This window comes from Pseudomonas sp. lyk4-TYG-107, from assembly GCF_030209055.1.
Taxonomy (GTDB): Bacteria; Pseudomonadota; Gammaproteobacteria; order Pseudomonadales; family Pseudomonadaceae; genus Aquipseudomonas; species Aquipseudomonas putida_A.
This window is the reverse complement of record NZ_JARVST010000020.1, coordinates 1-115,343: the sequence shown is the minus strand read 5'-3', so window position 1 is coordinate 115,343 and position 115,343 is coordinate 1. Positions and strand designations below refer to the sequence as shown.

Sequence of the window (115,343 nt, the reverse complement as noted above, 5' to 3'; positions counted from 1 at the left end):
GTTGCGCCAGGCGTTGTGGGTGAAGTGCGAGTCGATCGACACGGCAACCACTTCCACGTTGCGCGCCTTGAAGTCGGCCATGCGGTTGTCCAGAGCGATCAGCTCGGACGGGCAGACGAAGGTGAAGTCCAGTGGGTAGAAGAACACCAGGCCGTATTTGCCTTTGATGGCCGAGGACAGGGTGAAGCTGTCAACGATCTCGCCATTGCCGAGTACGGCCGGGACGGTGAAGTCTGGGGCTTGTTTGCCTACGAGTACGCTCATGGATATCTCCTGGTGAATAACTTGAAGTTCAGGGCCCGGGCCAGCCTGCCACCTTGAGGCGACAGCCCTGTGACACGAACCCTCTTCGCAAGGGCCGACCATCATACACTGCGTTTTTCGCCTGTCCTTAACGGTTTTTTGCCCAAGGCGGATAACGGACCAGCATTTTCGGGGCCAGGCAATTCGCCATTAATCACCGTTCGTCAGTGACCCGCCTTTCGATCGAAAACCATTCAGAAAGCACTTTGACAATCATTCTCGTTAACATTAAGATCCATCGCAATTGAGTCACAACCAGCGACGGTTCTCACTTATGTATGTTTGTCTCTGCACTGGCGTCACCGACGGACAAATCCGCGAAGCGATCTATGAAGGTTGCTGCAGCTACAAAGAAGTCCGCCAGGCCACCGGCGTCGCCAGCCAATGCGGCAAATGTGCCTGCCTTGCCAAGGAAGTGGTTCGCGAAACCCTGACCAAGCTGCAAACCGCTCAGGCTGCGATACCCTACCCCGTAGAATTTACCGCGGCATAATCACCCCTATTTCAAAAAACCGGACATATGTCCGGTTTTTTTATGCCCGCAAATCAAGCGCTTAGGCGCTAGACGCGGAACACAAACATTCTTATTCAGATTTAATTTCATTTATTATTCAATAACTTAGGTTTGACACTTATAAGTACCAAGCTCAAACTCCGCCTTATATACAGCTAATACAGGGCAGGACTCCCATCATGAAAGGCGACATTACAGTCATCCAGCATCTCAACAAGATCCTTGCCAATGAACTGGTCGCGATCAATCAGTACTTCCTGCATGCACGCATGTATGAAGATTGGGGCCTGAACAAGCTGGGCAAGCACGAGTACCACGAATCCATCGACGAGATGAAACACGCGGACAAGCTGATCAAGCGCATCCTGTTCCTCGAAGGCCTGCCGAACGTGCAGGATCTGGGCAAGCTGCACATCGGCGAGCATACCCGGGAAATGCTGGAATGCGACCTGCGCATAGAGAAGACCGGCCACGCCGATCTGAAAGCCGCCATTGCCCATTGCGAATCGGTTGGCGACTTTGGCAGCCGTGAACTGCTCGAAGACATTCTCGAATCCGAAGAAGAGCATATCGACTGGCTGGAAACCCAGCTGGGCCTGATCGATAAAGTCGGTCTTGAGAACTATCTGCAATCGCAGATGGGCGAAGAGTAAATAAGCGCCCGCTGAATTCGCGACACTAAAAAGCCCCGCCCTCTTTCGAGGTGCGGGGCTTTTTATTGGCAAATCCCGGATCAGATGCAGATCCCTGTGGGAGCGAGCTTGCTCGCTCCCACAAAAGCCGGATCAGGCTTCGGACTTGGCCGCAGCAGCCTTGGCCGATGCTTCCTTGACCAGAGTCTGCAGCTCACCGTTGGCGAACATTTCAGCCATGATGTCGCTACCGCCGACCAGCTCACCGCCGACCCACAGTTGCGGAAAAGTCGGCCAGTTGGCGTACTTTGGCAGGTTGGCGCGGATTTCCGGGTTCTGCAGGATGTCGACGTAGGCGAACTTCTCGCCACAGCCCATTACAGCCTGCGCAGCTTTCGCGGAGAAGCCACACTGCGGGGCATTCGGCGAGCCTTTCATGTAAAGCAGAATGGTGTTGTTGGCAATCTGCTCTTTAATCGTTTCGATGATATCCATGGAGCACCTCGGCTGAACTTTCCGACTCATGGGTCGGCACGGTGACGCATTGTAACGGAATCCCGAGCGCCATGCTCGGTCTCCCCGACGGTCTCGTTCAGGCCGCTGCCACCGTCACCGGCACGCCATTGAGCGCGGCGTTACCCGACAACTCGTCGAGCTGGCATTCATCGGTCAGGTCGTTGGCACTCGATCCCGGCTGCCCACTGGCGATTGCCATTTGCACGCCCGGCCGAGCATGTCCCCAACCGTGCGGCAGGCTGACCACGCCCTTCATCATGTCCAGACTGCCGAGCACCTCGACCTCGATCTGCCCTACCCGCGAGCTGACGCGAACTAACTGACCATCGTTGAGCCCCCGGCTGGCGAGGTCATCCGGGTGCATCAGCAATTGATGCCGTGGCTTGCCCTTCACCAGACGATGGTAGTTATGCATCCACGAATTGTTGCTGCGCACATGGCGCCGGCCGATCATCAGCAGCTCATCGGCCGCCGGCGCCTGCAAGGCCGCAAAGCGTGCGAGATCGGCGAGAATTTCCGGCGGCGCAGCCTGCACCCGTTGATTCGGCGTCTTGAGGCGTGCAGCCAGATTAGGCTTCAACGCCCCAAGATCAATCCCGTGCGGATGATCGAACAATGTCGCCAATGACAGCTTTTGCTCGGACGCATCGCCATACAGGCCCATGCGCAGCCCCATGTCGATCATCTTCGCCGGCGGCATCGTCGGTTTCAGCTCCTTGCCGGTCTTCTCGGCAAACGCCTTGGCCAGACCGACAAAGATTTCCCAGTCGTGTAATGCGCCCTCGGGCTTGGCGAGAATCGCGCGGTTGAAGCGAGTGACGTTGCGCACCGCGAACAGATTGAAAGTAGTGTCGTAGTGATCGTTCTCCAGCGCCGAGGTCGACGGCAGGATCAAGTCGGCGTAGCGCGTGGTTTCGTTAATGTACAGGTCGATGCTGAGCATGAACTCCAGACCATCGAGCGCCTGCTCCAGTTGCCGGCCGTTCGGAGTCGACAATACCGGATTGCCGGCCACGGTGATCAGTGCGCGAATCTGCCCTTCGCCTTCGGTGAGCATCTCTTCAGCCAGCGCCGACACCGGCAGCTCGCCGCCGTACTCGGGTCGCCCGGAGACCCGGCTTTGCCATTTGTTGAAATGCCCGCCCGAGGTCGATGCCACCAGATCCACCGCTGGCTCTGTGCACAAGGCACCGCCGACGCGATCGAGATTGCCAGTCACCAGATTGATCAACTGCACGACCCAATGGCATAGCGTGCCGAAGGCCTGAGTGGAAACGCCCATCCGGCCGTAGCAAACAGCGCTTGGTGCAGCGGCGAAGTCCCGGGCCAGTTGGCGGATCTGTTCAGCGGGAACGGCGCACAGCGGGCTCATGGCTTCGGCAGTGAACGTGGCGACGGCTGCGCGCACTTCATCAAGGCCATCAACCGGCAAGTGACAGTCACGGGTCAGCCCTTCGCTGAAAAGCGTATTGAGCACCCCGAACAAAAGCGCCGCGTCGCCACCCGGCCGCACAAACAAGTGCTGATCGGCGATAGCTGCCGTTTCGCTGCGCCGTGGATCGACCACCACCACTTTGCCGCCGCGGGCCTGAATCGCCTTCAGGCGTTTCTCGACATCCGGCACAGTCATGATGCTGCCGTTCGATGCCAGCGGATTACCGCCGAGGATCAGCATGAAATCGGTGTGATCGATGTCCGGGATCGGCAACAGCAAGCCGTGGCCGTACATCAGGTAACTGCTCAGGTGATGCGGCAACTGATCAACCGAAGTCGCCGAGAAGCGGTTGCGCGTCTTCAGCAGGCCGAGAAAGTAATTGCTGTGGGTCATCAGCCCATAGTTGTGCACGCTCGGGTTGCCCTGGTAGACCGCCACCGCATTCTGCCCGTGACGCTCTTGAATCGCCGCCAGACGCTCGGCCACCAGCGCAAACGCCTCGTCCCACTCGATCGGCAGCCATTCGCTGCCGACCCGGCGCATCGGCTGGCGCAGGCGATCGGGATCGTTCTGGATGTCTTGCAGGGCTACGGCCTTGGGGCAGATGTGCCCACGACTGAACGTGTCAAGCGCGTCACCCTTGATCGAGGTGATCGCGACGTTGCCATCGGTTTCGGTGGTCTCGATGGTCAGACCGCAGATGGCTTCGCACAGGTGGCAGGCACGGTGATGGAGAGTCTTGGTCATGGCCAGTCTCTGTCTTGTTCTGGGCAGGCAATCAGGCCCGCGGGAACAAAACTATGGCCCCGGCGCAGATCCTGCGCCAGCGACGTTCGTCTTGTGAATCGACGGTTATCAGGCGAGCCGATTAACCGCCATGCTCAGTTCGACGGCAGCTGCGGCGGCGCGGCCAACTGAATTTCCTGAATGGTTTCGATCTGCTCGTGGGCGACGTGCACGCCGGTGAGTTCGCCGATCAACCGCCAGTGCTCGTCGAGCCCGGCACTGATGGTCGCCATGCGATCGATCATGTGGCGGCCGGCGGTCTTGACCACTTCGTCCTCGCTACGCAGCAGTTCGAAGGACATTGAAGTGACCGACGCGGTGAGATGGGTCAGTGAGCGAGCCGTGTGGCCCAGCAGTTCCATTAACAGTTTTTCTTTCGATTCCATGCGGAGGCTTCCTGCGTCGCTCGAAACTTATTTATAACCCAGCACTTTGCTTTAGCAAATGTTTCAGTCTGAGCATCCGACCAAGTGATGGCGTGGTGCCACGCTCGTAAACCGACCTGGTCGACCTGATCCCCGCCACGGCGCATTGCCAAGCCCGGCGAGGCCGGTGTACAAAGAGGCTCGCGGCTGTCCTGAACCCGGCTTCAAATGCGCGGCTGCAACATCCAGTGCGCTCTCCGAATCCCGCAAAAACCGTAGCCTATTGGCGTAACGCGACATTTAGTGTCAATATCGCGCCTTCCCCTATTTCGTCGCCCCGTGCGGCTTACGCCGCAGGTCTCGCCCGTTGTTCCGTTAAACAAGGCTTTGAGCATCTGCGGTCTGTAGCAAAAAGGTAGTCAATGATGAGCGCAAGGCACTTTCTCTCCCTGATGGATTGCACGCCCGAAGAGCTGGTCAGCGTGATCCGTCGAGGCGTTGAGCTCAAGGACCTGCGTAACCGCGGCGTACTGTTCGAGCCCCTGAAAAACCGCGTCCTGGGGATGATCTTCGAGAAATCCTCGACCCGTACCCGGATCTCCTTCGAGGCCGGCATGATCCAGCTCGGCGGCCAGGCGATCTTCCTGTCGCCGCGTGACACCCAGCTGGGCCGTGGCGAGCCGATCGGCGACTGCGCCATCGTCATGTCGAGCATGCTCGACGCGGTGATGATCCGTACCTTTGCCCACAGCACCCTGACCGAATTCGCCGCCAACTCGCGCGTGCCGGTGATCAACGGCCTGTCCGATGACCTGCACCCGTGCCAGTTGCTGGCCGACATGCAGACCTTCCTTGAGCACCGTGGCTCGATCCAGGGCAAGACCGTGGCCTGGATCGGCGACGGCAACAACATGTGCAACAGCTATATAGAAGCGGCGATCCAGTTCGACTTCCAGTTGCGCGTTGCCTGCCCGCAGGGCTACGAGCCTAATCCGGAATTTGTCGCCCGCGCCGGCGATCGCGTGACCATCGTCCGTGATCCGCAGGATGCCGTGCGCGGTGCGCATCTGGTGAGCACCGATGTCTGGACTTCGATGGGTCAGGAAGAGGAAACTGCCAAGCGCCTGAAGTTGTTCGCTCCGTTTCAGGTGACCCGCGCCCTGCTCGATCTGGCGGCCGAAGATGTGCTGTTCATGCACTGCCTGCCGGCGCACCGCGGTGAAGAAATCAGCCTCGACCTGCTTGATGACCCGCGCTCTGTCGCTTGGGATCAGGCAGAAAACCGTCTCCACGCACAGAAGGCCCTGCTCGAGTTCCTCGTCGAACCGGCATATCACCACGCATGAGCCATGAATTACTGCTGAATCTGCGCAACCTCGCTTGCGGCTATCAAGATCAACGCGTGGTGCAGAACCTCAATCTGCACCTCAACGCCGGTGACATCGGCTGCCTGCTCGGCTCGTCCGGCTGCGGCAAGACCACCACCCTGCGCGCGATTGCCGGTTTTGAACCGGTGCATGAAGGGGAAATCACCCTGGGAGGTGAAACCATTTCCAGCGCCGGTTTCACCCTGGCGCCGGAGAAACGCCGGATCGGCATGGTGTTCCAGGATTACGCGCTGTTCCCGCACCTGAGTGTTGCAGACAACATCGCCTTCGGTATCCGCAAGCACCCGAACAAGGAGCGCGTCACCGAGGAGCTGCTGGAACTGGTCAACCTGAAGAACCTCGGCAAACGCTTCCCGCACGAGCTCTCCGGCGGCCAGCAGCAACGCGTCGCCCTCGCCCGCGCCCTGGCGCCGGAGCCGCAACTGCTGCTGCTCGACGAGCCGTTCTCCAACCTCGATGGCGAGCTGCGGCGCAAGCTCAGCCACGAAGTGCGCGACATCCTCAAGACCCGTGGCACCAGCGCGATTCTGGTGACTCACGATCAGGAAGAAGCCTTCGCCGTCAGCGATCATGTTGGTGTATTCAAGGAAGGTCGCCTGGAGCAATGGGATACGCCCTACAACCTTTACCATGAGCCGGCGACGCCGTTTGTCGCCAGCTTCATCGGTCAGGGTTATTTCATCCGCGGCCAGCTCGGCAGCCCGGAATCGGTGCAGACCGAACTCGGCGAACTGCGCGGCAACCGCGCCTACACCTGGCCGGTGGGCGGTGCGGTGGATGTATTGCTGCGTCCGGATGACATCGTTTATGCGCCGGACAGCGGGTTGAAAGCGCGGATCGTCGGCAAGACGTTCCTGGGTGCCTCGACCCTGTATCGCCTGCAACTGCCGACCGGTGCGCAGCTGGAATCGATCTTCCCGAGCCATGCCGACCATCAGGTGGGGGCGGATGTGGGGATTCGCGTCGCCGCCGAACACCTCGTCCTGTTCCAGGCCAGCGGCAGTACCGCGGCACAAATCCCGGCGGTGGAAAACGGCGTCCGCCGCTACAGCGCCGCCCTCTGATCCGCCCCGGATCAAAACTGTGGGAGCGGGCTTGCTCGCGAATGCGCTGTGTCAGTCAACGAAGAGGTCGTCTGACACCCCGCATTCGCGAGCAAGCCCGCTCCCACATTTGGTTTTGGGTTCAACCCAGGATCAGTGTGCCGCTGGCCACCAGCGTCGCATTCCCGCCGATCTTCACCCGCTCCCCCTCCAGCCGACAGAACAACTCCCCGCCCCGCGCCGAACGCTGGCACGCGGTCAGACTGGACTTCCCCAGACGTTTCGACCAGTACGGAATCAGGCTGCAATGCGTCGATCCAGTGACCGGATCTTCATTGATGCCGATCGCCGGGGCGAAGTAGCGCGAGACGAAATCGTGCTGATTGCCGCGCGCGGTCACGATGGCGCCGAGCCACGGCAGTTTTGCCAGTGCAATCATGTCCGGCGTGCAGTCGAGCACTGCCTGCTCCGACTCCAGCACCACAAACAATTCATTGGAACCGAGCACATCCACCGCCTCGACGCCCAGCGCACGCTCGACATCCAGCGTCACGCCAATTTCTGACGGCACAATCGACGGGAAGTCCAGCCACAGGCGATCGCCCTCGCGGCTGACGCTAAGCGGCCCGGACTTGCAGATGAAGTCCAGTCGTTCGGCATTTTCCTTGTAGACCTCGAACAACACATAGGCGCTGGCCAGTGTGGCATGCCCGCACAGCGGCACCTCGGTGGTCGGGGTGAACCAGCGGATGTGCCACGCCGCGCCTTCGCGCACCACGAACGCGGTTTCTGCCAGATTGTGTTCGGCAGCGATCTTCTGCATCAAATCGTCCGCGAGCCATGCATCGAGCCGATACACCATCGCCGGGTTGCCACTGAACGGCCGATCACTGAACGCATCAACCTGATGAAATTCGAGCTGCATAACCTTCTCCCTGAGTGAGTCGGCAGAGCATGCAGCCACGCTGCGCTCAGCGCCAGTGACAGAACCGGGCAATTTTCTTCATACAGAACGCAAGTTCATGCACGACCGATGTCGGCAAATTTGGCTTGCGTGTGTTCAGCCAGAACCGCCGGCGCCAATTCGACTTCCAGGCCACGTCGGCCAGCACTGACATAAATAGTCGCAAAGCCTTGGGCCGAGTTATCGATGAAGGTGCGCAGACGCTTCTTCTGCCCCAGCGGACTGATGCCGCCCAACAGGTAACCGGTGGAACGCTGCGCCGCAGCCGGGTCAGCCATTTCGACTTTCTTGACGCCCGCCGCGTGTGCCAGACCTTTGAGATCAAGACTTCCGACGACCGGCACCACCGCCACCAGCAATTCACCTTTTTCGCTGGCAGCGAGCAGCGTCTTGAACACCTGCGCCGGCTCCAGCGCCAGTTTCTCGGCGGCCTCCAGCCCATAGGACGCGGCCTTGGGGTCATGTTCGTAACTGTGCACGCGATGTTCGGCACGAACTTTTTTCAACAAGTCCAACGCAGGGGTCATGGCAGCTCCAGGCTCGGCATCAACAGAAAAATCCTGCGCCGGATTCTAGGCCATCATCTCGCAAAAGGCTCTAGCGCGAGCCCCGTTTTCCGGGCGTTGCAGGCGAATCGCCGGACTATCGCCGCCACCTTCCGCAGGATCATTCAGCAGGCTGATAGTTTAATTGTGACCGATGGTTCACTTTCGACCTTTGACAGGTTTGTTTCTTGTCTATATTTTTTCGAATCTGAATAATGTAAGAATTATCATCACCGCAGCACCCAGCAGTAAACCGGGAACAGGATGGGGATCCTGCCCCGGGGAAAATCGCGCCTTGCCCTGACGGCAAACGCGCCAGACAACAACAAAAATCGAGGTTTTCAATGACAACTGCTTTACAGCAACCATCGCTTTCCGGCCAATGCCTGGCCGAGTTTCTGGGGACTGCACTTCTGATCTTTTTCGGCACTGGCTGTGTCGCCGCGCTCAAAGTCGCGGGCGCCAGCTTCGGCCTGTGGGAAATCAGCATCATCTGGGGCGTCGGCGTGAGCATGGCGATCTACTTGACCGCCGGGGTTTCCGGCGCGCATCTGAACCCCGCCGTGAGTATCGCCCTGAGCATTTTTGCCGACTTTGAAAAGCGCAAACTGCCGTTCTATATCCTGTCGCAGATCGCCGGCGCGTTCTGCGGTGCGCTGTTGGTGTACACGCTGTACAGCAATCTATTCTTCGATTACGAACAAACTCACCACATGGTGCGTGGCACCGCTGCCAGCCTTGAGTTGGCCTCGGTGTTCTCGACCTTCCCCAATCCGGTACTGTCCACCGCTCAGGCATTCCTGGTCGAGATGATCATCACCGCGATCCTGATGGGCGTGATCATGGCCCTGACCGATGACAACAACGGTCTGCCGAAAGGCCCGATGGCTCCGCTGCTGATCGGTTTGCTGATTGCCGTAATCGGCAGCTCGATGGGCCCGCTGACCGGTTTTGCGATGAACCCGGCGCGTGACTTCGGTCCGAAACTGATGACTTTCTTCGCCGGCTGGGGTGAAATTTCCTTCACTGGCGGCCGCGATATTCCGTACTTCCTGATTCCGATTTTTGCACCGATTGTCGGTGCCTGCCTCGGCGCTGCCGGGTATCGCGGGCTCATCGCCCGCCACCTGACCGGCGCTACACCTGCTACAAAGGATGCAGAACCGGCCATTGACGGCAAACCAAGAACTTCTTGAAACAGTCGGCGCGGGCTCCTGCCCTTTTAGAGCCCGCGCCACGGACCACTCTCCCTTATTTCGTCCAAGGCAATCGACATGACCGACATTCAGAATAAGAACTACATCATTGCCCTCGATCAGGGTACGACCAGCTCCCGCGCGATCATTTTCGACCGCGATGCGAACGTGGTCTGCACCGCCCAGCGCGAATTCGCCCAGCATTACCCGCAAGCCGGCTGGGTCGAACACGATCCAATGGAAATCTTCGCCACCCAGAGCGCGGTGATGGTCGAAGCACTGGCCCAGGCCGGTCTGCATCACGATCAGGTGGCCGCCATCGGTATCACCAACCAGCGTGAAACCACCGTGGTCTGGGACAAAACCACCGGTCGTCCGGTGTACAACGCCATCGTCTGGCAGTGCCGCCGCAGCACCGAGATCTGCCAGCAGCTCAAGCGCGATGGCCACGAAGAGTACATCCGCGACAACACCGGTCTGGTCACCGACCCGTACTTCTCCGGCACCAAGCTGAAGTGGATCCTCGACAACGTCGAAGGCAGCCGCGAGCGTGCGCGCAACGGCGAACTGCTGTTCGGCACCGTCGATAGCTGGCTGATCTGGAAATTCACCGGCGGCAAGGTACACGTCACCGACTACACCAACGCCTCGCGCACCATGCTCTTCAACATCCATTCGCTGGAGTGGGATTCGAAGATGCTGGAGATCCTCGATATCCCGCGCGAAATGCTCCCGGAAGTCAAAGCCTCTTCGGAAATCTACGGTCGCACCAAGAGCGGCATCGCCATCGGCGGTATCGCCGGTGACCAGCAAGCGGCACTGTTCGGCCAGATGTGCGTCGAGCCGGGCCAGGCGAAAAACACCTACGGCACCGGCTGCTTCCTGCTGATGAACACCGGCGACAAAGCGGTGAAATCGCAACACGGCATGCTCACCACCATCGCTTGCGGCCCGCGTGGCGAAGTGGCTTACGCCCTGGAAGGCGCGGTGTTCAACGGCGGTTCGACCGTGCAGTGGCTGCGCGATGAACTGAAGATCGTCAACGACGCTCACGACACCGAATACTTCGCCAATAAAGTGAAGGACAGCAACGGTGTGTACCTGGTACCGGCCTTCACCGGTCTGGGCGCTCCGTACTGGGACCCATATGCCCGCGGTGCACTGTTCGGTCTGACGCGCGGCGTGCGCGTGGATCACATCATCCGCGCCGCGCTGGAATCGATCGCCTACCAGACCCGCGACGTACTCGACGCCATGCAACAGGACTCCGGCGAACGCCTCAAGGCCCTGCGTGTGGACGGCGGCGCGGTCGCGAACAACTTCCTCATGCAGTTCCAGGCCGACATCCTCGGCACCCAGGTCGAGCGTCCGCAAATGCGCGAAACCACTGCACTCGGGGCGGCGTATCTGGCCGGTCTGGCGTGCGGTTTCTGGGGCAGCCTCGACGAACTGCGCGGCAAGGCCGTGATCGAGCGTGAGTTCGAACCGAGCCTGGAAGAAGTCGAGAAAGAGAAACTGTACAAAGGCTGGAAAAAAGCCGTCAGCCGCACCCGTGACTGGGCGCGTGAAGACGCTGAATAAGCCAACCTTCAGAGACTGATAGGCAACTAACTGGTCGGGAGCGGATTCCTGCGGCATCATGGGCAAATTTTGCACGGCAGCCCAAAGGAAGCCCCATGAATCTGCCTCCCCGTCAGCAGCAAATCCTCGAGCTGGTCCGCGAACGCGGCTATGTGAGCATCGAGGAAATGGCTACGCTGTTCGTTGTTACCCCGCAAACCATCCGCCGCGATATCAATCAGCTCGCGGAAGCCAATCTGTTGCGCCGCTACCATGGCGGCGCGGCCTATGATTCCAGCGTCGAAAACACCGCCTATGCGATGCGCGCCGACCAGATGCGCGACGAAAAACAACGCATTGGCGAAGCCATCGCCGCGCAGATCCCCGATCACGCCTCGCTGTTCATCAACATCGGCACCACCACCGAATCCATTGCCCGCGCCCTGCTCAATCACAACCATCTGAAGATCATCACCAACAACCTGCACGTCGCCTCGATGCTCAGTGCCAAGGATGATTTCGATGTGCTGCTGACCGGCGGCAACGTGCGCCGTGACGGCGGTGTGGTGGGTCAGGCGAGCGTGGACTTCATCAACCAGTTCAAGGTCGATTTCGCACTGGTGGGTATCAGCGGCATCGACGAAGACGGCAGCCTGCTCGACTTCGATTATCAGGAAGTGCGCGTGTCGCAGGCGATCATTGCCAATGCGCGGCAGGTGATTCTGGCGGCGGACTCGAGCAAGTTCGGGCGCAATGCGATGATTCGATTGGGTCCGATCAGCCTGATCGACTGCCTGGTGACCGATCAGCAGCCGGTGCCGGCACTGGCGCAACTGCTGAGCCAGCACAAGATTCGTCTGGAAGTCGTTTAAATCCGTTCAACATCCCCTGTGGCGAGGGGATTTATCCCCGATGGGCTGCGAAGCAGTCCTAAAACCACCCAATGCGGTGTGCCTGAGACTCCACGGTAGTTGATTGAGGGGCCGCTACGCGGCCCATCGGGGATGAATCCCCTCGCCACAAAAAGCATCCCTCGACTCAATAATGTTCGAAAATTTTCTTTTAGCCGCCCTTCGATGAGTTTTTTCAATCGAACGCGACTGGCTGCGCGCGTCTTTATGGGCTACCATTTTCGCAAATGAACATTTATGTTCGATTTCCAAGACAGAAAATCAAAAGAGCCCGAGGCCAGCCGATGTCCACATCTACCTTGCGTACGCCCCCTATCTCCGAGATCTACGACGTTGCCGTGATTGGCGGCGGGATCAATGGCGTGGGGATCGCAGCGGATGCCGCCGGTCGCGGTCTCTCTGTGTTCCTTTGCGAAAAGGATGACCTGGCCAGCCACACCTCGTCGGCCAGCAGCAAGCTGATCCACGGTGGCCTGCGCTACCTCGAACATTACGAATTCCGTCTGGTGCGTGAAGCGCTGGCCGAGCGCGAAGTGCTGCTGGCCAAGGCGCCGCACATCGTCAAACCGATGCGTTTCGTGCTGCCGCACCGTCCGCACCTGCGCCCGGCGTGGATGATCCGCGCCGGCCTGTTCCTTTATGACAACCTCGGCAAGCGTGAAAAGCTGCCAGGTTCGAAAAGCCTGAAGTTCGGTGCCGACAGCGCTTTGAAAAGCGAAATCACCAAAGGCTTCGAATACTCCGATTGCTGGGTCGATGACGCCCGCCTCGTCGTTCTGAATGCCATGGCCGCTCGGGAAAAAGGTGCCCATGTGCACACCCAGACCCGTTGCGTCAGCGCCCGCCGTGCCAAAGGCCTGTGGCACCTGAATCTGGAACGCGCTGACGGCAGCCTGTTTTCGATCACCGCCAAAGCACTGGTGAACGCCGCCGGCCCGTGGGTCGCCAAGTTCATCCGTGACGACCTGAAAATGGAATCGCCGTACGGCATCCGCCTGATTCAGGGCAGCCATATCATCGTGCCGAAGCTGTATGAAGGCGATCACGCGCACATTCTGCAAAACGAAGATCAGCGCATCGTCTTCACCATTCCGTATTTGAATCACTTCACCCTGATCGGCACCACCGACCGCGAATACACCGGCGATCCGGCGAAAGTGGCAATCACCGACGGCGAAACCGATTACCTGCTGAAAGTGGTCAACGCTCACTTCAAAAAGCAGATCAGCCGCGACGACATTCAGCACAGCTACTCGGGCGTGCGTCCACTGTGCAACGACGAATCCGACAACCCGTCCGCCGTGACCCGCGATTACACCCTGGCATTGTCTGGCGGTGGCGAAGAGGCACCGCTGCTGTCGGTGTTCGGCGGCAAACTGACCACCTATCGCAAACTCGCCGAGTCAGCGATGGCCCAGTTGATGCCGTACTTCACCCAGATGCGCCCGAGCTGGACCGCCACCGCGACCCTGCCCGGCGGCGAAGACATGACCACCCCGCAAGCCTTGAGCGCGCAGATCCGCGACAAGTTCGACTTCGTCCCGACCGAGATCGCCCGCCGCTGGGCCACCACCTACGGCAGCCGCACCTGGCGCATGCTCGAAGGCGTGGAAACCCTCGCCGACATGGGCGAACACATTGGTGGCGGGCTCTACACTCGCGAGGTCGATTACCTGTGCAGCGAAGAATGGGCCACCACGGCGCACGACATCCTGTGGCGTCGCAGCAAACTGGGCCTGTTCACTACCCCGGCCGAGCAAGAGAAACTGGCGGCCTACCTGGGCAAGGTCGAGCAGAACCGAAAGACTGAAGCGGCGTGATTTGAACATCGCTTAAACGAAAGCCCCTGAATTGAGAGATTCAGGGGCTTTTTTGTTTATCCGCGCCGGACGCTGAACCTGTGGCGAGGGAGCTTGCTCCCTCGCCACAGAGGTCGGGTTGCCGAAAACAACCGATAACAGAGCGTTCGGATTTCCGAACGCGACCTCCCGGTCGATTCGGATAACCGGATCAGTTTCATCGAAAAACACCGACACAAAACTTTAATCACCTTATAAATCAAGCCATTAGCCACTATCGACTGCTCTGGCACGACTCATGCTCTACACTCTCTCGACGAATGCCTGCCGTGCCAACACTTCAGGAGCCGTCAGGCATTCGAAGCACAAAAGGGCCGACGAACTGGCTCCATAAAAAAAACAATTCGAGGAAAATTTGATGCGCATCGTTCCCCATATCCTGGGCGCAGCCATTGCGGCCGCTCTGATCAGCACGCCAGTTTTCGCCGCCGAACTCACCGGCACCCTGAAGAAAATCAACGATTCCGGCACCATCACCCTCGCTCACCGCGACAGTTCCATTCCGTTTTCCTACATCGCGGATGCTTCCGGCAAGCCAGTGGGCTACTCCCACGACATTCAAGTGGCCATCGTTGAAGCCCTGAAAAAAGACCTGAACAAGCCAGACCTGCAGGTCAAATACAACCTGGTGACCTCGCAAACCCGTATCCCGCTGATCCAGAACGGCACCGCGGATATCGAGTGCGGTTCCACCACCAATAACGCCGAACGCGCCCAGCAAGTCGACTTCACCGTCAACATCTTCGAAATCGGCACCCGCCTGCTGGTCAAGAAAGACAAGGATGGCAACCCGTCCTACAAAGACTTTGCCGACCTCAAAGGCAAAAACGTCGTGACCACCGCCGGCACCACGTCCGAGCGCATCATCAAAGCGATGAACGCCGACAAGCAGATGGGCATGAACATCATCTCCGCCAAGGACCACGGTGAATCCTTCAACATGCTGGAAAGCGGCCGCGCCGTTGCCTTCATGATGGACGACGCCCTGCTGGCCGGCGAAGAAGCCAAGGCCAAGAAGCCGGACGACTGGGTCATCACCGGTACTCCGCAATCGTTCGAAGCCTACGCGTGCATGGTTCGCAAAGACGACCCGGCCTTCAAGAAGGCTGTGGATGACGCCATCGTCGGCCTGTACAAATCCGGCAAGATCAACGAGATCTACAAGAAGTGGTTCGAAACCGCGATTCCGCCAAAGGGCCTGAACCTCAACTTCCCGATGAGCGACAAGGTCAAGGAACTGATCGCCAACCCGAGCGACAAGCCGGCGCCTGACGTAAAAATCTGATTCCTGACTAACCTTATCCCCTGAGGGAGCCACCCTCCCTCAGGCGTCTGTTACCTGCTGGTTTTACAGTGGAACACTCGACCTGGCGGTTTTCGAGCCGATCGCGTGTGCCCGGCGTTCAACGTCGGACGGGAAAGGATCTTCCCCAAGCGGGTGCTTGTACATCGATCGATTTCGAGGGGAGACCCTAATGAATTACAACTGGGACTGGGGCGTGTTCTTCAAGTCCACCGGCGTAGGCAGCGAGACTTATCTCGACTGGTACATCGCCGGCCTGGGCTGGACCATTGCCATCGCCATCGTGGCATGGATCATCGCCTTGCTGCTGGGCTCCATTCTGGGGGTCATGCGCACGGTGCCGAACCGCCTCGTATCGGGCATCGCGACCTGCTACGTCGAACTGTTTCGCAACGTGCCGCTGCTGGTGCAGCTGTTCATCTGGTACTTCCTGGTGCCCGATCTGCTGCCGCAGAACCTGCAGGACTGGTACAAGCAGGATCTGAACCCGACCACCTCGGCCTACCTGAGCGTCGTCGTGTGCCTGGGCCTGTTCACCGCCGCCCGGGTCTGCGAGCAAGTGCGCACCGGCATCCAGGCGTTGCCACGCGGCCAGGAATCCGCCGCCCGCGCCATGGGTTTCAAGCTGCCGCAGATCTATTGGAACGTGCTGCTGCCCCAGGCCTACCGCATCATCATTCCGCCGCTGACCTCGGAATTCCTCAACGTGTTCAAGAACTCCTCCGTGGCGTCCTTGATCGGCCTGATGGAACTGCTGGCGCAAACCAAACAGACCGCCGAGTTCTCGGCCAACCTGTTTGAAGCCTTCACCCTGGCCACGCTGATCTACTTCACCCTGAACATGAGCCTGATGTTGCTGATGCGCATGGTCGAGAAGAAAGTCGCAGTGCCCGGCCTGATCTCCGTGGGGGGTAAATAATGGACTTCGATTTCAGCGGCATCATCCCCGCGATCCCGGGCCTGTGGAACGGCATGGTCATGACCTTGCAACTGATGGTCATGGGCGTGATCGGCGGCATCGTGCTGGGGACGATCCTCGCACTGATGCGCCTGTCGTCCAGCAAACTGCTGTCGCGCGTTGCCGGCGCCTACGTGAACTACTTCCGCTCGATCCCGCTGCTGCTGGTGATCACCTGGTTCTACCTGGCGGTGCCGTTCGTGCTGCGCTGGATCACCGGCGAAGACACCCCGATCGGCGCGTTCACCTCCTGCGTCGTGGCTTTCATGATGTTCGAAGCCGCGTACTTCTGTGAGATCGTCCGGGCTGGCGTGCAGTCGATCCCCAAAGGCCAGATGGCCGCGGCCCAGGCGATGGGCATGACCTATGGCCAGACCATGCGTCTGATCATCCTGCCCCAGGCGTTCCGCAAGATGACCCCGTTGCTGCTGCAACAGTCGATCATCCTGTTCCAGGACACCTCGCTGGTCTACACCGTGGGCCTGGTGGACTTCCTCAACTCCGCCCGCTCCAGCGGCGACATCATCGGTCGTTCCAACGAGTTCCTGATCTTTGCCGGTGTCGTCTACTTCATCATCAGCTTTTCCGCCTCGCTGCTGGTCAAGCGTCTGCAAAAAAGGTTTGCCGTATGATCTCCATCAAGAACATCAACAAGTGGTATGGCGACTTCCAGGTGCTGACTGATTGCAGCACCGAGGTCAAGAAAGGCGAAGTGATCGTGGTCTGCGGCCCGTCGGGCTCGGGCAAGTCGACCCTGATCAAGTGCGTCAACGCACTGGAGCCATTCCAGAAAGGCGACATCGTCGTAGACGGCACCTCGATTGCCGACTCCAAGACCAACCTGCCGAAACTGCGTTCGCGCGTCGGCATGGTGTTCCAGCATTTCGAGCTGTTCCCGCACCTGACCATCACCGAAAACCTGACCATCGCGCAGATCAAGGTGCTGGGCCGCAGCAAGGAAGAGGCGACCAAGAAAGGTCTGCAACTGCTGGAACGCGTCGGTCTGTCGGCACACGCCCACAAGCACCCGGGGCAACTGTCCGGCGGTCAGCAGCAGCGTGTGGCGATTGCCCGCGCGCTGGCCATGGACCCGATCGTCATGCTGTTCGACGAACCGACCTCGGCGCTCGACCCGGAAATGGTCAACGAAGTGCTCGACGTAATGGTGCAACTGGCCCACGAAGGCATGACCATGATGTGCGTGACCCACGAAATGGGCTTCGCGCGCAAAGTGGCTGACCGGGTGATCTTCATGGACGCCGGCAAGATCATCGAAGACTGCCCTAAAGAGGAGTTCTTCGGCGACATCAGCGCCCGCTCCGAACGCGCGCAGCACTTCCTCGAGAAAATCCTGCAGCACTAAAAAACCACACACCGCTCCCCAACTGAGGGAGCGGGCTTGCTCGCGAAGAGGCCGGCACTTTCAACAGCATCGTTGACTGACCTGCCGCTTTCGCGAGCAAGCCCGCTCCCACATTGGATCAATGACGATCCAGAGATCTGTGTGGTGGTTGACCCAAGGCAACTGTGATGAAATGCGACCCCAATCTCTATCGCGCAGCGCCGCCATCACTTGCCGTGAAGCCCCGTCTGATTCGCCATCTGTTCCTGCCGCCGCTGATCATCATCCTGATGATCGGACTGGGTTACATCGGCTTCTGGACCAGTGAACATTTCGGCATCCGCAGCCTCAGCGAAAACGGCCAGCGTCAGCTCGAACTGCACGCGCGCACGGTCGAAAGCGAGATCAGCAAATACACCTACCTGCCCAGCCTGCTGGAACTGGAAACCAGTGTCCCGCAACTGCTCGCCGACCCGACTCCGGAACACCGGCAAACGGTCAATGCTTACCTTGAAGGCCTGAACCGGCGCAGCCGCAGTCGGGCTATCTACGTGATGGACACTACCGGCCGCGTGATGGCCACCAGCAACTGGCGCGACGTCGACAGTTACCTCGGCGAAGACCTGTCCTTTCGCGCCTATTTCCAGAACGCCGTGCGCGGCGAACCCGGACGTTTCTACGGCATCGGCAGCACCAGCGGCGAACCCGGTTATTACCTCGCCCACGGTCTGGAAGAACACGGCAAGATCATCGGCGTCGCCGTGGTCAAGGTGCGCCTCGAAGCGCTGGAAGAGCGCTGGCAACGCGCCCGCCTGGAAGCCTTCGTCAGCGACGAGAACGGCATCATCATTCTTTCCAGCGATCCGGCGCGGCGCCTGAAATCGGTGGTCCCGCTGAGCGATGAAACCAAAGAGAAGCTCGCGCGCAGCCTGCAGTATTACTGGTTCCCGCTCAACGAACTGCAACCGCTGGCCCGCGAAACCCTGGCCGACGGTGTGGAGAAACTGACCTTCCCGGCCAACAGCGAACTGAGCGCCGATGACGACAGCATCAGCTATCTGGCGCAGACCCGGCCGCTGAGCGACACGCCATGGAATTTCACCCTGCTCACGCCGTTGCAGGACTTGCGTCGTGAAGCGATCAATCAGGGAATCCTGGTGGCGGTGGCCTTCGCCCTGGTGGCGTTCCTGCTGATCGCCTGGAACGAGCGGCGCAAGGTCATCGCCACGCGCCTCGCCGCCCGCGAAGCCTTGCAGGAAGCCAACAATCAACTGGAGCGTCGGATTACCGAACGCACCGGCGACCTGCGCGCCAGCAACGAACGGCTCAAGAGCCAGATCCGCGAGCGACGCCAGGCAGAAGAGACCCTGCGTCGCGCTCAGGACGAACTGGTGCAGGCCGGCAAACTCGCGGCCATCGGCCAGATGTCGACCAGCATCGCCCACGAACTGAACCAGCCGCTGGCGGCGATGCGCACCTTGTCCGGCAACACCATTCGCTTTCTGGAGCGCGGCCAGCTCGACGTCGCCAGCACCAACCTCAAGACCATCAACGACCTGATCGACCGCATGGGCCGGATCACCGCCAGCCTGCGCTCGTTCGCCCGGCGCGGCGACAATGAAGGCCAGGCCAGTCTCGGCAAAGCGGTGGACGCGGCCCTGCAACTGCTCGGCGCGCGGGTCGAGGGCATGGCGCTGCAACTGCACCGGCAGTTCAGCGACGTACAGGTGCAGATCGACCAGACCCGCCTCGAACAGATTCTGGTCAACCTGATCGGCAACGCCCTCGACGCCATGCAGACGCAACCTTCACCGCAGCTGTGGCTGGAAGGCGAAGAGTTCAACGGCAAATATCGCCTGCGGGTGCGCGACAACGGCCACGGCGTCGATGCCGAAGCACGCAAGCATCTGTTCGAGCCGTTCTTCACCACCAAACCCGGCGAACAGGGTCTGGGCCTCGGCCTGACCCTTTCCGCCAGCCTCGCGGCCGCCACCGGCGGGCATCTGGGTGTCGAACACCCGGCCAGCGGTGGCACCACCTTCGTCCTCAGTTTACCGTTGGTAAGCCCTACTCCTGCCGAGCCAATATGAACCACGACCTTAGTGTGCTGATCGTCGAAGACGACCCCCATGTGCTGCTCGGCTGCCAGCAGGCGCTGACCCTGGAAGACATTCCCTGCATCGGCGTCGGCAGTGCCGAAGAAGCGCTGGAGCGGGTCGGCGACAACTTTGCCGGGATCGTCATCAGCGACATTCGCCTGCCCGGCATCGATGGCCTGGAACTGCTGACCCGCCTCAAGGCGCGCGACCGCAGTTTGCCGGTGGTGCTGATCACCGGTCATGGCGACATCTCCATGGCGGTCGGCGCGATGCAGAAAGGCGCCTACGATTTCATGGAGAAACCGTTCTCGCCGGAGCGCCTGGTGGACGTCGCTCGTCGCGCACTGGAACAACGCAGCCTCGCCCGGGAAGTGTCTTCGCTGCGTCGGCAACTGGCCGAACGCGACTCCCTCGAAGGCCGGATCATCGGGCGCTCGCCAGCCATGCAGAACCTGCGCGAACTGATCGCCAACGTCGCCGACACCTCGGCCAACGTGCTGATCGAAGGCGAGACCGGCACCGGCAAGGAATTGGTCGCCCGCTGCCTGCACGACTTCAGTCGTCGGCATGCCAAGCAGTTCGTCGCGCTGAACTGCGGCGGCCTGCCGGAAAACCTCTTCGAAAGCGAGATCTTCGGTCATGAGGCCAACGCCTTCACCGGTGCCGGCAAACGGCGCATCGGCAAGATCGAGCATGCCGACGGCGGCACGCTGTTCCTCGATGAAGTGGAAAGCATGCCCCTGCCGTTGCAGATCAAACTGCTGCGGGTGTTGCAGGAACGCACCCTCGAACGCCTCGGTTCGAACCAGAGCGTGGCGGTGGATTGCCGGGTGATTGCCGCAACCAAATCCGACCTCGACGAAGCGAGCAAGGCCGGCGAGTTTCGCAGCGACTTGTACTACCGCCTCAACGTGGTGACGCTGGAACTGCCACCGCTGCGCGAGCGCCGTGAAGATATCCTGCAACTGTTCGAACACTTCACCCAGCAGTCGGCGCTGCGTTTCGACCGGGTGTTGCCGGAGCTGGACAACCAGACCCTGTCGAACCTGATGAGCCACGACTGGCCGGGCAACGTGCGTGAGTTGCGTAACGTCGCCGAGCGCTTTGCCCTCGGCCTGCCGGCGTTCAAGAAGTCCGGCGCCAGCAGCGGCGGTCAGGGGCTGGCGTTCGCCGAAGCGGTGGAAGCCTTCGAGCGCAACCTGCTCAATGACGCCTTGCAACGCAGTGGCGGCAACCTGACCCAGGCCAGTCAAGAACTGGGCATGGCCAAGACCACGCTGTTCGACAAAGTGAAAAAGTACGGGTTGAGCCACTGATGGATCTGATACTCAAAGCGGCACTCGGCGCGGCGGTGGTGCTGATCCTCGCCGCGCTGTCGAAGACCAAAAACTATTACATCGCCGGACTGGTGCCGCTGTTTCCGACCTTCGCCCTGATCGCCCACTACATCGTCGGCAAAGGTCGTTCGATCGACGATCTGAAGGCGACGATTGTGTTCGGCATGTGGTCGATCATTCCGTACTTCATCTATCTGGCGACGCTGTACGTGATGGTTGACCGCATGCGCCTGGAGGCTTCACTGGCGGTGGCGGTGGTCGCGTGGCTGATCGCGGCGACCGTGCTGGTCACGGTCTGGGTGCGCCTGCACAGCTGATCACAGCCTTGGCTTCACTCAGGATCTGCCGGCTCGCCCCGGATACACCTGCCTACTCTTTGAGTGACAGTGATGGCCCCTTCGCGAGCAAGCCCGCTCCCACATTTGAAATGCGCTCCCCTTGTGGGAGCGGGCTTGCTCGCGAAGAGGCCCGAATCAACACCGCCAAAACCTCAGCTACAGCAGGTTGCCGCTTGCCACCGGCTCGATCTGCGCCCAGTGCGAGGTGTCTTCACGGTGCTCTTGCAAATACGGCAAAACCGCCGCCAGCAAGGGCGCCTTGAACGCCTCCTGAAAGCGATGAGCCAGCCCCGGAATCAGCTTCAACTGACTGCCACGAATGTGCGCCGCCAGATGCACGCCGTGCATCACCGGCAACAGCGGATCGGCCGTGCCGTGCACCACCAGGGTCGGCACCCGCAGTTGATTGAGCAAGGCCACCCGGCTCGGCTCGGCAAGTATCGCCATGATCTGCCGTTTCACACCTTCAGGGTTGAACGCCCGGTCGTAGGCTACCGCCGCCTGATGCAGCAACGCTTGCCGGTCATCGGTGACCGCCGGGCTACCGAGCGCCGCCAGCAGATCGGCCTGCTGCTCCAGCGCCACCTCGCGATTCGGCGCACCACGCCGCGCCAGCAATTGCACGAGCGCCGCACTGGGCGCCGGCAAACCTTCGGCGCCGGAACTGGTCATGATCAGCGTCAGACTCTCTACCCGCTGCGGTGCCATCGCCGCCAGATGCTGGGCGATCATTCCGCCCATGCTCGCGCCCAGTACGTGAAACTGGTCGATGTGCAACGCGTCCATCAAGCCCAGCGCATCGTCGGCCATGTCCGTCAGCGAATAGGGCGCCGACACCGGCAAGCCGAGTTTGTAGCGCAGCACTTCAAAGGTCAGGTTGGCCTCGACCGGGGCCTGCCGCCAGGTCGACAGGCCGACATCGCGGTTGTCGTAGCGGATCACCCGAAAGCCCTGCTGACACAGCGCAACCACCACTTCGTCCGGCCAATGGATCAACTGACCACCCAGGCCCATGACCAGCAACAGCGCCGGATCCGAGGCACGGCCGATGCTCTGGTACGCCAGGCTCACCTGTGCCAGATCGACCCGTTCAGTCGGTACATTGACGTCGCAACGCGAAGCCGCCATCGACGGCAGGCCGAATAACAGCGCGGCCAACAGAAAAAATAAACGCATGAAGAAACACCGAAACGCAGAACCCCAGTAGAGCGCGAGTCTGATGAAGTTTGTTCAAGCGCGCTGCCACAGTTGCGTGACAGTTTGATGAAGATTGCCGAGCGGTCATCCTGCACAGCGTTCCGACGTCCGACACGATCTTCCACGCCAGCGCGATGAAGGCAACGAATCAGGCCGGAGCCGTCTGTACATCCTCTGAAACAAAACCACTATCCAGCGATAACCATGTACCGCATGGGGCTGTGAGAGCGCGCCTCTAATAGGCATGAAGGCCGGGATTACCCGGTCTGCATGCCCTCTGGAGCCTTGTCGCATGTCCCACGCACTGCCCTCTGCAACGGCCGACTTCGGCCTTGATCAACGATTACAGCCATACGTCGATCAAACGCTTTACCTGTTGGCGACGGCTCGTTTGAACGACTGTCACCAGCAATGGCTGGATCTCCTGGCCCACCATCCCCAACAACCCGAAAGCGCTTGGTGGGATGTCCGCGCGCCCGGCACTGCGCTGTCGCGGCGCGAGCATGCCTTGAGCCTCTATCACCGGCATTTCGAGGCCGCGCTTCATTGGGCGGGGGCCGAAGGCAGGCTCGACGCCACACAACGACAGAGGCTGTCGCAGTTCCTCCCCCCTTCGAACAAGGTCGCGGCGGACCTGCGGGTCGCGCAGCCGGTACTCAACCGCGTCGATAACAGCCGCCTGCGTGTGTACGGCACGTTGCTGATCAAGCTGGAGGAAACGCTGCTGCTTTATCTGCCCACGCACTCGCAACCGTTGATCCGTTTCGAACAGCAGACCGCGCTGGAACGCTGGCTGATTGACCAGCAGCCGGATCCGTTACGCATCACCTCGCTGGACTTCATCGAGTTCGGTAGCGATCCACTCACACGCGCAATTGAACCACTGCTGTCCACATCGGCAAGCAGCGGTGCCAGTTGGGCCGCGCTCGACAAATTTTTCCCGGTCGCGCCCACCCTGCCGGAGAGTGCCGGGCAAACCGTCGATGAAGTTGCGCCCTTCGGTTTGCTGGTTGCCGATATTCCCCTGGACGCGCGCCGGCAGACGCTGGCGCTTGAACAACGTGCGCTCGACCGCTTGTTTGGCGACGCCGAGCTGAACAGCCCGCAACGTCAGCAACTGGCGCAACGATTCGACGCTTTGAGCGAGGCGCAGCAAGCCAGTCATGACGCGGCATCCGCCCTGCTCGACAGCCACCATCCGCTGACGATGCTCGAACTGCGCCAGGCCAGCAACCAGCACTACCACGCCCTGCTTCAGGCCCGTATCGCAGGGCTGCGCGCCGAGGTCGAACTGCAAAGGGCGCTGGATCATCTGACCGTCGAGGAACATCGGCGAATCATCGCGATGCTGGACGCACCGGGGCGCCATCTGCCGACAGCGGACGGGGTTATCGCCCGCCTATCGATGGCGGCGGCAGATCAGAACATGACCGCCGTCGAGGAGCTGCATGGCGTACTGATCATAGCGACGACCGCCGCACTGGAGCCTGACTCGAGCGACAGCCTGCTGCTTTACTGGCCGGGCGAGTTCGGCGGGCTGCAACGTTTTACTTCACGTACAGCGCTGGCACAGGATCTGTTCAAACATTCGCCGAACGACGGCGGGCTGACCCTGCACCTGACGCCGCTCACGGGGGACCCTCTGGCCTGGTCCCTTGATCGACAGCTCTATCAATGCGAACAGCAGGCCGCGCAGATCCTGCGTGACAACCCGCTGCCCGGCCGCGCCGACGAGCGCCGGGCCGAGATGGAAAAGCTGCGCGAACAATATCTGCCACGCCTGACCGTAGCGGTCGCGCAGGCCCGTGAACGGGCATTTACCGAACGTCAGGCGCAAGACCGCAGCGCAGCGCTGGCCGGCAACCTGCCTGCATGGTTTGAAAAGCTGGACGACGCGCCACGTGCACAGATCAAAACGCTGATCAGCCAGTACCTCGGCGCCATGCAACGCGCTCATGCGTTGCTCGAACGGGAATTACCGCCGCGTCAGGCCTTCGCCGAACAACGCATCGACGCCCGCTTGCGCGCAGACTTCGCGCTCAAACAAAGCGTGAGCGTGAGCCTCGACCTGCCCGACTCGACCTTCTGGCAAAAAACCGTGATGGAAGGCGCCGCGCCTGGCACACCGCAACGCAATATCCTGACCGCGAGCGACAAGCGCGGCGACCTCACCCTTGAACAACTGGCACAGGAAAACATCGATCAGGAGGTGCAGTGGCGCCTGTCATTCATGCGGGCCAGGATCCGCGCCGAGAACCCCACTGATCGACAGCGCCTCGAAGCCGGGATCACCCCGGCCTATTTGCGCAATCTGGTAACAGAGCTGGATCTGCCCGGACGTTACGAAGAACTGATTCGCCAGGCATTTTTCGGCGCGCCGGGAGAATCGGCGTTTCAGCAGGCTTGGCGCCGTGAATGCCTGAGCGAACCGTGGCGGCTGATGCTCAGGTTGCAAGGTGAGTTCGCGCTGCTGCAACGGCACATCGACAATGCAGGCCATGCCGTGCTGAAAGTCGCCATCGAGGCGACTACACCTCCGGCGTATGCCGTTAATGGACAACGCATCGCGCTGCTGCCGGTGCACCTGACCGTCGGTGGAGAGGACACCGCGCATCAGGGACCGAGCACGCTCGCGGGTGTCACGTTCATTGTCGAGCAAACCAGTGGCCTGACCCTGCTGTACCTGCCCGACAGCCCCGACGCAATCTTCCTGCGTCAATACGAAACGCTGGAACAGGCGCGGGTGGATCTGTTCAGGCGTTGTGTGGACAGCAAAATGGTCAGCTACCTGGCCGGACGCGCCGTGAGCGGCGATTTTGCCAGCCATGTCAGCCGGATCAACCAGGCCCAACTGCGCAATTTCGATGCGCTGATCGGCGTCGGGATGGCCTGGCCGGCGACCACATCGTTGGCCATTCATTTATTGAACGTACACATGGGCCGGTTGCTGGAGGCCCATCGCAGCAGTTCACGTTCCAACGATGCGTTGTATCTCGAACGCTGTGCACTGAAGTCCGGGGCGTTGTTCAACTATCTGAAAATGGCTATCGGCATGTTGCCGTTCGTGGGCGCGGCCGTGGCCCTGTATGACGCCTGGAACAGTGCCAATCTGGCGGTCGCGGCGTTCTTGCGCGGCGAGCTCGGACATGGTCTGGCGGAGGTGGAAGCGGTGCTGCTGTCGCTGATCGACGCGGCAATGGATGTGCTTCCCGGAACAGTTTCGGCACCCGCAGCCGCTCGTCTGGCCAGCCGCCAGCGGCAACGCGCGGCACTGGGCAGATCCGCCGCGATGTCGACGTCCTGGCAATGGACCAGGCAGACGCTCGAGCGTTTCAAGGGTTACGAGTACGAATACGAAATTTCCCTCGCCGGCCTGCACCCGGCCACCCACGGGGTCTATCGCAACGTCTACCGCCACGCCGATGGCGACTTCATTGTTCGTCAGGGCCGCATCTATCAGGTTCAGCTCAGCGATGCGCCGCGTGGCTGGAGGCTTTATGGCTCACGGATGCGCAGCTACAAACAACCGATCGCCCTCGACGAAAATGGCCAGTGGAACACCCATTACGCGGTGTACGGCACCGTTATGGACGGTGGCGGTGCAGGCGGTGGCGCCGTGCTCGGACATCTGGCCGACGGCATGGACCCGCTTTGGCCCGCGCCAATTCGCCAGTGGTTACCGCGCTGGTGGACCGATCGGCAACTGCGCAGGCAATTGACCCTGACCAACACCGCCGACGCCTATACCCGGCGCCTTGATAACCAGACACGCGCTTCCAACCAGTTGCTGGAGAACTACCAGAAACTCGACGTTGTCCAGCGCAAACCACTACAGGCAGCGCTCGACACAGCGTGCCTGAATGACATCGACCTCGCGATTGCCCAATACGACAACCTTACCGAACTGTTGCCCCTGAGCCATGGCCGCAAGCGTCTGCAGATCGAAGACATCCGCAGCCGCTGTGCCTGGATCGTGGTCGACCGCGCTGTGCAGCGCGTTACCTTGGCCCGCAATCGCTTGCTGGAGCACCTGAACCGGATCGATGCACTGGTTGCCGAATCCGATGCCACCCCCTTCGACAATACAGCGGCCCATATAAACCTCATGGCCCGGCGCAAGCAGGTACGCAAGGATTTCCTCAAGGAGTTCGATCAACTGCACGTAATCACCGAGCAGGCCAACCTGTGGAACAACCGCATAAGCAATCGTGCACAGAAAGTCCTGATGGCGAAAGACATGACCGCGCTCAACCGCAACCTTGGCGATAACACGCACCACTACCTGAGAACTGCACATCTGCTGGAAATCATTACCCACTACGATGCGGTCAGCGACCTGTCCTGGATGTATTTTCATACTCAGCTCAGAGACGCCCGGGTCAAGGTCGGGCGCGCGCTGCTGACCCAGCATCACCTGCCAGAAGTCAGCGCCAGCCTGGTCGAGCGCAAACAGGTGATCGAAGATTGCCTGCAGATCTATGCCGGTTTCCGTCGCCAGCTCAACGCCTGGACGCTGGGTTATGCGCAGCATCTGGATCTGGAACAGGTCGGGCCATTCCTCGATGGCTTGACCAAGGTCGAAGCACACGCGCGGCACTCGATCAAACAGCGTCCGCCAATCAAGCCGAAAGAGCCCGGCGGCAGGCAACTGTTCGAAACCGAGGACAATCAGTTGCTGATCGGTACCGAAAGCATTGATCCCGGCACCCGGGAAAAACGCTTTACCGTCGAAGGCATCGACGGTTTCCGCGAAACCTGGCTGCCGCGCGCCACTGGCAAGTACCACTTGCAAGCCCGACCTGCGCCAGCCGCTGCACCACTGCCGGCCGATGTTCAGCCGTTACTGGCCGAGGCGCGAAAACGTCTCGCGGCGGTTCCGGCCTACAGCAACCGGGTTCAGGCCTACGCCTCCCAGGACATGCTGCCAGTGGATCTGGAACACATGCTCTTCAGCGAAGCGACCGAGCTGAGTACCCGCGCGCAGACCATCGAGCGATTGTCACCGACCGAACCGGTGGTGCGACAACTGCACGACACGGCCGCTGAACTTCGGCGTATCGGCCGCACGCTGCGCATCGATCAGTCACTGCGCAGCAAGATGCCTACCGAAGGCTATCTGGATTATTTGCTGCAACAGCAGGTGGTGGAGATTCGCAAGGAAGGATCGCTGCGGGCACTGGGCAAACGCGCTGACGGGCGCAAGGATTTCCTTCAGGAATACCAGGTGCGCGACCTCACCAGCACGCCGCCGCGCACGCTGTGGTATGCGCACTTTCACTACACCTCGGACAAGGTGCCGTTCGCCGACTTCGTCAAAGCCCATCTGAAATTGCCGGAGCAACGCAATCTCGGCCTGCAATGGCAGCAGGCCCAGGCCGCCGGCGGTGCGCAGGTCGAGGCGATCTGGCGTGGCGATATCGGCAAACCGCTGGGCATTCGGCATTTCGCAGATCTCTAAGGAAAAAAACAGCGGGGCACTGGCTGTGCCCCGCTGCTTGAGCGGTCGACAGCATCGTCAACATGAGACAAACTCACTGTTTTCGTCCTGATCACAAATTTTCCTCATGGGGCCAGCAGTGCTTGAAATCCGTCATCTGAAAACCCTGCACGCCCTGCGCGAGGCTGACAGCCTGGTCGATGCCGCCGACCGCCTGCACCTGACCCAATCGGCGCTGTCGCACCAGTTCAAGGAACTGGAGGAGCGCCTGGGCATGCCGTTGTTCGTGCGCAAGACCAAACCGGTGCGTTTCACCAGCGCCGGCTTGCGCCTGCTGCAACTGGCTGACGCGACCCTGCCGCTGCTGCGCGCTGCCGAACGCGACATCAGTCGTCTGGCCGGGGGTACCGCCGGGCGTTTGCACATGGCGATCGAATGCCACAGCTGTTTCCAGTGGCTGATGCCGACCATCGACCAGTTCCGCGACGCCTGGCCGGAAGTCGAACTCGACCTCGCCTCGGGCTTCGCCTTCGCCCCGTTGCCGGCACTGGCCCGCGGCGATCTGGACCTGGTGGTGACCTCCGATCCGCTGGACATCGCCGGCATCACTTACGTGCCGCTGTTCACCTACGAAGCGATGCTCGCGGTGGCCAACCAGCACCCGCTGGCGAGCAAACCGTACATCGTCCCCGAAGACCTGCTGACTGAAACCCTGATCACCTACCCGGTAGAACGCGATCGGCTGGACATCTTCACCCGCTTCCTCGAACCGGCCGACATCGAACCGGCGCAAGTGCGCACCTCGGAGCTGTCGGTGATGATGATGCAACTGGTCGCCAGCGGCCGTGGCGTCTGCGGCATGCCGCACTGGGCGCTGCACGAATACAGCTCGCGCGGTTACGTGAAGGCCAAGCGTCTGGGCGAGAAGGGTCTGTTTGCCACGCTGTACGCGGCGATCCGCGCCGACATGCTCGATGCGCCGTACATGCGCGATTTCCTGCTGACCGCCAAGGACACATCATTCTCGACGCTGGATGGGGTCAGCGCGGTTCGCTGACACCAAGGTGCCTCATGACTGACGGTAAACCGAGAACATTTGCGAGACAAAAAGATTCATTGTGGTGAGGGGATTTATCCCCGATGGGCTGCGCAGCAGCCCTGAGACCTGTGCACTCGGTGTTTCAGATAGCCCGCGTTTGTAGGATTTGGGGCTGCTTCGCCGCCCATCGGGGATAAATCCCCTCGCCACAAAAACCTCTCACTTAGGGGGACGATCAGAGTTGTCGCCACATGTGAATCTTGTCGAAGTAGTCTTCGCCGACCCGCACCGCCAGCGGCTCCAGTCCGAACTGGATGAAGCCGCAGCGCTGGTACAGCTTGAACGCGGCGTCGTTGCCAGCGGTGACGGTCAGTTGGATCAGTTTCAGTGCCGGATGGGTGTGCGCTTCGGCGATGGCAGCCTGCACCAATTCATGGCCCAGACCGTGCTGGCGAAAATCGGCTGATACGTACATGCCGAACAGGGTCGACTTATGGCGGGCCTTTTCTCGCGGCTCGAATGCCAGGCCGACGATGCCGGCCAGTGTGCCTTCCTCGAACGCACCGAGCACTACGTCGAGCTTGCTGGTCAGCCGCGCTTCCCACCAGCTCAACGGCATCACCGCGCGCTCGCGCACGCTGGAGGTGAAGGCCTTCGGATGGCGGTCGTAGGCTTCGAGCATCAGCTCGCGGTAAGCCAGGGCATGACTGGCGTCGAGGCGTTCGATCCACATGTTCAGGCCGTCCTGCGTTGTTCAAGCATCAGACGCACCGCCAGACCGGCGAGTACAAATCCCATGAAGTAACGCTGCAGCGCCAGCCATGTCGGATTGCGCACGAACCACGACGCAATGCCCGCCGCGAACAGCGCGATCAGCAGATTGACGCTGAAACTGACGCTGATCTGGGTCAGGCCAAGAATGATGCTCTGGGTGAACACAGAACCGTGTTCGGGGCTGATGAATTGCGGAAACACCGAGAGGTAAAACACGGCGATTTTCGGGTTCAGTGCGCTGGTAAGAAAGCCCATGGTGATCAGTTTGCGCGACGAATCCGCCGGCAGTTGCTGCGCTTCGAACGGCGAGCGCGCACCGGGTCTGACCGCTTGCCAGGCCAGCCACAGCAGATACAGCGCACCGGCCCACTTCAGCACTTCATAAGCCAGCGGCACCGCCAGAAACACCGCGGTCAAGCCGGCGGCAGCGGCAAACATGTGCACGAAAAATCCGGCGACCACACCGAGCAACGAGGTGACCCCGGCCTTGCGCCCCTGACAGATCGAACGCGAGATCAGGTAGATCATGTTCGGCCCCGGCGTCAGTACCATCAACAGCGCGGCGGCGGCGAAGATCAGCAGGTCTTGAAGCGGGATCATGGCAATGTCCTTTGCGTGAATGATCAGGCGAGCGCCGTCAGTGAGCTGCGATAAAACGGCAGGATCAGGTCGCGTGTCAATGGCGCCAGAACCACAGCAGGATCAGTGGCGGGATCGATCCAGAGCACTTCCTCGATTTCGGCCGCGGGCGTCACATCGGCGTCGATGGTCAGCTGAAAAATCTCCGCTTGCACGACGAATCCCGGCTCATTGGCGGCCGGTGCCGAGAACTGGCCAAGGAAGCAGGCCTGCGCCGGGTCGATCTGCAGGCCCAGCTCTTCTTCCAGCTCGCGGGCCAGTGCGTGCACCGGCAACTCATGGGCTTCGATCTTGCCGCCCGGTTGCATGAACGCCGTGGTGCCGCGCTTGCGCACCAGCAGAGTCTGGCCTTCGGCGTTGAGCAACAGCGCCGCGGCGATACGGATGAGGTTTGGAGCGACAACGGATGCAGAGGTCATGGGTCAGCCACCGGCCTGGAAAAACCGCAAGGATCCCATGCCCGGGCTGATTCAGTCACCTCACAGGTCACTCCCCCTGAGCCTTGAGCGCGGTTTCATCCTCCTCGGGCAGCTTGACGAATATCTTGTATTTGCCGCCCTCCATGGCTTCGAAGGCAATCAGCTTTTCCACCAGCAGCGCGCTGAGCACCTTGCCGGCGTTGAGCAGCAGCATGCCGTTATCGGCATTGAGATTACGCGCCAGAATCATCCCTGCCGCCAGGTCCCGGGTGGTCAGCACCTTGACCGACGGGTCGGCGAGGGTGACGTCGCCCAGAAATGCCGCGCACACCTGAATGAAATCTTCGACCAGCTCGGGATCATACAAACGCCCGGCGTACTGCCGCAGGTAGAGCAGGGCTTCGTCGCTGTTCAAATGCCGTTCGAGGATCAGGCCGCGTTGCAACTCGACGAAATCCACTGCCAGTTTCAGCAACCGCGACCCCAACGGAATCGCCTCGCCCTTGAGCCGGTCAGGAAAACCGCTGCCGTCCCAGCGCTCCTGGTGATGCAGGATCAGACGGGCCGCGTCCTTCATCGGGTCAAGCGTCATCAACAGCGATTCGCTCTGCTTCGGATAGCTGCGATAACGCTCGCGATCGGTATGGCGCAGCAAGTCCGAAGGCGTGGTCATCATGCCGTCGGTCCAGCTCAGTTTGCCAATGTTGTACAGCGCGGCGGCCATGGTCAGATCACGGCTGGTGGCCTCGTCCAGACCGTGCTGTTTGCAGTAGCTGCGCACCAGTTCGATGATCTGCCGATTGGTCTGCTTGGCAGGCGGCAGACGCAAATTGGCCAGCAGCGAGAACACTTCGGTGCCGGTGACATAGCTGTGTTTGAGTTCTTCGTAGGCCAGGTCAAGCATGTCGGCGGTCTGCTGCAGTTCGGCAGTGCGCGCCGCGACGTGCTTTTCCAGGGTGCTGTTGAGCAGCTTGAGCTGGTCGTTCTGCACCTGGGTCAAGCGCTCCAGACGTAGGCGCTCCTGCTCGGAATGCTGATGTTCGAGGGCTTGGCGCAGGATCAGCAGCAACTCCTCGTCATTCCACGGTTTGCTGATGTAGCGGTGAATCTGCCCGTCGTTGATCGCCTTGATGATTGCCGACGGGTCGGCATAACCGGTGAGCATGATGCGCACGGTCGCCGGATAGCGTTGACGGACATGCGCCAGTAACGAGGCGCCATCCATGTTCGGCATGCGCGCATCGCTCATCACCAGGTCCACTGGCTGTTGCTCCAGCATCTCCAGCGCCTGGGCACCGCTGGTCGCCAACAGGACGTCATAGGGTTGTCCCCGCAGCAGACGACGCAGGCTGTTGAGGATCGATTCCTCGTCATCGACCAGCAACACCTTGGGTCGATGTACCGGCAAAGGGGCGGATTGCTCTTCCATGGCTTGGCCTCAAGAAACAGGGTTAACGACACATCGACCGACCGCCTCACTGGCCCGCGCCTGAGTCCAAGGCTAGATGATTTTTGACTGCATTCACGCAAATCTTCGCTCACAGGCCACGGCGTCGCGCCGGGACGACTATGCTGAACACGGCGCAATACTCCATCGGTCGAACCGACAAGTTGCGAGGGAAAAGGATGCCCCGGATGACACCCGCCAGCGGCCTCATAGGCGGCGCGGCATGAACCAGCCAGCAGCGCAGATCAATCGTCGGGTGCTTATCGTCGACGACAGCCCGTCGATTCATGGCGATTTCGCCAAGATTCTCTGCCCGCTCGTCCCCGCTGACGACGGCCTGGGCGAAACCGAGAATCTGTTGTTTGGCACCCCGTCCGCGACACCGTCCCAGCATTTCGAGCTGGACTCGGCCTTTCAGGGCCGCGAAGCGCTGGAAAAACTCGAAGCCGCGCTGGCTGAAAATCGCCCGTATGCCATGGCGTTCATCGACATGCGCATGCCGCCAGGCTGGGATGGCCTGGAGACCATCGAACGGCTGTGGCAAGTCGACCCCAAGCTGCAAGTCGCGCTGTGCACGGCGTATTCCGACTATTCCTGGGAAGACATCGACCAACGTCTGGCACTGAATGACCGCTTGCTGATTCTGAAAAAGCCGTTCGACGCGATCGAGATCCGGCAGATGGCCAGCGCGCTCACGGTCAAATGGCAGATGACCGAAGACGCCGAGCTGAAAATGAACCAGTTGGAACAGGCGGTTCAGGAGCGCACCCGCGAACTGTCCGACGCCAACATGATTGTGCAGAACAGCCCGACCATCCTGTACCGGCTGCGCGGCGATCCGTCGTTTGCCCTGATGTACATCTCCCACAACATCACCCGCTACGGCCATGTCGCCGCTGACCTGCTGCGCTCGCCCAACTGGGCGCAGGAACTGATTCACCCGGACGATCAGGCCAGCGTCGATGCCGCCATGGCCCGGGTGCTGGACCGGCATGCGTCAGGCGCTTCGATCGAGTTCCGGATGCGCACCGGCCAGGGCACCTGGCGCTGGGTGGAAAACCGCTATATCCCGGTGCGCGATGATGACGGCCGTCTGCTGGAAGTCGAAGGCATCATCCTCGACATCACCGAGCGCCGCGTGGCCGAGGAAAAACTGGCGTTGCTGGCCCGCTCCGACGGCCTGACAGGCCTGGCCAATCGCGCCACGCTGATCGAACGCCTGCATCAGGCCTTCGCCGCCGCGCGTCGGGGCGCTGCGCCGTTTGCGGTGTTTTACCTGGATCTTGACCACTTCAAGCGGATCAACGACACCTTGGGCCACCCGGTGGGCGATCTGCTGCTGCAGGAAGTCGCCCGCCGCATCAAATCAGGCGTGCGCGAAAGCGACGTGGTGGCGCGTCTGGGCGGCGATGAGTTCGCGATCCTGCAACTGGACGTCAGCGATCCGACCCAATCAGCCGCCATGGCAGCCAATATCCGCGACACGCTGCTGGCGCCCTACAACCTGGCCGGCAATGCGCTGCACATTTCGGTGAGCATCGGCATCAGCAGTTACAGCGGGCTCAGCCTCGACGCCGACAGCCTGCTCGGGCAGGCCGACATGGCGCTGTACCGCGCCAAGGAAATGGGGCGCAACCAGTATCACTTCCACTCCGAGGACATCTCGCGGGAAGTGGCCGAACGCATGACCCTGGTCGACGAATTGACCAGCGCCCTTCAGGGCAATCAACTGTTGCTGCATTACGCACCGGAGATTGACCTGCACAGCGGCAGGATTCTGGGCATGGAGGCACAAATCCTCTGGCAACATCCGCGCCTCGGTCTGCTGCCGGCCTCCGCTTTCGTACCGATAGCGGAGAAAACCGGCGCGATCATTCCGCTCGGACGCTGGGTACTGAATCACGCCTGCCACCAGATGCACCTGTGGCGAAATGACGGGGTCGCCCCGCCAGTGATGGCGATCAAGATTTCCCTGGCACAGCTCAAAAGTGGCCCCGAACTGATCTACGACGTTCTGCGCACCACCGCACGCTGGGAACTCGCCCCCTGGGACCTGCGATTCGATGTCACCGAAGCCACGCTGGCCCAGACCAAGTGGACCCACAACGATGCATTGCCGCGCCTGCGTGAGCTGGGCGTGGCGATTGCCATCGATGATTTCGGCACCGAATACTCCTCGTTCGATTACCTGAAAACCTACCGGGTCAATCACCTCAAACTGGCCCAGAGCTTTATCGCCAGCGCGTCCCAGGATGTGGCCGGAGCCAACGCCCTGCGAGCGATCGTCAATTTCGCCCGGGATCTGGACATCGGCATCATCGCCGAAGGCCAGACACCCCTGAATCGACCCGATGTACCCCGTGCCGAAGCACCGCTGCCCAGCGCACAGGGGTTGTATTTCAGCGAAGCGGTCAGCGCCGAACAGGCGGGCCGGTTGCTCCGGGACGTGCCCCGCGCGGCGCCCTCCCCCAAGGAGGATGAGGCATGAAAACGGCCTTCCCCCAGACCAACCGGCGCATCCTGATCATCGATGACACGCCAGCGATTCATGAAGACTTTCGCAAGATTCTGGCCCCGCAGGCGCAGGACGACGTCGACTTGCATCAGTTGGAACAGACGCTGTTCGGTACCCGCCAATCGCCGCACCTGACCTTCCAGCTCGACTCCGCCTATCAGGGCCAGGAAGCCCTGGCCCTGGTCAAACACGCGCTGGCCAGCGGCAACCCGTATGCCCTCGCCTTCATCGACATGCGCATGCCACCGGGCTGGGATGGCCTGGAAACCATCGAACAGCTATGGCGTGTCGATCCAAATCTGCAGGTTGCCCTGTGCACCGCGTACAGCGACTACAGCTGGGAGGCGATGGCCGAACGGCTGGAATTCGGCGACCAGTTGCTGATCCTGAAAAAGCCGTTCGACAGTCTGGAAATCCGTCAGATGGCCAACGCCCTGACCTGGAAATGGCAACTGGCGCAGGACGCGGCGCTGAAGATGCTCAGCCTTGAGCAGACCATCGAGGCGCGGGTTCACGAATTGCTCAAGGTCTCGCATCTGTTGCAATACGACAGCCTCACGGAGCTGCCCAACAGCACCCTGCTGGGTGATCGCCTGAGCCAGGCCATGGCTGTCTGCCGGCGCCATGACAAGCAACTGGTGGTGATGTTTCTCGGTCTGGATCGCTTCAAGCGCATCAACAATGCGTTGGGCCATCCGGCGGGCGATGAAATGCTCAAACGCACCGCCCGCCAACTGCTGTCATGCGTGCGTGATTCCGACTCGGTGTTTCGCTATGGCTCGGACGAGTTCGTGGTGATCCTCGGCGACATCAACCATCCACAGCAAACCCACGGCGTCGCGGAAAAACTGCTGGCCGCCATTCGTCTGCCGCAGACGATAGCCGGGCATGACGTCAGCGTCACCGCCAGCGTCGGCATCAGCGTGTACCCCGATGACGGCCTCGAAGCCATCGAGCTGATCAAAAAAGCCGAGACGGCGATGCGCAACGTCAAGGAGCACGGCCCTGACAGCGTTGGCTTCTTCATCGAAGCCATGAACCAGCACGCCCGCGAGCAGCACAACATCGAGTCGGGCATTCGCCGCGCTCTGCACGAGCACGAGTTTGTCCTGCACTATCAGCCGAAAATCGACCTGCGCAGCGGCACCGTGGTCGGCGCCGAAGCGCTGATACGCTGGCAGAAACCGGGACACGGCTGGATCTACCCGGCGGAGTTCATTCCGGTGGCAGAGGACAGTGGACTGATCGTGCCCTTGAGCAAATGGGTACTGGGCGAAGCCTGTCGCCAGACCCGCGCCTGGCAAACAGCCGGTCTGCCGCCGATCCGCATGTCGGTGAACATGTCACCCATCGATTTTCGCCAGCGTGACTTCGTTGCGGGCGTCGAACGCGTGCTTGAGCAGACAGGCCTGGCCCCTGACTGGCTGGAGATCGAGATCACCGAAGGTGTGCTGATGCAGAACGTCGAAACAACGATGGTTGCGCTCAATCGCTTGAAGGCGTTGGGCACCCGCCTGGCCATCGATGACTTCGGCACCGGCTATTCCAGCCTGAGTTACCTGCGCCGGTTTCCGATTGATGTGCTGAAGATCGACCAGTCGTTCATTCGCGGTCTGTGCAACGACAGCAACGATGCGGCACTGGTCAGCGCCATCATCAGCCTGGGCAGGAGTCTGGGGCTCAACGTCATCGCCGAAGGCATCGAAACCGCCGAGCAACTGGCGTTCCTCAAGGCCCACGACTGCGAAGAAGGTCAGGGCTACTTTTTCAGCAAGGCATTACCGGCTGACGACTTTGCGCACTGGCTGGCCAGCGCAGCCCCGCCACCGTGGACGGCGCGATGAACGCCTCGATACCGGCCTTGAGTCAAGGAGACGATTGGCGATGAACCTGTTCCGTCCCGCCATGACGCTGCTGCTGTGCGGACTCTGCGCCGGGGCCAGTGCCGACCCGCTGGACGAGCCGCTCAAACCGTTGCCCGCCGTGCCACAGCAGGACGCCCGGCGCGTGGAACTGGGACGCCGGTTATTCCACGAGCCACGCTTGTCGATCAACAACACACTGTCCTGTGCCAGTTGCCACCAACTGGACAAGAACGGTGCCGACAGCCGGGCGCTCTCGCTGGGGTTCGACGGCAAACCGGTGGCGGTCAACACACCGACCGTGTTCAACGCCAGCCTCAATTTCCGCCAGTTCTGGGACGGCCGCGTCGAGACGCTGGAAGAACAGAGCAATGTCGTCATCACCAGCCCCCATGAAATGGGCAGCGACTGGAGCACGGTCGTCGAGCGGATCGCCAACGACGCCGATTACCGCCGCGATTTCGCCGCCACCTACCCGGACGGCGTGACCAAGACCAACATCCAGCAGGCGCTGGCCAGTTTCGAACGTACCTTGCTGACCCCCAACTCACGCTTCGATCAGTACCTGCTGGGCAATACCGACATCCTCACGCTGGACGAAAAATACGGTTATCAGCGCTTCAAGGAGTACGGCTGTATCGCCTGCCATCAGGGGGTGAACATCGGCGGCAACATGTTCCAGAAATTCGGCGTGTTCGGTGATTACATTGCCGATCGCGGCAACCCGACCGTGGCCGATCAGGGTCGTTTCAACGTGACCGGCGACGAAGTCGACCGGGCGGTGTTCAAGGTGCCGAGCCTGCGCAATGTCGCGATCACCGCACCGTATTTCCACGACGGCTCGGCGCCCACCCTCGAACGGGCCGTGGATGTGATGTTCCAGTATCAGTTGGGGCGCATGCCCAGCGAAGAGGACAAACGGCTGATCATGCTGTTTCTCACAACCCTGACCGGCCAACGGGAAGACAAACCATGATCAACATCTCGCGGCGACGCAGCCTGCTGTTGCTGACCCTGGTCGCCCTGGCACTGGCCTCGATCCTGCTGTTTCTGTACTTCAAGTCCAGCTCCGACCAGACCATGACGTACACCGAGTCGCGGGATCTGATCCGGCAGATCAAACAGCAGAACTCACTGTGGGAAAACGAGATCCTCAAGGCCAGGGTGGCACTGACCCACAACTACGATCCGCTGGTGTCACCGATGAACGAGATGAACCGGCTGTGGGCGCGCTTCGACGCAATCGAATCCGGTCATGGTCGCAGCGACTCGGCGCAATGGAACGAAGCTCACGAGGGTTTTCTGCAGGCGATGCAGGAGAAAACCCGTCTGGTCGAACAGTTCAAATCGCACAACGCGCTGCTGCGCAATTCCCTGGCGTTTTTGCCCACCGCCGAAGACGACATCCAAGAGCAGCTCGCCAACCTGGCGGACCTGGATAAATTACAGCTGCAGAACATCACCACCGACACCTATGACCTGCTGCTCAGCGCCTTGGAATTCGCCCAGGTCACCTCCGACGACAGGGCCGCCGACATCGAGGTCGGACTGAACAAACTGAAGGTCAACGCCCAACGCCTTCCGCCGGCGTTTGAAGCCCCGATCAAGATCATGAGCAATCACATCAGCCTGATCGCTCGCGAGCAGCCACTGGTCAATCAGTTGCTCGAAAGCATCGAAAACATTCCCGTGGCCGAGCGCCTGGACACCCTCACCACCATGCTCGATCGCGATCAACAGCGCGTCGATCAGGTCGACCGCCAATACCACTTCTATCTGCTGCTGTTCTCGGTGCTGCTGATGTTGTCGCTGGTGTGGCTGGCCATCCGCCTGATCGGCAGTTTCGCCGAGATCAATCGGGTCAATACGGCCCTGCAAACCGCCAACGATGCACTGGAGCAACGCGTCGAGGAGCGCACCCGGGAACTCAAGAACGCCCAGAGCGAGCTGCTCGACGCTGCACGTCAGGCCGGCATGGCGGAAATCGCCACCAACGTGCTGCACAACGTCGGCAACGTGCTCAACAGCGTGAACATTTCCAGCGATCTGATCGCGCGCAAGCTGCGCAGCAGCAAGACCCAGGGCCTGGGCAAGGCGATGCAGCTGATCAACGAGCACCCGCACGACCTCGGCGCCTTTCTCAGCGAAGACGCCAAGGGCAAATTGCTCCCCGGTTATCTCAACCAGTTGGTCGGAGCCATCGCCCAGGAACAGCAGGAAATGATCGACGAATTGAACCAGATGAACAAAAGCGTCGATCACATCAAGGACATCGTCGCCACCCAGCAATCCTACGCCGGCGCCAACAGCATGACCGAGCCGCTGTTTATCAACGAGCTGCTCGAAGATGCGTTGCGCATGAACGCCGGGGCCCTGACCCGGCATCACGTCACGGTGGTCAAGGAGTACGCCGAGGTGCCGCAGGTGATGGGCGACAAACACCGTTTGCTGCTGATCCTGATCAACCTCATCAGCAATGCCAAATACGCCATGTCTGACCTCAGCAACCGCCCCCGCACCATGACCCTGGCGGTAAGAATCGTCGATGACAACTTCCTCGAAATCAGCGTCAGGGACGACGGCGAAGGCATCGCGCCGGAAAACATGACGCGGATCTTTGCCCACGGTTTCACCACCCGCAAGGAAGGTCACGGCTTCGGTCTGCACAGCTGCGCGCTGGCGGCCATCGAGATGAACGGGCACCTCACCGCGCACAGCGACGGACCGGGCAAAGGCGCGCTGTTCACCTTGCAGATCCCCCTGATCAGCGTCACGGAGAACGCATGAGCGAGCTGTCGAACCGCCGCATTCTGCTGATCGACGACATGCCGTCGATTCATGAAGACTTCCGCAAGATCCTCGCGCCACCGGCAGCACAGTCAGTGGAACTGGACGAGATGGAAGCAGCACTGTTTGGCGCTCAGATTCGCGCCGAACGTCCGCCGTTCGAGCTGGACTCGGCCTACGGCGGCGAGGAAGGTCTGGGCAAACTGATGCAGGCCTTGCAGGAACAACGCCCTTACGCGCTGGCCTTCGTCGACATGCGCATGCCCGATGGCTGGGACGGCGCGAAGACCATCGAACACCTGTGGCAGCAGGATCCGCAGTTGCAGGTGGTGGTGTGTACCGCCTACTCGGATTATTCCTGGGATGAACTGCTCGAACGTCTGCAGGCGCATGACCGGTTACTGATCCTGAAAAAGCCGTTCGACAACATCGAAGTGCAGCAGATGGCCAACACCCTGCTGACCAAATGGCAGATGACCGAACGCGCCTCGTTGCAGATGCATCATCTGGAACATCTGGTCGATCAGCGTACCGCGCAGTTCAAGCAGGCCAGCGAAGAACTGCAGCGCGAAATAGATGAACGCAAGCAACTGGAAAGTCAGTTGGTGCAGTCGGAAAAGCTTGCTTCACTGGGGCAAATGGCAGCCGGCGTGGCCCATGAAATCAATAACCCGATCGGCTTCATCTCCTCCAACCTCGGCACCCTCGACGGCTACTTCAACCAATTGTTGAGCGTACTCGATGCCTGGCAGACGCTGGGCCCCACGCCGGACAGCGAATCCGTAGCCCGGCTTGAGCAACTGCGCAAAGACGCCGATCTGGATTTTCTGCTCGAAGACATCCCGGTGTTGATCCGCGAATCCAAGGAAGGCATTGGCCGGGTCGGACAGATCGTCAAGGATCTGAAGGATTTCTCCCGGGTCGATACCCATCAGCAATGGCAGTGGGCCAATCTGCAACAAGGCATCGACTCGACGCTGAACATCGTCGCCAGCGAACTCAAGTACAAGGCCGATGTGATCAAGGAATATCAACCGTTGCCGGACATCGAGTGCCTGCCCTCGCAAATCAATCAGGTGATCATGAACCTGGTGGTCAACGCGGCGCAGGCCATGGGCCCCGAGCGCGGCACCATTACTTTGCGTACCGGGCAGCAGCAGGACACGGCCTGGGTGGAAGTCGCGGATACCGGCGCGGGGATCGCGCCGGACATCCTGCAGAAAATCTTCGATCCGTTTTTCACCACCAAACCGGTCGGTCAGGGCACCGGGCTGGGCCTGTCCCTGTCCTACGGCATCGTGAAAAAACACGGCGGCGACATTTCAGTCCGCAGCGAACCGGGCGTGGGCACAACCTTTCGCGTCGAGTTACCGATGCGCCAAAGCCGACCCGCAGCCTGAGGTGTCTCAGGTCGCTTCCTGAAAATCCATCTCCGGCGGCTGACGACGAAAGCCGCCCGTGAGCACCGCCAGATACACCACGCCAATCGCCAGCCAGCTCAGGCCCAGATACACCGCCAGGTGATCCAGGCTGACCATCAGCCACAAGTCCGCCACCAACCCGATGAACGGGAAGAGCAGAAACAGCACCAGCTCACGCGGGCCCTTTTTCTCGCCGCCGATCCAGTAATGAAAGATCACCGACAGGTTGACCAGACTGAACGCCAGGAACGCGCCGAAGTTGATGAACGAAGTGGACGTGGTCACGTCGAGTTTCAGCGCCAGCAACGCCACCACTGCACACAGCAGGATGCTGTTGACCGGTGTGCCGAAGCGCGCATGCAAGGTGCCGAAAAACGACTTGGGCAACACGCCGTCGCGGCCCATCGCAAACAGCAGGCGCGAACCGCTGGCCTGGGCCGACAATCCCGAGGCGAACTGGCCGACGATCAGGCCGATGAGGAAGATCGAGACGAACAGATCGCCGCCGATGTTGCGCGCAATTTCATAGGCCGCCGAGTCGACGCTGTCGAACTGGAATGACGGGTGGGCGATCTGCACAAAGTACGACACCCCGACGAAGATCAGCCCGCCAATCAGCGTGATCAACATGATCGCCCGTGGAATGGTGCGGCGTGGGTCGCGGGTCTCTTCGGTCAGCGTGCTGACCGCGTCGAAACCGAGGAACGAATAACAGGCGATGGCCGCGCCACTCATGATCAGCGGCATCTGCATGTCGCCATTGAAGAACGGTTTGATCGACCACAACGGCGTGCGCGCATCGCCGCCGACGTAGTGCACGCACAACGCGACGAAAGCGATCAGCACCAGAAATTGCACCAGCATCAGCAAGGCGTTGATGCCGTTGGCCAGTTTCAGACCGATGATGTTGATCGCGCTGGTGATGCCGATGAACGCCAGTACCCAGATCCACTGCGGGATCGACGGGAAGGCCGAAGCGAGGTACGCCGCGCCGATCAGCCAGATCGCCATCGGCAAAAACAGGTAATCGAGCAGCACCGCCCAACCGGCGATGAAGCCGAGCTTGGGGCTGATCGCCTTGCGCACGTAGCTGTAAGCGGAACCGGCGACCGGGAACGCGGCGGCCATGCGCCCGTAGCTCATGGCGGTGAAGAACATCGCCACCAGTGCCGCCAGATACGCGGCCGGGACCATGCCGGCGGTGGATTGCGCGAGGATGCCGAAAGTGCCGAGGACAATGATCGGCGTCATGTAGGCGATGCCGAACAGCACCACCGACCCTAATGAAAGGGTGCGTTGCAAACGAGCCATGGGCGACTTACTCCGAATGTTATTGGATTTATGGCAGAGCCGAGTTCGGCGAATATTTCGGGTGTGGCTTTGTTGTTTTTTGGATCAAGCAGGTGTGTTGTCTGGACTGGCCTCTTCGCGAGCAAGCCCGCTCCCACAGTGACCGCATTCCCCTGTGGGAGCGGGCTTGCTCGCGAAGGCGTCAGCCCGACCGACACAGCATCCCGATCAGTGCGCAGGAATCAGCAACTCGCGCAGTCCGCCAGCGTGCTCCACCATCTCCCCCGGCAGTTTCAAACGCTGATCATCCAGGTAGCGGTAATCCTTGCGCGCAATCACCAACCGGTCGAAATCCAGCTCGACGCTGAACTGCCCCTCTTCCCGCCCCGCTTCGAACAGCAATTCCCCCAGCGGATCCACCAGCGCACTGCCGCCGGCAAACATCAAACCGTCATCCCCGGCCTCGACGCGGTTGACCATCAGCGCAAACGCCTGGTTTTCCTGGGCGCGGGCCATGATCGCGGTACGGTGAGTCGGGGCGTACGGGTCCATGTTGCCGTTGGTCACGATCAGCAATTCGGCACCCAGTTGCGCCAGTGCGCGGGCGGATTCGGGAAACTCGATGTCGTAGCAGATCAGCAGGCCGACGCGCACGCCGTTCCACTCGCAAGTGGCATAGCGGTCGCCCGCCTCGAACACGCCGCGATCCGACGCCCAGAGGTGGGTTTTGCGATATTTCAGCGCGATGCCTTCCGGGGTGATCAGCAGCGTGGTGTTGTAGAAGCGCCCGTTGTCGCTTTCGGCCATGCCGATCACCACGGCGATATTGCGCTCGCGGGCGGCGGCCAGCACGGCGCGGACGGTCGGGCCATCCAGCGGCTCGGCGATCTGCGCCACGGTGTCGGCGCTCGGGAAGCCCATCAGGTGGGTTTCCGGGAACACGATCAATTGCGTGTCGGCGGCGCATGCGGCAATCGCCGCGAGGGCACGTTCGAGGTTGTACGCCGTGTCTTTGTCACGGCCCGCCAGTTGGGCGAGTTCGACTTTCATCGCGAGTCCTTATGGTCATGGCCGGGCGCTGAAAGATTGCCCGGTGGCTGTCTGTGGGCCAGTATGCGCAGCAAGCAACCGGCCAGGGAATCACGCGGCCGGGGTAACCCGATAGGGGTAGATCCATGACCGTTTCGTTTGATGACATCACCTGGCACCGCGCCGTCGGGCAACTGATCGACGCGCTCGACAAGCCGAATTTCTGGGCGCAACTGGTGCGCCTGCTCGACCAGTACGTGGCGTTCGATAGTTGGGTGGTGCTGCTGTTCAGTGCCGATCAGCACCCGCAGGTGTTCGCCGAATGCCCCGGCGAGGACGGCAGTCCCGACCCGCTGTTTCAGGATTATCTGCGCGGGTTGTACCTGCTCGACCCGTTCTACATCGCCTGCCGCGAGCAGTCGCGCACCGGGCTGTACCGCCTGTCCGAGGTGGCACCGGAGCATTTCGAGCTGACCGAGTATTACCAGCGATACTTTCGTCTGAATGTGGTCGCCGACGAAATCCAGTTCAATTGCCAACTCGAAGGCGAGCGCACGCTGTGTCTGTCGCTGGGCAGTGAAAAACGTTTCACTGGCGAACAGATCGCTTTGCTGTCTTTGATCCAGCCGTGGGTGCTGGGCCTGTTGCGTCAGCGCCTGCCGTACGAGATCAACCAGACCGTGGCCCTCGCTGCCGCGCCAGCTGCGGCCGACTGGCGAGTGCAACTGGAAGCCTCGGTGCAACAACTCAAGGGTGCGCAACTGACCGCCCGGGAGCTGGATGTCGGGCGTTTGATGCTCAGCGGTTGCTCCAGTAAAGAAATCGCCCGTAAGCTGGAAATCTCCGTAGAAACCGTGAAAGTCCATAAGAAACACATGTACAGCAAGCTGGGGATCAAATCCCAGTCGGAGCTGTTTTCGATTTTTCTCCAGGCGCAGAACGCCTGATAACGCGTGGAAATGCTTTCCTGTGTCGACAGATTCTCTGTGGTTAGGGGATTCATCCCCGATGGGCTGCGCAGCAGCCCCAAGTCTATGCATGCGGTCTTTCAGTTAAACCGCAGTGAATGGTTTTGGGGCGGCTTCGCCACCCATCGGGGATAAATCCCCTCACCACAATAAATCTCATCAACAGGCCCGCCTGCTGCCACAGGTTTGCAAACCATTGAGTCCGAACCAAGGAAACCGTATGAGCCTGTCACTCCTCAGCCGCTACGCCTTCTTTGCCGTCTGCGTGATTTTCACCCTCGCCAGCCTGCCCTTTCTCGAACACGACTGGCTGTGGCCGATCACCGCCGTCACCGGCGTGCTGAGCCTGCTCGGTCTGTTCGACCTGCTGCAGAGCCCGCACGCGGTGCGCCGCAACTACCCGATCCTGGGCAACATCCGCTATCTGGTCGAAGGCATCCGCCCGGAGATCCGCCAGTACCTGCTGGAATCCGACAGCGACGCCCTGCCCTTCTCCCGCGCCCAGCGTTCGCTGGTGTACTCGCGGGCGAAAAATGAAAGCGCCGACAAACCCTTCGGTACGCTGATCGACGTCTATCAATCAGGCTTCGAATTCATCGGCCACTCGATGCGCCCGGCACCGTTGAGCGACCCCAACAGTTTCCGCGTCACCGTCGGCGGCCCGCAGTGCACCCAGCCGTATTCGGCCTCGGTGTTCAACATCTCGGCGATGAGCTTCGGCTCGCTCAGCGCCAACGCCATCCGCGCGCTGAATCAGGGCGCCAAGCTCGGCAACTTCGCCCACGACACCGGCGAAGGCAGCATCAGCCCGTATCACCGCGAACACGGCGGCGACCTGACCTGGGAACTGGGCAGCGGCTACTTCGGCTGCCGCACCAGCGACGGCCGTTTCGACCCGGAACGCTTTGCCACCCAGGCGCAGAACCCGCAGGTGCGGATGATCGAAATCAAGATGAGCCAGGGCGCCAAACCCGGTCACGGCGGGATCTTGCCCAAGCACAAGGTGACCCAGGAAATCGCCGACACCCGCGGCATCATGATGGGCGAAGACTGCATCTCGCCGTCACGCCACAGCGCGTTTTCCACGCCGATCGAAATGATGCATTTCATCCAGCAACTGCGTGAACTGTCCGGCGGTAAACCGGTGGGCTTCAAGTTCTGCCTCGGTCATCCGTGGGAGTTCATGGGCATCGCCAAGGCCATGCTGGAAACCGGCATCCTGCCGGACTTTATCGTGGTCGACGGCAAGGAAGGTGGCACCGGCGCCGCGCCCGTGGAGTTCACCGACCACATCGGCGTACCGATGCGCGAGGGTCTACTGTTTGTGCACAACACCCTGGTCGGCCTGAACCTGCGCGACAAGATCAAACTCGGCGCCAGCGGCAAGATCGTCAGTGCCTTCGACATCGCCAGCGTGCTGGCCATCGGCGCCGACTGGGCCAACTCGGCGCGCGGTTTCATGTTCGCCATCGTTATAAACCCTATACTCGTTCAACTATTCAGATTTCAGCTCACTTCGACCACCCCCGATACTGCAGCGTAATTACCCTCTTCCCTCCCGCGACTACGCGTCCGAGCACGACCAAGGCCAAATATTGCCGTTCGTCCATGAAGCGGTCTAGCCGATTTGACCGACTTGGCCTGACCAGCTAAACCGATATCTACCCCTAACTATTATATGAGTACCCCTCATGGTTCGTCGTACGTATCACAGCGTGGTCGAAATCCCAATGGGGGGGCGCGAAGCTGGACGAGCGCTTCCCACGCTCATATTGCAAGATGGCGAGCCGAGTTTGTACAGCCTGGCGTGGACGCGAAATATGATGATTGACGACGATAGCAGCCCAATGCATCTATCGAAATCTATCGCTGCGGTCGGTCTGTTTTATGACTTTTATATTGGGGTGTATGGCGGTAAGGTTTTGGCACCCGAGGAAATGTCCGGGCTCATGCGGCAATTTTTCCAGGCAAGAGCATATGGCTGCAGCGACCTCGGCTGGGAACCTGTGGGACGAAAAACCGCAAAAATCGATGTGCGTCGCGCAAGTGAATTTTCTAGTTTTTGTTCAAAAAACTTCGGAAGTATGCCGATCAACCCCATAGAAACAAAGCTTGTAGAAAACCTCAACGTTTCAGAGCAAATGGCGCACTATGCGAACCTTAAAAACCGTAAAAACTGGGACTTACTCTACCACCTGACTCCGACTACTCAATTAGGGCAGGGGATTGTTAACAATTATTCTTTCAACCCCAAGTCCGGCTTCAAACAGCAAGCACCAAAGCATGAATACTTCCCACCAGATAAAATCCTGAGTTTAATCAAAGCCACAGACAGCCTAAGAGACAAACTTGCCTTCTTGATTTTGTTTTTCGGAGGACTTCGCGAATCAGAATTAATGCACTTATACATCTCAGATATAACAGTAATTAACGGTAGTGGAAGTATAAGAATAGGCGACCCCGAGTCTTCGCTATATGAGTGGGATGATCGTTTCCGAGGAAAACAGCAAGGACTACGCTCGAGATTCCTGCATGAGCGCTATGGTCTCATCCCTCGAAACAAACTGGGCTTAACTGATCCATTACACAGCGGATGGAAAGGCATGCTGTACGCGAAAAACAATGACGAAGCAAACTTCGAATGGCTAGTACCTGAAGTTGGAGAGTTATTTGGTCGACTACATCACCGATATCTACGCGAATTCAGAACATCCATTAGCGATGACCACCCGTATTACTTTATTAATATAAAAAACCACTTCTTCGGCTCGCCACTGAAGATCTCAAACTTTATAAAAAGCTTTTATCGTGCAGCAAAAAGAGTTGGTTTATCGCCTACCGAATCCGGAGTAAACCCTCACGGAGCTAGACATTTCTATGGCTATTTTTGCGCTTCACATCTGAGAATCCCTATTGAACAAACTCAGCTAATGATGAGGCACGCATCTATAACATCTACACAAGTATATTACGCACTCGAAGACAGAGTGGTCAGGGATGAGCTAAAAAAAGGATACGAGCGCTTAGCGAAAGATGTGCCCAGCTTCGCACAAAGTTTGATCGACTTCACTCAGATGGACTGACAGCATGCATATTCAATCCATAGCCCCGGCATCTGGAAAACAAATCACAATCAATTTGAGCTCCGACCGGTGCTTTGTTTTCGACCATGTTCTAAAATCCGACATTGAAGACGCCATCATAGAGTATGAATCAAATAAAATGAACTCTCTCTGGCAGGGCTTTTACTCAGAGATCGTTACAGAAAAAGAATCTACGTACCTAGAAGGTTTTAGGTCTAAAAGCACAGCGATCAACGGACAGTCCTTCAAATACCTTAGAAGCTCCTGCATACAAAGCGTGTTAGCTTCAAGGTTGGTGGGTTTAGAGCTAGTAAAGTATGTGCAATCACTGCCACTAGATGGACAGCGTCACATTTTGGAAACCTGCTTCCCCAGAAACCATGAAGAAGCTGTTGAAACAATTCAAAACTACGAGTTAAAGTTCGGAGAGGACAAACTTTCCATATTAGAAAACTGCATACTACCCGAAGACTTCGTTAACTACATCACATACGAACTTTTCAACAGTCAGACGGTTACAGACAAGGAAACCAACGAATATTTTAACTTGCTGGTAAAATTCTGGTCAAAAGGATTAATACTTCTGCCGCAAAAGCTGAGACAGCTCAATGCCGGAGCGAAGTGGGTAACAATTTGTGGTGCAAATCCTGACATTCAAAATACGATAAAACAGCTTTATACGACAAGTAACAAATCGAAATCATCCGACAGACGACTGGCTTTCATTGCCACCTACTTCGCCACAACTAACACTATTTTTCGCCAAGATTTAAGCGCAGATTTAATTTGCAAGTTTGAAGAGACAACCTCCCCTGATATAGTTTCACAATATCAAGACCCAAAATATTCCACAGAGGATGTAAAACGTCCACTTGGCGATCTTCACAAGGCAACGCTCTATATGCTGCTAGGATTCAATGCCTGCAACCCTAGTATCGCCGTAGAATTTTCGCCACGGAGAAAATTTACAGAACCAAAATCTCCACGGAAGGATTTACGGTTTGGTTGGATAACTGATGAGTTCCCCATACTCTCAGGATGGGTCAAATATCTATATCTTTTTATAACTTCGCTCAACAATGCGAGAGTCAGCCGAGAAATCACGGAGCTCGGACACCTTATAGCGTTTCTTGGAACGCACGAGAACCCACCTATTCATCCGTGGGAAACGTCTCGACATCTCCACATTACCGATGTCACTCTCGTAAATCAAAATACATTCTATGAATACCTAACTTCAACCGTGTCCACTGACGCAAAAACCTTGAAGCATACAGCAACTACAATTAGAAAATTTTTTCTATGGCTTAGAGAATATCTAATAAGCGAAGGCAAGTTGATTGAGAGCCGATTTGTGGATCCGGTAATTGAGACCGATAGCTTCGGAAGACGGCCATTCAGCAACAGGACTCATCGAGACGCTCTGCCTTCATTTTTGATGACCGACATGAAAGAAATTATTGTTAAAGATGATTTCGCGTTTCCTAGGTCTTGCTATCGCAGCGTTATTACGACCGTCGATCAGCAGACTGGATATAGTGTTAGGGAATTCTATCCGGGACTAGCTATTTGCATGTATACACTTCTAGAAGCGCCCATCCGTAGTCACCAAGCGCGCTGGCTAGACTCAGGGGTCTTTGATGAAAAAATATTCAACCCTGATACTTATCGATCTGAATACAACCTATCACCATACGCAATTCCAAGGCGTCAAGAAGGTGTATTACAACTTTCGAGCGATGCTTTAAGATCAGAAAACTGGCTTACCATGTGGGTGAATACCAATAAAACATCGATCAAACAGGAAATTTCGGGCTATAAAATACCGTACATTTCTTCGTGCCTCGAATCACTTATCAACATCCAACTGGATTGGTGCAAGCGATTTTTACCAGAACTAACAGCGCCACTAAGCTATCGCTATTATATGCAAGACGTTCGGGAAATTCGACACAACAGGAACTTAGGCGGGCCGGAAGTCGCCCCGCTCTTCAGAGATCCTACCCAGCCTGATCAGAAGCTTCCATTGCCGTACTCCCGCCTCAGTCGATTCTATACACTTTTGCTTAAGGAAACTGAAAAGCGACACCTTGAAAAATATGGGCAAAAAATATATTTGACTACAACCAACAGCAAGGGCAAAGAGGTTTGGACTGTCGACCTCCATTCTTTACGAGTCAGCGGCATCACAAACTTGATAGAAGCTGGAGTTCCAATTGAAGTAGTGCAACAGTTTGTGGCTGGGCACAAAACGATTGTCATGACACTGCACTACTTAAAGTATTCGCCTGAAAAGCTCAGAATCTTTATCGAGGAAGCCCATCGACGCATGCAGGAGGATAATAACTTCGTAGGGTCAGATGGGTTTATTAAGGCAATTGGAGACTTCGCTCCGTTTTTGTTAAGTCAAGACGGCCCAGGAGTCGGCCCCGGCTTTGAAGCCCTTAATATGGGTGACGGAATCACAGTGATTAACAGTGATGGCATCTGCCCTGGTACGTCATGCAGTACAGGATTTGTAATCAGGGAAGGATCCAGCCCCATTTACGGCCCAGTACCCGGAGGAAAGCGTTGTCCGCTTTGTAGATATTGGATTACAGGCCCAGCTCACCTGCTCGGACAGATCGCAGGGGTTAATAACGTAGGCTATTCGATTCGCAAGAAGGGATTCGAGGTGCGCCGGCTCAACGAGCTCAAAGCTGATGCAGAAGATAGTGGCAACCAGCGTCTGGCTCGAGAGCTACGGGATCGAGTCGATTTGCTGAACCGTGAACTAGATATTGACGTTGCTGAATGGGGTGCGAGATATAAATACGCAGAGCAATCGTCTGCTCAAATGGACGAATATCTCAAGGCGAAGCAGAAAATCATCGCAACGGATTCCACGCCACACGTGCCCATGAACACTTCAAGCCCCCCCCTCGAACTCAAGGTTACCTTAGAGAGTGCTCATGAATTTGCGCTTCTTGACCAAATAACTCAAATGGCAGTTTTCAATCCAGGCTTTCCCAACCATCAGGCAGAGTTGGAGAAAAATCAAGTGCTCTCCAAAATGATGGTTCAAAACGGTATGAAACCATTTCTTCTCTCGCTCTCCGAGGAACATGCTCGTGAGGCGGGCAATCTGTTGTCTGCTCTCGTGCTGCAGCAGGTAAATGCTCAAGATCTCGATGAGGTATTAAAGGGCAAGAAATCACTGGAGGATTATCCCAACCTTTCGCTCGCGTTGACGAAGCTTGAGCAAATATCTAATGCTGAGCAAGAATTCCTACCTGCTGCTTTGAGCGCTCTCTCTAAGCAGATCGATACCTCAGACCATTTTGTGAGTCCAGAAATTGATCAGAACGATGAGGACATGTTCGGATGAACGCTGCCGAGAACATCACTGCGATTTTCGAGCAATGCATGGCGGACTCAAACAACCCGCGCCAAAAAGAGTCTTTGAGGCGCATCCACAAAGCGTGTGAATACCTACAGCAACAGGATATTCGCATCACGCCATCTCAAGTGGAGCGATATTGCATTGATCACGACTGGGACGGGCCAAAAGCTCAGTCCATTCGTAATTCACCTGCGCTGAGTAAATACCTCACTCTGCGCAAGTCCGGGCAGGTTATTCGCACCAATAAAGCTTCCCGCCCTATCCCACTGATCGCCGACGAAACACTGCGAGCCTACGTCAACCTCTTGACCGAAGAACGAGACCAAGCAATTGCGGATAAGGCAAGGATTGTAAAAGGGCTTCGCAACATACCTGGCATTCCTGTGGACGACCTAATTCGTCAAGGCTTCGGCGGCAAGCCTTCGCCTGCAAAACATGAAGAATTCCGACTTCCCCCTTTAATGATTGAAGCTCTGGGAAGGCTTTTCGACGAGCAACGGCTTTCGGACTGCGGATTGAAGCTATACCGCGAGCGGTTGGTACATACGCTTACCGGCAACGTACTGCTGGAAAAAAGACACGTAGAAGCGATTCATGCTTTAGGGCAAGCAAGATCAGTTCATGAGGCTACGTCTAGCTTTCCAGGGATAGGAGCCGAAAAAGCGTCCACAATAGAGCACAAGGAATAATCCCTTCGTCCGCAGGTGCAGCGATGTCAAATGGCCAACAGCTCGCAGATCACAACGTGGCCGTTTTTAAAGCATGGATGGCGAGCAAATCAACTTCTGATTACCGTCGCATCACTCACCGTGGTGCTCTTTCTCGCTCCGTGATTGCTAAGGAATGCGGGTTCGCCAAATCAGCATTAGCGCAAAATCCCCGCATCAGGTCACTCCTTCACGACCTTGAAGTTAACCTCCGGGCAACCGGCGTATTGCCTCAACTGGAAATCACTAACTCTGAGGCCGCTGAGAGTCACCCTAAGATCTTACCAACGTTGCGGGATGAGCGTAACGGAGCAGACACGCCGCCCGCCCTTGAAGCAAAGCTCCAACGCCTCCAGACAGAAAACGCCCTTCAGCGCGCGGAAATCGAAGAGCTCAGACAGCAACTCAAGCAGTTCACATCAATCCACGAGGCCTTGAGCAACACTGGCAGGATGCCAAGATGAACGTCGAGCGCCTGATTCGAGTGTTATCTATTCGAAGCGACAACCCGCTTGGCAAAGGGGGCTGCATTTTCTACGGCATTGCTATTGACCAACATGGCGTCGCCCAAGCGGATCAGCGCTTTGTAGTCGTGGCTCCGTTCAATCTACTCGCAGCTGTCGAAGTTGAGGTCGGCCAGTGGTGGCATGTGTCAGGTATCTCGAGCACGTATTCCAGCTTACGAAACGGCTACCAGATTCGAGAACAGCAGATAGCACCGATGCAGATGAAGATGTTGTTGCCAAACGGGCAGCACATCGTAACGCTGCTGGCGAGCGGAAAACACTTCGCGGGTGTTGGTATCTCCAAGGCAAATCGATTGTGGCAGCGATTCGGAGAAAGCCTGCAGAGCGTTTTTGAGAATGGGCAAATTGACTTGCTATCGTCTGTACAAGGAATCAGCGAAGAGACGGCCAACCAGCTCGTCGAGGGCTGGAAACTTTATGGCCAATCAAGCTTGCTTCACCTTCTGCGTACCTTTGGAATAGATCACAGCACTGTACAGACAGTGCTAGAACATTTTGGCGATAGGGCCACTGACGCGTTGTGTGAAGACCCATACCGCTTGCTCTCTTTTTCTGCGTCCTGGAAGTGCGTCGATGCGATTGCGCTCAGGCACTTCAAACTCCAACTCGACGACCCACGACGTACCAATGGTGCAGTGGAAGAAGCCCTATACCGGCTCTTCGCTGAAGGTCACAGCGCTCCATCCAAGCCGACCGTTTTACGTCGACTGAACCTGATACTGAGCTCCTCCCAAGCAACCCCAAATCTGCTTTCCAGCGCCGTCCTGTCCAGAGTGTTGGAACGCGCGATGGAACATGGGACGTGTTTGCCAATTGCTGGTTGCGACCGCCTGCAACAGGTCGGTGCCTGGGCGATGGAAAAAAAGGTTGCCGATTTTTTCGCTGACCGCCTTCCCTCCATATCGGGGGGCGACCAAAAACAAATAGCCCTATCGCGAACCGAGCAGGACTGCAGTCATCAAGCCCAAGAGAGACCACACCCGTTTGTCCAACTTACGGACGAACAGCGCTCAGCCATTTGCACGGTAGCTTACGAACGAGTCGGCTTGATCAGCGGTGGAGCAGGTGTGGGCAAGACGACGGTTTTAAAGGCTCTGTACGAGCACTTCGACTCTGTTGGAGTTGCTGTCATCCAGGTCGCCATCGCAGGACGCGCCGCTCAGCGAATGAAGGAGGCGACAGGTCGGCCGGCACGAACGATCGCAAGTTTCCTGCACTCGCGTAACCAGGGTGAACTGGACGAACCTTTCGTGCTTGTAATCGACGAGGCGAGCATGGTGGATATCCTCACCATGTACCGACTGTGTCATGCACTGCCAGATCACGCGAAATTACTGATGGTCGGGGACACAGGTCAACTGATGCCAGTAGGGCCAGGTTTGGTATTTCACGACCTCGCTCAGCACGCACCTATCCCTCATGCTCGGTTGACCAAGGTTCTGCGCCACGGCTCCGATATCGCGGCTGCATCAGCTGCGATCAGAGTCGGAAAGTGGCCTGAAATAGGAACGAAGGAAGACGATTCGATCGCATTCTTGAACCATTCAGAGATCGAAACTCAAAGTGATCACCAGCTAAAAATAGCTAACCGTATCCTGCGCTTGTACCTCAAATATCCAGAATCAACTCAGATTTTGTGCGCTCACAAACAGGGGCAGCTGGGTGTTCGTGCGCTTAACAAGCTCTGCCAAGATGCGATGGGCATTGTCCAGCCGCATCTGCTCATTTGGAACGAGGAATTTCAAATGATGGCCGACACTGGATTGCGCTTGGGTGACCCGATTGTCTGCACCAAGAACCTGAGGGATTTGGGGTTGCAGAACGGGTCGCTTGGGCGAATCAAAGACCTTGAGCCTCCACAATCCGCGCCTCGAAATAATGAGCAGTTTAGTGACGATGCTGTCCTAGCCTGGGCGGAATGGGACGATGGAGAACGACGCCCTATCACTCTTGCTCTACTACCGCATTTGGAGTTGGCGTATGCCTTGACCATCCACAAAGCTCAGGGCTCCGAATGGCCGATCGTCATCGTACCAATTGTCCGGAGTCGATTACTTGATCGAAGCTTGATCTACACCGCCATCACCCGCGCGCAGCAACAAGTTTTGCTGTTGGGCGACGAAGCAGCGGCTAGAGCAGCTGTGGCTAACGACACAAGGGCGAGTCAGCGCAGCACGGGTTTATTACATCACCTCAGTGAGCAGCCAAATCAGTCATTGATGTAGGCCAATACAGTGTTAACCACCTACGGATTATGCCTGTGATGACAAGAGCAACCACCAGACCAGTTCTTAACGGTATGCTCTTAAGATATTGTTATGTCGTCGGTTTTCCAAAAATTTTCCGCTGTTCGCCTTGACCGGTGCACCTCTGTGAGCTTGATTTTCTCTACCACAAAGGAGAATCGGCATGCGTAAATCCAGTCCGCTACATGACCTCCCAGCCCTCCCCGCGCCGCCTCGCTTCGATGAGCGTGAAGGCCCTATTGAAGTAGAAGCTGACGCCTCCCTCCGCTATGTGATCCTCGGAGGCCTTCAGCAAAATGCCCCAAACCTCTCGCCATTGGCCCAAGCACTGAATCATCGTTTCGCAGTGATGTTCACCGGTAATTTTGAAGAGCGGCTTGTCGGAGTGTTTGGGGAGATTCGCGACATGGGAGGGCTTTCGCCAGTCAAGCTTGTCGGCGTGAGTGAATACTCAATGTACGTCGTTCTGGATGAGCGGGCATCCAGTACCACTGTGCAGAAAATCGCTGCCATTTGGGCGGGCGCCAGCCTCTACCTGACACTACCTCACAAGATCTGTTTCGCGAGTGAAAATGATCTCTGGTCAGATGGCTCAGACTTTGCGCACTTAATCGCGGCGAAAGAGATTTTTGACTCGAATCTTTTAGGGGTATGGCCCGCCCCTGGGGTACACCCGGAACTTGAGGTCATTGAACAATCTGCCCTCGCCCATCCGCAGCCATCTCCAACTCCAACTCCAGAGCGCCTTAGGCGCATGCAATGCGCTGTTGCGCCCATTCCGGAAGATGTCGCAAGGAATTTGCGACACGCCACCTGCGCAATGACAGATTATTATCTGAAGAGCGGTGCGGAGTTTGGGCACGAGCAGCGCAAAAAGTTGTTAGCTCATATAGCTTTGTCCAGTGGGCTGCGGCAACAACACTTAACTTCGGTCACCACCAGCAACTTCAATCACCGGCCTTCGGATCACATGTCCGATCACACCGGAGAGTAGAAAAAACCAGCGGCATCGCTGGGTCGGCATAGCAGCTAATAAATGCGCTGCATGTCGACCGTTTCATAGTGGGCGCTGGGGCATGCCCCTTCGGGGATGGCTGTCGTAAAACAAGCCCCGGCTTGTCGCCGGGTCTTGGCCCTGCGGGCTTTCATCCTCATGCCTTCGACCCCGTGGGTCTGCGCGCTCCGCTTGCCTAAGAGGATAAGTTCTCGTGATCGCCCGGCCAACTTACCTGCCTGATACCGGCCATGAGAGCGATGGTACCCATCTGTATCGCCAGCCGGCGTCAAAACATGCCGACCGAACTAGCTAGTGAGATCAAGCGGCTACTGCCGCATCCATGGATAGCTTTCTGATCATGCAGGATGCCTTTGCCTCATTTCAGTAGCAGGCTACATGGCCTGATCTTTACGCCGTGGCTGAACCAATCCGAGTCGGCTCCATTTCTGTCTCATCAGCAGGCAGAGGGTCAAAACTATCCGCGCGTGCAGCACGCCACATACGCTCGTAGAACTCGCCAGCGATCTGACCACTGAGCAACTCTCCAGGCTTCAGGAACACGTGCATCTGGGAGAAGAGCTTCACCTCAGTGGCAGATATACGACGAACTAGATGTCGTGCTGTCAATTGCGAAGGGGTGGTCAAACCAGCGGCAGCCAGCATTTCCGCCAAGGCTTTCAGGGTACTGCGGTGGAAGTTGTAGACCCGAGTGGCCTTGTCTTCAACCACCAGAGCACGCTGGCGCAGAGGATCCTGAGTGGCGACGCCAGTAGGGCATTTGTTCGTATGACACGACTGCGATTGAATACACCCTATCGCAAACATGAACCCTCGAGCTGCGTTCCCCCAATCGGCACCTATCGCAAGAACGCTCGCGATATCGAATGCACTGATAATCTTTCCGCTAGCACCAAGCTTGATCTTGTCTCGCAGATTGATACCCACCAGCGTGTTGTGAACAAACAGCAGCCCTTCGCGCATAGGTACGCCAAGGTGATCCGTAAACTCCACCGGGGCGGCACCAGTCCCCCCCTCAGCACCATCGATAACGATGAAGTCAGGCAAGATTCCGGTTTCCAGCATAGCCTTGGCGATTGCCATAAATTCCCACGGGTGACCCAAGCACAGCTTGAAGCCAACTGGCTTGCCACCAGATAGCTCACGAAGTTGAGCAATGAAATGCATCAACTCCAACGGTGTGGAAAAGGCACTGTGGCTCGACGGGGAGATGCAATCCTGGCCCATAGGCACACCACGGGTGCTGGCAATCTCTTGTGTGATCTTATGCTTCGGCAGTATGCCGCCATGACCTGGCTTGGCACCTTGACTCAGTTTGATCTCAATCATCTTCACCTGAGGATCGTTAGCCTGGGTGGCGAACTTCTCAGCATCGAATCCGCCATCGTCAGCACGGCATCCGAAGTATCCGCTTCCAAGCTCCCAAACTAGATCTCCGCCGTACTCGCGATGGTACGGGCTAATGCTGCCCTCCCCGGTGTCATGGGAGAACCCGCCTAACTTGGCCCCTTTATTCAGCGCTCGAATGGCGTTAGCACTCAACGATCCAAAGCTCATGGCCGAGATATTGAAAACCGAAGCCGAATACGGCTGTTTGCATAGCGGCCCACCAATCTCAACACGGAAGCTTTCCGGATCTGACAGTGGCGCGGGTCGCATGGAATGGCTAATGAACTCGTACCCGCTCTGGTAAACGTTCATCAGCGTGCCGAACGGCTTATCGGAAGCCTCGCTTTTGGCGCGAGAGTAAACGAGTGCACGTTGGGCACGAGAGAACGGTGTGGCCTCATCATCGGCTTCAAGCAGGTACTGACGGATCTCTGGACGGATCCCTTCGATCAGGTAGCGGATGTTGCCGAGGATGGGGTAGTTACGTCGCACCGCGTGGTGCGATTGGAGCAGATCGAACACGCCCAAAAGGCTCAGGGCGCCGATGACGAGGGTAAATGGCCAGAGCCACTCGTGCTGGTGGGCGAAGGGTAAGGTTGCCAAGGTGAATAGTACACAGCACACGAAAAACGCATAGCGGCTCAGCAGGGACAGACTCATCAGGATTACCTTGTGGCGTTGCACGGTTTTTCCAACATACCAACAATCGCCAACGGCGGACATGGGTGCGGCATGCCCATACGGGGATGGCTGTCGTGAACCAAGCCCTGTCTACGACAGGTCTTCTTGGCCCTGCGGGCTTCCATCCTCATGCTCTTCGATTATCCTGGTCTGCGCGCTCCGCTTGCATAAAGATCGAGTTCGCCACCTAGCTTGGACATTCCTTGCGGCTACCACATACTAGCTTCCATCCATCGTGGAGTGAGGCTAGGCGAAATGGCATGGTCATTTTGGAAGGACAAACGTCCTGAATGGATTCAAGCAGAAGAACGAGATTTCATCAAAGCTGCGAACGGCCTGAAGACACTGCAGGTGACACCCCGAGGCGGCATGCGCATTGACCCCGAGGAGCTCAGGGATCAGATAATTGCGGCTCGTGAGTTGTACAAAGAACTGGTTCAGAAATAACGGGAGTGAGCAGGCAACCTGCTTGAAGCCTCAGCCCTTTTAGCAAGTTTCAGAACTACAAAAAAAGGGTGTCCTAAGGAGCTCGACTTACTGACACCATGGGCCCTAGATCGGTGGGCTGTCAATGATACTGATTTATGTGGTGAGCTCGTCCTGTACTGCTCGTTTAGATTAAACCTGAGCAACGTCGAAGCCATCACCCAAATAGCCAACCAAATTTCAAGGATGCTAACCCATGCCACAACGCAAGCAAATCAAAGATGAAGATTGTGAAATACATCTTAGAGCCAAGTGGCGAGAAATCCTACACTCGCGGCTTTCCACTATTATCCAGTCACATGAAAAAGCCACCTTTCACTTAATAGAAGAAACAATAGAAAGATTAGCCAGCATTTACCGGCTATTCGGCAACCACAAGGATCCCCACTTCAACAAAGAAATCATGGGTGACACCGCAACCTACAACCAAAGAATGTCGGAGATTTTATTTTACTATCATCTTTTACGCAGTGGATTCACTGACCTAAAAAGCAACAAAAAGGGGCCTGATTTTTCTTGCAGAAAGAACGGAAAAGACTACTATTTCGAAGTCGTCACACCCACCCCCAGCTCAGATCAACTTGAATGGATTCAACGAGACATCAGAAATAACGCTGACGCGCAGCAAATGTTCACAGACCGCAGGAGACATATTGCATTAACTATAGGGCGAAAAACCAAAGATTACCGCAAGTACATCAACAACGAAACTATACCCTCGAATGCCACCTATATAATAGTAATGAACGACACGTTTCTTCACCCCTACAACGAGCCCTGGTTCGGTGTAAACCTGAGCCAGCCTCTTGCTTATGGTCAAGCAGCGGTGCCCGTTATTACTAACGTCACGCTAGGTGCTATGGATCTTAGGTTCAACGACTTAAATGGAACTTATCTACACCAAGAAGAGGGAGCAATCTACAGCAAAGAATCAAAATACATATCAATTAGCGGAATCAGGATTAATGGAAACTTAGGAAACCATCCTGACATCACACTAATGAGAGGAAATAAAACCCCGATGCATGACGAAAAGGAATACGATATAGCTCTTTTGGACACCGAAACAGTTAGCGGTTACTACCAGTTAACGCTGAGAGAAGATTTGGTGTTTTTGGATAGATTGGCAGCACACATCGGGCAGAACATATCCAACCCTTCGTCAGCTCTAGCAGTAAGAAAAAATGATTCAGAAGACATAGTCAAGGACATCCCCCACGTCTACCTCTATCGCGACGACCTCCCTTTCACCTCAGTATCCGATCCCTTCTTGAGCTTCGGACTGAAAGCCAGTGATATATTTAGCAAAGGACTAAAAAGCAACTTGGACTTTATAGAGTCCAGACTTAACCATAGCTCACTTTCATAACATTATTCTTGAATCGCCCCTATATTAACTCTGCGGCAAGTTGAAGTGCCGCAGGGTGACTGAAAGTCATTGTCCTAGCCCGCAGCCAACTCCAACCGCATCAGTCAGACTCCACGACGAGGTTGGGTGACCGACGGTGGGGATTTGCTTAAGGAGATCGTTTCGGTACAGATTCCATCGCATTGCTTAGCACATGGGAACACCAAGCACTTGAACGACTATTGAAGGCGCTTTGAGGGTGTCAGATTTGCGTGGCCCCTCTGGGAGGGGACGGCTGTCGTAACCAAGCAGGTGGGTTCTCGCCCTGGCTTAGCCCGGCGGACAACCATCCTCACATCTTTCGGCCTGACCAGCCTGCACGCTCCCCTACGCTCTTGCGGTTGCTCATTCCTTAAGAGTCCCTACTCGACATACGCTCGATGTTCAGGACGCGACAGAGCAGGTAATCCTAGTCGCCGTCATATCAAACTCGGCAGTAGTATTCGCATTTGCAGGTACACAAACCAACAGAACGCCCCAGCGCTTGCGAGGAACAGCAGTATCAATATCAGCCTACTCGTGGGACGCATTGTGTTCTGCCACGACGCTATGATCCGGGTGAATGTCAGCGCCGACTCGTCTCGCTCGAAAAGGTGAACCAATCCTTCCGCCTCCCTGCTCATATCCACGTCCTTGGGCTTGGATAGCCGATGTTGAATTCCTACCGATGATTCAAACCATCGAAGCACCAAGTCACCCGCTTGTGAAGGTTCGTCAACCTTTGAGTTCCAAGCTGACACTCGGCTGAGGTGCAGGGTCTGCATCAGTGGCCTGCCATTCGCTGGGATTGTGTATCTGGGTTCCAATTTGTCTAAACCGGAATGAAAGTGATCATTGCGCCAGATGGTCTTACCGCTCACAAGAGAATACTCATAGAGCGCCTTCTCAATGTGGGCACATGCTCGCACATTGAACCCGGAAAAAGCCGGCACACCATAACCATCCATAATCGCGCTGATCGTTTCGTCAGCGTTTGAGTCTGGATTCAAGGCCCGCGTATCAGGCCAATACGGTGCCACGGCCCACCATCTTCTTAATTCATCCTCTACAAGCGCCAGCAGCCATCTCCGCCCCTCGATTCCTAGATAGCTCGTATCCTTTTTGAGGGCGCGCTTAAGCAGCACTGGGCAACGAAACTCAAACCAAAGCACTGCCAGTACGTAGAGGAAGCCGGCGATGAGTAACCAACCTAACGGCTCAGCGGTTGTGGCGCCCCCCCTCAGCCCAGGAGCCGCTTGAAAAAACGCGCTTATTAGCCCACCAGCAGCCGCAAATTTCAGCCCAGTCGTTGATTTCATATGTGACCAATAAGTCCAACTCGTTACCTGACGGAGACGGTGGTAGGACATCTCTTGGCGCGTGTTCCTGCGGTCTTCCCCAAAGGGTCTGTACATCTCATGGCTAGGGAACTCGTCGAGGAACCAAAAAAATCTATTAAATTCCCATCGCCGCGCCCAGCGCTTCCTACGTCTGTAATGACGCTCAGATTTGGCTATCAGCTCAAGCATCTCTCCTGATATTTTAAAGTTTCCTTTGGTGTCCGGCTTGCTCCGAGACCCGGTCTTTTCTTCTGATGCCACTACACAGCCTCCATCACTAGGCGCTCACCAAGCAATATAAGTTTGGGAATGTACTCCGGGTCATCAGATGTCTTGGGTAGGTGAGCGTCGCTATGGATGCGTTCGAGTTGAACCATTACTTCATTAGCGATTCGCTGAGCATCATGTCTACCCCACCACTGAGCAAGCCCAGCTGCGATAAGAGAGACATCACAGCCTTCGCGGCCCACGGTCATCAAGAGATTGGTCGTAAGCTTCAAATGCGCATCAAAGCTTGCAAGCAGATACTGAGCTCCCCCACTTTCAACGCTCTCGTTTGACTTGCGAATAAATTCACTCAGATGAGTGATATCCCAAGCAGCGTTTCTCACCCCGGCTATTGCCGCCTTCCGGTCAGCAGACCTGCTGTTCTTGAACACGCCTTTACGAGCAGGTGAATGGGTACCTAGGTAAACGCATGCAAGCATTAGGGCGGGCCCCGCAAACACCAGACTTGTGCTCATCCACTCAAGAAGGCGGAGCATTTTGTCGACTTGCTTGCCAGGGGAAAGGTCTAACTCCAGAATTTTAAGCGCGGTGATGTAATTACGGTTCCAGCGCTTCAATGGCAACTCCAGGTTAAGACCCGAGGCCGCGACTGGGACATAGGTGCGTGACACGCGGTTTGTCCTACCCAGCGCTACGTTCAGGACATCCTGCGGAGGGGCGTTGTCAGCAGCTCTAAACCAGCCAAGCTCCTCATCCGCGCTGGCGTTACCGCAGCGGTGAGCCAGCTCATGGAAAGATATACCTGGCTCAAAATCGATGTTTAAAAGTTGTGCAAACCCTAGGAGCGCTGCTGAGAGCTTGAGCTGCGCGTCGTTCGCGGTTTCTCTTCCTTTGGCTAGCTGCGCGATACGTGAGGCGACGTTCCGATCTGGCAAAATGATCGTTTGTACACCTTGATCTTTTGCATAAAAGTAAACGCAGGGTTCGTATATACCTGCGTCGGGAGGGAGGTAACCTGGCGTGAGCAACCCTACAGCCTTCAGTATCTCGCTGACCTCAACAAGGTCTCCTGCCGGAAAATCGATCGGCAGCATCCATTCTGTCTTTTTAGATTTCGCTTTCAATCCAGCCTACCTTTAAATAATCGAACCACAACCATCGAGCTAATGAGTTACAGACCATCATCAGCAGAGCATCGGCTCGAAACATCGGGCTTCAGGGGCTTGTGAGCTTTAGCGGGCGCCAATATTAAGCGGCCGCCTCGACCTTTGTCCCGTACGCCTTCTTAGATCATGAGTCGCTATAAACGCTCAGTTGACAAACCCGGAATTCTGCACAAAAATGCCGGTTGACAGTATCCGTAATTTGCACAGATTTTGAGGTCGCATCGATGCACGGAATTCAGCACCCAAGTCATTTCGCACCCGAGTTACTCCCCGAATACCTGGATCTGGTCTGCCAGGAAGTGATCTCTGTTGCATATCAAGCGTTAGCTGATGCATCGACACCACATGACACGGCATACACCCGAGCAACTCTGCTTTACGGGCGTTTACAAGGTCTGTGCAAAGCGCTGGGTGCGGATCTGACGTTGCCTTGGCTGGAGCTACGAAACGGCACCATGGACTTCACCATCAGTATCAACGGCGTATTGCTTCAGATCGTCACCGATGATCCTGATGCACCCAAGAAACTACACCGACTTAAGGCCAATTTGGTCGAGCTGCATCAGCTTAGCCTCTTCGAAGCCAGTCCCGATGTCTCCACTTGGCGACTGTTTGTGGATGGGAATAACGACCTGGAATTCCCCGAATTCAAAGCCACTATCGTAGGCTTTGATTTCAACAAAAATATTCTTTGCCAGTGGACACATGAATACAAGGCCAGCGTGCCGGTCAGAACCAGCGATTTGCCTGCTCAAGTCGAGATCGAGGAACCTTTGGTGGTTCGCAGAAACAAAGACGCCAACACGAAAAAACCCGAAGAGCCTGGCAGCGTAGATGGACGATAGAACACAGCAACTAGCATTAGGCGACGAATTCTCTCCGGACAAGCTGCGCCTGGCGCGCAGTGCGTCCGGTTGGTCGCTTGCAGACATTGGCGACCTGCTTGGGGTTACCCGGCAGTACGCTCACAAGCTGGAGGTGAATGGATTTCCTTCTGCCCTGCAGCTGGAAATGCTGAGCACTGCACTGGGCGTCACGCAGGAGTTTTTCTTCGCCCCTAGACGCAGCTCCGTTGAGCTTGAGCAATGCCATTTCCGAAGCGTGCGCGCCTCAACCGTAACAGTGAAGAAATCGATTGCAGCTCAAGTTGAACTGTTCGAACTGCTGATCGACGAACTCGACAAGGAGGTTGCCTTTCCAGAGATCAGCTTCCGGACTCATGATGAACCGATCTCCAGCGTGAACACCATCGAACAGATCGCTGAGCGTTTTCGCAGAGAGCAGTCGCTTGGGCTTGGCCCCCTCTCGAACGTCACCCGACTGGTCGAAAAAATTGGAGTGCTGGTCATCAATATAGCTGATGCGGATGATCGCATTGATGCATTTTCCCTGCACAACAAGCGTCCTCTAATTGTACGCAATACCGCGAAGCAGAACCCATGCAGGCAACGTTTCGACATCGCCCATGAACTCGGTCACCTGGTAATGCACCAGGGCGTCGAAACTGGCTGTCGTCGTACCGAGGATCAGGCCAACCAGTTTGCAAGTGCATTACTGATGCCCAGAGCCAGCTTCGCCGGGGAGTTTCCTGCAATGAGAGGCCGGTACCTCAACTGGCATGCCTTGGCCGAGCTCAAGCTCAGATGGAAAGTCAGTTTCAAGGCATTGATTTATCGTGCGCAGTCACTGGATTTAATCACACAGGAACAGGCCAAGTCCGGCTTCACCTATTTGAACCGCAAAGGATTCACACGACGTGAAGACCTTGATGATCAGATTGAGATGGAGTCACCGCGCTTGGTGCAACGTGCTTTGGACTTACTGGATCACACGAGCTGGAGAAAAGCCCTCAAGGCATGCGGTCTGAGTCGAGACATGGTCGAAAGCCGCTTCATGCTAAAACCACCTGAGTCACCTTTGAAGCTGGTCTGACAAACCCACTACCGGAGAGGCGGATATGGAGCACAATTTCGAGCGATTGCAGGCACATATCCTTCCACTCTCCCGGGCCCAAACGTTTTCAGTCGCAAGACAGGAATGGGTGCTGGTCGGAATTGAAATCAGCGAGGAGTTCGATAATTGCCCGTGTGGACAAGACATCAAGGAACACTGCTGGATTCAGAACAAGCTGACGAACCATAAGACCTATGTAGGCAATGTCTGCATCAATCGTTTTCTCGGCATTGATACCGGTACGCTGTTTGATGGATTAAAAAGGATTGCCAGGGACAGCAAGGCTAATGCGAACCTCGACCTGATCATTCACGCTTATCGGTTTGGGTACATCTACGAGAATGAATACACGTTTCTCATGAGCACTCGCCTCAAACGCAATCTTTCTCCAAAACAGATCGCGTGGAAGGAACGAATCAACCGAAGAATAACGAATAGCACGGTGGTGCAACGGCGAACGATTTTGTAGCAGGCTGGCGACTGTCGAGCGCGCTTGCAATCATGCTCGACAATCGCCGCCGCTCGGATCCGTCGCACTCAAGGCCAAATATTCCGTTAGCCACTCCACACCGCAAGCGTTCGTCTTGATGATGGCGAGCATGGTGTACATCGATACCGTCATAGGTTTCTACTCATCTAGAATAGCTCTCTCCAACGTATCGACGCCAAAAATGACTGGCTCAGATCAGGAACGTGTTTATGTCGCTCAAAACTGCATTTGCTTCTGTGCTTAAGGCAATGCGCGCAGGCAAAGGACTGACTCAGAGAAACCTCGCGGAAGTCAGTAGTCGAACATACGTATCAAAATTGGAGCGAGCCCAGTCAAGCCCCACGTTGGAGATGATCAGTGCATTGAGTGGCCCACTCAGTGTCAATCCTCTCACGCTGGTAGCCATCACTCTCTGCGCCGAGTCCGGGCAGTCCGTTAACGCTTTGCTGCGCCGCACTCAAGAAGAACTGGCGGATTTGACCCATACTGGAGTGCTTAAAAATCTGGCGATTTCGTCGGCTGATGAGTTGCCAGTCCCCCGCCCATCTACCAAGCTCTCAAGTCATCGCTCAGTGACGAACTCCCAGCAAGCCGAACTCTGCTTCAGTGAATAGAGGCTTCTCATAGCCTCAATGTGCAGAAGGTAAATCCGATTACGCCATGGAGAAACTGCAAGAGGTTGAGCAATGCGTATTTCGACCTTGGTCTGAAACGCCAGACCTCCGAGCACGACATCACCGGAAAGGCGGCGATTAATTTCCCATAGACTCATTCATCTAATCCTCTCAATCAAAGGCTAAATCGCTCCTCCGGTAAAACAGTATGCGTACGACCGGTAAATGATCGAACCTCGGGATCCCGGCTAATCAACTCGAAAGGTCACCATGACTAATCAATCGCTGCAACACCTTCTCCACCAAGTGATCGAGTCCGTAGAGCGAGCGGGTGTTTTATTGGCACAGGAATGCGTCCGTCCAGGTGGACGAAGAGGATCAGGAGACAAAGCAGAAATTGATATCGAAATTGAGGTTCTCCTCCGAGCCGAACTGCTGGCAATCCTGGATTGCGACTGGTGGGGCGAGGAAACAGGGCATATTCTTACTGGATATCCCTTCTGCTGGGTCGTCGACCCGAACGATGGCACCAGTGATTTTCTGAGAGGACTAAAGGGATCAGCCATATCTGTTGGTTTGCTCCATGACGGCAATCCCGTCCTTGGAGTGGTTCACGCACCAATCACGCCATCTGCAATTTCTGACTGTATAGCGTGGGCCAAGGGTATGGATCATCTGCTAAGAAATGGCCACCGCATTGTCGTTGATCTCTCGGATCAAAAGCTCTCCAACACGAGCACGGTGATGGTCAGCGCTGCTGCTGCCAGCAAGCCCGAGATCAACAAGGAGCTATGTAAGCCGGCGGAGTTCTTCGCGATGCCATCGATTGCATACCGCCTAGCACGTGTAGCGGCTGGGGACGGTATCTGTGGAATCTCGCTCTACCCCGTCAGCGCCCATGATGTCGTCGCAGGCCATGCTTTACTCCTAGGTTCAGGAGGCACTCTCGTAGGCGAACTTGGCGATCCCATCAAGTACGTAACAGAGAGCAGAATGCTTCGAGTTTCAGAACGCTGCTTTGGTGGTGCAACTGATGCTTGTTTGGAATTGACGAAGCGGGATTGGAACAAAGTGTTTGAGTAGGCTTTGCCGTCCCTCAGCTTTAGCTGAGAGCTTTGTAAAGATAGGTAGCTCGTACCAGTCCGGAGGAAGCTCAACGACTAACAATCCAGATCGCAAAAGATAGGTTCACATCAGCTCAAAACTGGGGAAAAGCCCCGAGAATTGGAAAGTTAAAAGGCTCTACCAGTTAGGAAGCCAAGCGGCTTTGCCGCTTGGCTTCCTAACTGGTAGAGCGAAAATCACATACACCGTCATCATCTTTACTAGAGTGACAGACTGTCAATAGCCGTGTCAACTTATCATGTAAATTCCACTAACAAATATGTTCATTCACATCGAATGGGAATCTTGGGAGCGTCTTTAGGCTAACCCTGCTCTACCGCTTCTTCGGTAGAAATACTGTTAACCCTAACGCCTGTTTCGTAAGCGGCTCGCATCAGATGTTTCGACTTTGGCGGCAGCGGTTCTATTTCGAACTCATCCAGCGGGAAAAACGACTTGAATTTCAAGAGAGCATTCCCCAGCAGTTCGATGAGACTATCGTAATCTCCGCTGTATCGGCCCGACCAAGGATTGACATGCCATCCACCTTCGACTCGCCACAGTTCGCCTGCAATACGAGCAGGACGAAATTTCGTGATGCTTGGATGACCACAAGGCTCTTCTCTTCCCTCAATCCTAAGATAGATTTCCTCGCCAATCAGCAAGGCTCCATCTTCGGCGATGGCCCATATTAGGTAATGAACACCTGACTCATCAAACCTCGTATGGAGTTTGCATAGCGCTGATGCAACCGGATCGCGAATTACCTGCCGTGTAGGATTTGAGGAAATCCTACCGTTCAAAAACTCTTGAGCCTTCAGCTTGATGGGAGCACGCAAAGCGCCATACGTCACATCCAGATAGTCTTCCAAAGTCTCCTCTTTCTCCAGAAGCCGAGATAGGAATGACTGATAAAAATGCATGGGGGCAGTTTCAGTCTGGTCATAGAATCCCCGCTTTCGAAAAATTTTGAGGATCGGAGCGCTAAGCGAAATGTCGTCCACGAAAATGGCTGAAACGGCATTACCCTGAGGGATGTCACTAGCGTCAATGAACACCCGGAACGCTTTTTCTGACTTGTAGTAGATCTGCACCTCCCACTGGAGTCGAGCAAAGCTTGACGTTAAAAAGGTAATCTTATCCTTCTGCCACTGGGCGTAGTCCTCAGGCTCTACCTGGAAGACAGCTCCCGTCAAAGGCTCAACGTGGGTTTGTGGGACGATCTGCTTCCTAATCTCACCGCGAATCGTTGAGATCTCGCGTAACGTTACCGTATGGCTGAGATCCATCCCTCCAGCCGGAGGATTTGGAGAGATTACGCCCAAGAGTTCAGGGAATTGGTTGACGATGAACTGGCCAGTGTAATGGGCATAGAAGAAAGGCAGCCTTGCTTTCTTATCAGTTGGCATTACGAGAAATTCTGGGACGATAAGTTCGTGAGGATCCTCCCACTCATCCGTTCCCTCTTTCACTCGCTGTAGACCCAGGGCCCACTCCCCAAGCTGCTCGGCTCCACAATCGTAGTCGCAAAGCTTCACCAGTTTAGCGCGTGCGTAAGGCCCGAGCCGATCGTCATGCACATAAACAACCTTCTCAGAATCCACTTTGTATCCAAGAATGCATACTGCATGGCCGGCTCTGTAGGAAATGAGTTTATTTTCCTCGCCCACTGCGTATACCGCCCCCATTACCAGGAGAGGGAGATGGCTATCTATATGACCTATGACCGTAGCAAGGAAATCGATTTCCGAAAGCTGCTGTGCTTTTAGGTTTTCCGAATGGTGACGAAGCCCTTCAACATCCAAAGAACGCAGGATTTGTTTGTTGCTGAGCTCTTTGTTCGGGAAGCTATTGGAGGAGCCGTCGATGTGATTGATCGCGTTTACAGTGATCTCACTGCAGGAATGGATCCCTCGGACTTCCCGCCAAGCAAGCGTGTGCAGGGCAGACCAGATGGAGGTCGATGCACAGGCTGCCACGACTTTATCCTGCTCCTGGAATGCGATGGATCTAACGCTCAGTTCGATGCCGAAGAGATCGACCTTGTACTCCCTGGACAGCCGTCGTTTAAGCTTTCCATCACTCAATGGTGTGTCAGACATAACCTTGAGACAGGTTTTACCGATGAACGTCTTTGGTAGAGGTTTAATAACCGTAAACCCCAGATATGACTCGTTCAGTTCTTTCGCTAGCTGTTCAGCACCATCCTGCCCCTCGAGAATACGATCAACAAGCTGATGGTCAACATTTTGAGTGAAAAAATGCATCCGTGCACATTGGTGGCCCGCGTTACCGAAACGCTTCACATAGTAGCGAGAGAAATCTTCTAGATAATCTTTATCGACGTATCCAGGCTCCAGCAAAACGGAGACTGCCCCCATTTTGTGCAGGTAGTTGTAGATGTAGTCCACCTGCGGCTTGTGGAGAATATCGGGAAAGTCAGATCCAAAGCAGTGCGTGACGAGGTTGCTCAGCGTCTGCTTTTCAAGTTTGGAGACTAAGAACGAAATCATCGGCATAAAAAAAGCAGCCTGCGGCTGCTTTTCCTTACGTAATAGTTGATTAGAGGCTGCAGGTGCGGGATAGCAGCTCGTGAGTGACGGCTTTCTTAGCCACCTTCTGTTCGATTTCACGATCATAAGCACGCTGACGCTGGCGAGCTTGCTCTAGCCGAACGTCGCCGTCGCGATCAAGGTCGCGTACTCGGGAAAGGTTGATCAGTGCTTGTAAGCTCATGGATTCTCTCGCTGAAAACTCACGTCAAATTCAAATTAGCATGCTAGCGCTCGTACGCACAACTGATGCTTCCAACGTAAAACTGAAGCGCTACCGTCGAAAACCAAGCGTAGACCAAAAAATGTTGGCTGCGCATTCTATAGACGAACCGTTTGGTGAGATAGCCATTTCGAACGAGGTTCGGCTACGGTCATCGGATTTTGCGCGTTTCAAATCACGTAACTCACATCGTAAACGTCAGACCACTACATTCGTGGAGCGTTCATCGCTAAAGATCACGGCAAAAAATTCGGACGAGTCCTTCGTGCAAGCAGCGCCCGAAGACGACAAGCCTGTACCTCTATGCATCGGTGTCGCTTGATAATTCTTGAGATTCATTTTCTTAAGGCCTCCCGCACGAGCCTCGCAGCTCTCGGTTTCCGTCTGCGCTCGCCCGATCATGCAAGAATTTTCAGAAATGGATTCTTATCAAGCAACGCCGCATTCGCTTTGGTATTGAGAAAACCTACCAGATCGGCTTTCCGATGCAGAAGCATCACCAGTTCTTCCAGCGTGCAGAGGAAAATGGTTTTCTGCGTCAACGCTGCCGCACACGTATTGATTACTGACTGGGTGTATCCATTGGCCGAGATAAAAATTCCTCGAACATCTGATCTCAAAAGCAATCGTGCAAGATGCGATGAAAATGCCGCAGTGCCTACCGGAGCATTCAGCCATTTCATTTCGATGAGGTACAGATGCCCGGCTAGCTGAATCACACCGTCGATTTGCTCATCCACGATATTCGAATCGACGCATCTGCGTTGAAAGCCCTCTCGAACTTGAATCCCATATGTTTTAAACAAGTCGTTCAAGACCCCCTCAAGAAGCAAACCTCTCTCCTGGGGGCGGTCGGTCATCCCAAACAGAGCAGAGAGTCGTTTGCCAATTGCTTCAATCTGTTCCGCCTGCCTCGCGATGGCTAAGGCTTCTGCACGTTGAGCATCACTGGCTCGAGCGCGCTCCGCCTCACGTTCTCTGTTCATCCTAGTAAAAGAGTCTTTTATATTCACAGCATTGCGCAGATCAGAGACCAGCCCCTTAGCCTTAAGCTGGTCGTCAGGCCAACAGGTTGAGAAAGCTTCAAACTCCAGGACTCGTTTGATGATTTCTCGTCGAGCCGCCAGCCCGCTGTCCCCTCGCTCATTTGCTTTCGTGAGAATCGAATGAGCGATTTCGAACTTACTAATTTGGCTTGGATTTGCTTTGAGGCGAGCAGCGACCTCCGCTGTATCGCTACGGTTGACACCGGCGCCGTCAAAGAAGGTAAGGACGTCCTTTTTACTTCTACAAAGTAGGGGAATTGCGGCTACCAGTAGATTAAATACATCGGGCGGATAGTGATGACTTCCCACAGCAGCTCTCCATAACAACTTGCACGCGCCATTCTTCCTGCAAGCGTAGCCCGCTCCCCGAAAAATGATCGAGGCAGAGTCAAACGGGTGGGAGATACGTATTTTGCAATAGACTCAAAAAAATCCGAGTGATCTGCCTTAAGCACGGATCAGCCTCGCCGATAAATACGGCATCAAGCGATCAGGTTCCCTTGGCATGTCTCCCGAAACGGCTTGAGCAGAAACCTGCGTCGATTTTTTTGAATGGAGTCATTTGTCCGCTATGACAGCCCCACATGCAGCGCAGTACCCACGCCCCGCAGACTGGAAGCAATTCGAACGTCTTTCGATAGCACTTATGAGCTGCGTATTTGAAAGCCGCTTCGATCAATATGGCCGTGAAGGCCAACGACAGGATGGAGTCGACCTCTACTGCCGCCTTAAAGATGGCTCCATCATCGCCGTACAGTGCAAAGGTCGGAACGGCAACCTTGGGAAGAAACTGACACTCGCACAGGTCGATAAGGCGGTGCTAGAAACGGAAAGCTTTCCCTTCAAGATCGACCGTTTTTTCATCCTCACCACCAGTCCACATGACGCTGCATTAACCAACCGTGCACTGGAGCTGACAGAACAACGCTCCTTTGCCGGAAAAGGATCGGTAGAGGTCTGGGGTTGGGAATCACTGGAAAACATTATCCGAGAGAATGCGTCTCTGCAGGATTCGTTCTATTCCGAGTACAAGCCCAAAATTTCTCTTCGCGGATGGATCTTGAGGGCAGGTCTGGCGAGCTGCTTGGCGATCGCATGCTTTGTCGGGGTTCACAGGTATCTCGCGTATCAGGCAGACTCAGCACAAATGAATGAGGCCACAATCGAAGGCCTCGCTGAGTACATGAATCTTAACGATCGTTTGATCGGTATCTATGATGGCTGCCTAGGGATGCTTGACAAAGGTACCTTCGCCTTTTCGTATTCTTTCCAACAGTTCTGCATCGTCCCTGTTGAGCGAACCTTGAACGCCATGGAGCATCAGGTTCAACATGCGAGCATGAAGATTGACCCTTCAGCTATAAACCAGTTGGACGTGCTGCTTGATCTTTTGAGGGAGGATTATCGGCAGGGACTGATGGCCAATCAGATGGTCGGGTATTTCGAACAGGGGATCATTGATAGCCAGAAGGCGCTGTGCACTCCCAACAACTCTGATGCATCTACGGAAATCCTGAAGGGGCTGCGCAAGCCAGCCGATGATGCGATGAATCGGCAGCTCGAGTTCTATTTCATCCTGCGCGATTTCATTCTTCCTGGACTTCAGTCGATGCAGGCTAACGTGCTGGTAGCAGCTCGACAAAGCAACCGACGGGGTATTTCAGATCAGATGCTGAGCGACGCTCGGGAACTGAGTGACCTCCTCAAGCAGCGCCACCAGTACAGAATGGAAGAACCGCAGCAGCCGTTCACCCTATCTGCAGTCAAACAGTGGAGTTCACGAGAGATAAAGATCTCGGGCGACATGGACACTAGGATTGAGGATGCAAGATACGCTCAAGTTCTGCTCCATGGGATTCAAGCTTCGCTTTATGGGAAGCACGAAGAAGTGGAATCGCTGATCGCGTGCGGTGTGTTCGTTAAAAATGCCGAAGCAATCATTAAAAAGGATGAAGAGGCTATTAGGGCTTCAGCCACTCCAGCCACATAGAGCCAGGCGAAGTGCGTCGTCTGCACATCGCGGATCACGCCTTCAACCGTAAACGGCTTTACGCGCTCCCCTGAACCGGTAGGCGCTGTTTGGCTCAGTTATTTTTCGCCCCAGGTTCTCGCCGCGAGCTAAGCCCGTAAAGCTTGAGATGTTTGAAGAGCATCTCTTCCTCGAGTATTTGATCCTTCAAATCTGAGTCCGAGCCGGTTCGCCATTCGATAATCTTGTCCCAGATCCTCCAGGATCTGGTTTCAAGTGAATACGCGCAGCTAGCGAGGCTTTGAAACAGCTGGTACGCCTGCTCACCTGTCAGCAGGTAATCGACATTGCCCTTACCGAACAGAATCCCACCGTCATGCATAGTCCGGATGCAGAGCGCATTTTCCGGATAGTCTGGGTCTGCACCTACACCTTCATATGTCCAACAAACGCCGAAAAATCGGAACGACACGCCTTTACCATGGATCGTATCGTCCGAAAAGCTAAGAGCCCCTCGATCTCCAGAGAACGGAGATATTTTCACGAGGCGTCCGCCCTCCCAAGGCATGCTCGCAATGTCTAAGCCTGTGCGCATAACAGACATCAACAGCCCCTGGGCAATAGCGTCGGCCTGTCGAGCACTCAATTGATATCGCGAGTCTCCGAGTGACATGCCGACAGTGCGACCGTCTTCCGTTGTGGCAGATACATAACTGACCGCCCGGTGGGTAAATTCGACACTTTTCGGCACATAAAATGGCCGAGAGTTTTTGATCGGTACAGCGCTCATCGCTGGCACTCCGTATGGTTTTATATACCTAACGGTTTTCGTGACGGCGAAACTTTAGCCCGCGAGAAAAATTATGTTGTTACTCAGTGTAATCGCCGGCCATACGGAACCTTACATGAAGCAGCCTCTGCTCGACTTCGACCTCAAACGCGCCTCCCGCGAAAACTACATAACAGGCAAAGCCGCCATCAATTTCCCCCATCCAGGAAGCACCACCGGTGGGTGGCATTTCCTTTCCTATTTTGATCGGGAATCCGGGGAGGCCAAGGTGTCGTTGGCAGGCATTCATTATCCTGACACCACAGCCTACTTTGGCGATCTTGGCATCATTGATGTGACCGATGAGCTAGCGGAGCGCGGCTGGTCTGCTGAAGGGCGGCGCCTATACATGGCTGATCACTACAGAGCCGCTGCGGACATGATCGTGAGATGGGCACTGAGCGAGTCCAACCACTGCAGCGTCGAGATTGATGATTGGTTTTCCTCTCGTGCGGAGAGACAGCGACTGCTTGAGATTCTAGATACAGGAAGGTCAAAGCTTTCCGAGGTGGGCCAATGGCAAAAAGTGGAAGCGTGGCTACGTGCGCAAACCTTCAGATAGGGTAGTGGCTAGCCTAGATGGAGCGTGGTGCCGGTGCTATCCGCGAACTCCTGAGCCGGCTTACCCTCTTCCATTGTGTCGAAAACTTCAGTGCCATCGGCAATTACAAGACGCGGAGCCCCCACATAGGCCTCCGCATTCTCTCCCACCACAGGTATTGCGTATTCGATGCTGATGGCATGGTAGAGATCCACCACCGGATCGATGCTGGCTATACATCCTCCAAGGCAGCACTGATTGGAATGACGAAGGCGCTCGCTTTGGAGTGGGGGCCAAAGGGCGTGACCGTCAACGCCGTCTCTCCGACCGTGGTAAATACCGCGCTTGGCCGACGCGTCTTTGAAGGCAAGCGGGGCGAGGACTTCAGAGCTCAACTTCCGACTCGCCGATTTGCAGAGCCAGAAGAGATTGCCCTGACCATCCTTTATCTGGTGAGTAAGGGCTCTGGCAGCACCAACGGGGCAAACGTGATGGTGAATGGCGGATACACCATTCAGTAGCTGATATCAGACTAAAGCTGCGCAACATCGGCTCAGGTTCTTCAGAGCTCCCCAAGCCGGCGCCGCGCATTAGATTTTTCTGATGATCGATTGGGATCTCCAATATCCCACCACCCGGTAGAGCTTCCCGCTGCCAACCGCCCGAATGAAAAACTCTTGTCGAGGATCAAACTCAAAAACGTTGATCATCACGCCCGGCCTTCTTTCCATATGGACGTGTGCATGCTCAAGCAAATCCTTGAGGTAGAAAAGCCTCTCTCCTGATCGGCGATAGATGGGTACAGCCTCGTTGTCCTGTCCTTCGTAACGAAAGCTTGGATCACCAACTTCCCGCTTGCCCTGTTCTGCATCCACCTCGTCGAAATAGTAAGCGAACATGCTGCTCCAAGGGCCCAAGCAACTTTCTATCATTTCCTCCCCTGTTAGCTTAGCGAAGCTGCGACCCTCGATGGAATTTACTCCAATTCGTAGCTCGCCCTGGGATAGATACCTTTTCTTCGAAAGGATGATGCCGACAGCAAAAAGATCGTGCAGCTTCACCAAGCACATCAGCCCCCACTCATCCGTTGCCACCAGGATCAGATAGTGATTCTTTTGATCGAAATCGATGAAGTCCTCATAAGGCTTGCAGACTTCTTGCTGAAGGCCATTTCCGATTTTTACGTAATCCAAAACAGCATCATATTCAGCGTTCTTCAAAATCTGGGAAATGCGGATGGCATCCTCATCCTCGAAATAGCCGGGAACGGTATCGACTGCGTATTCGTAGGCAATCTTCAAGAGGCCAATTTTGAAGCGCTGCGTGTCAATCTCCCACCGTGACCCGAAGCTCCCGGCTGAGATTTCTATCCGGCGCTCTCCGCGTAACACTGCATCTTTGGGAATATCTTTACGCCTTAGAATCTTTTCTACCATGGCGTCAATTTTGTCCGTGTCCTTGCCATCGACCGAAATTTCGATGGACACGACCTGACCATTTTCTTCTTTGATATCTACGGTAGGGTGGTGATAGATCTCAAGTTTTCCGTCTTCAGCAACATCCAACCTAGCTTTGTTATTTGGCAACTCCTTCTCAGTGAAAACGCCGGCGAAGGGGTTGGGTACCGCGCCGTTTTTTCCTGCGATGCTCTGAGCGAACCTGTATAGCTCGGTCAGCTTATGGTTGACCAGCGGGGAATCTATGTTGTTTCCCATTATAGAGTTGCAAGCAACACACACTGTCTTTATGTGGTAATAGCCGCCAAGCGATTGCGGTAAGACATGTTCAAGACTCATGTCACTCTTATCGAGTCTGCATATTATGCATATCAACGTTCGAACATCCTTTTTCCTGAGTTTACGGGGAGTGTGGGTACGATCTATGTGACGGATTATGTCACCCATGGCGCATCTTGAAAGGAGCTAGCTGAGGGTTGAGGGTCGGATAGGTGACTTTCAGCAGCGGAAAGTAGCAAGGACACGCGTTAATGCTGCGAAGATTCCACTCGTGGAGCGAGGCTCTGTCTGACGGGGGCGAGGTAAAAGTCCTGACTTCAGCCGGCACCAGGTGACAAAATTCCCCGTACGTTATGGGGTTCGCTTCGTTGCCGCTTAAAGTCTGGCTTCAGGTCGATATTTACAAGCACCGCCGAACAAAAAAAGGCCCTTCAAGGGCCTTTTTTGTAGTCAACGCAACCTCACTTGCTCAGCCAGGACTCGACGGTCGCGGAGCCATGTTCAGCTTTCCAATCTTTCAACGTCTTGTGATTACCACCCTTGGTTTCTACGACTTCGCCGGTGTGAGGATTTTTATAGACCTTCAACTGGCGAGGCTTGCGACTGCCTACTTTGGACTCGACTGCTGGAGCGCGACGGCCCGCTTGCGGATCAAGCAGGTTGATCACGTCCTTGAGGCTGTAGCTGTATTTTGCGAGCAAATCGCGCAGCTTCGTTTCGAACTCGATTTCTTTCTTAAGGCCGGCATCACCTTTCAAGGCCTCGAGCGCTTGGAGCTGTTCGGCAAGGTGTTTTTCAAGTTGGCGAAATTCTGCGAGTTTGGACATGGTAAATCCCATCTAGTTAGTCGCCTAACAATACACCAAAAATAGTGATCAGAATTAGTATACGTGCCTTTCCCATCTATCTATTGATAGCCTAAGGGACTTTGATTAAACGCACAGCAATTTGGCCACGTCTGTTCGTCTAGACATTCTAGCTACTCGCCGCTACACAGCCTATGATGATGGCAGCTTGGCATTGTCCCGCTCCGCTTTCGGGGCGCCTCGGAGCTACGCGACTTTTCTAACCACGGATGGATCCTAGACTCGCACTCCGCGAAGTAGTCCTCAAGCCTTCCGCCGCCACAAAAGTACGCTACCCGCAATGTCAGTCTCTCAATGCTAGGAGCAAAAATTGGCTGAAGACGCAGTGTCATTCATCACCTCAGAAGACGAAGCAAAGGTTAGAGAGGATAAAACTCAAGCACCCGAGCTATTCGCCCTGGATTCTGGCCAACTACCTTTCGAACGAATGGGTGATGATCATTTTGAGCTTTTGGTCGCAGATGTCTTTCGCGCTGAGCTGGAAGCCGACTCTGAGGATTGGTATGACACTGTCAGTCGCTTGAACGACGGAGCCGACCAAGGACGAGACGTTATCTTGTTCAATGAAGGCAGTCCCGTTGGGGTTATTCAATGTAAGCGCCTAAAGAAAACTCTTGAGCTTGATGCGCTTATTTATGAAATTTGTAAGTTCTTTTTATACGCTCATATTAGACCGCAAATCTCCTCTGCGCCGGGGACTGCCTTTAGGTATTACGTAGCAGCTGCAGACGGTGTCAGCGCCAAGCTTTTTGAATTTATGCAAGGAACAGGTCAGGCGCGATTCGACAATTTGCGCGCGACTTTTCAGACAAAATGCGGGACTGTGCGCTCTAAATCAGAAACACTGAAAAAACACCCGTTGCTCAAAGATCTATCGAAACCACAGCTATGCAATATCGTCTGGCAATGGATACCTCAGTTGCAGACTAGGGTGTTGAAAAAAGACAGCCTTTCAAGTCTAGTGGCTAAACATTTAACAGTAAAACGCACCTACTTCCGACTCGAATCGGATAGCGCGGCGATCATCGAAAGCATTCGTGATTACCTAGTATCTCAAGGTGGAGCGCTTTCAGGGGCTGACGAGCCTTACCTAAAAAAAATCCGTACCGAATATATTGATCGAGAGCTGCGTGAAGGCGATCAACTCAATATTGGACTCATTCAAGGCAAGGATTTAATTCCGTTTCTACAAGCCATGCTTGCTCCAGAAGCTGGAATATTTGAGCAAAGTTTTGGCAACCGCTCCGTAGTTCTCGCCGCTGGTTCGGCAGGCGCCGCTCCTGATCAGTGGAATGACATAAACGCGCTTATCAAAGCCTACCCAAATCCTCTCGTATTCGTAGTCGGGTGTGGAGAAGTCACCGGGGCTATGCTGATTGACTGGACAGCGATCGACGGAATGTCGTCTATAGACCCCTCTTGGAAGCCAGCATCTGCTCAAAAATTCAGGGCGGGATGGTGTTGGGTAACCGACCCAACTGAAGGGCTAATCAACTGCTATATTCTGGTGGAAAACGAACCCAACAACCCTGATTTTGATCGAGGTAACATATCTCTGAGGCTTGCTTTTAAAGATCTTATCCTCTGGCCTACCTTGGGAAATGATTTCACTAATTCACTCCAAAATAAAAACTCTCAACTGCGGAGAATCATTGCGAGTCAAGCTGATGATCGGCAACGTCGGCACAATCTAATCTTGACGTCTCAGCACATCACCGATCTAAAGGGTATCGCGAAGTCTCTTCCGGATTACTACGCAAGGCGCCTGACCTCTTCGGTTGTTGTTGCGGCCGCCAACAGTGGGCAGCTGCGAAATTGTTCGATGAAAATTCACAGCGCAACCGGGATATTTCCAGCCGTAGACAGCGCGCAAAGTACCCGTTCGAGCCTGCCTGGAATACAACCTCCAAGCCGTGTAATGCGCAGAAGCAGCAGTGGTGGCATGACGCTCACACTTACATGGGATGCTTATGGGTCTCTGGAACGCGTGAAGGGCCTTAGACTCCAAGACGGTGTAGTCCAAGATGATTTGGAACCAGCCGCACTAGAGTTCCACGAACTTTTCGACCGCCATCCACCGGACGCCTATTACCCTGACTTGGTAAAGGAAGAATTCCAGCGACTTAATACACTCGTGCAAGCAGGAAGCATTACAGACTCTCAAGGCTTTACATATCAGACCAGGTTCGGAGTGAAGCCAGATAACGATTTTACGTTAGAAGAAATGGCCAACTCCGGAAAATATGTGATGAGAGCGGTGAAAGCATTGAGCTACCTCAAGTCACACAAAGACTCTGTTTGGATCACAGAGCCAGGCACGAAAGGCCATCTCCAGCTCAGCAATACAGAAGGTGAATACAATGTGCTTGCGTGGGCGAATGACGATTTCGGCGTGAGGGATATGGCAAACGACCTCTATCGTTGGGCCAGAGGCACCGCCAACCATCCACTGCTCGTTGTGTTCGCAAACGGAATTGGTCGTGTTGAAGATACAAAGCCTGGCGAATCCACCGAAGATGAGGAAACCAGCAGAGACCGCTTCGACATTTCCGATCCACCGCACAGAAAAGACTCCATCACCGACGTTGCAATGGTGAATAAGGTGTACTTTTTCGCTCTCGACGGGATCGAGTCGATGTACGACAAGGCAAGATCCATTCCCGCTGAAGACTTTATAGATGACATATCTACCCGCAGGAAAACACTAGATGCTAAGTGACCTGATTAGACTCTTGGATGAGCGAGCAACCCGTGCCGGCTTCACATCTCCCGAGAACGGCGTTTTGGATTTTGCAGACGACCCTAACTGGCCGGGCCCTCCCCCTCCGACTCAAGTTAAGTATTGGTCGACCACTTTTGCATCAGTGCTGCTTGTTCACATTGACGGCGCTACCTCACAGGAGGCCTGGAGAGAAACGAAGCGTGCTGAAGCGTTTCTTGATGCCGGACTATTGCGGCTGGAAAAAAAGGGTTCCGTGGTGGATGGCTACCTGGTATTAGCCCTGGCTCAGTCAAATGAAGATCTAAAGCAATTCATTAATGACGTCGAGAAAGATACAAGGTTCGTCAGGAAGCACGTCGTGTACCGGGACGTCGACGGCTGGCAAAGGTGCCAACGTATCACCCCGCTTGGATTGGCAGGGCCGCATGAACAGGCTGACTACGCGCAATTCGTGCCTGAAAATGACGCGATGGCTGACCTGCTGGCAACCCTATCAACGTCAAAAGGAAAGGAACTCGCACACAATCACGGAAAGAAGTGGGATTTGAATGAATAATTTACCTATTAAATTCGTTTCGGTAGAGATCCAGAATTTTCGAGGCGTACGAGATTTTCTGCGAATCCCACTAAATGCACCGCTGACGATTATTCACGCAGCCAATGGCACCGGTAAAAGCACTATCTGCTACGCATTGGAATGGTTGCTAACGAATAAGGTGAACGACCTTCCAACCACCAATGACTTTTCGTGCCATTGGGGATCTGGCGACACATTAGTCAGCGCTGAATGTGAGATCAACGGCGAACCGTATCAACTAGAGCGGATCAAGGGTAAAGCTTGGATCAAAAAACAGGGCGATCGCAAAAAGAAGCACATCAAAGACGCTAATCTCTTGGAGATGCTCACTCCAGGATCTATTGCGGGTGGTAGCACCCAAGCCACGACCAAAGCACGCCGTGACTGGCTTCGCAACTGCAGATGGCTATACGCAAACTCCCTCGCGCTTCTGGTAGATAACAGCGAGTCGACGCTCAGACAGCAGATATTTGCAGACATTTTGGGGTTGGGCCACCTTGCGAGCACACTCAGCAATCTGAAGGAATACCGGACTGAGCTGCCCAAAACTCAAGGTTTGGAGACAAAACTCCAGGCGCTTTCGAACGAAATTGATGCACTTGAAGCAAGGCTTTCCGAAAATCAACTCGGGCACGACCAAGTATCTCTCAAACTGAACGAGGTGCTAACAGGTTTTCCAGGCACTCAGTTAACAGGAAATATTCTAAACGATTTCAAAATTGTTCAAATGAAGGTGACCGGGCTACTGCAGACTGCTGAGCGTCAGAAGAACATATTGAGTTTGTTACTGGAGGGATGGGCGGAACACGAGTCAGGTCTTCAGCAGCTCGGAATCAACCGGGATTTGCTCAAGGAGATTACCGAGACGACCTCGAAATTGAACGATGAGCACCGCCAGCTAGCTGAGCAGTTCTCTGCCCTCAATACACGAATAGGCCAAGCCAAGCTCAGTATTGACTGGGCACGACAGAATACTGAAATTCTCGATCGTTGGGACGCCATCATTGCGAATCCGGTCTTCATCCAGCACTTTCCTCAACCCGATGTCTCCTTCGCTCACTTGCAACAAAGCTTCGTGGAATACGGCTGGGATTCAGATCGGCAATACCGATGGCGGGATGCAATTGAATACTTGATCAGCAATAAAAACACCCTGATGGATCTTCTAAAACGAAAAGAGGATCTGTTGCACAGCCCCGTCTTACCCCCCGAAAATTTCGTTCATATATCGAAATCAGCGGATGAGGCGAAGCAAGCGAGAATCCAAGCTCAAGCCGAGTTTGACGCTTTATCGAACGTGATAGAACGTCTCAAAACTCTCGGACATGAAGCGGTGAACTCCCTCACGAGTGGCCACTGCCCCCTCTGCAGCCACGACTGGAAATCAGCTGACGCACTACGCAAGCGTCTTACTTATGCAGCTACGGCACCCGAACTGCAGGCGGCAAAAGACAAACTGGATACTGCTCAGGCGACCGAGAAGCTCTGGGAATTATCATTAAAAACTGCCATTCAACAGCAATCTTCAGCTGAGAATCACTCCGAACAATTAAAATCTGCTAACGATAAATTGAAGTCATTCGAAGAAAAAACAAGCTATCTGGTCGCCATGAACAGAGCTGAGTTTTCAGCTTCTGACATCAGCAATTTTGAACATCTGCTCGCCCGCATCAAAATCGCGATCGACACAAAAGCAATCGCTGAAGTAATGCCAAGGATTGTTGAATTCTTCAAACTACCCTCTCTTTCCAACGCGAGAGATGGGGTCTCCGCTGTGCGAAAAGCGCTGATCGGTTATACCCAGCATTTTGAACAACAACTTAGGTCGGACAATACAGAGCAGCCGGCACTATCCCGCTCCGTGAACGAGAAGCTGCAAAATATTCAAGCCAAAACCCAAGAGTCTCACCAGGTAAATGCCAGGATTGCGGCGGCCTCCCAAATAGTGAATCGCTTCCAAAGCCAGTGGAACGAAGTCAACAGCGGTCTCCCGATCTCTTTGGAATTGCACTTCGCGACACAAACTCGTGTGGACGAAGATCTCGCGAGGGCGAAGCGCTATGAGATTGAGATTAACGAGTGCAAAATTTTCCTGAGTGTCGATGATGATACTGAAAGATTGATGAAGCTTCTGAATGAAAAACAGGTGGTAACAGAGAAGCTCCAAGCAGGCCAAAGCCACATATCAGCGGCAGACAACGCGATCAGCCTGTACAGCAATCATGTTCGTGACGCGACCGTTTCAAGCCTATCTCCCCTCTTGGGCCCAGCGACTGAACTGTTTTCTCGGATGCATGCAAATGAGGTGTATCACAAGCTGAGCGTTTCTGGAGACGATTTGAACTGGATGGTACTCGCGGAAGGTCACGACACACCGTTGGAAGCTCAAGAAAAATTGAGCCAAGGACAGCGGCAAGACTTGGCGCTATCGCTTTACCTTGCCAGAGCAAAAAGTACCGGTGGCAGCTTCCTGTTAGATGAGCCGATCGCTCACCTTGATGACCTTAACCGAGTGGCCATGCTGGATATTTTCAGGCTGGCCGCGACATCAATGCCAAACATGAACTTGATCCTCACTACCGCAAGCGACAGTTTAGCCCGACACCTGATGCAGAAATTTTCGAGCGTTTCGGACAAGCAGTTATTGAACACAATTTATCTGCAAGGAAACCCGCGAACGGGCGTGAAAGCGTCAGTGAATGGGGTTCCAACAGATACTGCGGTGTAGCTCTCCAGGAATGGGAAAAAACCACTGAGGGGGAGATTAAGCATTTCCCGACTCAGAGGCAAAAACTGATCCCTACGGAAAAAATGAAATCACGTGGTTGGTCTCGTACGCCAAATCAAGGAAAGCAAAATGGGTCGAGGTAAAGAGTTCTTTCAAGGAATGACGAAAACCCGGCTGAAGGAGATGATTCGGGAGGAAATCGCAGCGGTTGAATTTGGGCAGGAGTTTGAGTCTGCCCTCATTTCAGACCTCATATCCCAGAAGCATTACCACTGTGCGGCGCAAAGCCTCCGCCCATGCCGCTTTCGAAAACTGCATCGGCCGGGAGCGGCTTACGATTTCCAAGGCTACTTCCCAGATTACGGTTGGCACGGGGTCTCATGGACGCAATGCATTGAACCTCGTGACGAAATAGCTTGGTTGGAGCGCGCGCTCCGTGATGCTGCACGCCCTATAATCTCGACCTATAAGGCGACTCATCCAGTATGCGAACGGTGCAGAGACCACCCGTCAACAGAAGTTGATCACGTTCTTCCCGAGTTCAACCTTATGGTCTCACAGATCATTCAGACGCTCAGCCTCTCTCAAGTCGAGGAGATATTCTCTCGCTTTGACTGGCTGGACACAGAGCCGTTTTCTCTTCCGCCAGGGCACCCTGCTTTGCAGCTAATCGCTGAGTCTCATCAGACTGCAAACCTCCAAGCTGTATGTAAACCCTGCCATGTGCTCAACGGGAATGAGCGGCGCCGAGCAGTGGATTAATCAACCTGATCCATTCAATTGCTGGCGAATTGGGCTTAAAAGCGAAATGCCCTTAACGCTTTCAAGATGTCCCACTTTAGGTCATCTTTATCACCCAGCAGCGCCGTACTCCAGGCATAGATGCGCATGCCGAGCTGCTACTCTCCAGAAGCCGCCACGTTGCTGGCAATCGGGACATGCATGAGCCTACAGTTGATTTTCACCCTCGAAGCAACCCTTGGAACCTTGGCACGATTATTCGCTGCTGAGGGAGCGGCTCAAGAGGTCGCGGTACTGACTTTCTCTAAACCGGAGGTCGTGGAGTCCCATTATGACAATTGGAACGGGGGCACGACTTACTACTCTCTCATAATGGAGGTACCTTTAAATCTGTATCCGCAGATCGAGCCACGTAAAACAGAGCTCGAGGCAATTATTTTTAAGAAACTGGAAGTTATAGTAAACAAAAATCCGTCTGATGCCTTTTGCGAAGTGAAAATTTCTCCGGCGGTTGTTGAAGATCCCCAGTGGCGAGAAAAGGCGACGGCTTGGCTTTCTGGATCAAAGGTTTCCAATCAAGGTAGGGTGCGTTCTGATAATGTCGCGCCACTAACAGCGGACGGACTAATCTTCCGGTCTCAGCCTGAGATCCATATGTATAAGGCCTTTAAGTCGATGGGTATCTCATTTGCGCCGCTGCCGGTATTCATACGCGGTGGATTGGATTACAGACGAATTGAGCCTGACTTTGTGTTGATTCGTAATGGCATCATGATGGTTGTCGAGGTTGACGGTGACACGGTACACCAAGAAACGCCGGCAGAAGCCCATGCAAGGACAACCATGCTGCTGCATGAAGGCGTACATTTCGAGCGTATCCGAGCCAGCGAATGTGATTCTCCCGAAAAGGCAAAGAAGGCGGTGGAAAAAATCCTGCTTGTCTTCGATAAAATTCACTCTGCTAGATAAATTTGATAATGGAATTATGGCCCAAAGACTGATTTTTAACTGCCAAATCTGAATTATTTCCTGCATGGCAGCAAACCTTCAGTTAGTTTGCAATCAAATTCAACTCATTCTCTTGTTACTGGAAGATCCAGATAATCCGGAGTACCGCCCATGCGCTACGCAAGCCATAGCGGGCTTAAAATCGATTCTCAAAAAGGGCGATCGCCACCGCCGCCCTGATTCAGCTTCTCATTTATGAGAAATATAATTGACACTCGCTCGAACTAACAGGAAGCATTACACTTGATGGAAGCTTGCAAATTGTTCATAAAGCTCGTCAAAAGTAACGACCGAAACATGAGAGGAGACAGCTTGTCGCTGTACTTCAAAGGCCATAAGCTTGTCTCTATCATCAGATATGCTGCTTAGGTCGCCGACTATCAAGAAACAACGAGGAGCAAATACCTCGAAGGGCATCGGTGCCATGTTACGTTTTTGGTAGAAATTGACCATCAACTCGTTACGCTGAATTAACACCTGTGAAATAGCGCCAGAAACGTCAGTAGAGAAAGGGTAGGTATCGCGATACTTTCGTCCTAAAAGTTTGGTTTTTGGAGCTTTTATCTCAACGAGGCTGATATTGTTAGCTTTATTTAAATACGCGAAATCAGCACGCTTGCTTCCAGCTCCTCTAATGTCAGTCGTCCCAACATGAAATTCGCTTTGCATGAAGACTGCGTACCCACCGAGAAGCCTTTCGAGTACACCTTTTCTTTTTTCGAGTTCTTCGTGCCAGAAGGCCTCGTTACCGTCCTCATCAACGCGCTTGTTAGCCCAGACATCTAGCGCCATCGCGATATCCGAAGCATACACTCCTCTTTTAAGCAAAGGGAGGACATCGCCGTTGACGATTACAGAATTAAATTCATCTATCGCCTCCAAGACAAACTCGGCAAATTCAATTGCAAAGTCATCCGGCTCATCTTCATCAATATATTGAATAAGGTCGTTCAGCTTTCTCTTGGCGCGCAAAGCCACATCCATGAAAAACCTAAACCCTGGAGCAAGCTCTAACTGTTTAGCGAAATTCTCCTTTGAGCGATCAGTACCTAAAACCTCTTCAAGCCTTTCATCAATTTTTTCCTGTACGATTTTCAGCAAATGCTCTGCGCTATCTTTAGGATCTAAAGCAAAATCTGAGTGACTGAGTTTGACGCTAAGAGCAATCGCCAACCTGTCATAATCCGCTGGTCTAGCTTTGCGCATGTCTTGCGCTAACTGTATTGACCCCCAAATCTCATCGAATCTTTCATCACTCATCTCCATCTATAGCTAGCCTCTTGCATCTCTCTATTAATCCTCAGTCGAAAATAGCCTAGCCACAGCTGTCGGAGCAATGGAAAAATCACTCTCGTGCTCGTTATCAGGGGATCTAGCCTAGGTAGAGCTAGTGCAGCCTTTCATGATGGCCAGCGCTGCTTTCCTCATGACAACAAATGGGATTTGCCCCGCGAGAAAATTGAAGGGAGTAAGATCACGGTGGACGTGATCGACGCGCTGAAAGCAATCATGCTTAAGTTACCGTGCGAATAGGTAAATCTTTATTTCCGGTTCAGAACGTATGATCGCGGTGTTGAGATTTTACCCTGCCATGATCCGCCTCAGGGATGGTTATCAAAATTTATAACTTTACCAGTGAACAACGATTAATTTGCAACGAGCCTTTCGGATGAAGCTGTACGAACACACAGTGCAAGCTGGACAAAAAGTAAAATCAAGAAAATACATGATGATCCAAAACCACGGATTACATTGGGCGAAGGTATGTTCGCAACTCATCATTACGCCCGAGTGAAATGGCGCTATACAGATTTATAACACAGTTGCCAATCGATTTATTTACAATGATGCTCCTTGATTTCTATAGGCACTGTGTAAAAATCCCTTCGTCATTACCGAAAAGTACCGTGAAAAAGGGTGAGAGATGAACTACCACGTGCATTACATGAGCATTGACATCACACTCGACGACAAGTTACTTGATCACCCTGACAACCTCTGTGGAATTTCAGTGGCAACTGTGAACACAAAAAGCAATCCATTGTACTGGCACTGCAAAAATATTAGAGAAATCGAGCAGGCCTACGAGCGTCATCACAACTTTCCCACCAACGATGATGCGGTGCTCTGGCCGAAGCATAAAGTAAAGGTGATAAAGGTCGAGCCCGCAGCAGTTTGCTGAACGGCGCACTTGCCATTGATGGGCCCCATACACGGGCATGATGCCGAATTCAGAATCTTTCATGGATAGGCATCTATGAAACTCATCGTAAGCTACGTAATTTTTTACACTACTGTCGACCAAGTGTTGCTGGGTAACAGTTCGACAATGAGCGACGTCCACTATGAATTTATCAGCCTGCTTGCACCTGAATATTCAGCGTGTGGATCAATACAAGATATCGAAGCAGAGTTTGAGGCAGGGCGAAATTACACAGACGGCAACAACCATGTGGCGAACTCACAGAGAAAAGTTAAGACTCTTAAAGTGGAGATATTCTCAGTAGAGCCGTGAAGACTTTAAAAAATTTTTAGCCGCGTCTGAATGCGAGCATGAGCGACGAACGTAACTTCACACTATGTGATAACCCAACATGTAGACATCCTTCTCTTCGCCGATTTCGCCCGTTGCGCCGAGGTAAATATTTGAGCATGCCACGCCAACAACAAGCACCTGTTTAAAGAGCATGTCGAGAACCTCATCTACTAGATCTGAAAGCCTCGAGGACTCCGTATCCGATGGCTTTACAGTTTCAATGAAAGCAATGAGATTAAACTCTCGACTAGCCACAAATGGGCCCACTCTGTTGTAGCCTTCAAATACGCCGGAGGCTATGCCGATAACTTAGCTTTTTTTGATCTTCATGGTGTTCCCGCCTCCATCCTGAAACAGACGCTATACCTAAGGCGGCTTTACCATCATTGTAGATTTCGGGGAGATACGTGGTGCTGTCCCTTGGAGAGTAGCAAGAAATCTCGGAGGCTCGAACGTCCATTGCCGCGCTGAAAAGTGGCCAGTACGTAGCGAGAATTCATAGTTGTCATCACCCAAAATCTCCCTTCGCGCTCGACTTTCAACACATCAGAAGTACGGATCAAATGACCATCTTCATACCGTCCGTACCGAGCTTTGCGCTGATGGCCAAAGACCACGCCAATTCCTGCACGAGCTCTGATGGAAACACCGCAAAGGTAAGCGGTCACTGGCAAGTCAAAGCCCTGCTCCTGAGCTTTTATAATGCGCGTAAGGTCGAAATCAGTGTGGCGTTTTCCATAGAAACTCACATCAAGAGTGTCAAGCATCATTGCGCTCCCTTGGGCGTTTTGTAGGGCGTTATCAAGAATTGCGCACGGAACCAGCCGCTCTGATAGCGTGCAAGAATCTTGGTAGATTTCAGGCTGATCGAATCATGCTTTCGAGAAAAACTGGTCGTCGGTTTTTTAGTGAATCAATCTGAAAACCTGGGCGGTTTGAGCTGTGGTACACGAAGCCACCATCTACTTCGATTAGGCATACATCACAGTCATGCTCATCATTCCCGACAATGACTTTGACCACGCGATCCATACTCCATCCATCACAATGGTTCATCGATGGCGGCGTCACTACCCTGACATCGGTGACTGTGATTTCCTCGTCTTGGGCGATCAGGATCTGCTGAAGTTGATGCTCGGTATCAACCATTAACGCTGCTTCGGATATCCGGCCCTCTTGCTTGGCTTGGATAGTCAGGTGATACCAGTGAGTGCGGAACACTCTGGATACCTGGCGCCATTGGCACTGCCCTTCCCCAAACATACCTGGTACTCCGACCATATTGGTGTCATGTGTTCTGAACATCGTGTGTCCTTATGTCTCGCGTAGCTCTTACAAGAGCGGAGATTAAAAGAAGGAGAAGATGGTGTTGAGGCTGGCAATTTGCTCATGCCCCGGCCCCATCAGGACGTAAATCGTATTCTTGGTCTCGAACATAACGCCGTCATCGAATGTGAGGCACATGCTGGAGCGAACCCAGTCGCCTACTTGGAACCGCCCACGGCTGTCCTCGACCACTTTGTGAGCAAACAAGAAAAGAGGGAGGTGGCCGGCGGCGTGAACCTTTGTGACTTCTTCAGGGGTTAGGTCGGCGCGAAAGATTGTCCATTGTTCGACTAGGCAATAGGGCTTGTGCGGGAAACGCTCAGTTACCATTCCAACAGCTTCTAAGCCCGAGTGCGTTCTGCCCTCTAGCTCTAGGCTGTTCCCTTCAAGTAGCTCGCTTTCGGACGGACACACCATGCGTCGACCCTCCAGTTTAGTAATGCATGAAATGACATCTGGGCCGCCGAGCGGCCGATGCAAGCCAAGCCAAAATCAACATATGAATAATTATATATATTTGAGTATCTATTAGCAAACACGGCATACCGTCTCTTTTTTGATGAGGCGATAGAATGTCATTGCGTCGCCCATACGCGGCCGTACTGCAACTGCTACGAAAATCCAAGGGATTGCACCAGCAAGCTATCTCTGCAGAGGTCGCGCAGCCATATGTCAGTTTGCTAGAAGCTTCAAAAGCTAATGCCACAGTGGACGTAACTAAGGCGCTAGCGGACGCTTTAGGCGTAAATTCTGCAACGTTCTTCGGGCTGGTGATTGCTGCCAGTCAACAGGTAACCCCGCGAAACGTCATGCTCGAAGCCATTGCTGAAATGGAAGCGCTAGGACTCGCGGACACAGTCTTGCCAGCGACGCCGGATAAGCTTGAGGCCCCGAGAGTGATTGAGGGCAGGAAGAGAATGCAGCAGGTTCAGGAATTAAAGGCTTTGGGCCATAGCCGGGCTGAGGTTGCGCGGGAGCTAGGGTGCACATGGACAACCGTCAATCGCCTCTGGGGTGAGAAGCCAGACGACTAATGGTTTGCTGATATTCAGGCACTCACGAGATGCGGGCGATCTGCAAACAAGGCGCTAAAGAGCCTTGGCCCTGTGAGTCATTCAGCGACATTTTGAAGCCATTGTTCCCCAAAAGGATGAAGCTCAGAGAGGGCGCAAAATAGCGCGCTGAGTAGTATAGGAAACTATTAGTAGACCCACTCACTCAGTCACTCACAGACGAGTAGTTGGAATTTGGGGGCCATAACTTACGGCTGCATCCAGTCGCAAAGCTGCCACACCAACAAATGCCCGACCGGCGTCGCCACCCAGGACGCTCTGCGCCAACGCGCCCTCGTCGTCCCGGACAAGGCCCAGCGCGTCTACAACTTCCACCGCAACACGCTCAAGGCGCTGGCAGAAATGCTCGCCGCCGCAGGCCTTGAGCATCCGTCGCAACTGTCGGCCAAGCACCTGGTGCGCCGCATGTCGGCGACCGAGATCAAACTGTTCTCGCAGCTGCATGTGTTTCTGAAACCGGGGGAATTGCTCACGGGTGAGGTGAATGGCGAGTTCTATTCGCGGATGTGGCAGATGGCGCGAGCAGACAGCTTTGAGCCGCAGGAAGTGGCGGCAGCCTGAGCCTCGTCACCAACTGAGCAGGCGGTGAGGCGGCGGCTCTTTCATGACGATGAAACCGTAATCGCCAATCAGGTAAATCCGGTAATACAGGCTGTCCACCAGCGCTGGAAACCCCTGATAGCCGACGCGGGTGGCGTTGCGCCGCTCGCGTTCGGCGACCACGTTGGTAATGCCTGCTGACGGCAGATTTTCCGCGAGGATGAAGTAGTCGACGTTGAGCAGATAGTGCAGCACCGGCAGCCGCTTGAATGAACCGGTCGCACTGGCCAGCCAGCGCTCGGAGTAGCTCACCGAGAGATAGATCCGCTTGGCTTCACGCAGCTCGCGATGGGCAGCGATGTCATGGCTCAGGCTGTACAGCGCACTGCTGGCGAAGGTTTTCTGCAGATTCAGTACCCGGCCGTAGGCGAAGGACAGCGAGAGAGTCGCCAGCAGCGCAATGATCAGCAGCAAGGGCAAGCGACGATGCGCGGATGCCAACGCAACGTGCGCCAGATAGAACAACCCCAGCAACAACACGCCGAAGCCCATCAGGGTGCGCGCGCCTTCATTGAAATCACGGAACAGCAGCGTGATCCCCGGCACCAGCAAAGCCAGGACAGGCAGCGTGAGCAAGCACAGCAGCAAGTCTGGCCAACGGTGCGGGCGGCACTGAACCAGTCGCACACTGCCAGCGATCGCACACAACACCAGCGCAGCGAAAACCCACGGGTAGCCGCCGTGAAACAACAGCGCAACTTTATCCAGGACCCGAGCGAAATTGATGCCGATCTGCAACAGCGGGTTGGCGTCCAGGTTCAACAGATCCGTTTTTCGCAACGTTTCCATGAATGGGTACGCCGTGGCGCTGTAGATCAGGATGCCCAGGCCCGCTTGTGCGAGTTTCCAGCCCAGCATCCGCAGAATCTCCGGCCACTGAGTTCGCCGCTGAACAGCCCTGATCAACTCGACACAACACAGCCCGAGAAACACATTGAAGCTGATCTGATAAAGACCGATTGCCAGCGCCAGCAACGCCGCAGGCACCAGCCAGCGCTGCACCCGCGATGAACCTTCGAATGTGATGGCGTAGATCGCCGCGACCATGCTCAGGGCCATGATCGGGCCGTCGTATTGATAGGACAAGTTCTGCAGCAGGAACGGGTTATACCAGAGCGGCAACGGCACCAGACAGCAGGCCAGCGTCGGTTCTGCAAAGTAGTGAAAGGTCAGGCGCGTCAGGGCCAGACTCATCGCTACGACGGCGAGCAACAGCGGCAACGGAAAGATGTTCGGCGCGGCGCCGGTGAACGTCAGCGCTTGATAAAACCAGTCGGCAAACAATCGCCCCTGCCCGGCCCAGGCATTGCCGGCGGCCAGCGTGCGCCAGTTATCGTCGATGTAGGGAAAGTCGGCGAGGATCAGGGGCAGGACGTACAACGCGGTAGCCAGCAGGAAGAACAGCACGACCTGACGCTGACTGAGTTCTCGTTGGAGAAATGCGCTCGTTCTCATGTGCGCGCCCCGTTTCAATGCCGCGCGAAATTTGCGAAGTGATACAGGTTTGAGCCTTGCTTCGAGGTTTTTATCGCGCTTTCAGACCGGCGGTTACAGCTTCTGAAACGCCCATAAAAAACCCCGACCAATAGGCCGGGGCTTGTTTGTTACCTTACCGTTGACTTACGAGACCGAACGCACCGCACCCTGCGTTTCACCGGTCGGTTGCAGCTTGAACACGTAGAACAACACGGTCAGCAGCACCAGGAACACCGGCCCCACATATAGCGCCACGCGGGTGTCCGGGAAGTACGCCATCAGGCCGACCACCAGCACCAGAAACGCCAGCGCGAAGTACGAACTGACCGGATACAACCACATCTTGTATTTCAGGCCGGCACGTTCGCTGGCGCTCAGGCCTTTGCGGAATTTCAGTTGCGCCAGCAGGATCATCACCCAGGTCCAGATCGCGCCGAAGGTCGCAATCGACGTCACCCAGACGAAGACTTTCTCCGGCACCAGGTAGTTGAGCAGCACGCCGATCAGCAGCGCGAAAATCGACAGCAGCAGCGCGCGGCGTGGCACGCCATTGGAGGTCTTGGCGAACCCGGCCGGAGCCTGGCCGTTCTGCGCCAGGCTGTAGAGCATGCGCCCGGTGCTGAAGATGCCGCCGTTGCACGACGACAGCGCCGCAGTGATCACCACGAAGTTGATGATGCCGGCGGCGGTCTTGATGCCCAGACGCTCGAAGGTCATCACGAACGGGCTGCCCTGGGTGCCAATTTCGTTCCACGGGTAGATCGACAGGATCACGAACAGCGCGCCGACGTAGAACAGCAGAATGCGCCAGAACACCGAGCCGATCGCATCGGGAATGGTCTTCTGCGGGTTCTTCGCTTCACCGGCGGTCAGGCCGATCATTTCGACACCGAGGTAGGCGAACATGACCATTTGCAGGGACATCAGCACACCGGTCACGCCGTTGGGCATGAAGCCGCCGTGGGCCCACAGGTTGGAAATCCCCAGCGCCACGCCATCGTTGCCGAAACCGAAAGCAATGATGCCGACGCCGCCGATGACCATGGCGATGATGGTGACGATCTTGATCAGGGCGAACCAGAACTCGAATTCACCGAAGGCTTTTACCGCGATGAGGTTGATCGAGCCCATGCTGATCAACGCCGCGAGGGCCCAGATCCAGCGCGGTACATCGGGGAACCAGATGCCCATGTACACGGCGACGGCGGTGATTTCCGCGACGCAGGTCACCAGCCACAGGAACCAGTAGTTCCAGCCAGTGAGAAAGCCCGCCAGCGGGCCGAGGTAGTCCTGGGCGTAGCGGCTGAACGAGCCGGCCACCGGGTTGTGTACGGCCATTTCGCCGAGGGCGCGCATGATCACCAGGATCGCCAGACCGCCGAGAATGTACGACAGCATGATCGCCGGGCCGGCCATTTCAATGGCCTTGGCCGAGCCGAGAAACAGGCCGACGCCGATACAGGCACCGAGTGCCATCAGGCGAATATGCCGTTCGCCGAGTTCGCGTTTAAGCGGGCCGCCGTGAGCGGTCTCGCCATGGGGCAGGTGATTGCCGACTGGCATAGGGATACAACCTCGTCTTGTTATTGGATATGACCACCGTGTGTCGAAGCCTCGACCGATAGGCCTCAGCTTCCCGACACCGCGCCTGCTTCGTGGGCAGACACGTCATGCAGGACCCTGCCTGCAAGATCAGCGGGGCGTGCAGTATAGAAAGCTTGTCACAGGGCTTTTCACTCTATAAGTGACAACATACAGCTAGAAGTCTCGGCAAAAAGCCGCTTTGCGGAGAGATATTACCTGATATGCGTAGGAATATTCACCACAAAAAATCCCGGCGAGTATTGCACGATGATGGTGCACCGTCATGGCCCTGCTTTGGTGGTATTGCGTGGGGGACGGCTCTAGCACAGCCGTTTCGATGAACTTGACTGTTTAACCCCCTGTGGCGAGGGAGCTTGCTCCCGCTCGGCGGCGCAGCCGTCGTATTACCCGCGAAGGCGGTGTTTCAGACAGATCGCGATTAGAGGGATTGGGGCTGCTACGCAACCCAGCGGGAGCAAGCTCCCTCGCCACAGAGAATGCGATATCTGGAAGTTTTCGGAAATTTCGTACAGTCATCGCAGACCCAATTCTTGAATGCTGCGACTAGCGTGAATAGGGATTGAACTCGCAAAGGGCGCAACGGAATGCGTAACCCCCTACATTCACATCGGCTCCGCCGAGGGCGCTATTCGGAATCGGGACGTGCCTATCTGATAACTGCAGTGGTGTATCAGCGCCGCAGAATATTCAGCGATTGGCAAGTTGGCCGTTTATTGGTAGCGGAGCTCCGGCGAGCTCATGATCAGCGATGGGTCGACTCGATCGCCTGGGTGGTGATGCCTGATCACCTCCACTGGTTGGTCCAGCTGGAAGCAATGCCCATGGAAGGCCTGATGCAAGCGGTGAAGTCCCGAAGCACATTGTCGATTAACCGCGCCCTAAACCGAAAAGGCGCGTTTTGGCAAACCGGCTATCACGACCGAGCTATCCGTGATGGAGAAGACTTGAAACCCTTCGCCCGATACATCATCGCCAATCCGCTACGGGCCGGCTTGGTAGAAAAAATTGGTGACTACCCACTCTGGGATGCCTGCTGGCTCTAAAGCTCCCACTCTCCCTGTGGCGAGGGAGCTTGCTCCCGCTCGGCGGCGCAGCCGTCGTATTACCCGCGCACGCGGTGTTTCAGACAGATCGCGATTAGAGGGATTGGGGCTGCTTACGCAACCCAACGGGAGCAAGCTCCCTTGCCACAGGTGCAGTTTTCTTCAGAAACCACTCCCACCCAAACCCCGCACTTTTTTTTCCCCATCACCAACCACCGTCTAAGCTTCAGTCAAGTCCGATCAATCTGCGTGAATGGATCAATCGACTATGGGCGCTTTGTGGCAAACCGATTCGAGTAAAGCCGTGGTTCCGACTGAACGTGTGGATGAAGCGCCTGTCCCCCCCAAAAAACGCCGCAGCCGGCATGGCTGGAAGGCGTTCTGGTTATTGCTGCTGATTATCGCCATCGTGGTGGGTCTGGCCGCGAGCAAGGAGATGCGCACCTCGCGTTTCCAGTCCCGGGAGCTGAGCCAGTACGCCGCCTCGCTCAAATATCAGCTGGAGCCCGGCCCCAGCGAAGCGATCCGCTATCCGGGCAACGGGCCGTTCGATCTGCGTCTGGGCTACAGCTCTCTCGATGAATTCCTGCCACGCCTGCTCAAGCGCAATTACGTGATCACCGAGCAGACGCGATTTTCACCCGCGCTGTTGAGCTACACCGACAAGGGCCTGTTCGTGCCCTATTCGGAAAAGATCCAGGCCGGGCTGTCGATCACCGATTGCCGCGCTGCGCCGTTGTATCAGTACAAGTATCCGCAGCAGCTGTATTCGAGTTTTGCGGCGATTCCGCCGGTGGTGGTCAGCAGTCTGCTGTTCATCGAAAACCGCTTTCTGCTCGACCCCAAGCAACCGTTGGCCAACCCGGCGGTGGACTGGCCGCGCTTCGGCATGGCCGCGTGGTCGCAGGTGGCGAAACTGCTGCACCTGCCGGGGCAATCGGCGGGCGGCAGCACCCTGGCGACGCAACTGGAGAAGTACCGGCACTCGCCCGATGGCCTGACGGTGTCCGGCGCCGAGAAGATCCGTCAGATGATTTCCGCCAGCGTGCGCGCCTATCAGCCCGGCCCGGAAACCCTCGGCGCGCGGCAGAACATTATCCGCGACTACCTCAACAGCGTGCCGCTTTCCGCTGTTCCGGGGCACGGTGAAGTACACGGCATGGCTGAAGGTTTGCGGGTCTGGTACGGCAGCGATTTCAACCAGGCCAATGCACAGCTGAACAGCCCGGCCACCGATGCGAAAACCATGGCCGACAAAGGCCTGGCCCTGCGCGAAATGCTCTCGCTGATGATCGCCCAGCGCCGCCCTTCGCATTACCTGACCAAAGGCCGCGAAGAACTCGCCGACCTCACCGACAGCCACTTGCGCCTGCTCAAACAGGGCGGCGTGATCGACAGCGCGCTGGCCGATGCCGCACTGGCGAGCAAGGTCACTTACCGCGACTGGCAGACCCAGCCGACCCTTCAGCCGATCGAAACCAACAAGGGCATCAGCGTCGCCCGCAGCCGTCTGGCGAGTATGCTCAACCGTCCGCTGTACGACCTTGATCGCCTCGACCTCTCAGCCACCAGTACCTTGCAGGGCGAGTTGCAGACCCAGGCCACCGATTACCTGAAAAAACTCGCCGACCCCACGTTTGCCGGGCAGATCGGCCTGATTGGCGAACGCCTGCTCACCCCCACCAGCACCACCCAGGTGCGCTACAGTTTCACCCTGTTCGAACTGACCCCGGACGGCTCGCGAGTACGCGTACAGACCGACAGCACCGACCAGCCGTTCGACATCAACGAAGGCAGCAAGCTGGAGCTCGGCTCGACGGCGAAGATGCGCGTGCTGACGACTTACCTGCAGATCATCTCCGAACTGCACGACAAGTACGGCGCCATGAGCGTGCCGGAACTGAAGAAAGTCGAAGTGCCGGATCAGGACCGCCTCAGCCAATGGGTGATCGATTACCTGATCCAGAACAAGGATCACGATCTGTCGAAAATGCTCGGCGCCGCGCTCGACCGCAAATATTCGGCCAGCCCCGGCGAGGCGTTTTTCACCGGTGGCGGCCTGCATGTGTTCCACAACTTTCGCAAGGAAGACAACGGCCGCCTGCCGACTCTGCGCGATGCGCTGCGCGAGTCGATCAACCTGCCATTCATTCGCCTGATGCGCGACGTGGTGCGCTACGTCACCTACTCCGGCCCCAACAGCAGCGCCGAACTGCTCAAAGACGACCGCGATCCGCGACGTCAGGAATACCTGGCCAATTTCGCTGACCGCGAAGGCACCTCGTTCCTGCTCAAGTTCTGGAAGAAGTACAAGAACAAGGACACCCAGGCGCGCCTCGACACCTTCCTCGACAGCATGCGCCCGACCCCGATCCGCATGGCCGCGGTGCATCGTTATCTGCTGCCCAATGCCAGTCAGGAAGACTTCAACAGCTTCGTGCGCGCCCACCTCAAAGGCGCCAAGCTCACCGAGAAACTCACCGACGATCGCCTGATCCGGTTGTACGACGCCTACGGCCCGGGCACCTACGATCTGCCGGATCAGGGCTTCATCGCCAAGGTCCACCCGCTGGACCTGTGGTTGATGGGCTATCTGCTGCACAACCCGGACGCCACCTTCAGCCAGGTGGTCAAGGCCAGCCAGTTCGAGCGTCAGGAAGTCTATAGCTGGCTGTTCAAGAGCAAGCACAAGGGCGCCCGCGACAGCCGCATCCGCACCATGCTCGAGATCGAAGCGTTCCTGGAGATTCACCAGCGCTGGCAGAAAGTCGGCTATCCGTTCGACCATCTGGTGCCGTCGCTGGCCACCGCCATCGGCAGCTCCGGCGATCGTCCTGCCGCGCTGGCCGAACTGATCGGCACCATCCTCAACGACGGCGTGCGCATGCCGACCCTGCGCATCGACAGCCTGCACTTTGCTGCAGACACCCCGTATGAAACGCGTCTGACCAACGACCCGCATGTGGGCAAACGGGTGATGCCATCGGAGGTCGCCACAGCGATGCGCGAGGCTCTTTCACAAGTGGTGGACTCGGGTACGGCGAAACGGGTGTCCGGCAGTTTCAAAACCGCCGACGGCACGCCACTGGTCATGGGTGGCAAGACCGGCACCGGCGACAACCGCATCGAAGCCATCGGTTCCGGCGGGCGGATTCTCAGTTCGAAGTCGATCAACCGTACCGCGACCTTCGTGTTCTACATCGGCAACAACCACTTCGGCACGCTCACCGCGTTCGTCCCCGGGCGCTCGGCGGAGAACTTCAAGTTCACCTCGGCGCTGCCGGTGCAGGTGCTCAAGGGCATGGCGCCGATCCTTTCGCCATACCTGCAACCGGGTACGCACACGATGTGTCAGGCACCGGAGGTCACCGCCGCCCGCTAAGCCACGAAAGCACTGTGACGTGGTGGTAACTGTGTATTTTTCACTCCGTATTTTTCGAAAGCTCCGCGCGCAACCCCGGCGCTTTCAACCGGGTATTTGCGCTTTTTTCACCCACTGTCCTTGCCTAGGCTGATCGCTCCATTTTTGATCAAGGACGATCCAGCAATGCCCACCCTTTCCCCGCAGGGGCAACCGTCACGCACGGCGCACCTCGTCTCACCGGATGTCAGTGTTCATTATCAGACGATCGAAAAAGCCATCCCGGCCTGGCTGCGCGCAAGCTCAGCAAAGCGGGTCAATGAATTGCAGCTGCACCGACTGAAACTGCCGGCCTGGTATCAAGAGGTATCGGACGCCGAACATCGGCGTCTGCAACAGCAGATGCAAAATGCCTGGAAAGCACAAAACGACGTGGACAAGGCCTTGAGCAGTCTGCAAGACGTCTACGCCTTCGCCAGGCCGTTATTACAGCAGGCGCTGCAACAGCGCTTCGGTGTCGAAGACGACGTCGAGAACACCTGGCTGCGCCTGTACGCCCCCGTCAACAGCGCGTGGTGGGCCCATGACTTTGCCGGTGCAACCACCAGCCGGACCGTCTCGCTGCTCGACGCTGCATTGCATAATTTCTCCCGCGATGAAGCGTTCAGCCCGGCCTCGGAGTTCATTACCCGCCCCGATGCCAACGGCCACTTCACGGTCAGGCCGCTCAAGCACAAAGTGAGTATCGAGCAGTTCAAGTCACTGTGCCGCGAGCTGAATATCGGCGCCCGATACGAGCAGCATCTCAATGATTTTCTGCGCTCGGGCAACCGTGTGGCCCGCCAGGTTTTGCAGTACCGGGTCATCTTCAGTCAAAAAAGTACATTGAGCGTCTGTGCCCAGTTGGCTCTGGCAAAAAAGGACATTGACCGCGACGCCTACGAGGTCATTCAGGGCATGCTCGATGACCGGCGCAACCTGCGCTGGCGCGGGCGTGCCATCAACTACTACAACCTCGCCATGATGGATACGGCGCTGACCGGTATCACCCTCATCGCCCCCGACGTGGACACCGCCAACGCCCCGGTCCCGGTGATTGCCTATGTGCCCCATGACCCGGAACACCCGCTCAAACAATACCCCTCGGCGCTGGACTTCATGGCGGAACTGACGCGGCAACTGCGTGACCGCGACGCTACCGGCAGCTATCAGCGGTTTTTCAGCCAGTTCGTCAACCATCAGCAGCGCGGGCATTTTTTTGCAGGCTTGAACGCCCGCCTGAGCACCGTGAAATGGCACACCGTACCGCCGGGAACCCACCTGCCCAGTTGGCGCGAAACGCCTGTGGATCACCCCGACCTGCGCTTTCGCCTGACGAAAATCCAGGACGACCGCGATACCCGTTACACCGGCAGTCTCTGGGCTTACTTCCATCAGCAGAAGCTCAACAAGATTTTCAATGACGCCCGGGAGATCGCCATTTCCACCGAGTATGCCGACCGCATGGCCCGTTGGGCCTGGTGGGACAACCTAGGGAAAATCCTCTCGGATATTTTCAACGTGGCGCTGCTGGTGGTGACCCCGCTGGTGCCGGGGCTCGGCGAATTGATGCTGGCCTACACCACGTATCAACTGCTCGACGGCGTCTTTGAAGGCATCGTCGACATGGCCGAAGGGCATTTGGCCGAAGCGGGTGAGCAAGCCATTGGCGTGCTGCAAAGCATCGTCCAGCTCGGCGCCTTCGCCGCTGGCGCCAGCCTGGGACGTGTCGCACGGGTCAAGCTGTCGTCGTTTGTCGAAGGCCTGAAACCGGTGCAGTTGGCCGATGGCCAGACCCGCCTGTGGAATCCGGATCTGGCGCCCTATCGCCTGCCGGAACAGACCCTGCCGAGCCCGGCCCGCCCCGATGCGCACGGCGTTCATACGCTGGGGGACAAACACCTGTTGCGCCTGGATCAACACCTGTTCGAGGTGACCAAGGATCCGGCTTCCGGGAAACACCGCCTGCGCCATCCGCGACGTCCCCGGGCCTACGCACCGACGCTTGCGCACAACGCCGACGGGGCCTGGGTCTGTGAAACGGAAAACCCGCGTCTGTGGGACGGACCAAAACTGATGCGACGCATCGGCCATCGCACCGATGGTTTCAGCGACGCGCAACTGGAGCACATGCGCCTGCTGACCGGCACCGACGAGGACATGCTGCGCCGCATGCACGTCGACAACACCCCGCCGCCGCCATTACTCAGCGATACGCTGGATCGACTCGGCCCGGCGCGTCCGGTGCAGCCCGACGCGCCACTGTCGCCGGCGGCCAGCCAGGTGCTGGTGGATTGTCCACAGTTGACGCCGGTTCTCGCCGAACGGGTGGTGTCTCATGCCCGGCCGCTGGAACAGCAGCAAGCCACGACGCAACGCCGTCTGCCCTTGCGTTTGCGCACGACCGCCCGCGAGGTGCAGTTTGAATTGCAGTCCGTGCGCGCCGCCCAGGGTTTGCAGCAGGAAGCCCTGAGCAACATCGACAGCGAACGGCTGATCCTCGGCGCGCTGCGGCATTACAGCGATACCTTCGGGGCGCTGCGGATTGAAATCCGTGAAGGCACGTTCGACGGCGAGTTGCGTTGCGAAGCCGGTGCCGCGGTCGCCGAGCGCATCCGGGTGCTGGTGCGGGTTGCTGCCGATCGCTATCAAGTGCGCGATGGCGCGAACCTGCCAATCCACCCCGCCAGTGGCCTGTACGAGGCAATCCTGCAGGCGATCAATCACGATGGCCGCAGTGCCCTGGGGTATCGAACCGACGATATCGAACCGTTCAAACAGTGGATCATCGCCAGAACCCAGGCCCCCAGCGAGCGGCGCACGCTACTCGCCAGTCCGCCGATCCGCCCGATCGCTGAATACAACACCCTGTTTCTGGTGCGCGGCCCGGGCCTGAGCCGCAATGCCGCCACGCTGGAGCAACGCATCCAGGATCTGCATCCGCATTTCAGCCCGAGCGAGGTCGAAGCGTTTGCCAGTGCCCTGACCGAACGCGGCGAGCCGCTCAAGGCCATCGAGGCACATGAAGATGAACTCGATGAACTGCGGGTCATCGTCCATCGCTGGCGCTATCAGCAACCGGAGAGCTGGGGGCCGGGCAGTCAGGGCTTCCGTGACGGTGGCGGGCTGCATATCTACGAAAGTCTGCTGGACTGCTTCGAACGCAAGAACGCGCACCTGGGCAACCGCGCCGATCCGTCCGCCTATGCGCTGGATCTGTCGCGGGAACTGCTCTCCACGAATCTGGAAACCTGGTGGGCGAAACGTCCACCGCTGAAGAAGTTTCTCGACAAGGTCACGCTGCTCAATCTCGACAACGCGCGGTTTTCCCCCGACGCCAACGGCCTGCTCAAAGACTTTCCGAACGTGGTCGAGCTGAGCGCCAAATACTGCGAGCTGACGCGCTTGCCGGACCGCATCGGAACCACAATGCGCCGCCTCGAACGTCTGCGCCTGAACAACAACCACATTGTGCTGGACCGCGCCGCCGTCGAACGGCTGGGCAGCCTGACCTACCTCGAAGTGCTGAGAATGGACGACAACCCGCTGGGGCTGTCGCCTGATCTGTCACGCATGCCGCGCCTCAAAGTGGTGGCGCTGAAGAACACCGGCCTGACCACCTGGCCGGACGGCATTCTGGCCAAGCCACGGCCACGCGGTTTGCTGCTCGATCTGCGCGGCAACCCGCTGACGGTAATCCCCGACGTGCCGAGCGGTTCCGATGCGCAATGGCTGGTGGCGCGTACGCGTCTGGACGTCGCCGCCCTGTCGGACCTCAACCAGTTGCGTTACCAGGACAGTCGCCGTTCGATGGCACTGCCACCGGAGCCGATCATGCCGGTCGCCATCCCGGGCACCTCGATCATCTCCAACTATGGCGCCGACTACTGGTCCGACGTGCCGGGCTGGGGCATTGATCGCGAAACACCGTGGACAGAGCTGGTGGAAGATCCCATGGCCGCACCGTTCATGGCGACGTTGCTCAGCGTGCGTGAGTTTGCCGATTTCCGCGCTGGCGGAACGGCGCGCGAGCAGTTGATGCAACGCGTCTGGCGCATGCTCGACGCCGTGCACGTCGACAGTCGCTTGCGCGAAAAACTGTTCACCATGGTGGTGGCGCCGGTGGACTGCGCCGATGCCGGTACGCAGCTGTTCAACCACATGGGGGTGAACGTGCTGGCCTACGAGGCGCATGCCTATTCGGTCGAGCCGAAGGAACTGGAACTGAAGCTGGTGACGCTGGCCAAAGGCGCGGCGCGCCTGGAACAGGTCAACGAAATCGCCCGGGCCGATGTCGCCAGCCGTGGTGGCAATCCCGACGACGTGGAGGTTTATCTGGCCTACCAGACCGGCCTGGCCAAACGTCTCGGCTTGCCCTGGCAGTCCGAGGGCATGCTGTACCGGGCGGTGTCCGGCGTCACTGACGCGATGATCGATCAGGCCTGCGACACGGTACTGGCGCTGGGTGAAGGCGATGGCCTGGTCAACCAGATGCTTGAGCTCGACTTCTGGAAAGAGTACCTGAGCGAGCGCTATCCCGTGCGCCTGGAAAGCAACAAGCGTCTGTTCCAGCACCGCTACGAAGCCCTTGAATCGCTGCGCGAGATCCAGCGCCGGTGGGTGCAATCGACCGTGGCCGAGGAACGCGCAGCCTTGCGCGAACAGCTCAAGACGTTGATGAACGATCTGCCGGCGCCGGCAACCGTGGTGTTCAATGAAGAACCGATCAGCGACGCGCTGTTCGAGCGGCTGCTGGTCGATCTGGCGGATGACGAAAAAGAGCTCGCGCGTCGCCTGACCCGTGAAGCCCTGACCCGCGCCGGGCTTTGATGACGGCGCGCCGGTCTGCCCGTTGCACATCGGGCAGGCCGGGCAACCTCAGGGCGCCGCCGCATTAAAGATCAGGTGCACGTTGCCATAGTAATTCCCCGGCTTGTAGCCGCCGGCGGGCGTGATCGGCTGGATCTCCAGCGCATAACGCCCGCCGGCCCTGGCCTGCTCCGCAGAAACCACCTGACGCGGCGTCTCGTGAGTCAGCACGGTATCGGCGAAGCTGACGCGCAGATAAATGTTCTGCTCCTCGCGACCATTGGACAGAAACGCTACGTTCTCCAGGCGGGCCTCGATGGCACTGGTGTCGTGCCTGAGGTCGAAGTGTTTGCGCATTCCGCCGAGGCTCTTGGTGCTGATATTCCACGGCAGAATCTGCGCACGATGAATCCAGTCCGTTTCGGCCGGTATCACATAAAAACCCAGCGTCGGAATATCCACCGACACCTCGAACCGGTGCTCTTCGCGTGCCGCAAACGATTCTGCACTGAACAGGGTCAGAACGCCCGCGCACAGGATCACCAACGATGGCTTGATCATTTCAGGCCCCCCCTGAGGATTGGCCGGCTACGCGCAGGGACTTCTTGCTCTCGCCTTCCACCAGATTGAAGCGGTATTCACGTCCGGCCTGCTTGTCGAACTCGAAACTGTTGCCTGCGCGGATGTGGTGTTTGGTGGTTGGCTGGCAGGCGGTTTCGTCTTTCAGCGCACAATTGCGAAACTCGTCGATCAGCACCACGGTGTTGCCGTTATTGCGCACTCGATACGTCGCCGGGGTCTCTTCGATCACGCTGTCGAAACGGCTGTCTTTCGGGCGCACAAAGAACACCGTACCGAAACCGGTCATGACGTTGACCCCGGCCGACAAGGTGGTTTTGTATTGCTCACGCTCCTCGGCGGACACGGCGAATTCGTCTTCCTTTTCCGGGACAACGGGGATGAACCGCACGCGAAAATAGCGCTCCCGGTCACGCTCGCCCATCATCAACAGACGCGTGCCCTGCATGCCGTTGGCCGGCACGATCAGTCGCGCGGGGCTGGCCATCAGGCCGTCACGACTGCTCATGTCGGCCTGGCTCCTGACCTCGATTTCCCGCGAGGTGCCGTCGGCGTCGTAGAGGATTTCGAGGATGTTGACCTTGACGAATGCAGTGCTGTCGCCGCTGTTGAACACCCGCTTGAGGTACGTGCTCTTGTCGCCGTCGAGATAGTCGTAGACCGTCCCGACATTGATTTGCGGGCCGGCCTGCAGGGCAAAGGGCAGCCCGCTCAAAACCATTGCTAACACCAGACGCTTCATCACCTTGATTCCTTGGTCGTTGAACACAATGCCGACTCGACTCATCGATACGCAGCCCATCAGATATCCGAGTCCCAGATCACAATGACGATGCCGGAATACGAGCCTCCCGCACCGGGTTGCAGCATCCCGGCCATCGAATATGGCGGAACTTCGAAGTGCAGGGTTCCCGGCGTTCGATCCACGTAGAAACCCGGTTTGAAATACTGCTCATTCCCTACTCCTGGCCTCAGTCGCAAGCGCCTCACAGGCTGGCCGGCAAGGTCGGTTATCCCGTTGGGCAGGCTGACGCTGACGAACAGCTCCACTCGACGGTTAGCTTCACGGTCCTCCAACGCGCATTCACCATTCAATCCTGGGCCGCAGCCTATCGACATCTTGAAACGCGATGACGCCGAGATGTTGAAGGTCTGGTCGCGGAACAGCCCGACCGGCCGCCGTCCGGCCTGCAGCCAGCTCTGCCAGCCACCGACGGGGACCATGCGGATCTTTTCACCACCGGGAGGAATTTCAACCTTGAGGGTGTGCTGCACATTCAGATTGAAATTCAAGGTCAGAGACGAACTCGACGGCAACATCACATCGCCAAAATCGAAATCCGCATTCGGCCCGACGCGGTAGGTCAGCGAACCGCTGTAGTCCCCCGACGACATGCCCAGCGGGTCGGGGGTGACCAGTTCATAGGCAAAATCGAGGTGTTCCAGACGCAACCACGGCACATCGAACTTCGCCTGTTTGGTACAGGCAGCGGCCGCTGGCGTTTTCCAGAAAAACGAGTATGAATCGGGGGAGTACCAACCCACACCGCTGTACTGACAGGGTTCGGGTGCATAGACCCAACTCAAGCCCCACAACAGGTTGTGGGCGCTGCGATCGTCTTCGGCGCCCTCCACCAGTTTCATCACGTTCTCGGTCACATAGCGCGAACCGATACCGACGATCCGCACCTTGACGATTTTTGGCTCGCGGGTGGTCTCGTGATAGACCGTCAGCTCACGCCACTGCACGGGTACCTGAAACGTTGCCCCTTGCCGCGGCGAAGGATGATTCGCCGCAATCGGCGCACGAGCGTTGAACTGAATCGGCACCTGCAAGCTGAATATTTCGTGCTGCTCGCACTGCGCCGGATCGTAGGTGCAGTAACCACTGGAGGGCGTGGTGTTGTGGAACTTGTTGCGGTGCGGATAAGACGAGTCCGGCTTGAACTCGGCGGTGATCGACACCTGTTCGGCGTGAGCCGCAGATACCGTGCCGGCAACCAGCACAACAGCGGCCAGCCCGCGACGCAGGTATGTAGCCAAGGGTGAGACGTTCATGTCTGCAAATCTCCTGAAGCAGGCCGCATCAACCCGCGGTGTGGGCCTTTTGGGTGACGTCGGCCAACGTGTCAGGCGAGCAGCGCAAATCGCCGATCATCAGCACGTTGTTTTCGCTACGGTGTTGGTCGGGGTCGAGCCGGAACTGGCACAGCAGTTGATCGGCGTAGCGCACTTCGAGGGTCGGGGAACCGGCGTGCATCTCCATCGAGAAAAACCCGTCGACTTCGCTGACCCCGCGACTGGCGTGATTGATCACGTGATGGCCTTTGAGCGGCTGGCCCTGCGGGTCGAGCAGGCGTCCGAGTACGGTGACGGTTTTCATCACCCGCACCTTGCGGTACTCCACGCCGCCCTTGTTCAGGTGATAGCGGGCGCGAGACGGTTCGATGTTGGCGGCCGGAACGTGATTGCCTTCGAAATCGAAGCCCACCGAACTGTTGCGGTACGCCGTGAGCGGGATGAAATTACGCCCCGGCCGCAGCGCTGAACTGCCGCCGCTGAGGTCGTCGGCGCGCAGGGTGACGTCGGCGATATCCGACTCGACATCGACGATCATTCCAGCGCCACGGCCCTGATGCTGGCTGGTCATGACCAGTTGCTGACCGCCGACGATCACGCTGCTGTCGAGGTTAACGCCACCGGTGAAGTTGCCGTTGTAGGACGAGCGCTGCACGAAGCCGTCGCCATTGACCCAGTCGGTACGGAAGTTGGCCAGGCTCGAAAGACCGACGCCATAGGTGTCGGTCAGCGCCGTGACCGAAACGCTTTGCAGAATGTGATTCTGCAGATCCTTGCGATAGCCGATCGAGCCATTGTTGTCGCGCCCGCCATCGCGGGCGGTGCGGCTGCCGATGCTGCCGGAAATCTGCTGCCCCGGCCCGCCCAGCGCCATGTTGATGCTCAGGTCGATCCCGCGATTACGCGCCTCGCCACTGCTGTAGCTGCCCGGCCGGTCGAACAGCGACAGCCGCCAGTTGGCATCGCTGCCAAACAGCTCGGTGCGTTGCGTCCAGCCCAGGTCCATGCCCACGCCTTCGACGTTGCCGGTGCTGTGCGAGACCCGCGCACTCAGCGAGTTCTTGCGACTGATGCGATGGTTGAGCGCCAGCGACGAGTTGCTGGTTTCGCCGGTGAACACATTGCGCTGACGCACGCGAGTGCCGTCGGGTAGCGTGTCGTAAGTGTTGCGGGTATCGAGCCAGCTGCGGTTGTGGCTGACCACCAGGCTGCCGGCGCCATAGTTGTACAGGCCCTGCACATCGGCGCCGGTGCCATGGTCTTCGGTCTGATAGAGGTTGGCGAAGAGGCTGATGCTGTCGGCCAGGCTCCAGTCGATCGAAGTGCCGTACTGCAAGGTATCGCGTACCTGACGCGCCGACAGGCCGAGGATCACCCGCGGGTGCAGCAGGTAGTTGAGCGCGGCGCCGGCGGTGAGATCACCGCTTTGCTGTTCTTCCCAATTGCTCAGCAGTTTGCTTTCCTGGCCGGCGAACACGTTATAGCGCCAGCGCTGGTCGAGGTTTTGCCAGTTCACCGGTTTGTAGACCAGCTCCTGAGTGGTCGCGGTGGTCTGGCCATCCTCGATCAGGCGCACTTCGACTTCATAGATGCCGCCGGGCAAGGGCCGGGTGTCCAGCGTCTGTAAACCGGCCGGCACGGCTTGCGTGTTGATCAGCAGGCCATCGCGATAGATCTCCACCGACGCCTGGCGATTGGCCGTGACGAAAATCGGGTAGACGCTGGGCCGCGGGCTGTCGACCGCCAGGCTGTCGGAGCTGCCATACATCACGCCCACCGCCGTATCGGGGCTGGTGCCGAACGACCGGGGTTGGCGGGTCAGGCCTTCGGAATTGGGGGTGAAATAGCCCAGGCGGAAAAAACTGCCCTGCAGTTCGCGCTGGGTGTAGAGCTCATGTACCGCATGATAGGTCTTGGTGTCCGGCCCGCCGAGGCGCGCCAGTTGCATATTGAAGGCCTGGCTCCAGTTGCCGAGGCTGGCACTGGCTTCCAGACCGAAACGTCCGCCCAGATCCTGGTTCTGGCCGCCATTGAGGTTCAACTGATTGCGCAGCATCAGACCGCTGCTGCCACCCTCGGGCTGCTCGTGGAAGCGTTGCGTCTGCAGATCGCGCTCGGCGTTTTCGGTGGCGATCGAGAGCAGTGAATTTTCCAGGTTGTAATGCACCGCCAGCAGTTGCTCGGGGCATTGCCCGCTGCAGTTGCCAAGCGCTACGCCGGATTTGAGGAGACTGGCCCAGGTTTCGCGCTCGGCGGCACTGATACGACTGTCACTGGTGTCGGTGAAGTCGAGCAAGGTAATGCGATCATCGCGCGACAATATAATCATTGCCTCGCCCAGCGGTTGTTGATCAAGTTCGACACGAACCGCCAAAGGCACATCAAAGAAATGCTCTTCAAAGTCTGCCGGAAGACCTTTCGCCTGAGCCAGCAAACTTCGCGGGGTATTATCGACTGGAGGCGGCGCCGCCAGTACGCTGCTGCTCAAAAGCAAGGCAAGCGCAGCCGCGATGGGCGTCATCGGATACATGGATTAATACTCTGATTACCGGAAGTAAAAGCCCGGCCGGGCAACTTCAAAGTTGCCGGCCGGTTACGTTACTGGACAAGTAACGTCAGGTATTGCCGTTATGACTCAAACCGAAGGTTCGACGACCAGCATGACCACACCGGTGTAGTCGCCAGCGGCCGGTTTGGCACCGGTAGCGCTGATCTTGAAGGGCGCGCGATAACGCGTATTGGACTCGGTATCACCCACTACTTCCTGCGAGGTGGTGGTCAGCGTCTTGCCGTTGAGTTCGACTTTCAGATCGATGGTGTTGCTGCCGCCAATCAGCTTCGGCACCCCTTCCAGACGTGCATGAACCTTGCCGGCCGTGTGCAGCACGTCGAAGTGCCCGTTGACTTCGCGCATCGAATTGGTGGCCGGGTTGTAGCTCATGTCCTGATCCTTGTTGACCAGATCGGCATCCACCGGCACCGCATAGAAGTCGTCAGCCGGCACGTGCGCCACGAGACTGATGGAGTGCTTGGCTTCAGTGGCGGCAAACGCCATCGAGGCGCTCATGGCCAGGACAGTCAGAGGGGCGGCAAAGGCGAGTTTCTTGAGCATCATTGAATACCTGTCTTATATAAATTAGTTGAGTCGTCGAGCAGTCAAGGCGAACTGAACAGTCACGAGCAGTCAGTGCTCACCGTTAACTTTCAACGCCAAAGAATGTTCAACCAATTTATCTTCAAAGTAAGCAGGCAACGTCCTGCGACCTTGTAGCCTGGACGCCATTAGATGAGAAAGAAAAAACCGCGAAATTCAGGAAAGTTCCTGTCCAACTGTAAGAAACAGGCTACAGCGCGCCAGCCGAATGACTGCATGCGCCACAACTTGGTAGCAACTTCCGTAAGACATGTACCACACTTTCCCGGAAACAAAGGGCGAAACGGAATATTAGAGAATCTGCACTAATTTGCGCCTTTGCCGGGGGATTTAATACTGCGTTTTCTTGATCATTTTCCGGTTTTTTCGACCGCAGATTCGATCGGTCAGGTGAGCGCCGTTGGTCAGGAACCCTTGTCAGCGCGTAAAGATATATCTTAAGTTGTATCTAAACACGACGAGAGAGCAGGAAAATGAGAGACCATCATTCCCCCCATCATCACCGCGAACACGGCGACGGCCGTGACGGCTTCGAAAAACGCCCCGGCCGCGAACGCGGTGGACGCGGCCCACGGGTCTTCGCCCCCGGTGATCTGAAATTGTTGCTGCTGGCGCTGATCGCCGAGCAGCCGTGCCACGGCTATGACCTGATCCGCCAGATCGAAGGCATGTTCGACGGCGCCTATAGCCCAAGCCCCGGCGTGATCTACCCGACCCTGACCTTCCTTGAAGAAAGCGACCTGATCAGCGGCGACGCCGAGGCCGGCAAAAAACGCTACAGCGTGACCGACGCCGGTCGTTTGTCCTTAAGCGAGCAAGCAGTAGCGCTGGATGGCGTGCGCATGCGCATCGACGTCAGCAAACGTTCGTTGCGCGGCCATGACCGGCCGCCGGAAATCCACGAGGCAGTGCACAACCTGCGTCACGCCTTGCAACTGCACCATGGACGCTGGAGCGCGGAAGAAATCCAGCGGGTTGCCGCGCTGCTCAACGACACCGCCAAAGCCATCGTCGACGGCCCCGCCGCTCAATCTGCCCCGGAGAAAGCCGAATGACTGCAGTCGATACCCAAACCATTCACCGTGTGATGCACGAAATCAAACGTCGCAAACTCGAAGTCCTGCGCGTGGTCGACCTGACCCCGCGCATGCGCCGCATCACCCTCGGCGGGCCGGAACTGGCGGGGTTCATCAGCCTGGGCACCGACGATCACGTGAAATTGCTGTTCCCGCAGAATGCCGAACAAACCGCTGCGCTGGAGACCATGGTGCTCGGCGCCGGCAAGGACAACGGCCCGCTGCCCGAGATGCGCGACTACACCCCGCGCCGCTACGACCTGGAAAAACTCGAGCTGGACATCGACTTCGTCCTGCACGGCGACGGCCCTGCCTCGACCTGGGCTGAACAGGCCAGACCCGGGCAATTCCTGCACATCGGCGGGCCGCGCGGTTCGATGATCGTGCCGGACATCTTCGACAGCTACCTGCTGATCGGCGACGAAACCGCCCTCCCCGCCATCGCCCGCCGCCTTGAAGGTCTGGCGAGCAATCGCAAGGCGCTGGTAGTGATCGAAGTGGAAAACGGTGCCGAGCAACAGGTGCTGGAAAGTGCGGCGCAGGTCAATGTGATCTGGGTCCTGCGCGACGGGGGCAAGGACAACCTGCTGACCACGGTCAAAGAGCTGCAGGTGCCCAAGGGCAATCTGTATGCGTGGGTAGCGACCGAGACCAAGGTCTCGCGGCAGATCCGTCGGGTGCTGCTGGATGAGCATGGACTCAATGAGCAGTTCGTCAAAGCCGTCGGCTACTGGCGCGCCGAAGGTTCCGCAGAAGAGTGATTTACCCTTGTGGGAGCGGGCTTGCTCGCGAATGCGGTCGATCATTCAACCATGATGTTGACTGACCTGACGCCTTCGCGAGCAAGCCCGCTCCCACATTGACCTTTTAACTTCGTCCTGACTGCCAGCGGTCGATCCCGATCACCAGCAAGCCAATCAGCACAAACCCCACCAATATCCCTCCAGCATTGACGAACACCTGTGCATAACCCAGCAGCGCCACATCGATGAACGGATACGCATACGCGCCAAGCAGATGCCCGCGCAGCAACGCGTAAATGAAATACACCAACGGGTAAATCAGCCACAGCGGCAGGTGCCACAGGCGCAGGGTGCCTTTGGGCACGCAGTACCACCAATAGCCGAGAAACAGCAGCGGCATCACGTCGTGGAGTAATTCGTCGGCAACAAATTGCCAGCCCTGCGGGTGCCACAAATGCCGCAGCAGAATGCTGTAAGCCAGGCCGACCACCGCAATGCTAACTGCCACCCCGCTACTGACCCACGGTTGCAGAAACCAGCGCTGCGCAGCGGATTCACGCCGGGTGACCGCGCAGGTCAGCACCGTTGCCACCAGCGTGTTGGTCAACACCGTGAAGTAACTGAAGAAACTCACCAGCCCGCCCAGCAGGCTGGCGTCGACACTCAGCCGCGCAAGGAAAATCAGATACAGCTGAATACTCAGCCCGGCCCAGCCGAGGCTGGCGATGACAGTGATCAGGCGTCGCCGCGCAACGGCGTCCATCTCAGACCGGTCGCTTGGTGCGCATCAGTTTCACGTACAAGCGCTCGACCTTCTCCCGCGCCCACGGGGTTTTGCGCAGGAAGGTCAGGCTCGACTTGATGCTCGGATCGCTCTTGAAGCAGCGGATATCGATGCGCTCGGCCAACCCCGACCACTCGTAATGCGCCACCAGCGCATTGAGGATCTGTTCGAGGGTTACGCCATGCAGCGGATCGGGAGTGTGGTCGTTCATGCCAGGCCTTTGGACGGAGGGAAAATGCACAAGCCGCGCACCTTAGCCGAGGGGCCGGTCAGGTGGAAGGCCTTGCATCAAATGTAGGCCAACCCGAGAAGATCGCAGCCTGCAGCCATCGCCACAATGCGCCCGTTTGCCACACTGTTACCGAATCAGAAATGCTGCATGTCTGCAAAAGCCCTTTGTCTTTTTGTTACAGATCATTATCCTGCCGCCCTTCAGCTGAATCGCTTCACTGCCTGCGTCAAATTGAAGCGCTCGGTTTACCCCCGTAAAACACCAAAAAAAGACTGACCCATGCCTGATTTTTCCTTCTCCCGAGACAGCGCTATCTCAGCCCTGCGCCTGCTCGGCGGCTGCACCGCGCTCGGCTTCGCCACCTACGCCCAGGCGGCCCCCGCCTTCGACAGCGACTCACCGTGGATGCTCGGTGACTGGAACGGCACGCGTACCGAACTCGCGGAAAAAGGCTACGACTTCAAACTCGATTACACCGGCGAAATGGGCAGCAACCTGCACGGCGGCTACGACCACGATCGCACCGCGCGTTACAGCGACCAATTCGGTCTGGGCACGCACCTGGACCTGCAAAAAATCCTTGGCTGGGACGACGCCGAGTTTCAGCTGACCATCACCAAGCGCAGCGGCAACAACATCAGCAATGACCGCATCAACGACCCACGCGTTGGCGGCTTCACCTCGGCCCAGGAAGTCTGGGGCCGTGGCCAGACCACGCGCCTGACGCAGATGTGGTACCAGCAGAAATTCTTCGACCAGAAGCTCGACATCAAGGTCGGCCGCTTCGGCGAAGGCGAAGACTTCAACAGCTTCCCGTGCGACTTCCAGAACCTGGCGTTCTGCGGCTCGCAGGTCGGCAACTGGGTCGGCGGCATCTGGTACAACTGGCCGGTCAGCCAATGGGCGCTGCGGGTCAAATATCACCTGACCCCAGAGTTGTACGCGCAGGTCGGCGCCTACGAGCAGAACCCGTCAAACCTCGATCGCGGCAACGGCTTCAAACTCAGCGGCAGCGGCACCCAGGGCGCGGTGCTGCCAGTCGAACTGGTGTGGACGCCGAAACTCAATGGTCTGCCGGGCGAATACCGCGCCGGTTACTACTACAGCAGCGCCAAGGCCTCTGACGTCTATAAAGACCAGAACGGCCAGCCTGCTGCACTGAGCGGCGAAGCCTACCGCAGCGCGTCGAGCAAGCACGGCGTGTGGTTCGGTGCGCAGCAGCAAGTCACCAGCCTCGCCAGCGATCACTCGCGCGGCTTGAGCGTGTTTGCCAACGCGACGATGCACGACAAGAAAACCAACGCCATCGACAACTACGTGCAGGCCGGCGTGGTCTACAAAGGCCCGTTCGATGCCCGCGCCAAGGACGACATCGGTTTCGCCCTGGCCCGCGTGCACGTCAACCCGGCCTTTCGCAAAAACGCCGAAGCGAGCAATCAGGCGCAGGCGGTTTACGACTACGACGACCCGTCCTTCCTGCCACCGCAGGACACCGAATACAGCGCCGAGCTCTATTACGGCGTGCACCTCGCCAACTGGCTGACCGTGCGCCCGAACCTGCAATACATCCGCCATCCGGGCGGTGTGGACCAGGTCGATGACGCACTGATCGCGGGGATCAAGATCCAGTCGTCGTTCTAAAAAACACTGAAGAAACCTGTGGGAGCTGGCTTGCCAGCGATGCGATTTCACATTCGACATTATCGTCGGCTGACACTCCGCCATCGCTGGCAAGCCAGCTCCCACAGGGGAACGCATGAAATTCGTTAGCTAGACAAGTTTTTATCTGAACCATACCTGTGCCCAATCGTCATCTAAAGTGACTACAGCGCGGGACTACATAAACGTCACGGAGAATCACACTATGAGCACCGAAAGTGCTTCGAGTCGGGGCCGTCTGCTACCGAGCCTGCTCGGCATTCTGCTTCTACTGATGGGCCTGGCCATGCTGGCCGGGGGAGTCAAGCTGAGCATGCTCGGCGGCTCGCTGTACTACCTGCTGGCCGGTATCGGCATTGCGCTGAGCGGCATTCTGTTGCTGCTGCGTCGTCGTGCAGCGCTGGGTCTGTACGCCATCGTGCTGTTCGCCAGCACGGTCTGGGCCTTGTGGGAAGTCGGTCTGGACTGGTGGCAACTGGTGCCGCGTCTGGCCCTGTGGTTCGTTCTCGGCATCGTGATGTTGCTGCCGTGGTTCCGTCGTCCGCTGCTGCTCAATGGCCCGGCGCCGATGGGCACAGGTGGCCTGACCGTGGCCGTGGTGCTGGCCGGCGTCACTGCCCTGGCCAGCCTGTTCACCCACCCGGGCGAAACCTTTGGCGAATTGGGCCGCGACACCGCGGACATGACCAGCACCGCACCGCAAATGCCTGATGGCGACTGGCAGGCCTATGGCCGCACCGAGTTCGGTGACCGCTACTCGCCACTCAAGCAGATCACTCCGGCCAACGTCGGCAAGCTGCAAGAAGCCTGGCGCATCCAGACCGGCGACCTGCCAACCGCAGATGACCCGGTCGAGTTGACCAACGAAAACACCCCGCTCAAAGCCAACGGCATGCTCTATGCCTGCACCGCGCACAGCAAAGTGCTGGCGCTGGATCCGGACACCGGCAAGGAACTGTGGCGCTTCGACCCGCAGATCAAGAGCCCGGTGGGCTTCAAGGGCTTTGCCCACATGACCTGCCGTGGCGTGTCGTACTACGACGAAGCCGCTTACGCGAAAGCTGATAACGCCGCCTCGGCCGTTATCTCCGAAGCCGGCAAAGCCGTTGCCCAGGCCTGCCCGCGTCGTCTGTACCTGCCAACCGCCGATGCACGCCTGATCGCACTGAACGCCGACACCGGCAAGATCTGCGAAGGCTTCGGCAAAAACGGCGTGGTCGACCTGACCCAAGGTATCGGCCCGTTTACCGCCGGTGGCTACTACTCCACCTCGCCGGCAGCGATTACCCGTGATCTGGTGATCATGGGCGGTCACGTCACCGACAACGAGTCGACCAACGAGCCATCGGGCGTGATCCGCGCCTTCGACGTGCGCGACGGCCACCTCGTGTGGAACTGGGACAGCGACAAGCCGGACGCCACCGAGCCATTGGCGCCGGGCGAAACCTACAGCCGCAACTCGGCCAACATGTGGTCGCTGGCCAGCGTCGACGAAAAACTCGGCATGGTCTTCCTGCCACTGGGCAACCAGACTCCAGACCAGTGGGGCGCTGACCGCACTCCAGGCGCCGAGAAATTCAGCGCCGGCATCGTTGCCCTCGACCTGGCCACCGGTAAAGTGCGCTGGAACTACCAGTTCACCCACCACGACCTGTGGGACATGGACGTTGGCAGCCAGCCAACCCTGCTCGACATGAAAACCGCCGACGGCGTGAAACCGGCGCTGATCGCCCCGACCAAACAGGGCAGCCTGTACGTCCTCGACCGTCGTGACGGCACGCCGATCATCCCGATCAAGGAAATCCCGGTTCCGCAAGGCGCCGTGAAAGGCGACCACACCGCACCGACCCAGGCCCGTTCGGACCTCAACCTGCTGGCCCCGGAACTGACCGAAAAAGCCATGTGGGGCGCCAGCCCGTTCGACCAGATGCTGTGCCGCATCCAGTTCAAGGAACTGCGCTACGAAGGCCAATACACGCCTCCGTCGGAACAGGGCAGCCTGATCTATCCGGGTAACGTCGGCGTGTTCAACTGGGGCGGCGTCTCGGTCGACCCGGTTCGCCAGATGCTGTTCACCAGCCCGAACTACATGGCCTTCGTCTCGAAAATGGTGCCACGCGAGAAAGTCGCCGCCGGCAGCAAACGCGAGAGCGAAACCGCTGGCGTGCAGCCAAACACCGGCGCGCCATACGCGGTGATCATGCACCCGTTCATGTCGCCACTGGGCGTACCGTGCCAGGCCCCGGCCTGGGGCTACGTCGCCGGTATCGACCTGACCACCGGCAAAGTCGTGTGGAAACGCAAGAACGGCACCAGCCGCGACAGCTCGCCGATCCCGATCGGCTTCACCCTGGGCGTGCCAAGCATGGGCGGCTCGATGGTCACTGCAGGCGGCGTCGGCTTCCTCAGCGGCACCCTCGACCAGTATCTGCGCGCCTACGACGTGAACACCGGTAAAGAACTGTGGAAATCGCGTCTGCCTGCCGGCGGCCAAGCGACCCCGATGACCTACACCGGCAAGGACGGCAAGCAATATGTGCTGCTCGTTGTCGGCGGTCACGGCTCGCTGGGCACCAAGATGGGTGACTATGTGATTGCGTACAAACTGCCGGAATAAGTTTTAGCGGCGGTAAAGGAAAGGCGATGTTCCGTGAGGGACATCGCCTTTTTTGTGCCCATCGATGTTGAATTCACCCCAAACACTGTAGGAGTGAGCCTGCTCGCGATAGCGGTATTTCAGTCAATACTTTCGGTGACTGATTTACCGCTATCGCGAGCAGGCTCACTCCTACAAAGGAAGGTGTTCCTCCTACAGAAGCGCGTTGTGAGCGGGAGATTTCCGACAGGATGCGTCGGTTGTGCCTCGGAAGTTGGCTGGATAGGCTCTGGTGGTCGCTGGAAATTCAGCGGCCGGGCGTCGCGGCCTGATAACTGATGCATAATCGCCAACCTGACAGCACCTCGGATGCCTGTTGGTTGTGTCATGGCGGCTGTGCGCGGGATACCTTCTTTGGGGGTATGCCGATTCCTCAGTTATCGGTCCGCGAACCCGCGTACAGCTGCCACCTCAGATTGCGTCGCGGCAATTGAAGGTAGCTCCACTTCACCAACTGAGAATTCACCATGATCAAACCCACACCCAATCCCCCAGAAACCTCGCCCTACGAATCCCTCGATTCCAGAAAACTCCACGACGCCGCCGAACGCGCCCTCGACCACTACCTGAAACCCTCCGCCGCCGCGGTGAGATTCCACAAACCCAGCAGCATGTTCCAGGTCGCCCCGGACATGGACAACGAAAGCCTGCTGGTTCACGCCTGCGAATCACTGGCCCAAGCCAGCCTCATGACCAGCGACATCGCCGCGTACATCGACATCCCGCAGCGCCGGACGATACTGGCCATTCAGCAAATCATCATGCTCGCCGAACTGGCGGTGAATCGGGTGCTGGATAATGTGGAAATCACCCAATCTGCGGCACACAGCTGAGCCATAGTGGGAGCGAGCTTGCTCGCGAAAGCGTCAGCACATCCAACACTTGCGTTGACTGACACACCGCTTTCGCGAGCAAGCCCGCTTGTGTCTGAGTAAGGGAATAAACTCTGAGGTGAGAGG

89 protein-coding genes and 2 pseudogenes (1 of these 91 running past the window's edge) are annotated in these 115,343 nt (G+C 56.8%); 55 read left to right on the top strand and 36 right to left on the bottom strand.

Annotation, left to right across the window (positions count from 1 at the left end):
* A protein-coding gene (locus QRN61_RS18390; protein ID WP_007963972.1) for a peroxiredoxin crosses the window boundary here: on the bottom strand, positions 1–264 show its 5' portion. 339 nt of this gene lie to the left of the window's left edge; 264 of the gene's 603 nt are visible here — the first part of the coding sequence; it begins with the start codon at positions 262–264; the stop codon falls past the left edge of the window.
* Between the two features lie 313 nt (positions 265–577).
* Between QRN61_RS18390 and QRN61_RS18385 the strand changes: the two genes are divergently transcribed.
* Positions 578–796 carry a bacterioferritin-associated ferredoxin gene (locus QRN61_RS18385; protein ID WP_003227725.1) on the top strand — a complete coding sequence of 73 codons (219 nt, stop codon included), beginning with the start codon at positions 578–580 and terminating at the stop codon, positions 794–796.
* Between the two features lie 200 nt (positions 797–996).
* Positions 997–1,470 (top strand): bacterioferritin, encoded by a 474-nt coding sequence (gene bfr, locus QRN61_RS18380; RefSeq protein ID WP_007963971.1) that lies wholly within the window; start codon positions 997–999, stop codon positions 1,468–1,470.
* 132 nt (positions 1,471–1,602) lie between these two features.
* On the opposite strand, the gene grxD is transcribed toward bfr, so the two are convergent.
* From grxD to plzR, 3 genes are all read right to left on the bottom strand, one after another.
* The gene (gene grxD / locus QRN61_RS18375; RefSeq protein WP_003227729.1) at positions 1,603–1,944 is read right to left on the bottom strand and encodes a Grx4 family monothiol glutaredoxin; all 342 of its coding nucleotides are present in this window, start codon (positions 1,942–1,944) and stop codon (positions 1,603–1,605) included.
* Positions 1,945–2,041: 97 nt separating this feature from the next.
* Positions 2,042–4,147 carry a molybdopterin oxidoreductase family protein gene (locus tag QRN61_RS18370; protein WP_285374441.1) on the bottom strand — a complete coding sequence of 702 codons (2,106 nt, stop codon included), beginning with the start codon at positions 4,145–4,147 and terminating at the stop codon, positions 2,042–2,044.
* Between the two features lie 134 nt (positions 4,148–4,281).
* On the bottom strand, positions 4,282–4,572 hold the full coding sequence (gene plzR / locus QRN61_RS18365; protein ID WP_027612069.1) for a PlzR type 4 pili assembly inhibitor: 291 nt from the start codon (positions 4,570–4,572) through the stop codon (positions 4,282–4,284).
* Between the two features lie 404 nt (positions 4,573–4,976).
* Between plzR and argF the strand changes: the two genes are divergently transcribed.
* Positions 4,977–5,897, top strand: a complete 921-nt coding sequence (gene argF, locus QRN61_RS18360) for an ornithine carbamoyltransferase (RefSeq protein WP_047296204.1) — start codon at positions 4,977–4,979, stop codon at positions 5,895–5,897.
* Positions 5,894–7,003, top strand: a complete 1,110-nt coding sequence (locus tag QRN61_RS18355) for an ABC transporter ATP-binding protein (protein ID WP_285374438.1) — start codon at positions 5,894–5,896, stop codon at positions 7,001–7,003. The genes argF and QRN61_RS18355 overlap by 4 nt, the downstream gene beginning before the upstream one ends.
* Before the next feature lie 121 nt (positions 7,004–7,124).
* Here the strand turns inward: QRN61_RS18355 and QRN61_RS18350 are convergent, their stop codons facing one another.
* A complete protein-coding gene (locus QRN61_RS18350; RefSeq protein WP_027612072.1) occupies positions 7,125–7,907 on the bottom strand; it encodes a PhzF family phenazine biosynthesis protein in 783 nt (260 codons plus the stop codon).
* 95 nt (positions 7,908–8,002) lie between these two features.
* Positions 8,003–8,473 carry a Cys-tRNA(Pro) deacylase gene (gene ybaK / locus QRN61_RS18345; RefSeq protein ID WP_003227741.1) on the bottom strand — a complete coding sequence of 157 codons (471 nt, stop codon included), beginning with the start codon at positions 8,471–8,473 and terminating at the stop codon, positions 8,003–8,005.
* Between the two features lie 362 nt (positions 8,474–8,835).
* On the opposite strand from ybaK, the gene QRN61_RS18340 reads away from it, so the two are divergent.
* The 11 genes from QRN61_RS18340 to QRN61_RS18290 all read left to right on the top strand — a co-directional run bounded on the left by QRN61_RS18340 (position 8,836) and on the right by QRN61_RS18290 (position 21,373).
* The gene (locus QRN61_RS18340; protein WP_027612073.1) at positions 8,836–9,687 is read left to right on the top strand and encodes an MIP/aquaporin family protein; all 852 of its coding nucleotides are present in this window, start codon (positions 8,836–8,838) and stop codon (positions 9,685–9,687) included.
* Positions 9,688–9,765: 78 nt separating this feature from the next.
* A complete protein-coding gene (gene glpK, locus QRN61_RS18335; RefSeq protein ID WP_095136946.1) occupies positions 9,766–11,268 on the top strand; it encodes a glycerol kinase GlpK in 1,503 nt (500 codons plus the stop codon).
* A gap of 95 nt (positions 11,269–11,363) precedes the next feature.
* Positions 11,364–12,119 (top strand): DeoR/GlpR family transcriptional regulator, encoded by a 756-nt coding sequence (locus tag QRN61_RS18330; RefSeq protein ID WP_007916700.1) that lies wholly within the window; start codon positions 11,364–11,366, stop codon positions 12,117–12,119.
* 323 nt (positions 12,120–12,442) lie between these two features.
* The gene (gene glpD / locus QRN61_RS18325; RefSeq protein ID WP_097086058.1) at positions 12,443–13,978 is read left to right on the top strand and encodes a glycerol-3-phosphate dehydrogenase; all 1,536 of its coding nucleotides are present in this window, start codon (positions 12,443–12,445) and stop codon (positions 13,976–13,978) included.
* Between the two features lie 397 nt (positions 13,979–14,375).
* The gene (locus QRN61_RS18320) at positions 14,376–15,302 is read left to right on the top strand and encodes a glutamate/aspartate ABC transporter substrate-binding protein (RefSeq protein ID WP_027612076.1); all 927 of its coding nucleotides are present in this window, start codon (positions 14,376–14,378) and stop codon (positions 15,300–15,302) included.
* A 190-nt stretch (positions 15,303–15,492) separates the two neighbouring features.
* Positions 15,493–16,239, top strand: a complete 747-nt coding sequence (locus QRN61_RS18315; protein ID WP_027612077.1) for an amino acid ABC transporter permease — start codon at positions 15,493–15,495, stop codon at positions 16,237–16,239.
* A complete protein-coding gene (locus QRN61_RS18310) occupies positions 16,239–16,910 on the top strand; it encodes an amino acid ABC transporter permease (protein WP_007963949.1) in 672 nt (223 codons plus the stop codon). Before QRN61_RS18315 ends, QRN61_RS18310 begins: the two co-directional genes overlap by 1 nt.
* The gene (locus QRN61_RS18305; RefSeq protein WP_007963947.1) at positions 16,907–17,641 is read left to right on the top strand and encodes an amino acid ABC transporter ATP-binding protein; all 735 of its coding nucleotides are present in this window, start codon (positions 16,907–16,909) and stop codon (positions 17,639–17,641) included. The genes QRN61_RS18310 and QRN61_RS18305 overlap by 4 nt, the downstream gene beginning before the upstream one ends.
* Before the next feature lie 167 nt (positions 17,642–17,808).
* Entirely contained in the window at positions 17,809–19,710 is a 1,902-nt protein-coding gene (gene aauS, locus QRN61_RS18300) for a two-component sensor histidine kinase AauS (protein ID WP_285374433.1), read from the top strand.
* The gene (gene aauR / locus QRN61_RS18295) at positions 19,707–21,035 is read left to right on the top strand and encodes a two-component response regulator AauR (protein ID WP_027612079.1); all 1,329 of its coding nucleotides are present in this window, start codon (positions 19,707–19,709) and stop codon (positions 21,033–21,035) included. Before aauS ends, aauR begins: the two co-directional genes overlap by 4 nt.
* Before the next feature lie 8 nt (positions 21,036–21,043).
* Positions 21,044–21,373, top strand: coding sequence for a GlpM family protein (locus tag QRN61_RS18290; protein WP_178083237.1), 330 nt, complete (start codon positions 21,044–21,046; stop codon positions 21,371–21,373).
* A 177-nt stretch (positions 21,374–21,550) separates the two neighbouring features.
* On the opposite strand, the gene QRN61_RS18285 is transcribed toward QRN61_RS18290, so the two are convergent.
* Positions 21,551–22,570: an alpha/beta fold hydrolase gene (locus QRN61_RS18285; protein WP_027612081.1), complete on the bottom strand. Its 1,020-nt coding sequence runs from the start codon at positions 22,568–22,570 to the stop codon at positions 21,551–21,553.
* Positions 22,571–22,883: 313 nt separating this feature from the next.
* On the opposite strand from QRN61_RS18285, the gene QRN61_RS18280 reads away from it, so the two are divergent.
* Together QRN61_RS18280 and metR are read left to right on the top strand one after the other, a co-directional pair.
* On the top strand, positions 22,884–28,049 hold the full coding sequence (locus QRN61_RS18280) for a dermonecrotic toxin domain-containing protein (protein ID WP_285374431.1): 5,166 nt from the start codon (positions 22,884–22,886) through the stop codon (positions 28,047–28,049).
* 118 nt (positions 28,050–28,167) lie between these two features.
* Positions 28,168–29,085, top strand: a complete 918-nt coding sequence (gene metR / locus QRN61_RS18275) for a transcriptional regulator MetR (RefSeq protein WP_007968856.1) — start codon at positions 28,168–28,170, stop codon at positions 29,083–29,085.
* A gap of 217 nt (positions 29,086–29,302) precedes the next feature.
* Here metR and QRN61_RS18270 read toward each other — a convergent pair whose 3' ends face one another.
* The 4 genes from QRN61_RS18270 to nosR all read right to left on the bottom strand — a co-directional run bounded on the left by QRN61_RS18270 (position 29,303) and on the right by nosR (position 32,328).
* The gene (locus QRN61_RS18270) at positions 29,303–29,800 is read right to left on the bottom strand and encodes a GNAT family N-acetyltransferase (protein ID WP_285374429.1); all 498 of its coding nucleotides are present in this window, start codon (positions 29,798–29,800) and stop codon (positions 29,303–29,305) included.
* Positions 29,801–29,802: 2 nt separating this feature from the next.
* On the bottom strand, positions 29,803–30,441 hold the full coding sequence (locus tag QRN61_RS18265) for a LysE family translocator (RefSeq protein WP_096795594.1): 639 nt from the start codon (positions 30,439–30,441) through the stop codon (positions 29,803–29,805).
* A 23-nt stretch (positions 30,442–30,464) separates the two neighbouring features.
* Positions 30,465–30,899 carry an NUDIX hydrolase gene (locus tag QRN61_RS18260; protein ID WP_285374426.1) on the bottom strand — a complete coding sequence of 145 codons (435 nt, stop codon included), beginning with the start codon at positions 30,897–30,899 and terminating at the stop codon, positions 30,465–30,467.
* A 67-nt stretch (positions 30,900–30,966) separates the two neighbouring features.
* Positions 30,967–32,328 (bottom strand): response regulator c-di-GMP phosphodiesterase, NosR family, encoded by a 1,362-nt coding sequence (nosR, locus tag QRN61_RS18255; protein WP_096795592.1) that lies wholly within the window; start codon positions 32,326–32,328, stop codon positions 30,967–30,969.
* Positions 32,329–32,569: 241 nt separating this feature from the next.
* Between nosR and QRN61_RS18250 the strand changes: the two genes are divergently transcribed.
* The 5 genes from QRN61_RS18250 to QRN61_RS18230 are packed head-to-tail and all read left to right on the top strand — an operon-like array spanning position 32,570 to position 40,910.
* On the top strand, positions 32,570–34,834 hold the full coding sequence (locus QRN61_RS18250; protein WP_285374424.1) for a GGDEF/EAL domain-containing response regulator: 2,265 nt from the start codon (positions 32,570–32,572) through the stop codon (positions 34,832–34,834).
* Positions 34,831–36,705, top strand: a complete 1,875-nt coding sequence (locus QRN61_RS18245; protein WP_285374422.1) for a putative bifunctional diguanylate cyclase/phosphodiesterase — start codon at positions 34,831–34,833, stop codon at positions 36,703–36,705. Before QRN61_RS18250 ends, QRN61_RS18245 begins: the two co-directional genes overlap by 4 nt.
* Before the next feature lie 40 nt (positions 36,706–36,745).
* Positions 36,746–37,699, top strand: a complete 954-nt coding sequence (locus QRN61_RS18240; RefSeq protein ID WP_183783972.1) for a cytochrome-c peroxidase — start codon at positions 36,746–36,748, stop codon at positions 37,697–37,699.
* A complete protein-coding gene (locus QRN61_RS18235; protein ID WP_096795588.1) occupies positions 37,696–39,510 on the top strand; it encodes a DAHL domain-containing sensor histidine kinase in 1,815 nt (604 codons plus the stop codon). Before QRN61_RS18240 ends, QRN61_RS18235 begins: the two co-directional genes overlap by 4 nt.
* On the top strand, positions 39,507–40,910 hold the full coding sequence (locus QRN61_RS18230) for an ATP-binding protein (RefSeq protein WP_097086081.1): 1,404 nt from the start codon (positions 39,507–39,509) through the stop codon (positions 40,908–40,910). The genes QRN61_RS18235 and QRN61_RS18230 overlap by 4 nt, the downstream gene beginning before the upstream one ends.
* Positions 40,911–40,916: 6 nt before the next feature.
* Here QRN61_RS18230 and QRN61_RS18225 read toward each other — a convergent pair whose 3' ends face one another.
* Complete coding sequence (locus tag QRN61_RS18225) at positions 40,917–42,242, bottom strand: APC family permease (protein WP_097086084.1); 1,326 nt, start codon at positions 42,240–42,242, stop codon at positions 40,917–40,919.
* Positions 42,243–42,449: 207 nt separating this feature from the next.
* Positions 42,450–43,271 (bottom strand): carbon-nitrogen hydrolase family protein, encoded by an 822-nt coding sequence (locus QRN61_RS18220; RefSeq protein ID WP_285374416.1) that lies wholly within the window; start codon positions 43,269–43,271, stop codon positions 42,450–42,452.
* A gap of 125 nt (positions 43,272–43,396) precedes the next feature.
* Between QRN61_RS18220 and QRN61_RS18215 the strand changes: the two genes are divergently transcribed.
* The 8 genes and pseudogenes from QRN61_RS18215 to QRN61_RS18180 all read left to right on the top strand — a co-directional run bounded on the left by QRN61_RS18215 (position 43,397) and on the right by QRN61_RS18180 (position 55,157).
* Entirely contained in the window at positions 43,397–44,197 is an 801-nt protein-coding gene (locus tag QRN61_RS18215) for a helix-turn-helix transcriptional regulator (protein WP_098965425.1), read from the top strand.
* Positions 44,198–44,438: 241 nt separating this feature from the next.
* Positions 44,439–45,689 (top strand): annotated as a pseudogene (locus QRN61_RS18210) (FMN-binding glutamate synthase family protein); the annotation flags it as partial.
* Between the two features lie 220 nt (positions 45,690–45,909).
* Positions 45,910–47,301, top strand: coding sequence for a site-specific integrase (locus tag QRN61_RS18205; RefSeq protein WP_096795584.1), 1,392 nt, complete (start codon positions 45,910–45,912; stop codon positions 47,299–47,301).
* Positions 47,302–47,305: 4 nt separating this feature from the next.
* On the top strand, positions 47,306–50,668 hold the full coding sequence (locus tag QRN61_RS18200) for a VPA1269 family protein (RefSeq protein WP_096795583.1): 3,363 nt from the start codon (positions 47,306–47,308) through the stop codon (positions 50,666–50,668).
* Positions 50,665–51,372, top strand: a complete 708-nt coding sequence (locus QRN61_RS18195; RefSeq protein WP_285374414.1) for a hypothetical protein — start codon at positions 50,665–50,667, stop codon at positions 51,370–51,372. Before QRN61_RS18200 ends, QRN61_RS18195 begins: the two co-directional genes overlap by 4 nt.
* Before the next feature lie 23 nt (positions 51,373–51,395).
* On the top strand, positions 51,396–51,854 hold the full coding sequence (locus QRN61_RS18190; RefSeq protein WP_096795581.1) for a VPA1267 family protein: 459 nt from the start codon (positions 51,396–51,398) through the stop codon (positions 51,852–51,854).
* The gene (locus QRN61_RS18185) at positions 51,851–54,142 is read left to right on the top strand and encodes a helicase HerA-like domain-containing protein (RefSeq protein ID WP_096795580.1); all 2,292 of its coding nucleotides are present in this window, start codon (positions 51,851–51,853) and stop codon (positions 54,140–54,142) included. Before QRN61_RS18190 ends, QRN61_RS18185 begins: the two co-directional genes overlap by 4 nt.
* 184 nt (positions 54,143–54,326) lie before the next feature.
* Positions 54,327–55,157: a hypothetical protein gene (locus QRN61_RS18180; protein ID WP_096795579.1), complete on the top strand. Its 831-nt coding sequence runs from the start codon at positions 54,327–54,329 to the stop codon at positions 55,155–55,157.
* Positions 55,158–55,568: 411 nt separating this feature from the next.
* On the opposite strand, the gene QRN61_RS18175 is transcribed toward QRN61_RS18180, so the two are convergent.
* On the bottom strand, positions 55,569–57,227 hold the full coding sequence (locus QRN61_RS18175; protein ID WP_096795578.1) for an FMN-binding glutamate synthase family protein: 1,659 nt from the start codon (positions 57,225–57,227) through the stop codon (positions 55,569–55,571).
* 276 nt (positions 57,228–57,503) lie between these two features.
* Here QRN61_RS18175 and QRN61_RS18170 point away from each other — a divergent pair, with 276 nt between their 5' ends.
* Both QRN61_RS18170 and QRN61_RS18165 read left to right on the top strand, forming a co-directional pair.
* Positions 57,504–57,695, top strand: coding sequence for a hypothetical protein (locus QRN61_RS18170; protein WP_096795577.1), 192 nt, complete (start codon positions 57,504–57,506; stop codon positions 57,693–57,695).
* A gap of 235 nt (positions 57,696–57,930) precedes the next feature.
* Positions 57,931–59,103 carry a hypothetical protein gene (locus QRN61_RS18165; protein ID WP_096795576.1) on the top strand — a complete coding sequence of 391 codons (1,173 nt, stop codon included), beginning with the start codon at positions 57,931–57,933 and terminating at the stop codon, positions 59,101–59,103.
* A 458-nt stretch (positions 59,104–59,561) separates the two neighbouring features.
* Here the strand turns inward: QRN61_RS18165 and QRN61_RS18160 are convergent, their stop codons facing one another.
* Both QRN61_RS18160 and QRN61_RS18155 read right to left on the bottom strand, forming a co-directional pair.
* Positions 59,562–60,722 (bottom strand): hypothetical protein, encoded by a 1,161-nt coding sequence (locus QRN61_RS18160; RefSeq protein WP_096795575.1) that lies wholly within the window; start codon positions 60,720–60,722, stop codon positions 59,562–59,564.
* Positions 60,722–61,783 (bottom strand): hypothetical protein, encoded by a 1,062-nt coding sequence (locus tag QRN61_RS18155; RefSeq protein ID WP_096795574.1) that lies wholly within the window; start codon positions 61,781–61,783, stop codon positions 60,722–60,724. The genes QRN61_RS18160 and QRN61_RS18155 overlap by 1 nt, the downstream gene beginning before the upstream one ends.
* A 296-nt stretch (positions 61,784–62,079) precedes the next feature.
* Here QRN61_RS18155 and QRN61_RS18150 point away from each other — a divergent pair, with 296 nt between their 5' ends.
* The 5 genes from QRN61_RS18150 to QRN61_RS18130 all read left to right on the top strand — a co-directional run bounded on the left by QRN61_RS18150 (position 62,080) and on the right by QRN61_RS18130 (position 65,995).
* Entirely contained in the window at positions 62,080–62,700 is a 621-nt protein-coding gene (locus QRN61_RS18150) for a hypothetical protein (RefSeq protein ID WP_096795573.1), read from the top strand.
* The gene (locus tag QRN61_RS18145; protein ID WP_096795572.1) at positions 62,690–63,787 is read left to right on the top strand and encodes a helix-turn-helix domain-containing protein; all 1,098 of its coding nucleotides are present in this window, start codon (positions 62,690–62,692) and stop codon (positions 63,785–63,787) included. Before QRN61_RS18150 ends, QRN61_RS18145 begins: the two co-directional genes overlap by 11 nt.
* A 25-nt stretch (positions 63,788–63,812) precedes the next feature.
* Positions 63,813–64,277, top strand: a complete 465-nt coding sequence (locus QRN61_RS18140) for a hypothetical protein (RefSeq protein WP_096795571.1) — start codon at positions 63,813–63,815, stop codon at positions 64,275–64,277.
* Positions 64,278–64,507: 230 nt separating this feature from the next.
* Positions 64,508–64,912 (top strand): helix-turn-helix domain-containing protein, encoded by a 405-nt coding sequence (locus QRN61_RS18135; protein WP_096795570.1) that lies wholly within the window; start codon positions 64,508–64,510, stop codon positions 64,910–64,912.
* A 270-nt stretch (positions 64,913–65,182) separates the two neighbouring features.
* The gene (locus tag QRN61_RS18130) at positions 65,183–65,995 is read left to right on the top strand and encodes an inositol monophosphatase family protein (protein WP_096795569.1); all 813 of its coding nucleotides are present in this window, start codon (positions 65,183–65,185) and stop codon (positions 65,993–65,995) included.
* 344 nt (positions 65,996–66,339) lie between these two features.
* Here the strand turns inward: QRN61_RS18130 and QRN61_RS18125 are convergent, their stop codons facing one another.
* The 3 genes from QRN61_RS18125 to QRN61_RS18115 all read right to left on the bottom strand — a co-directional run bounded on the left by QRN61_RS18125 (position 66,340) and on the right by QRN61_RS18115 (position 70,146).
* Entirely contained in the window at positions 66,340–68,535 is a 2,196-nt protein-coding gene (locus QRN61_RS18125) for a hypothetical protein (protein WP_179353268.1), read from the bottom strand.
* A gap of 43 nt (positions 68,536–68,578) precedes the next feature.
* Entirely contained in the window at positions 68,579–68,752 is a 174-nt protein-coding gene (locus tag QRN61_RS18120; RefSeq protein WP_179353266.1) for a hypothetical protein, read from the bottom strand.
* A 437-nt stretch (positions 68,753–69,189) separates the two neighbouring features.
* On the bottom strand, positions 69,190–70,146 hold the full coding sequence (locus tag QRN61_RS18115) for a PDDEXK family nuclease (protein WP_096795568.1): 957 nt from the start codon (positions 70,144–70,146) through the stop codon (positions 69,190–69,192).
* Between the two features lie 337 nt (positions 70,147–70,483).
* Between QRN61_RS18115 and QRN61_RS18110 the strand changes: the two genes are divergently transcribed.
* The gene (locus tag QRN61_RS18110) at positions 70,484–71,827 is read left to right on the top strand and encodes a hypothetical protein (protein ID WP_143520549.1); all 1,344 of its coding nucleotides are present in this window, start codon (positions 70,484–70,486) and stop codon (positions 71,825–71,827) included.
* A gap of 94 nt (positions 71,828–71,921) precedes the next feature.
* Here the strand turns inward: QRN61_RS18110 and QRN61_RS18105 are convergent, their stop codons facing one another.
* Positions 71,922–72,596 carry a hypothetical protein gene (locus tag QRN61_RS18105; RefSeq protein ID WP_096795566.1) on the bottom strand — a complete coding sequence of 225 codons (675 nt, stop codon included), beginning with the start codon at positions 72,594–72,596 and terminating at the stop codon, positions 71,922–71,924.
* Positions 72,597–72,711: 115 nt separating this feature from the next.
* On the opposite strand from QRN61_RS18105, the gene QRN61_RS18100 reads away from it, so the two are divergent.
* Both QRN61_RS18100 and QRN61_RS18095 read left to right on the top strand, forming a co-directional pair.
* Complete coding sequence (locus QRN61_RS18100) at positions 72,712–73,197, top strand: hypothetical protein (RefSeq protein WP_285374410.1); 486 nt, start codon at positions 72,712–72,714, stop codon at positions 73,195–73,197.
* Between the two features lie 17 nt (positions 73,198–73,214).
* On the top strand, positions 73,215–73,697 hold the full coding sequence (locus tag QRN61_RS18095) for an SDR family oxidoreductase (protein WP_502942634.1): 483 nt from the start codon (positions 73,215–73,217) through the stop codon (positions 73,695–73,697).
* Between the two features lie 69 nt (positions 73,698–73,766).
* Here QRN61_RS18095 and QRN61_RS18090 read toward each other — a convergent pair whose 3' ends face one another.
* Both QRN61_RS18090 and QRN61_RS18085 read right to left on the bottom strand, forming a co-directional pair.
* Positions 73,767–75,080 (bottom strand): HNH endonuclease, encoded by a 1,314-nt coding sequence (locus QRN61_RS18090; RefSeq protein ID WP_096795563.1) that lies wholly within the window; start codon positions 75,078–75,080, stop codon positions 73,767–73,769.
* A 293-nt stretch (positions 75,081–75,373) separates the two neighbouring features.
* Complete coding sequence (locus tag QRN61_RS18085; protein WP_096795562.1) at positions 75,374–75,739, bottom strand: histone-like nucleoid-structuring protein, MvaT/MvaU family; 366 nt, start codon at positions 75,737–75,739, stop codon at positions 75,374–75,376.
* 349 nt (positions 75,740–76,088) lie between these two features.
* Here QRN61_RS18085 and QRN61_RS18080 point away from each other — a divergent pair, with 349 nt between their 5' ends.
* From QRN61_RS18080 to QRN61_RS18065, 4 genes are all read left to right on the top strand, one after another.
* Positions 76,089–78,497: an ABC-three component system protein gene (locus tag QRN61_RS18080; protein ID WP_285374407.1), complete on the top strand. Its 2,409-nt coding sequence runs from the start codon at positions 76,089–76,091 to the stop codon at positions 78,495–78,497.
* Positions 78,487–79,056: a hypothetical protein gene (locus QRN61_RS18075; protein ID WP_096795560.1), complete on the top strand. Its 570-nt coding sequence runs from the start codon at positions 78,487–78,489 to the stop codon at positions 79,054–79,056. Before QRN61_RS18080 ends, QRN61_RS18075 begins: the two co-directional genes overlap by 11 nt.
* Positions 79,049–81,805: an AAA family ATPase gene (locus QRN61_RS18070; protein WP_096795559.1), complete on the top strand. Its 2,757-nt coding sequence runs from the start codon at positions 79,049–79,051 to the stop codon at positions 81,803–81,805. Before QRN61_RS18075 ends, QRN61_RS18070 begins: the two co-directional genes overlap by 8 nt.
* Before the next feature lie 942 nt (positions 81,806–82,747).
* Complete coding sequence (locus tag QRN61_RS18065; protein WP_096795604.1) at positions 82,748–83,515, top strand: hypothetical protein; 768 nt, start codon at positions 82,748–82,750, stop codon at positions 83,513–83,515.
* A gap of 276 nt (positions 83,516–83,791) precedes the next feature.
* On the opposite strand, the gene QRN61_RS18060 is transcribed toward QRN61_RS18065, so the two are convergent.
* Together QRN61_RS18060 and QRN61_RS18055 are read right to left on the bottom strand one after the other, a co-directional pair.
* Entirely contained in the window at positions 83,792–84,820 is a 1,029-nt protein-coding gene (locus tag QRN61_RS18060; protein ID WP_096795557.1) for a Shedu immune nuclease family protein, read from the bottom strand.
* 742 nt (positions 84,821–85,562) lie between these two features.
* Entirely contained in the window at positions 85,563–85,799 is a 237-nt protein-coding gene (locus tag QRN61_RS18055; protein WP_285374405.1) for a hypothetical protein, read from the bottom strand.
* Between the two features lie 12 nt (positions 85,800–85,811).
* Here QRN61_RS18055 and QRN61_RS18050 point away from each other — a divergent pair, with 12 nt between their 5' ends.
* Positions 85,812–86,069: a hypothetical protein gene (locus QRN61_RS18050; RefSeq protein WP_096795555.1), complete on the top strand. Its 258-nt coding sequence runs from the start codon at positions 85,812–85,814 to the stop codon at positions 86,067–86,069.
* 404 nt (positions 86,070–86,473) lie between these two features.
* On the opposite strand, the gene QRN61_RS18045 is transcribed toward QRN61_RS18050, so the two are convergent.
* The 3 genes from QRN61_RS18045 to QRN61_RS18035 form a co-directional block, all read right to left on the bottom strand.
* A complete protein-coding gene (locus QRN61_RS18045; protein WP_285374404.1) occupies positions 86,474–86,857 on the bottom strand; it encodes a hypothetical protein in 384 nt (127 codons plus the stop codon).
* Positions 86,858–86,948: 91 nt separating this feature from the next.
* Complete coding sequence (locus QRN61_RS18040; RefSeq protein ID WP_096795552.1) at positions 86,949–87,395, bottom strand: hypothetical protein; 447 nt, start codon at positions 87,393–87,395, stop codon at positions 86,949–86,951.
* A gap of 42 nt (positions 87,396–87,437) precedes the next feature.
* On the bottom strand, positions 87,438–87,833 hold the full coding sequence (locus QRN61_RS18035; protein WP_096795551.1) for a DUF6957 family protein: 396 nt from the start codon (positions 87,831–87,833) through the stop codon (positions 87,438–87,440).
* Between the two features lie 155 nt (positions 87,834–87,988).
* Here QRN61_RS18035 and QRN61_RS18030 point away from each other — a divergent pair, with 155 nt between their 5' ends.
* Entirely contained in the window at positions 87,989–88,450 is a 462-nt protein-coding gene (locus tag QRN61_RS18030) for a helix-turn-helix domain-containing protein (protein WP_096795550.1), read from the top strand.
* A gap of 231 nt (positions 88,451–88,681) precedes the next feature.
* Positions 88,682–89,050: pseudogene (locus QRN61_RS18025) on the top strand (glutamate synthase-related protein); the annotation flags it as partial.
* 6 nt (positions 89,051–89,056) lie between these two features.
* On the opposite strand, the gene QRN61_RS18020 reads toward QRN61_RS18025, so the two are convergent.
* Together QRN61_RS18020 and QRN61_RS18015 are read right to left on the bottom strand one after the other, a co-directional pair.
* Positions 89,057–90,544: a glucosyltransferase domain-containing protein gene (locus tag QRN61_RS18020; RefSeq protein ID WP_285374400.1), complete on the bottom strand. Its 1,488-nt coding sequence runs from the start codon at positions 90,542–90,544 to the stop codon at positions 89,057–89,059.
* A 165-nt stretch (positions 90,545–90,709) separates the two neighbouring features.
* Positions 90,710–92,128, bottom strand: a complete 1,419-nt coding sequence (locus tag QRN61_RS18015) for an amino acid permease (RefSeq protein ID WP_027612097.1) — start codon at positions 92,126–92,128, stop codon at positions 90,710–90,712.
* A 626-nt stretch (positions 92,129–92,754) separates the two neighbouring features.
* Here QRN61_RS18015 and QRN61_RS18010 point away from each other — a divergent pair.
* From QRN61_RS18010 to QRN61_RS18000, 3 genes are all read left to right on the top strand, one after another.
* Positions 92,755–93,213 carry an REP-associated tyrosine transposase gene (locus QRN61_RS18010; protein ID WP_096795548.1) on the top strand — a complete coding sequence of 153 codons (459 nt, stop codon included), beginning with the start codon at positions 92,755–92,757 and terminating at the stop codon, positions 93,211–93,213.
* A gap of 268 nt (positions 93,214–93,481) precedes the next feature.
* On the top strand, positions 93,482–96,595 hold the full coding sequence (locus tag QRN61_RS18005; protein ID WP_096795547.1) for a transglycosylase domain-containing protein: 3,114 nt from the start codon (positions 93,482–93,484) through the stop codon (positions 96,593–96,595).
* A gap of 165 nt (positions 96,596–96,760) precedes the next feature.
* Positions 96,761–101,443, top strand: a complete 4,683-nt coding sequence (locus QRN61_RS18000; protein WP_285374396.1) for an NEL-type E3 ubiquitin ligase domain-containing protein — start codon at positions 96,761–96,763, stop codon at positions 101,441–101,443.
* Positions 101,444–101,491: 48 nt separating this feature from the next.
* On the opposite strand, the gene QRN61_RS17995 is transcribed toward QRN61_RS18000, so the two are convergent.
* The 5 genes from QRN61_RS17995 to QRN61_RS17975 form a co-directional block, all read right to left on the bottom strand.
* On the bottom strand, positions 101,492–101,983 hold the full coding sequence (locus QRN61_RS17995) for a CS1 type fimbrial major subunit (protein ID WP_285374395.1): 492 nt from the start codon (positions 101,981–101,983) through the stop codon (positions 101,492–101,494).
* 1 nt (position 101,984) lies between these two features.
* Positions 101,985–102,743, bottom strand: a complete 759-nt coding sequence (locus tag QRN61_RS17990; protein ID WP_027612102.1) for a pilus assembly protein — start codon at positions 102,741–102,743, stop codon at positions 101,985–101,987.
* 59 nt (positions 102,744–102,802) lie between these two features.
* On the bottom strand, positions 102,803–104,059 hold the full coding sequence (locus tag QRN61_RS17985; protein ID WP_285374394.1) for a hypothetical protein: 1,257 nt from the start codon (positions 104,057–104,059) through the stop codon (positions 102,803–102,805).
* Between the two features lie 28 nt (positions 104,060–104,087).
* Positions 104,088–106,610, bottom strand: a complete 2,523-nt coding sequence (locus QRN61_RS17980; RefSeq protein WP_285374392.1) for a CS1-pili formation C-terminal domain-containing protein — start codon at positions 106,608–106,610, stop codon at positions 104,088–104,090.
* Between the two features lie 105 nt (positions 106,611–106,715).
* Positions 106,716–107,192 carry a CS1 type fimbrial major subunit gene (locus QRN61_RS17975; RefSeq protein ID WP_027612105.1) on the bottom strand — a complete coding sequence of 159 codons (477 nt, stop codon included), beginning with the start codon at positions 107,190–107,192 and terminating at the stop codon, positions 106,716–106,718.
* Positions 107,193–107,707: 515 nt separating this feature from the next.
* Here QRN61_RS17975 and QRN61_RS17970 point away from each other — a divergent pair.
* Together QRN61_RS17970 and QRN61_RS17965 are read left to right on the top strand one after the other, a co-directional pair.
* Positions 107,708–108,289 carry a PadR family transcriptional regulator gene (locus QRN61_RS17970; RefSeq protein ID WP_285374390.1) on the top strand — a complete coding sequence of 194 codons (582 nt, stop codon included), beginning with the start codon at positions 107,708–107,710 and terminating at the stop codon, positions 108,287–108,289.
* Complete coding sequence (locus QRN61_RS17965; RefSeq protein ID WP_115988974.1) at positions 108,286–109,071, top strand: siderophore-interacting protein; 786 nt, start codon at positions 108,286–108,288, stop codon at positions 109,069–109,071. The genes QRN61_RS17970 and QRN61_RS17965 overlap by 4 nt, the downstream gene beginning before the upstream one ends.
* 106 nt (positions 109,072–109,177) lie before the next feature.
* Here QRN61_RS17965 and QRN61_RS17955 read toward each other — a convergent pair whose 3' ends face one another.
* Together QRN61_RS17955 and QRN61_RS17950 are read right to left on the bottom strand one after the other, a co-directional pair.
* Entirely contained in the window at positions 109,178–109,816 is a 639-nt protein-coding gene (locus QRN61_RS17955) for a Pr6Pr family membrane protein (protein WP_285374387.1), read from the bottom strand.
* A gap of 1 nt (position 109,817) precedes the next feature.
* Complete coding sequence (locus tag QRN61_RS17950) at positions 109,818–110,048, bottom strand: VF530 family protein (protein WP_027612109.1); 231 nt, start codon at positions 110,046–110,048, stop codon at positions 109,818–109,820.
* 300 nt (positions 110,049–110,348) lie between these two features.
* Here QRN61_RS17950 and QRN61_RS17945 point away from each other — a divergent pair, with 300 nt between their 5' ends.
* The 3 genes from QRN61_RS17945 to QRN61_RS17935 all read left to right on the top strand — a co-directional run bounded on the left by QRN61_RS17945 (position 110,349) and on the right by QRN61_RS17935 (position 115,217).
* A complete protein-coding gene (locus tag QRN61_RS17945; RefSeq protein WP_285374386.1) occupies positions 110,349–111,710 on the top strand; it encodes a carbohydrate porin in 1,362 nt (453 codons plus the stop codon).
* A gap of 223 nt (positions 111,711–111,933) precedes the next feature.
* Positions 111,934–114,345 carry a glucose/quinate/shikimate family membrane-bound PQQ-dependent dehydrogenase gene (locus QRN61_RS17940; RefSeq protein WP_097086108.1) on the top strand — a complete coding sequence of 804 codons (2,412 nt, stop codon included), beginning with the start codon at positions 111,934–111,936 and terminating at the stop codon, positions 114,343–114,345.
* 506 nt (positions 114,346–114,851) lie between these two features.
* Complete coding sequence (locus QRN61_RS17935) at positions 114,852–115,217, top strand: DUF6124 family protein (protein WP_027612112.1); 366 nt, start codon at positions 114,852–114,854, stop codon at positions 115,215–115,217.
* Positions 115,218–115,343: the final 126 nt, after the last annotated feature.

What these genes read in the sequence shown, in the direction of transcription:
- QRN61_RS18385 (WP_003227725.1), top strand. Translation starts at nt 578, where the DNA reads ATGTATGTTTGTCTCTGCACTGGCGTCACCGACGGACAAATCCGCGAA.
- bfr (WP_007963971.1), top strand. Translation starts at nt 997, where the DNA reads ATGAAAGGCGACATTACAGTCATCCAGCATCTCAACAAGATCCTTGCC.
- grxD (WP_003227729.1), bottom strand. Translation starts at nt 1,944, where the DNA reads ATGGATATCATCGAAACGATTAAAGAGCAGATTGCCAACAACACCATT.
- QRN61_RS18370 (WP_285374441.1), bottom strand. Translation starts at nt 4,147, where the DNA reads ATGACCAAGACTCTCCATCACCGTGCCTGCCACCTGTGCGAAGCCATC.
- plzR (WP_027612069.1), bottom strand. Translation starts at nt 4,572, where the DNA reads ATGGAATCGAAAGAAAAACTGTTAATGGAACTGCTGGGCCACACGGCT.
- argF (WP_047296204.1), top strand. Translation starts at nt 4,977, where the DNA reads ATGAGCGCAAGGCACTTTCTCTCCCTGATGGATTGCACGCCCGAAGAG.
- QRN61_RS18355 (WP_285374438.1), top strand. Translation starts at nt 5,894, where the DNA reads ATGAGCCATGAATTACTGCTGAATCTGCGCAACCTCGCTTGCGGCTAT.
- QRN61_RS18350 (WP_027612072.1), bottom strand. Translation starts at nt 7,907, where the DNA reads ATGCAGCTCGAATTTCATCAGGTTGATGCGTTCAGTGATCGGCCGTTC.
- ybaK (WP_003227741.1), bottom strand. Translation starts at nt 8,473, where the DNA reads ATGACCCCTGCGTTGGACTTGTTGAAAAAAGTTCGTGCCGAACATCGC.
- QRN61_RS18340 (WP_027612073.1), top strand. Translation starts at nt 8,836, where the DNA reads ATGACAACTGCTTTACAGCAACCATCGCTTTCCGGCCAATGCCTGGCC.
- glpK (WP_095136946.1), top strand. Translation starts at nt 9,766, where the DNA reads ATGACCGACATTCAGAATAAGAACTACATCATTGCCCTCGATCAGGGT.
- QRN61_RS18330 (WP_007916700.1), top strand. Translation starts at nt 11,364, where the DNA reads ATGAATCTGCCTCCCCGTCAGCAGCAAATCCTCGAGCTGGTCCGCGAA.
- glpD (WP_097086058.1), top strand. Translation starts at nt 12,443, where the DNA reads ATGTCCACATCTACCTTGCGTACGCCCCCTATCTCCGAGATCTACGAC.
- QRN61_RS18320 (WP_027612076.1), top strand. Translation starts at nt 14,376, where the DNA reads ATGCGCATCGTTCCCCATATCCTGGGCGCAGCCATTGCGGCCGCTCTG.
- QRN61_RS18315 (WP_027612077.1), top strand. Translation starts at nt 15,493, where the DNA reads ATGAATTACAACTGGGACTGGGGCGTGTTCTTCAAGTCCACCGGCGTA.
- QRN61_RS18310 (WP_007963949.1), top strand. Translation starts at nt 16,239, where the DNA reads ATGGACTTCGATTTCAGCGGCATCATCCCCGCGATCCCGGGCCTGTGG.
- QRN61_RS18305 (WP_007963947.1), top strand. Translation starts at nt 16,907, where the DNA reads ATGATCTCCATCAAGAACATCAACAAGTGGTATGGCGACTTCCAGGTG.
- aauS (WP_285374433.1), top strand. Translation starts at nt 17,809, where the DNA reads ATGAAATGCGACCCCAATCTCTATCGCGCAGCGCCGCCATCACTTGCC.
- aauR (WP_027612079.1), top strand. Translation starts at nt 19,707, where the DNA reads ATGAACCACGACCTTAGTGTGCTGATCGTCGAAGACGACCCCCATGTG.
- QRN61_RS18285 (WP_027612081.1), bottom strand. Translation starts at nt 22,570, where the DNA reads ATGCGTTTATTTTTTCTGTTGGCCGCGCTGTTATTCGGCCTGCCGTCG.
- QRN61_RS18280 (WP_285374431.1), top strand. Translation starts at nt 22,884, where the DNA reads ATGTCCCACGCACTGCCCTCTGCAACGGCCGACTTCGGCCTTGATCAA.
- QRN61_RS18270 (WP_285374429.1), bottom strand. Translation starts at nt 29,800, where the DNA reads ATGTGGATCGAACGCCTCGACGCCAGTCATGCCCTGGCTTACCGCGAG.
- QRN61_RS18265 (WP_096795594.1), bottom strand. Translation starts at nt 30,441, where the DNA reads ATGATCCCGCTTCAAGACCTGCTGATCTTCGCCGCCGCCGCGCTGTTG.
- QRN61_RS18260 (WP_285374426.1), bottom strand. Translation starts at nt 30,899, where the DNA reads ATGACCTCTGCATCCGTTGTCGCTCCAAACCTCATCCGTATCGCCGCG.
- nosR (WP_096795592.1), bottom strand. Translation starts at nt 32,328, where the DNA reads ATGGAAGAGCAATCCGCCCCTTTGCCGGTACATCGACCCAAGGTGTTG.
- QRN61_RS18250 (WP_285374424.1), top strand. Translation starts at nt 32,570, where the DNA reads ATGAACCAGCCAGCAGCGCAGATCAATCGTCGGGTGCTTATCGTCGAC.
- QRN61_RS18245 (WP_285374422.1), top strand. Translation starts at nt 34,831, where the DNA reads ATGAAAACGGCCTTCCCCCAGACCAACCGGCGCATCCTGATCATCGAT.
- QRN61_RS18240 (WP_183783972.1), top strand. Translation starts at nt 36,746, where the DNA reads ATGAACCTGTTCCGTCCCGCCATGACGCTGCTGCTGTGCGGACTCTGC.
- QRN61_RS18235 (WP_096795588.1), top strand. Translation starts at nt 37,696, where the DNA reads ATGATCAACATCTCGCGGCGACGCAGCCTGCTGTTGCTGACCCTGGTC.
- QRN61_RS18230 (WP_097086081.1), top strand. Translation starts at nt 39,507, where the DNA reads ATGAGCGAGCTGTCGAACCGCCGCATTCTGCTGATCGACGACATGCCG.
- QRN61_RS18225 (WP_097086084.1), bottom strand. Translation starts at nt 42,242, where the DNA reads ATGGCTCGTTTGCAACGCACCCTTTCATTAGGGTCGGTGGTGCTGTTC.
- QRN61_RS18220 (WP_285374416.1), bottom strand. Translation starts at nt 43,271, where the DNA reads ATGAAAGTCGAACTCGCCCAACTGGCGGGCCGTGACAAAGACACGGCG.
- QRN61_RS18215 (WP_098965425.1), top strand. Translation starts at nt 43,397, where the DNA reads ATGACCGTTTCGTTTGATGACATCACCTGGCACCGCGCCGTCGGGCAA.
- QRN61_RS18205 (WP_096795584.1), top strand. Translation starts at nt 45,910, where the DNA reads ATGGTTCGTCGTACGTATCACAGCGTGGTCGAAATCCCAATGGGGGGG.
- QRN61_RS18200 (WP_096795583.1), top strand. Translation starts at nt 47,306, where the DNA reads ATGCATATTCAATCCATAGCCCCGGCATCTGGAAAACAAATCACAATC.
- QRN61_RS18195 (WP_285374414.1), top strand. Translation starts at nt 50,665, where the DNA reads ATGAACGCTGCCGAGAACATCACTGCGATTTTCGAGCAATGCATGGCG.
- QRN61_RS18190 (WP_096795581.1), top strand. Translation starts at nt 51,396, where the DNA reads ATGTCAAATGGCCAACAGCTCGCAGATCACAACGTGGCCGTTTTTAAA.
- QRN61_RS18185 (WP_096795580.1), top strand. Translation starts at nt 51,851, where the DNA reads ATGAACGTCGAGCGCCTGATTCGAGTGTTATCTATTCGAAGCGACAAC.
- QRN61_RS18180 (WP_096795579.1), top strand. Translation starts at nt 54,327, where the DNA reads ATGCGTAAATCCAGTCCGCTACATGACCTCCCAGCCCTCCCCGCGCCG.
- QRN61_RS18175 (WP_096795578.1), bottom strand. Translation starts at nt 57,227, where the DNA reads ATGAGTCTGTCCCTGCTGAGCCGCTATGCGTTTTTCGTGTGCTGTGTA.
- QRN61_RS18170 (WP_096795577.1), top strand. Translation starts at nt 57,504, where the DNA reads ATGGCATGGTCATTTTGGAAGGACAAACGTCCTGAATGGATTCAAGCA.
- QRN61_RS18165 (WP_096795576.1), top strand. Translation starts at nt 57,931, where the DNA reads ATGCCACAACGCAAGCAAATCAAAGATGAAGATTGTGAAATACATCTT.
- QRN61_RS18155 (WP_096795574.1), bottom strand. Translation starts at nt 61,783, where the DNA reads ATGCTGCCGATCGATTTTCCGGCAGGAGACCTTGTTGAGGTCAGCGAG.
- QRN61_RS18150 (WP_096795573.1), top strand. Translation starts at nt 62,080, where the DNA reads ATGCACGGAATTCAGCACCCAAGTCATTTCGCACCCGAGTTACTCCCC.
- QRN61_RS18145 (WP_096795572.1), top strand. Translation starts at nt 62,690, where the DNA reads ATGGACGATAGAACACAGCAACTAGCATTAGGCGACGAATTCTCTCCG.
- QRN61_RS18140 (WP_096795571.1), top strand. Translation starts at nt 63,813, where the DNA reads ATGGAGCACAATTTCGAGCGATTGCAGGCACATATCCTTCCACTCTCC.
- QRN61_RS18135 (WP_096795570.1), top strand. Translation starts at nt 64,508, where the DNA reads ATGTCGCTCAAAACTGCATTTGCTTCTGTGCTTAAGGCAATGCGCGCA.
- QRN61_RS18130 (WP_096795569.1), top strand. Translation starts at nt 65,183, where the DNA reads ATGACTAATCAATCGCTGCAACACCTTCTCCACCAAGTGATCGAGTCC.
- QRN61_RS18125 (WP_179353268.1), bottom strand. Translation starts at nt 68,535, where the DNA reads ATGCCGATGATTTCGTTCTTAGTCTCCAAACTTGAAAAGCAGACGCTG.
- QRN61_RS18120 (WP_179353266.1), bottom strand. Translation starts at nt 68,752, where the DNA reads ATGAGCTTACAAGCACTGATCAACCTTTCCCGAGTACGCGACCTTGAT.
- QRN61_RS18110 (WP_143520549.1), top strand. Translation starts at nt 70,484, where the DNA reads ATGAGCTGCGTATTTGAAAGCCGCTTCGATCAATATGGCCGTGAAGGC.
- QRN61_RS18105 (WP_096795566.1), bottom strand. Translation starts at nt 72,596, where the DNA reads ATGAGCGCTGTACCGATCAAAAACTCTCGGCCATTTTATGTGCCGAAA.
- QRN61_RS18100 (WP_285374410.1), top strand. Translation starts at nt 72,712, where the DNA reads ATGAAGCAGCCTCTGCTCGACTTCGACCTCAAACGCGCCTCCCGCGAA.
- QRN61_RS18095 (WP_502942634.1), top strand. Translation starts at nt 73,215, where the DNA reads ATGGAGCGTGGTGCCGGTGCTATCCGCGAACTCCTGAGCCGGCTTACC.
- QRN61_RS18090 (WP_096795563.1), bottom strand. Translation starts at nt 75,080, where the DNA reads ATGGGTGACATAATCCGTCACATAGATCGTACCCACACTCCCCGTAAA.
- QRN61_RS18085 (WP_096795562.1), bottom strand. Translation starts at nt 75,739, where the DNA reads ATGTCCAAACTCGCAGAATTTCGCCAACTTGAAAAACACCTTGCCGAA.
- QRN61_RS18075 (WP_096795560.1), top strand. Translation starts at nt 78,487, where the DNA reads ATGCTAAGTGACCTGATTAGACTCTTGGATGAGCGAGCAACCCGTGCC.
- QRN61_RS18070 (WP_096795559.1), top strand. Translation starts at nt 79,049, where the DNA reads ATGAATAATTTACCTATTAAATTCGTTTCGGTAGAGATCCAGAATTTT.
- QRN61_RS18065 (WP_096795604.1), top strand. Translation starts at nt 82,748, where the DNA reads ATGAGCCTACAGTTGATTTTCACCCTCGAAGCAACCCTTGGAACCTTG.
- QRN61_RS18060 (WP_096795557.1), bottom strand. Translation starts at nt 84,820, where the DNA reads ATGGAGATGAGTGATGAAAGATTCGATGAGATTTGGGGGTCAATACAG.
- QRN61_RS18055 (WP_285374405.1), bottom strand. Translation starts at nt 85,799, where the DNA reads ATGAAAGATTCTGAATTCGGCATCATGCCCGTGTATGGGGCCCATCAA.
- QRN61_RS18050 (WP_096795555.1), top strand. Translation starts at nt 85,812, where the DNA reads ATGAAACTCATCGTAAGCTACGTAATTTTTTACACTACTGTCGACCAA.
- QRN61_RS18045 (WP_285374404.1), bottom strand. Translation starts at nt 86,857, where the DNA reads ATGCTTGACACTCTTGATGTGAGTTTCTATGGAAAACGCCACACTGAT.
- QRN61_RS18040 (WP_096795552.1), bottom strand. Translation starts at nt 87,395, where the DNA reads ATGTTCAGAACACATGACACCAATATGGTCGGAGTACCAGGTATGTTT.
- QRN61_RS18035 (WP_096795551.1), bottom strand. Translation starts at nt 87,833, where the DNA reads ATGGTGTGTCCGTCCGAAAGCGAGCTACTTGAAGGGAACAGCCTAGAG.
- QRN61_RS18030 (WP_096795550.1), top strand. Translation starts at nt 87,989, where the DNA reads ATGTCATTGCGTCGCCCATACGCGGCCGTACTGCAACTGCTACGAAAA.
- QRN61_RS18020 (WP_285374400.1), bottom strand. Translation starts at nt 90,544, where the DNA reads ATGAGAACGAGCGCATTTCTCCAACGAGAACTCAGTCAGCGTCAGGTC.
- QRN61_RS18015 (WP_027612097.1), bottom strand. Translation starts at nt 92,128, where the DNA reads ATGCCAGTCGGCAATCACCTGCCCCATGGCGAGACCGCTCACGGCGGC.
- QRN61_RS18010 (WP_096795548.1), top strand. Translation starts at nt 92,755, where the DNA reads ATGCGTAACCCCCTACATTCACATCGGCTCCGCCGAGGGCGCTATTCG.
- QRN61_RS18005 (WP_096795547.1), top strand. Translation starts at nt 93,482, where the DNA reads ATGGGCGCTTTGTGGCAAACCGATTCGAGTAAAGCCGTGGTTCCGACT.
- QRN61_RS18000 (WP_285374396.1), top strand. Translation starts at nt 96,761, where the DNA reads ATGCCCACCCTTTCCCCGCAGGGGCAACCGTCACGCACGGCGCACCTC.
- QRN61_RS17995 (WP_285374395.1), bottom strand. Translation starts at nt 101,983, where the DNA reads ATGATCAAGCCATCGTTGGTGATCCTGTGCGCGGGCGTTCTGACCCTG.
- QRN61_RS17990 (WP_027612102.1), bottom strand. Translation starts at nt 102,743, where the DNA reads ATGAAGCGTCTGGTGTTAGCAATGGTTTTGAGCGGGCTGCCCTTTGCC.
- QRN61_RS17985 (WP_285374394.1), bottom strand. Translation starts at nt 104,059, where the DNA reads ATGAACGTCTCACCCTTGGCTACATACCTGCGTCGCGGGCTGGCCGCT.
- QRN61_RS17980 (WP_285374392.1), bottom strand. Translation starts at nt 106,610, where the DNA reads ATGTATCCGATGACGCCCATCGCGGCTGCGCTTGCCTTGCTTTTGAGC.
- QRN61_RS17975 (WP_027612105.1), bottom strand. Translation starts at nt 107,192, where the DNA reads ATGCTCAAGAAACTCGCCTTTGCCGCCCCTCTGACTGTCCTGGCCATG.
- QRN61_RS17970 (WP_285374390.1), top strand. Translation starts at nt 107,708, where the DNA reads ATGAGAGACCATCATTCCCCCCATCATCACCGCGAACACGGCGACGGC.
- QRN61_RS17965 (WP_115988974.1), top strand. Translation starts at nt 108,286, where the DNA reads ATGACTGCAGTCGATACCCAAACCATTCACCGTGTGATGCACGAAATC.
- QRN61_RS17955 (WP_285374387.1), bottom strand. Translation starts at nt 109,816, where the DNA reads ATGGACGCCGTTGCGCGGCGACGCCTGATCACTGTCATCGCCAGCCTC.
- QRN61_RS17950 (WP_027612109.1), bottom strand. Translation starts at nt 110,048, where the DNA reads ATGAACGACCACACTCCCGATCCGCTGCATGGCGTAACCCTCGAACAG.
- QRN61_RS17945 (WP_285374386.1), top strand. Translation starts at nt 110,349, where the DNA reads ATGCCTGATTTTTCCTTCTCCCGAGACAGCGCTATCTCAGCCCTGCGC.
- QRN61_RS17940 (WP_097086108.1), top strand. Translation starts at nt 111,934, where the DNA reads ATGAGCACCGAAAGTGCTTCGAGTCGGGGCCGTCTGCTACCGAGCCTG.
- QRN61_RS17935 (WP_027612112.1), top strand. Translation starts at nt 114,852, where the DNA reads ATGATCAAACCCACACCCAATCCCCCAGAAACCTCGCCCTACGAATCC.